Origin of the sequence: Chryseobacterium sp. Leaf180 (assembly GCF_001424585.1) — a bacterium.
GTDB lineage: Bacteria > Bacteroidota > Bacteroidia > Flavobacteriales > Weeksellaceae > Chryseobacterium.
In genome coordinates this window covers 807,402-922,744 of sequence record NZ_LMPJ01000001.1, presented here as the reverse complement: position 1 = coordinate 922,744, position 115,343 = coordinate 807,402, and the positions used below count along the sequence as shown (strand labels likewise).

At 39.2% G+C, this 115,343-nt stretch carries 101 protein-coding genes and 1 riboswitch (2 of these 102 cut by a window edge); of the genes, 52 read left to right on the top strand and 49 right to left on the bottom strand.

What is annotated here, in order from left to right; all coding sequences use genetic code 11:
- A protein-coding gene (locus ASG01_RS04210) for a hypothetical protein (RefSeq protein WP_055860334.1) crosses the window boundary here: on the top strand, nucleotides 1-869 show its 3' portion. Its footprint begins 661 nt before the window's first position; the window shows 869 of its 1,530 coding nt (coding positions 662-1,530); its start codon lies beyond the left edge, outside the window; the stop codon is at nucleotides 867-869.
- 36 nt (nucleotides 870-905) lie between these two features.
- Here the strand turns inward: ASG01_RS04210 and ASG01_RS04205 are convergent, their stop codons facing one another.
- Nucleotides 906-2,207, bottom strand: coding sequence for a M48 family metalloprotease (locus ASG01_RS04205; RefSeq protein ID WP_055860332.1), 1,302 nt, complete (start codon nucleotides 2,205-2,207; stop codon nucleotides 906-908).
- Nucleotides 2,208-2,302: 95 nt separating this feature from the next.
- Here ASG01_RS04205 and ASG01_RS04200 point away from each other — a divergent pair, with 95 nt between their 5' ends.
- Both ASG01_RS04200 and ASG01_RS04195 read left to right on the top strand, forming a co-directional pair.
- Nucleotides 2,303-3,436, top strand: coding sequence for a serine hydrolase domain-containing protein (locus ASG01_RS04200; protein WP_055860327.1), 1,134 nt, complete (start codon nucleotides 2,303-2,305; stop codon nucleotides 3,434-3,436).
- Between the two features lies 1 nt (nucleotide 3,437).
- Nucleotides 3,438-4,055 (top strand): YdeI/OmpD-associated family protein, encoded by a 618-nt coding sequence (locus tag ASG01_RS04195; protein WP_055860324.1) that lies wholly within the window; start codon nucleotides 3,438-3,440, stop codon nucleotides 4,053-4,055.
- Between the two features lie 30 nt (nucleotides 4,056-4,085).
- Here ASG01_RS04195 and ASG01_RS04190 read toward each other — a convergent pair whose 3' ends face one another.
- The gene (locus ASG01_RS04190; protein WP_055860321.1) at nucleotides 4,086-4,994 is read right to left on the bottom strand and encodes a DUF4349 domain-containing protein; all 909 of its coding nucleotides are present in this window, start codon (nucleotides 4,992-4,994) and stop codon (nucleotides 4,086-4,088) included.
- Nucleotides 4,995-5,187: 193 nt separating this feature from the next.
- Between ASG01_RS04190 and ASG01_RS04185 the strand changes: the two genes are divergently transcribed.
- Nucleotides 5,188-6,546, top strand: coding sequence for an acyl-CoA dehydrogenase family protein (locus tag ASG01_RS04185; protein ID WP_055860318.1), 1,359 nt, complete (start codon nucleotides 5,188-5,190; stop codon nucleotides 6,544-6,546).
- 521 nt (nucleotides 6,547-7,067) lie between these two features.
- Here ASG01_RS04185 and ASG01_RS04180 read toward each other — a convergent pair.
- Both ASG01_RS04180 and lon read right to left on the bottom strand, forming a co-directional pair.
- A complete protein-coding gene (locus ASG01_RS04180) occupies nucleotides 7,068-8,180 on the bottom strand; it encodes an AI-2E family transporter (RefSeq protein ID WP_055860315.1) in 1,113 nt (370 codons plus the stop codon).
- 69 nt (nucleotides 8,181-8,249) lie between these two features.
- On the bottom strand, nucleotides 8,250-10,658 hold the full coding sequence (lon, locus tag ASG01_RS04175; RefSeq protein ID WP_055860312.1) for an endopeptidase La: 2,409 nt from the start codon (nucleotides 10,656-10,658) through the stop codon (nucleotides 8,250-8,252).
- 261 nt (nucleotides 10,659-10,919) lie between these two features.
- Between lon and ASG01_RS04170 the strand changes: the two genes are divergently transcribed.
- The 11 genes from ASG01_RS04170 (at nucleotide 10,920) to serS (ending at nucleotide 24,212) form a co-directional block, all read left to right on the top strand.
- Nucleotides 10,920-13,052 (top strand): peptidylprolyl isomerase, encoded by a 2,133-nt coding sequence (locus tag ASG01_RS04170; protein WP_055860309.1) that lies wholly within the window; start codon nucleotides 10,920-10,922, stop codon nucleotides 13,050-13,052.
- 125 nt (nucleotides 13,053-13,177) lie between these two features.
- A complete protein-coding gene (locus tag ASG01_RS04165) occupies nucleotides 13,178-14,128 on the top strand; it encodes an MlaD family protein (RefSeq protein ID WP_055860306.1) in 951 nt (316 codons plus the stop codon).
- Between the two features lie 6 nt (nucleotides 14,129-14,134).
- Nucleotides 14,135-15,463, top strand: coding sequence for a (Fe-S)-binding protein (locus tag ASG01_RS04160; protein ID WP_055860303.1), 1,329 nt, complete (start codon nucleotides 14,135-14,137; stop codon nucleotides 15,461-15,463).
- A gap of 71 nt (nucleotides 15,464-15,534) precedes the next feature.
- The gene (locus tag ASG01_RS04155; protein WP_055860300.1) at nucleotides 15,535-16,320 is read left to right on the top strand and encodes a (Fe-S)-binding protein; all 786 of its coding nucleotides are present in this window, start codon (nucleotides 15,535-15,537) and stop codon (nucleotides 16,318-16,320) included.
- Nucleotides 16,321-16,347: 27 nt separating this feature from the next.
- Complete coding sequence (locus ASG01_RS04150; RefSeq protein ID WP_055860297.1) at nucleotides 16,348-17,478, top strand: hypothetical protein; 1,131 nt, start codon at nucleotides 16,348-16,350, stop codon at nucleotides 17,476-17,478.
- A 23-nt stretch (nucleotides 17,479-17,501) separates the two neighbouring features.
- On the top strand, nucleotides 17,502-17,990 hold the full coding sequence (locus tag ASG01_RS04145; RefSeq protein ID WP_055860294.1) for a hypothetical protein: 489 nt from the start codon (nucleotides 17,502-17,504) through the stop codon (nucleotides 17,988-17,990).
- A 16-nt stretch (nucleotides 17,991-18,006) separates the two neighbouring features.
- Entirely contained in the window at nucleotides 18,007-19,149 is a 1,143-nt protein-coding gene (locus ASG01_RS04140) for a glycosyltransferase (protein WP_055860291.1), read from the top strand.
- Nucleotides 19,146-20,402, top strand: a complete 1,257-nt coding sequence (locus ASG01_RS04135; RefSeq protein ID WP_055860288.1) for a polysaccharide biosynthesis C-terminal domain-containing protein — start codon at nucleotides 19,146-19,148, stop codon at nucleotides 20,400-20,402. The genes ASG01_RS04140 and ASG01_RS04135 overlap by 4 nt, the downstream gene beginning before the upstream one ends.
- A 51-nt stretch (nucleotides 20,403-20,453) precedes the next feature.
- Nucleotides 20,454-22,352, top strand: a complete 1,899-nt coding sequence (asnB, locus tag ASG01_RS04130; RefSeq protein ID WP_055860285.1) for an asparagine synthase (glutamine-hydrolyzing) — start codon at nucleotides 20,454-20,456, stop codon at nucleotides 22,350-22,352.
- Nucleotides 22,353-22,383: 31 nt separating this feature from the next.
- Nucleotides 22,384-22,884 (top strand): hypothetical protein, encoded by a 501-nt coding sequence (locus ASG01_RS04125; protein ID WP_055860282.1) that lies wholly within the window; start codon nucleotides 22,384-22,386, stop codon nucleotides 22,882-22,884.
- Between the two features lie 59 nt (nucleotides 22,885-22,943).
- Entirely contained in the window at nucleotides 22,944-24,212 is a 1,269-nt protein-coding gene (gene serS / locus ASG01_RS04120; protein ID WP_055860279.1) for a serine--tRNA ligase, read from the top strand.
- 476 nt (nucleotides 24,213-24,688) lie between these two features.
- Here the strand turns inward: serS and ASG01_RS04110 are convergent, their stop codons facing one another.
- The 9 genes from ASG01_RS04110 to ASG01_RS04070 all read right to left on the bottom strand — a co-directional run bounded on the left by ASG01_RS04110 (nucleotide 24,689) and on the right by ASG01_RS04070 (nucleotide 34,616).
- Nucleotides 24,689-25,741 carry a toll/interleukin-1 receptor domain-containing protein gene (locus ASG01_RS04110; protein WP_055860272.1) on the bottom strand — a complete coding sequence of 351 codons (1,053 nt, stop codon included), beginning with the start codon at nucleotides 25,739-25,741 and terminating at the stop codon, nucleotides 24,689-24,691.
- A gap of 36 nt (nucleotides 25,742-25,777) precedes the next feature.
- Nucleotides 25,778-26,542 carry a sulfite exporter TauE/SafE family protein gene (locus tag ASG01_RS04105; protein WP_055860269.1) on the bottom strand — a complete coding sequence of 255 codons (765 nt, stop codon included), beginning with the start codon at nucleotides 26,540-26,542 and terminating at the stop codon, nucleotides 25,778-25,780.
- Nucleotides 26,533-26,985, bottom strand: a complete 453-nt coding sequence (locus ASG01_RS04100; protein ID WP_055860266.1) for a FixH family protein — start codon at nucleotides 26,983-26,985, stop codon at nucleotides 26,533-26,535. Before ASG01_RS04100 ends, ASG01_RS04105 begins: the two co-directional genes overlap by 10 nt.
- A gap of 12 nt (nucleotides 26,986-26,997) precedes the next feature.
- Nucleotides 26,998-28,452: a cytochrome c oxidase accessory protein CcoG gene (gene ccoG / locus ASG01_RS04095; RefSeq protein ID WP_055860263.1), complete on the bottom strand. Its 1,455-nt coding sequence runs from the start codon at nucleotides 28,450-28,452 to the stop codon at nucleotides 26,998-27,000.
- A 94-nt stretch (nucleotides 28,453-28,546) separates the two neighbouring features.
- Nucleotides 28,547-29,425 (bottom strand): cbb3-type cytochrome c oxidase N-terminal domain-containing protein, encoded by an 879-nt coding sequence (locus ASG01_RS04090; RefSeq protein ID WP_055860260.1) that lies wholly within the window; start codon nucleotides 29,423-29,425, stop codon nucleotides 28,547-28,549.
- Between the two features lie 9 nt (nucleotides 29,426-29,434).
- On the bottom strand, nucleotides 29,435-29,632 hold the full coding sequence (locus tag ASG01_RS04085) for a cbb3-type cytochrome c oxidase subunit 3 (RefSeq protein ID WP_055860257.1): 198 nt from the start codon (nucleotides 29,630-29,632) through the stop codon (nucleotides 29,435-29,437).
- Between the two features lie 17 nt (nucleotides 29,633-29,649).
- Nucleotides 29,650-31,911 (bottom strand): cytochrome-c oxidase, cbb3-type subunit I, encoded by a 2,262-nt coding sequence (ccoN, locus tag ASG01_RS04080; RefSeq protein WP_055860254.1) that lies wholly within the window; start codon nucleotides 31,909-31,911, stop codon nucleotides 29,650-29,652.
- A 5-nt stretch (nucleotides 31,912-31,916) separates the two neighbouring features.
- Nucleotides 31,917-32,126 carry a cbb3-type cytochrome oxidase assembly protein CcoS gene (ccoS, locus tag ASG01_RS04075; protein ID WP_055860251.1) on the bottom strand — a complete coding sequence of 70 codons (210 nt, stop codon included), beginning with the start codon at nucleotides 32,124-32,126 and terminating at the stop codon, nucleotides 31,917-31,919.
- A 96-nt stretch (nucleotides 32,127-32,222) separates the two neighbouring features.
- Nucleotides 32,223-34,616: a heavy metal translocating P-type ATPase gene (locus tag ASG01_RS04070; RefSeq protein WP_185097222.1), complete on the bottom strand. Its 2,394-nt coding sequence runs from the start codon at nucleotides 34,614-34,616 to the stop codon at nucleotides 32,223-32,225.
- 90 nt (nucleotides 34,617-34,706) lie between these two features.
- On the opposite strand from ASG01_RS04070, the gene ASG01_RS04065 reads away from it, so the two are divergent.
- From ASG01_RS04065 to ASG01_RS04045, 5 genes are all read left to right on the top strand, one after another.
- Entirely contained in the window at nucleotides 34,707-35,420 is a 714-nt protein-coding gene (locus ASG01_RS04065) for a Crp/Fnr family transcriptional regulator (protein WP_055860243.1), read from the top strand.
- Nucleotides 35,421-35,478: 58 nt separating this feature from the next.
- The gene (gene panB, locus ASG01_RS04060) at nucleotides 35,479-36,294 is read left to right on the top strand and encodes a 3-methyl-2-oxobutanoate hydroxymethyltransferase (protein ID WP_055860240.1); all 816 of its coding nucleotides are present in this window, start codon (nucleotides 35,479-35,481) and stop codon (nucleotides 36,292-36,294) included.
- Nucleotides 36,294-36,623: a hypothetical protein gene (locus tag ASG01_RS04055; protein ID WP_055860237.1), complete on the top strand. Its 330-nt coding sequence runs from the start codon at nucleotides 36,294-36,296 to the stop codon at nucleotides 36,621-36,623. The genes panB and ASG01_RS04055 overlap by 1 nt, the downstream gene beginning before the upstream one ends.
- A complete protein-coding gene (locus ASG01_RS04050; RefSeq protein WP_055860234.1) occupies nucleotides 36,620-37,297 on the top strand; it encodes an RluA family pseudouridine synthase in 678 nt (225 codons plus the stop codon). Before ASG01_RS04055 ends, ASG01_RS04050 begins: the two co-directional genes overlap by 4 nt.
- A 246-nt stretch (nucleotides 37,298-37,543) precedes the next feature.
- Nucleotides 37,544-41,134, top strand: coding sequence for a fibronectin type III domain-containing protein (locus tag ASG01_RS04045; RefSeq protein WP_055860231.1), 3,591 nt, complete (start codon nucleotides 37,544-37,546; stop codon nucleotides 41,132-41,134).
- Between the two features lie 71 nt (nucleotides 41,135-41,205).
- Here the strand turns inward: ASG01_RS04045 and ASG01_RS04040 are convergent, their stop codons facing one another.
- Complete coding sequence (locus tag ASG01_RS04040; RefSeq protein WP_055860227.1) at nucleotides 41,206-43,434, bottom strand: outer membrane beta-barrel family protein; 2,229 nt, start codon at nucleotides 43,432-43,434, stop codon at nucleotides 41,206-41,208.
- 160 nt (nucleotides 43,435-43,594) lie between these two features.
- On the opposite strand from ASG01_RS04040, the gene ASG01_RS04035 reads away from it, so the two are divergent.
- The gene (locus ASG01_RS04035) at nucleotides 43,595-44,977 is read left to right on the top strand and encodes a mercuric reductase (protein ID WP_055860223.1); all 1,383 of its coding nucleotides are present in this window, start codon (nucleotides 43,595-43,597) and stop codon (nucleotides 44,975-44,977) included.
- 389 nt (nucleotides 44,978-45,366) lie between these two features.
- Here ASG01_RS04035 and ASG01_RS04030 read toward each other — a convergent pair whose 3' ends face one another.
- The gene (locus ASG01_RS04030; protein WP_055860214.1) at nucleotides 45,367-47,634 is read right to left on the bottom strand and encodes an aconitate hydratase; all 2,268 of its coding nucleotides are present in this window, start codon (nucleotides 47,632-47,634) and stop codon (nucleotides 45,367-45,369) included.
- A 141-nt stretch (nucleotides 47,635-47,775) separates the two neighbouring features.
- Between ASG01_RS04030 and ASG01_RS04025 the strand changes: the two genes are divergently transcribed.
- The 5 genes from ASG01_RS04025 (at nucleotide 47,776) to ASG01_RS04005 (ending at nucleotide 53,304) form a co-directional block, all read left to right on the top strand.
- Nucleotides 47,776-48,516 carry a WG repeat-containing protein gene (locus tag ASG01_RS04025; RefSeq protein WP_055860211.1) on the top strand — a complete coding sequence of 247 codons (741 nt, stop codon included), beginning with the start codon at nucleotides 47,776-47,778 and terminating at the stop codon, nucleotides 48,514-48,516.
- 67 nt (nucleotides 48,517-48,583) lie between these two features.
- Nucleotides 48,584-48,676: riboswitch (TPP riboswitch) on the top strand.
- A gap of 84 nt (nucleotides 48,677-48,760) precedes the next feature.
- A complete protein-coding gene (locus ASG01_RS04020) occupies nucleotides 48,761-50,866 on the top strand; it encodes a TonB-dependent receptor (RefSeq protein WP_055860208.1) in 2,106 nt (701 codons plus the stop codon).
- Nucleotides 50,867-51,000: 134 nt separating this feature from the next.
- Nucleotides 51,001-51,756 (top strand): hypothetical protein, encoded by a 756-nt coding sequence (locus ASG01_RS04015; protein ID WP_055860205.1) that lies wholly within the window; start codon nucleotides 51,001-51,003, stop codon nucleotides 51,754-51,756.
- Nucleotides 51,744-52,274: an acyl-CoA thioesterase gene (locus ASG01_RS04010; RefSeq protein WP_055860201.1), complete on the top strand. Its 531-nt coding sequence runs from the start codon at nucleotides 51,744-51,746 to the stop codon at nucleotides 52,272-52,274. Before ASG01_RS04015 ends, ASG01_RS04010 begins: the two co-directional genes overlap by 13 nt.
- An 88-nt stretch (nucleotides 52,275-52,362) precedes the next feature.
- Complete coding sequence (locus tag ASG01_RS04005; protein ID WP_055860200.1) at nucleotides 52,363-53,304, top strand: 2-hydroxyacid dehydrogenase; 942 nt, start codon at nucleotides 52,363-52,365, stop codon at nucleotides 53,302-53,304.
- Here the strand turns inward: ASG01_RS04005 and ASG01_RS04000 are convergent.
- Entirely contained in the window at nucleotides 53,299-53,781 is a 483-nt protein-coding gene (locus ASG01_RS04000) for a hypothetical protein (RefSeq protein ID WP_055860198.1), read from the bottom strand. The genes ASG01_RS04005 and ASG01_RS04000 overlap by 6 nt on opposite strands.
- Before the next feature lie 179 nt (nucleotides 53,782-53,960).
- Here ASG01_RS04000 and ASG01_RS03995 point away from each other — a divergent pair, with 179 nt between their 5' ends.
- Genes ASG01_RS03995 through ASG01_RS03985 form a run of 3 tightly spaced genes read left to right on the top strand, consistent with a single transcriptional unit; the run spans nucleotide 53,961 to nucleotide 57,475 of the window.
- Nucleotides 53,961-55,220, top strand: coding sequence for a serine hydrolase domain-containing protein (locus tag ASG01_RS03995; RefSeq protein WP_082498283.1), 1,260 nt, complete (start codon nucleotides 53,961-53,963; stop codon nucleotides 55,218-55,220).
- 25 nt (nucleotides 55,221-55,245) lie between these two features.
- On the top strand, nucleotides 55,246-57,018 hold the full coding sequence (locus ASG01_RS03990; RefSeq protein WP_082498282.1) for an Ig-like domain-containing protein: 1,773 nt from the start codon (nucleotides 55,246-55,248) through the stop codon (nucleotides 57,016-57,018).
- 22 nt (nucleotides 57,019-57,040) lie between these two features.
- The gene (locus ASG01_RS03985; RefSeq protein WP_317038767.1) at nucleotides 57,041-57,475 is read left to right on the top strand and encodes a heme-binding domain-containing protein; all 435 of its coding nucleotides are present in this window, start codon (nucleotides 57,041-57,043) and stop codon (nucleotides 57,473-57,475) included.
- 8 nt (nucleotides 57,476-57,483) lie between these two features.
- Here ASG01_RS03985 and ASG01_RS03980 read toward each other — a convergent pair whose 3' ends face one another.
- The 5 genes from ASG01_RS03980 to ASG01_RS03960 form a co-directional block, all read right to left on the bottom strand.
- A complete protein-coding gene (locus ASG01_RS03980) occupies nucleotides 57,484-58,002 on the bottom strand; it encodes an NUDIX domain-containing protein (protein WP_055860192.1) in 519 nt (172 codons plus the stop codon).
- A complete protein-coding gene (xerD, locus tag ASG01_RS03975; RefSeq protein WP_055860189.1) occupies nucleotides 57,999-58,913 on the bottom strand; it encodes a site-specific tyrosine recombinase XerD in 915 nt (304 codons plus the stop codon). The genes ASG01_RS03980 and xerD overlap by 4 nt, the downstream gene beginning before the upstream one ends.
- Nucleotides 58,914-58,924: 11 nt before the next feature.
- Nucleotides 58,925-59,356 (bottom strand): deoxycytidylate deaminase, encoded by a 432-nt coding sequence (locus ASG01_RS03970; protein ID WP_055860185.1) that lies wholly within the window; start codon nucleotides 59,354-59,356, stop codon nucleotides 58,925-58,927.
- Between the two features lie 23 nt (nucleotides 59,357-59,379).
- Nucleotides 59,380-60,147: an enoyl-CoA hydratase-related protein gene (locus ASG01_RS03965; RefSeq protein ID WP_055860182.1), complete on the bottom strand. Its 768-nt coding sequence runs from the start codon at nucleotides 60,145-60,147 to the stop codon at nucleotides 59,380-59,382.
- Between the two features lie 102 nt (nucleotides 60,148-60,249).
- On the bottom strand, nucleotides 60,250-61,737 hold the full coding sequence (locus ASG01_RS03960) for a catalase (RefSeq protein ID WP_055860179.1): 1,488 nt from the start codon (nucleotides 61,735-61,737) through the stop codon (nucleotides 60,250-60,252).
- 122 nt (nucleotides 61,738-61,859) lie between these two features.
- Between ASG01_RS03960 and ASG01_RS03955 the strand changes: the two genes are divergently transcribed.
- The 6 genes from ASG01_RS03955 (at nucleotide 61,860) to ASG01_RS03935 (ending at nucleotide 66,536) form a co-directional block, all read left to right on the top strand.
- Nucleotides 61,860-62,810 (top strand): hydrogen peroxide-inducible genes activator, encoded by a 951-nt coding sequence (locus ASG01_RS03955; protein WP_055860176.1) that lies wholly within the window; start codon nucleotides 61,860-61,862, stop codon nucleotides 62,808-62,810.
- 199 nt (nucleotides 62,811-63,009) lie between these two features.
- Nucleotides 63,010-64,290, top strand: coding sequence for a methionine adenosyltransferase (gene metK, locus ASG01_RS03950; RefSeq protein WP_055860173.1), 1,281 nt, complete (start codon nucleotides 63,010-63,012; stop codon nucleotides 64,288-64,290).
- An 89-nt stretch (nucleotides 64,291-64,379) separates the two neighbouring features.
- The gene (locus ASG01_RS03945) at nucleotides 64,380-64,871 is read left to right on the top strand and encodes a hypothetical protein (RefSeq protein ID WP_055860171.1); all 492 of its coding nucleotides are present in this window, start codon (nucleotides 64,380-64,382) and stop codon (nucleotides 64,869-64,871) included.
- 184 nt (nucleotides 64,872-65,055) lie between these two features.
- Nucleotides 65,056-65,643 carry an RNA polymerase sigma factor gene (locus tag ASG01_RS03940; RefSeq protein ID WP_055860168.1) on the top strand — a complete coding sequence of 196 codons (588 nt, stop codon included), beginning with the start codon at nucleotides 65,056-65,058 and terminating at the stop codon, nucleotides 65,641-65,643.
- A 44-nt stretch (nucleotides 65,644-65,687) separates the two neighbouring features.
- A complete protein-coding gene (locus ASG01_RS16290) occupies nucleotides 65,688-65,822 on the top strand; it encodes a hypothetical protein (protein ID WP_262483854.1) in 135 nt (44 codons plus the stop codon).
- Between the two features lie 18 nt (nucleotides 65,823-65,840).
- Nucleotides 65,841-66,536, top strand: a complete 696-nt coding sequence (locus ASG01_RS03935; RefSeq protein WP_055860167.1) for an HAD family hydrolase — start codon at nucleotides 65,841-65,843, stop codon at nucleotides 66,534-66,536.
- 62 nt (nucleotides 66,537-66,598) lie between these two features.
- On the opposite strand, the gene trpS is transcribed toward ASG01_RS03935, so the two are convergent.
- The 7 genes from trpS to ileS form a co-directional block, all read right to left on the bottom strand.
- Nucleotides 66,599-67,567 carry a tryptophan--tRNA ligase gene (gene trpS / locus ASG01_RS03930; protein WP_055860165.1) on the bottom strand — a complete coding sequence of 323 codons (969 nt, stop codon included), beginning with the start codon at nucleotides 67,565-67,567 and terminating at the stop codon, nucleotides 66,599-66,601.
- A gap of 90 nt (nucleotides 67,568-67,657) precedes the next feature.
- Nucleotides 67,658-68,299 carry a vancomycin high temperature exclusion protein gene (locus tag ASG01_RS03925; protein WP_055860163.1) on the bottom strand — a complete coding sequence of 214 codons (642 nt, stop codon included), beginning with the start codon at nucleotides 68,297-68,299 and terminating at the stop codon, nucleotides 67,658-67,660.
- A gap of 6 nt (nucleotides 68,300-68,305) precedes the next feature.
- Nucleotides 68,306-68,944, bottom strand: coding sequence for a lipoprotein signal peptidase (locus tag ASG01_RS03920; protein ID WP_055860161.1), 639 nt, complete (start codon nucleotides 68,942-68,944; stop codon nucleotides 68,306-68,308).
- The gene (locus ASG01_RS03915) at nucleotides 68,944-69,135 is read right to left on the bottom strand and encodes a DUF2683 family protein (protein ID WP_055860158.1); all 192 of its coding nucleotides are present in this window, start codon (nucleotides 69,133-69,135) and stop codon (nucleotides 68,944-68,946) included. The genes ASG01_RS03920 and ASG01_RS03915 overlap by 1 nt, the downstream gene beginning before the upstream one ends.
- Nucleotides 69,136-69,151: 16 nt before the next feature.
- Nucleotides 69,152-69,397 (bottom strand): DUF6576 domain-containing protein, encoded by a 246-nt coding sequence (locus tag ASG01_RS03910; RefSeq protein ID WP_055860155.1) that lies wholly within the window; start codon nucleotides 69,395-69,397, stop codon nucleotides 69,152-69,154.
- A 76-nt stretch (nucleotides 69,398-69,473) separates the two neighbouring features.
- Nucleotides 69,474-69,854, bottom strand: a complete 381-nt coding sequence (locus ASG01_RS03905; RefSeq protein ID WP_055862168.1) for a TraR/DksA family transcriptional regulator — start codon at nucleotides 69,852-69,854, stop codon at nucleotides 69,474-69,476.
- Nucleotides 69,855-69,912: 58 nt separating this feature from the next.
- Entirely contained in the window at nucleotides 69,913-73,299 is a 3,387-nt protein-coding gene (gene ileS, locus ASG01_RS03900) for an isoleucine--tRNA ligase (RefSeq protein WP_055860151.1), read from the bottom strand.
- A 194-nt stretch (nucleotides 73,300-73,493) separates the two neighbouring features.
- Between ileS and ASG01_RS03895 the strand changes: the two genes are divergently transcribed.
- The 5 genes from ASG01_RS03895 (at nucleotide 73,494) to ASG01_RS03875 (ending at nucleotide 80,432) form a co-directional block, all read left to right on the top strand.
- Nucleotides 73,494-74,786 carry an AMP-binding protein gene (locus tag ASG01_RS03895; protein WP_185097221.1) on the top strand — a complete coding sequence of 431 codons (1,293 nt, stop codon included), beginning with the start codon at nucleotides 73,494-73,496 and terminating at the stop codon, nucleotides 74,784-74,786.
- A 112-nt stretch (nucleotides 74,787-74,898) separates the two neighbouring features.
- Nucleotides 74,899-76,425, top strand: coding sequence for a histidine ammonia-lyase (hutH, locus tag ASG01_RS03890; protein WP_055862163.1), 1,527 nt, complete (start codon nucleotides 74,899-74,901; stop codon nucleotides 76,423-76,425).
- A 1-nt stretch (nucleotide 76,426) separates the two neighbouring features.
- Nucleotides 76,427-77,161, top strand: a complete 735-nt coding sequence (gene fabG / locus ASG01_RS03885; protein WP_055860145.1) for a 3-oxoacyl-ACP reductase FabG — start codon at nucleotides 76,427-76,429, stop codon at nucleotides 77,159-77,161.
- Between the two features lie 96 nt (nucleotides 77,162-77,257).
- Entirely contained in the window at nucleotides 77,258-78,409 is a 1,152-nt protein-coding gene (locus tag ASG01_RS03880) for a hypothetical protein (RefSeq protein WP_238584500.1), read from the top strand.
- 13 nt (nucleotides 78,410-78,422) lie between these two features.
- A complete protein-coding gene (locus ASG01_RS03875) occupies nucleotides 78,423-80,432 on the top strand; it encodes an FG-GAP-like repeat-containing protein (RefSeq protein ID WP_055860143.1) in 2,010 nt (669 codons plus the stop codon).
- Between the two features lie 48 nt (nucleotides 80,433-80,480).
- Here ASG01_RS03875 and ASG01_RS03870 read toward each other — a convergent pair whose 3' ends face one another.
- Genes ASG01_RS03870 through ASG01_RS03810 form a run of 13 tightly spaced genes read right to left on the bottom strand, consistent with a single transcriptional unit; the run spans nucleotide 80,481 to nucleotide 90,635 of the window.
- A complete protein-coding gene (locus ASG01_RS03870) occupies nucleotides 80,481-81,635 on the bottom strand; it encodes a DUF2062 domain-containing protein (RefSeq protein ID WP_055860141.1) in 1,155 nt (384 codons plus the stop codon).
- A 6-nt stretch (nucleotides 81,636-81,641) separates the two neighbouring features.
- Complete coding sequence (locus ASG01_RS03865) at nucleotides 81,642-82,127, bottom strand: hypothetical protein (protein WP_055860139.1); 486 nt, start codon at nucleotides 82,125-82,127, stop codon at nucleotides 81,642-81,644.
- On the bottom strand, nucleotides 82,127-82,504 hold the full coding sequence (locus ASG01_RS03860; protein ID WP_082498281.1) for a 3-hydroxyacyl-ACP dehydratase: 378 nt from the start codon (nucleotides 82,502-82,504) through the stop codon (nucleotides 82,127-82,129). Before ASG01_RS03860 ends, ASG01_RS03865 begins: the two co-directional genes overlap by 1 nt.
- A 2-nt stretch (nucleotides 82,505-82,506) precedes the next feature.
- Nucleotides 82,507-83,568 (bottom strand): beta-ketoacyl synthase N-terminal-like domain-containing protein, encoded by a 1,062-nt coding sequence (locus ASG01_RS03855; protein ID WP_055860137.1) that lies wholly within the window; start codon nucleotides 83,566-83,568, stop codon nucleotides 82,507-82,509.
- The gene (locus ASG01_RS03850; RefSeq protein WP_055860134.1) at nucleotides 83,565-84,764 is read right to left on the bottom strand and encodes a beta-ketoacyl-[acyl-carrier-protein] synthase family protein; all 1,200 of its coding nucleotides are present in this window, start codon (nucleotides 84,762-84,764) and stop codon (nucleotides 83,565-83,567) included. The genes ASG01_RS03855 and ASG01_RS03850 overlap by 4 nt, the downstream gene beginning before the upstream one ends.
- A 29-nt stretch (nucleotides 84,765-84,793) precedes the next feature.
- Nucleotides 84,794-85,090, bottom strand: coding sequence for a phosphopantetheine-binding protein (locus ASG01_RS03845; protein WP_262483861.1), 297 nt, complete (start codon nucleotides 85,088-85,090; stop codon nucleotides 84,794-84,796).
- Nucleotides 85,091-85,131: 41 nt separating this feature from the next.
- Entirely contained in the window at nucleotides 85,132-85,671 is a 540-nt protein-coding gene (locus tag ASG01_RS03840) for a hypothetical protein (RefSeq protein WP_055860126.1), read from the bottom strand.
- Nucleotides 85,672-85,676: 5 nt separating this feature from the next.
- Nucleotides 85,677-86,813, bottom strand: a complete 1,137-nt coding sequence (locus ASG01_RS03835; protein ID WP_055860124.1) for a beta-ketoacyl synthase N-terminal-like domain-containing protein — start codon at nucleotides 86,811-86,813, stop codon at nucleotides 85,677-85,679.
- Nucleotides 86,810-87,235 carry an acyl-CoA thioesterase gene (locus tag ASG01_RS03830; protein ID WP_117613414.1) on the bottom strand — a complete coding sequence of 142 codons (426 nt, stop codon included), beginning with the start codon at nucleotides 87,233-87,235 and terminating at the stop codon, nucleotides 86,810-86,812. The genes ASG01_RS03835 and ASG01_RS03830 overlap by 4 nt, the downstream gene beginning before the upstream one ends.
- Nucleotides 87,225-88,490, bottom strand: coding sequence for an ABC transporter permease (locus ASG01_RS03825; protein ID WP_055860118.1), 1,266 nt, complete (start codon nucleotides 88,488-88,490; stop codon nucleotides 87,225-87,227). The genes ASG01_RS03830 and ASG01_RS03825 overlap by 11 nt, the downstream gene beginning before the upstream one ends.
- Nucleotides 88,480-89,232: an ABC transporter ATP-binding protein gene (locus ASG01_RS03820; protein WP_082498280.1), complete on the bottom strand. Its 753-nt coding sequence runs from the start codon at nucleotides 89,230-89,232 to the stop codon at nucleotides 88,480-88,482. The genes ASG01_RS03825 and ASG01_RS03820 overlap by 11 nt, the downstream gene beginning before the upstream one ends.
- Nucleotides 89,233-90,228, bottom strand: a complete 996-nt coding sequence (locus ASG01_RS03815; protein WP_055860116.1) for a BtrH N-terminal domain-containing protein — start codon at nucleotides 90,226-90,228, stop codon at nucleotides 89,233-89,235.
- The gene (locus tag ASG01_RS03810; RefSeq protein WP_055860113.1) at nucleotides 90,228-90,635 is read right to left on the bottom strand and encodes a hypothetical protein; all 408 of its coding nucleotides are present in this window, start codon (nucleotides 90,633-90,635) and stop codon (nucleotides 90,228-90,230) included. Before ASG01_RS03810 ends, ASG01_RS03815 begins: the two co-directional genes overlap by 1 nt.
- Before the next feature lie 205 nt (nucleotides 90,636-90,840).
- Here ASG01_RS03810 and ASG01_RS03805 point away from each other — a divergent pair, with 205 nt between their 5' ends.
- Nucleotides 90,841-93,753 carry a M16 family metallopeptidase gene (locus tag ASG01_RS03805; protein WP_055860111.1) on the top strand — a complete coding sequence of 971 codons (2,913 nt, stop codon included), beginning with the start codon at nucleotides 90,841-90,843 and terminating at the stop codon, nucleotides 93,751-93,753.
- Nucleotides 93,754-93,823: 70 nt separating this feature from the next.
- Here ASG01_RS03805 and ASG01_RS03800 read toward each other — a convergent pair whose 3' ends face one another.
- From ASG01_RS03800 to ASG01_RS03780, 5 genes are all read right to left on the bottom strand, one after another.
- Nucleotides 93,824-94,093 (bottom strand): hypothetical protein, encoded by a 270-nt coding sequence (locus ASG01_RS03800; RefSeq protein WP_055860109.1) that lies wholly within the window; start codon nucleotides 94,091-94,093, stop codon nucleotides 93,824-93,826.
- A gap of 95 nt (nucleotides 94,094-94,188) precedes the next feature.
- Nucleotides 94,189-94,611 carry a hypothetical protein gene (locus tag ASG01_RS03795; protein ID WP_055860107.1) on the bottom strand — a complete coding sequence of 141 codons (423 nt, stop codon included), beginning with the start codon at nucleotides 94,609-94,611 and terminating at the stop codon, nucleotides 94,189-94,191.
- Complete coding sequence (locus ASG01_RS03790; RefSeq protein ID WP_055860105.1) at nucleotides 94,612-95,043, bottom strand: hypothetical protein; 432 nt, start codon at nucleotides 95,041-95,043, stop codon at nucleotides 94,612-94,614. It lies immediately after the preceding gene.
- Entirely contained in the window at nucleotides 95,043-96,182 is a 1,140-nt protein-coding gene (locus ASG01_RS03785) for a beta-ketoacyl-ACP synthase III (RefSeq protein WP_055860100.1), read from the bottom strand. The genes ASG01_RS03790 and ASG01_RS03785 overlap by 1 nt, the downstream gene beginning before the upstream one ends.
- 6 nt (nucleotides 96,183-96,188) lie before the next feature.
- Nucleotides 96,189-97,103, bottom strand: a complete 915-nt coding sequence (locus tag ASG01_RS03780; RefSeq protein WP_055860097.1) for a hypothetical protein — start codon at nucleotides 97,101-97,103, stop codon at nucleotides 96,189-96,191.
- 362 nt (nucleotides 97,104-97,465) lie between these two features.
- Between ASG01_RS03780 and ASG01_RS03775 the strand changes: the two genes are divergently transcribed.
- The 5 genes from ASG01_RS03775 (at nucleotide 97,466) to topA (ending at nucleotide 107,176) form a co-directional block, all read left to right on the top strand.
- On the top strand, nucleotides 97,466-98,458 hold the full coding sequence (locus tag ASG01_RS03775) for a hypothetical protein (protein WP_055862149.1): 993 nt from the start codon (nucleotides 97,466-97,468) through the stop codon (nucleotides 98,456-98,458).
- Nucleotides 98,455-99,594, top strand: coding sequence for an EpsG family protein (locus ASG01_RS03770; protein ID WP_055860095.1), 1,140 nt, complete (start codon nucleotides 98,455-98,457; stop codon nucleotides 99,592-99,594). Before ASG01_RS03775 ends, ASG01_RS03770 begins: the two co-directional genes overlap by 4 nt.
- 270 nt (nucleotides 99,595-99,864) lie before the next feature.
- Nucleotides 99,865-103,257 carry a T9SS type A sorting domain-containing protein gene (locus tag ASG01_RS03765; protein ID WP_055860093.1) on the top strand — a complete coding sequence of 1,131 codons (3,393 nt, stop codon included), beginning with the start codon at nucleotides 99,865-99,867 and terminating at the stop codon, nucleotides 103,255-103,257.
- A 127-nt stretch (nucleotides 103,258-103,384) separates the two neighbouring features.
- Nucleotides 103,385-104,536 (top strand): hypothetical protein, encoded by a 1,152-nt coding sequence (locus ASG01_RS03760; RefSeq protein WP_055860091.1) that lies wholly within the window; start codon nucleotides 103,385-103,387, stop codon nucleotides 104,534-104,536.
- A gap of 48 nt (nucleotides 104,537-104,584) precedes the next feature.
- Nucleotides 104,585-107,176 (top strand): type I DNA topoisomerase, encoded by a 2,592-nt coding sequence (gene topA, locus ASG01_RS03755; protein ID WP_055860089.1) that lies wholly within the window; start codon nucleotides 104,585-104,587, stop codon nucleotides 107,174-107,176.
- A gap of 326 nt (nucleotides 107,177-107,502) precedes the next feature.
- Here topA and ASG01_RS03750 read toward each other — a convergent pair whose 3' ends face one another.
- Nucleotides 107,503-107,787 carry a hypothetical protein gene (locus ASG01_RS03750; RefSeq protein WP_131725316.1) on the bottom strand — a complete coding sequence of 95 codons (285 nt, stop codon included), beginning with the start codon at nucleotides 107,785-107,787 and terminating at the stop codon, nucleotides 107,503-107,505.
- Between the two features lie 150 nt (nucleotides 107,788-107,937).
- Here ASG01_RS03750 and ASG01_RS16365 point away from each other — a divergent pair, with 150 nt between their 5' ends.
- Entirely contained in the window at nucleotides 107,938-108,267 is a 330-nt protein-coding gene (locus ASG01_RS16365) for an SdpI family protein (RefSeq protein WP_055860083.1), read from the top strand.
- Nucleotides 108,268-108,563: 296 nt separating this feature from the next.
- On the opposite strand, the gene ASG01_RS03740 is transcribed toward ASG01_RS16365, so the two are convergent.
- On the bottom strand, nucleotides 108,564-109,040 hold the full coding sequence (locus tag ASG01_RS03740) for a hypothetical protein (protein ID WP_055860080.1): 477 nt from the start codon (nucleotides 109,038-109,040) through the stop codon (nucleotides 108,564-108,566).
- A 199-nt stretch (nucleotides 109,041-109,239) separates the two neighbouring features.
- Between ASG01_RS03740 and ASG01_RS03735 the strand changes: the two genes are divergently transcribed.
- Nucleotides 109,240-110,388: an alpha/beta hydrolase gene (locus ASG01_RS03735; RefSeq protein WP_055860077.1), complete on the top strand. Its 1,149-nt coding sequence runs from the start codon at nucleotides 109,240-109,242 to the stop codon at nucleotides 110,386-110,388.
- 53 nt (nucleotides 110,389-110,441) lie between these two features.
- On the opposite strand, the gene ASG01_RS03730 is transcribed toward ASG01_RS03735, so the two are convergent.
- On the bottom strand, nucleotides 110,442-111,557 hold the full coding sequence (locus ASG01_RS03730) for a TlpA disulfide reductase family protein (RefSeq protein WP_055862146.1): 1,116 nt from the start codon (nucleotides 111,555-111,557) through the stop codon (nucleotides 110,442-110,444).
- 179 nt (nucleotides 111,558-111,736) lie between these two features.
- Between ASG01_RS03730 and ASG01_RS03725 the strand changes: the two genes are divergently transcribed.
- The 4 genes from ASG01_RS03725 to ASG01_RS03710 form a co-directional block, all read left to right on the top strand.
- The gene (locus ASG01_RS03725; protein WP_055862144.1) at nucleotides 111,737-112,810 is read left to right on the top strand and encodes a formimidoylglutamase; all 1,074 of its coding nucleotides are present in this window, start codon (nucleotides 111,737-111,739) and stop codon (nucleotides 112,808-112,810) included.
- The gene (locus ASG01_RS03720) at nucleotides 112,807-113,808 is read left to right on the top strand and encodes a glycosyltransferase (RefSeq protein ID WP_055860074.1); all 1,002 of its coding nucleotides are present in this window, start codon (nucleotides 112,807-112,809) and stop codon (nucleotides 113,806-113,808) included. The genes ASG01_RS03725 and ASG01_RS03720 overlap by 4 nt, the downstream gene beginning before the upstream one ends.
- A 97-nt stretch (nucleotides 113,809-113,905) precedes the next feature.
- Nucleotides 113,906-115,036: a glycosyltransferase family 4 protein gene (locus tag ASG01_RS03715; protein ID WP_055862142.1), complete on the top strand. Its 1,131-nt coding sequence runs from the start codon at nucleotides 113,906-113,908 to the stop codon at nucleotides 115,034-115,036.
- Nucleotides 115,037-115,067: 31 nt separating this feature from the next.
- On the top strand, nucleotides 115,068-115,343 hold the 5' end (the start) of the coding sequence (locus ASG01_RS03710; protein WP_055860071.1) for a polysaccharide biosynthesis/export family protein. 588 nt of this gene lie beyond the right edge of the window; the window shows 276 of its 864 coding nt (coding positions 1-276); the start codon lies at nucleotides 115,068-115,070; its stop codon lies beyond the right edge, outside the window.

Sequence of the window (115,343 nt, the reverse complement as noted above, 5' to 3'; positions counted from 1 at the left end):
CTAAAAAAGTTTTTTCTGATATTTCTGTTCTCGATAGGGACGAGAATTACATGTACAGCATCCTGAGAAAATCTGACGGTAAAGACAGGGCGTTTTCGCTTCTGGTCATCGATATGAAAACCGGGAAAGAAGTTTCAAACAAGCCGTTATCAGGGCTTTCACCGGAAACGCTTTATAATATAGATGTGTTTAATTCCGGGAATGAGAGAATAGATAATGATAAAATTTTCAGTGATAAAATCGTTTACACCGGAAGAAATTTTGTAGACAGCCGTACTGAAGGTTTTGCAAGGCTGATGGTGGATAAGAAAGATTTTTCTACAGATTTGAAGACGATTGCCTTCAGACCAGATTATCAGAAATACATCAAGAATATCGGTAAAGAAGGCGATGTGGAAAGCGGCTATTATCTTCAGACAAAAGACATGTATTTTATGAATGACGGCAGTGTAGGAATTCTTGCCGAAAAGTACAAACCCGAAGGACAGTACAATGCACCAAAAACCACAGATCTTGTGTACACGTACACCGATAAGGATTTCAAAATAAAAGAAATAAAGATTCTGGAAAAAGAAAAAACACGCTGGGCAAATAACGATTACCTGTTTTCGCAGTATCTGAATGACGGAAAAGACGTTGTTTTTTTCTACCGCGATTACCAGAAAGATCAGGTGACGAAAGAAAAAAAATGGAATCTCTTCATCAATACCGTGATCGACGGGAAGTTTGCTCAGGAAATTGTTCCGATCTCAGAAAAAGACAATTTCACAGTTTACCCGTATGTAGGGAAAGAAGGTTACATTTTGCTGCACGAATTCAATACCAAAGAAAAGTATAATAAAGTGCGATTAGAAAGGCTTAATTACTAATTTTAACTACCTGAAAACAAAAAATCCTGAAGCTTTTCAGGATTTTTTGTTTTGATAATAATCTGCAATCGTTTTGATTTCATTTAAACTGAGATTCCACATAAAATTAAGAAACTGCTGGTAGCTTTCGCTTTGATCTTTTGGATCTATACGGTCGAGATAACGGTTGAGAGTATAGTTTTTCCGGCCTTCATAGATCTTTGCAAAACATTTTCCAAGCCAGTTCTCATAATATTTTGTCTCCTCATTTTCCTGCAAAAACTGGAGCGAAGTGTAAATCCCGAGACCATATTCTTCAGCATGAAAAAAGTTTGGTAAAATTTCCATACGCGCGATATGTTCCGCTTTTTTAAAACTTTCTGATGAAGGCGCAGGCGGAGCCGTTGTTTTGAGTTCGGTAAAATATTTCTGAAGTTTTGCCACACGTTCCGGAATTTCAGGATGCGAGGCGACAGAATCTTCGTTGATTTTTGCTTTAAAAGCTTTGTAATCGTACGCTGAAAAATCTTCTTTCTTCATCCATTTGTCTTTAAATTCCTGACTGGGAAGGCTGAAATATTTTTTATATGTTTCCAGTTTTACAGGAACCGGCGAAATCGTATCATATTTTTTTAAATTTTGAAGCGCATTCACGAAATCAGTTTTAGAAAAATCGGTTTTCCGGTACAGTACAAAACCGAGAGAATCAGCGCGCATTTCATTTTTACGTTTTTCAATCCCTTTTCTGTACAGCCGGATTTTTAATACATCAAAAGCTTTTTTATTTCGGTTAAGACGGTCAGATTTTATGTTCTGAACCGTTATTTTATCCATTTTGTCCTGATTGATAAATCCGACGATATCACGCAAAACATGCTCGCCCATTTTGTGGCCAAGTTCGTGAGCGATCACCGATGCCAACTGGTCGTCATTTTCAAGCAGATTAAAAAGTCCGAGATTGATTACAAAAGTTCCATCGGCAAGGCAATAGGCATTCGGCGCATTATCTTTAGCAATTAAAACCTTCAGTTTCTGAGGAATATTTGGGTTGTTTTTCCTGAGTTTAATGATCAGCGCGGCTACATCAGCATCCAGCGCAGAATTAAAAATAAAATCTTTATTCTTTACCTGAGTGACAAAATCGGTTTCAAATTCTTTGTAAATTTTCGCCAGTTCCTGTCCGGTTTTTCCGGGATACCTGTTCTTTAAATCTTTTATGTAGAGCTCATTTTCGGCGGTGTACGTTTTTATAAAAACTTTCCGCTGCGCATAATCTGCAGTATCTAAAGGTTTGTAAAGCTGCGATTTAAGAGAAAGAGAATTCAGAATCAAAAAAAGAAAAAGTATAAATCGGGTCATCGTTTTTTCATCATTTAAGACAAAAGTAAATCATTTAAAAACACGGCGATTATTTATTTTTAAAATTATTCTACATTTGTCTCAGACAGTTTATTATGGCGTATTTACTTTATTTGTTAGCTTTCATATTGGTAGCCGCATCTCTATTTTACATCTTCGGCTATGCGTATCTTTTCAGCGGAATTTCTAAAACTTACCTGCGTGGAAGAATGAGCGCCAACATCGACGACGGCAGACTTTTCAAAAGCAATATCATTAAAAAAGGAACAGCAAAAGCCTGGGAAGAACATCCTGATTTTAATAAAATTACTTTGCCCAACGAAGTTTCTGATGATCTTCAAAACTCAAATACCGCCTCGTTTTTAGTCGTTAAAGATGGAAAACTGATTCATGAAGAATACTTTAACGGTTATAATGCGCTTTCAAAAACCAATTCTTTTTCTATGGCAAAAGCTGTTACGGTGATGCTGCTCGGAAAAGCTGTCGAAGAAGGAAAAATTAAAGATATTGATCAGAAATTTTCTGAGTTTTTCCCTGAGGTTGATACTAAACCTTTTGGTAAGAATTTAACTTTAAAACATCTTGCACAGATGGAATCGGGTCTCGACTGGGATGAAAATTATAAAAATCCGTTTCTGCCAAATGCCAAAGCGTACTACGGTCGAAATCTGATGAAAGCGACATTTTCGCGAAATTTTAAAGAAAATCCCGGCGAAAGATTTGAATATCAAAGCGGTTCAACACAGCTTTTAGGTTTTGCTATAAAGAAAGCTTTGAACCAAACCTTATCAAGTTATCTTTCTGAAAAATTCTGGATTCCGCTTGGGATGGAACAAGATGCCGAATGGAGCGTGGACGAAAGTGGTATGGAAAAAACGTACTGCTGTATTCACTCAAACACACGCGATTTTGCCAAACTCGGACAGCTTTTTATTAACAACGGAAAATATGAAGGCCGCGAAATTTTAAGCGAAAATTTTATTAATGACATGAAAACCGGCACCGGAAAATCAAAGGAAATCTACGGAATGGGTTTTTGGATTAATAATGACAATCCCATCAAACATTATTATTTTCTAGGTTTGCAGGGTCAGTACATCATCATGGTTCCTGAGAAAAATATGGTTATTGTGCGCACAGGAAGCTATAATAATCTTCCGAAAACTGACCGTGGAAGACCAGATCAGGTTCGATTTCTTGTAAATGAAGCCGCTAAAATTTTTGCTTAAAATGAGCACAATTTACGATCCGCGCGTTGACGAATATATTGCAAACGCGCCTGAATTTGCCAAACCGATTCTCGAATATCTCCGCCAAACCGTACATGAAGTGTGTCCACAAACCGAAGAAACCATTAAATGGAAATTTCCTACGTTTATGTACAACAGTAAAATTCTTTGTTCGGTGGTTTCATTTAAAAATTACTGCAGCATGGGATTCTGGCTGCACGGTGAGATGAAAACCATTCAGAGTCTGGAAACTGATGCCGAAAAATCAAATATGTTCAGCCTGGGAAAAATCACAAAACTTGATGATCTTCCGGGAAAAATTAGGCTGCGCGAGATTATTCAGGAAGCGATGGATCTGACGGACGCAGGTTTTAAAATGAAGAAAACCGCACCCAATAAAACAGAAGTTGAGATTCCGGATTATTTTAAAGCGGCTTTAGATCAAAACAAACTGGCAAATGAAGTTTTTATAAAAGCTTCGCCGTCTTTCCGCAAAGAATATATTCATTGGATCGCCGAAGCCAAAACAGAAAGCACCCGCACCAAAAGGATGGAGCAGGCACTTGAATGGATTTCAGTGGGCAAAGGCCGCAACTGGAAATATGAGAAGAAAAAATAAATATATGGAGATGGCCGAAGCCAGATTGCCTTAGTTTGGCGCGGTAGGCTTTCTCTTTTTAGACTGATTTTTCCGGTAAAAGTAAAATGCAAAACCAAAAATAATAATCAGTGGCCAGATGCTGAAAAGGGCGATTACTATTTTCTGAATGAGAAAATAGCCGCTGTGCAAAGCATTTTTCAGACTGTAAAAGAAACTCATTCGGTACTTGTCATTCAGATCCAAAGTATTTGTCACCGGAATTTCCGCAACGCTCACATTTGGTTCAGCGATAAAAACATCTACCGTACTGTACTTCAGTTGATCGGTCATATTCATGCTGTTAAGCTGTTGCAGATTGCTGTCCGACGTATTATCATTATCCAGCTGCACTTTATCTTTTGTTGCTTTCAAAACCTCAATATTCTTACTGTTTTTTTCGGCACGTTTGCGCTCGAGTTCAGAATATTTAATGTTTGCCGTCACGTCTTCAGCGCTGATCGTACGTGTATTCAGGAAAATTTTCTGTCTGTTGATTTCCGTTAAAAAAGCACCGAGCTGATCCGTCGGTACACGAAAATTCATCGTATTCTGTGTCTTGAACTGTTTTACCAAAACTGCGCTGTCATCGTCTTTCGCGTAAGTATTTTCACTGATCATCTGGCTGCTCATCTCACTGTTTGTCACAAAACCGCCCAAGTCCTGCGCTGTTTTTTCCAATACAAGTGTTGCGTCGTATACATTTTTCACCACCATATCGACCGACGCGGTTTTGATAAACTGTTTGTCTTTTATTTTGAGACTTGCCACCGAAGAAATACTGTCTGAGACGGGCGCCATAGAAGAATCGGTGGTGGCGTATTCTTCCATTTCGGTAAGAGCAACTTCACCTTTTCTGCAAGAAGAGAGGCTGATCATCATCGATAAAGCCAGAGCTGAGATTGCATACGTAGTTTTCATATTAAGAATGTTTGATTGTTGTAGACCAAACTTCAAAAAGTTCTCACAGCATCTTTTGAAAACCAAGAGTAAACGTTCTGTAAAAATGTTTTTCGGGTTTAATGTTTTGATTTGTAAACTTTTGTAAATTTTGTCTGATGACGATCCGCCACCTTCGGATTGATTTTTGATGAGATTTTACAAAACTTGCAGTATGTCAAATGCCTTTTCCAAAATCCGGAATGCCGTAGAATTATTTAAATCAATTGATTTTGATCAGCTCAGCGAAATCTCGCAGAAAGTGAATCTTCCAAAACTTATGGAGAATTTTTCCAAGCTCGATGAGAAACAGCTGAGCGGCATGATGAAAATGCTCGATCCGAACAGGAAAAATAAGGAACTTCCGCCGATTGACGGAGATTTCTACGATGTTTATCACGCGCTCACGCCCGAGCAGCGCGAAGTACAGCAGAAGGTTCGCGAGTTTATGGAAAAGGAAGTAAAACCAATTGTCAACAAATACTGGCTGAAAGATGATTTTCCGTTTGAGCTGATCCCGAAATTTCAAAAACTGGATATCTGCGGTGTAACCTATCATGGCTACGGCTGCAAAGGAATGCCGTTTTTAATGGAAGGTGTTATTGCGATGGAAATGGCAAGAATAGATGCTTCCATTGCGACCTTTTTTGGCGTACAGTCGGGGCTGGCAATGGGTTCGATTTACATTTGCGGGTCTGAAGAGCAGAAACAGAAATGGCTTCCGCAGATGCAGAAGTTTGAGAAAATCGGTGCTTTTGGACTTACCGAACCCGAGGTAGGTTCTGGCGCAGCGGGCGGACTGACTGTTACCTGCAAAAAAACAGAAGAAGGCTGGATTCTGAACGGAGAAAAAAAATGGATCGGGAATGCGACATTTGCAGATTTGGTGATTATTTGGGCAAGAGATATTGACGACGGCGAAGTGAAAGGTTTCATTGTAGAAAAAGACAATTCGGGTTATTCTGTCGAAAAAATCAGAGGAAAAATGGCGTTGAGAATTGTGCAGAATGGTTTAATTACGCTGAAAAACTGCATCGTAACCGAAGAAAACCGTCTCCAGAACGCCAATACTTTTAAAGATACGGCCAAAGTTTTGCGCATGACACGCGCCGGCGTTGCGTGGATGGCGACTGGCTGTGCACGGGGAGCCTACGAAAGTGCACTCGATTATACCAGAAAACGCGAACAGTTTGGGAAACCGATTGCCTCTTTCCAAATGATACAGGGACATTTGGTGGAAATGCTTTCCAATCTCACGGCAATGCAGACGATGGTTTTCAGGCTTTCTGAAATGCAGGATGAAGGCACTTTGCTCGACGAACATGCCTCACTCGCGAAAGTTTTCTGTACGATGAGAACGCGCGATGTGGTTTCCAGAGCGCGCGAAGTTTTGGGTGGAAACGGTATTTTGCTGGAGTACGATGTCGCGAGATTTGTGGCAGATGCCGAAGCGATTTATTCGTATGAAGGAACCAAAGAGATCAATTCTTTGATTGTAGGGCGCTCGATTACGGGTTTTAGTGCTTTTGTTTAAAGAAATCCCATATATCAACCGGCCGCGTTTCCAAGAAATGCGGTTTTTTTTTGCTTGATTTTCAAGTTTAATGGAAGAAAATATATCTTCGGAAATATCATTGCGGTTATTTATTGAAGTGATTCGGTTTTTAACCTGAATGATGGCGTTCGGAACCGAAAATTTGGGGTTCCAGACGTCAGCGATGAGGTTTCAGACGTATATTTTGTGGTTGTGAACCGAAACAACAGGGTTCTGAACGTCAACGGCGGGGTTCTAGACGTATAATTTGCGGTTCGGAACCGTAGTGGAGAGGTAAATAATGTCATCAGTGCTTTGGAGGACGTGATTTGATGTATTCCAGACTTGTAATTTTGGTGTGAAGACATCAATTTTGCGGATTTAAACTTAACAATTTCCGTTCAAAATGATTTTGATAGAAGGAAAGACGGTTTAGGTCTAATTTTAAGCAAATGAAATTTACTTAAAAACGCTTTTGAGAACAGTAAATTTGATTTAAATCTATTTAAATAAAATCTAATCTAATCTTTCTCTTTAATTGTAATTCTTTTGGAGATTTTGTAGGTCTTTTTTGGGCGTAAAGGTTTTTCGTCTTCGCCAAAAAGTTTGCCCCAAGGCTTGAGATCTTCCACACGCTCAAAGATGATTTTTAAAATCGCAATGGCAGGAATGCATAAAAACATCCCGGAAATTCCCCAAAGCTGTTCGCCTACCAAAATCCCGAGGAAAGAAAAAAGCGCGTTGATTTTTACTTTCGAACCGACGACAAACGGCAAAATGATATTACCGTCGATGAGGTGAATCACGAAATAACCAATCGCAACATAAATGCAGGTAGAAGCTTCTCCCGTGGCAAACGAAATGAAGCATGAAATTAATAGAGAAATGGCAATTCCGATATAGGGAATTACGTTTAAAAGTCCGGTGAGAACACCTAGTAGAACCGCATATTTTACATCTAAAATAGTCAGTAATATAGTCGTCAGTGTCGAAACTATTACAATCTGAATGCATAGACCAATGATGTATTGTTTGGTCATTAATCTTACTTCAGACACGACTTCCTGTACGCTGGCTTTATGCTTTTCATTAAAAACATTAACGATGAAACTGTGAAGTACACGGCGGTAATTTAAGATGAAAATAAAAAACAACAGGAAAAACACCGTAAAGCCAAGACTAGAAGAGAAGATCCCAAAAGTGAAACCTAAAATAATTCCTGATGAGGAAAGCAGACGGTGCAAACCCTGATCGAGGTAATTGAGCTGCTCATTAATATTGATATGAAAAGTGGTGGATACCCATTTTTGAAGGTTGTGAAAAACCATATTAAACTGCTTCGTAAGCTGAGGAATATCTTTGCTGAAACTTGAAAGCTGCGAACCGAAAAAGTACAGAAGCGACATAAGTACAATTAAAAGGATAGAAACCGAGGTCAGCGTAGAAACTGATCTTGGGAACTTAAGTCGGTATTCCAGGAAATTGGCGATTGGAAGAAATAACATCGCCATTAAGAAAGCCAGAAAAAACGGTGCAATAATCGTTTGCCCAAGGTGCAGAAGATAGCCGAGACCGATAATGCAAACGATAGCGAGCGCCAGTTTCTGAAGAAATGGTATTTTTAAAAGATTCATCTCATGTGTTTGCCGTATCGCTAACAAAAACCTCACCGTTTATGATGAGGTTTTGCGCTTGGTATCAATTTATTTTTCCAGAGCCAGATCGAGCACATCGGTCATCCAGTTTACGTAGTTTACTTTAAGATTTTTCAGGTAATCCTGTTTAATCTCTTCTACATCTTTCCGGTTGGCCTCGCAGAGAATCACTTCTGTAATTCCGGCGCGTGTGGCAGCGAGAAGTTTCTCTTTGATTCCGCCTACTGGAAGCACTTTTCCGCGAAGGGTAATCTCGCCGGTCATGGCCAAATGAGGACGTACTTTTTTATTTTTTAGTGTAGAAACCATCGAGGTGAGCATTGCTATTCCGGCGGAAGGGCCGTCTTTTGGTGTAGCGCCTTCCGGAACGTGAACGTGCATATTTTTCTTCTCGAGATCTTCGGCAAAGATGCCCAATTCCTCATGTTTTGCTTTAATATATTCTAAAGCGATCGTCGCTGATTCTTTCATTACTGTACCGAGATTTCCGGTCATCGTCAGATTTCCTTTTCCGTTGCTCACGATACTTTCGATGAACAGAATATCACCGCCAACACTTGTCCATGCCAAGCCAGTCACCACGCCCGGAACATCTGTAAGTTCAGAAAGACTTTTCGGTCTCGGTACGCCAAGAATTTCGTCCACTTTTGCTACCGTGATTTTAGGATCATATTCTTTCATCATCGCAGTCTGCAGTGCTACCCAGCGCGCAATACCGGCAATTCTTTTTTCCAGCGAACGTACACCGCTTTCCGAAGTATGTGCTTCGATAATGTGCTTCAGTTCTGCATCGCCCAATTTGAAAGATTTTGTCGTAAGACCGTTTTCTTCCTGCTGTTTCTTTATTAAATGCCGTTTGGCGATCTCAATTTTCTCCTCCAAAGTATAGCCGGCAATCTGAATGATTTCCATACGGTCGAGAAGCGGCGTCTGAATCGACGACATCGAGTTTGCCGTTGCCAGAAACATCACTTTAGAAAGATCATAACCCATTTCCAGGAAGTTATCATAAAAAGCATTGTTCTGTTCAGGATCGAGCACTTCCAGCAAAGCCGAGCTCGGATCTCCGCCGTGCGAGCTTTTCCCCACTTTATCAATTTCATCTAAAACAATTACAGGATTTGAAGTTCCTGCCTTTTTTACAGACTGTAAAATTCTTCCGGCCATCGCACCAATGTAGGTTTTTCTGTGACCGCGGATTTCGCTCTCATCGTGCAGTCCGCCAAGAGAAACGCGCACATATTTTCTACCCAATGCGTCGGCAACTGATTTTCCTAAAGAAGTTTTACCAACTCCGGGAGGACCTACGAGCAGAAGAATAGGCGATTTCATATTATTTTTAAGTTTCAGAACCGCCATGTGCTCCAAAATTCTCTTTTTGATATCTTCTAAACCAAAATGTGCTTTATCTAAAACTTTCTGCGCTTTTTCTATATCAAAAATGTCTTTGGTAAACGTTTCCCAAGGCAAATCAGTGAAAAAGTCCAGGTAGTTTCTCTGTACATTATAATCCGGCGAATTCTGATTCTGTCGTTGCAGACGCGCAATTTCTTTCTGAAAATGCTCCTCAACTTCCGGCTTCCAGTTTTTAGATTTAGATTTTAAAATCAATTCTTCCACATCGCCTTCCGGCCCGCCGCCAAGCTCATCCTGTATTGTCCGGATCTGCTGATTCAGGAAATATTCGCGCTGCTGTTTATCAAGATCTTTTGACGTTCTCTGGTGAATCTGATTGCGCAGCTCAAGCTTCCTGAAATCTTCGTGCATCATTTCATAGCACTTTCTGGCGCGCTCGAGCAGGTTTTTTTCCTCTAAAAGTTTTTGCTTTTTTTCAGGATTAAAGCTTGCATTTGTACAGATGTAGTTGAGAACGTCTTCGTTTTTCTTTATCGTTTTTAAAGCGATATTTGCAGCTTTCGGAATATTTGGATCAAGTTCGATCACTTTCACTGCCAGTTCTTTTATATTTTCAAGAATAGCTTCATACTCTTCCTCATTTTTTGGCTGCACATCTTTTAGTCGCGTGATTTCAGCTTTAAAATAGGGCTGTTTTTCTGTGAAATTTTTAATTTTAAAACGGTCAAAACCTTTTGCGATAATGGTGATGTGACCTTCCGGAAGTTTGATCAGTTTTAAAATCTTAATGAGCGTCCCCACACGGTAAAGATCTTTCTCGTTGGGTTGTTCCATTTCCGGGTTTTTCTGGCTTACAACCCCGAAAAGATCGCCGCTTTTCTGCGCATCTTCCAACAGCTGAATAGAATTTTTTCGGCCTGCAGTAATCGGAATCACCACATGTGGAAACATTACCATATGTCTCACCGGAAGGATAGGAAACGAGATTTGCTCCTTATTTTTCTCTGTTTCTTTGAGGTCAGATACGTTTATCTCTTCAGTTACCATTTCAAATCCTTCCTGCAGAAGGTCTTCAAAATTCACATCATCAAATTCATTCATACTATTTCAGATGACAAAATGTCCTTATTTATTACGGTTATGTTTTTATGATTCTCTGTTTGCGCTGCTGCAGCGGGAATCACAGCAGGCGAGGTAAGTTTTCACAAGAGACGTGCCATTTGGATTTCGGTGAAAATTACGGTCAGATTTTCCATTTTTGGGCAGAAATTTATTTTAAAAATTAAAAAAGAGATTCATATTTCGCTAATTTCTTAAAAATGTGTATTTTCGCACACTGATATAAAAAACTCAATTTATAAAATGGCAATTTTAGGACAGATTAGGAACAGACCTTGGCTTTTGATGGGTGTAATTGCACTGGCGCTTCTTGCGTTTTTGGTAAATCCTGAAAGTATTGATAAAGTTTTCGGCGCAAATCCTGATGTTTTAGGAAAAGTGAACGGTGACAAAATCACACGTGAAGAATTCAACGATCAGCTTTTCGTATTGCAGCAGCAGGCAGAGCAGCAAGGTCAGCCAAAAAACGGTCTTGAAGAGCAGGCATGGCAACTTTTGGTGCAGTCTAAACTTGTAAAGCAGCAGTTTGAGAAAATGGGATTTGAGATGACAGAAGATCTCTTCTGGAACCAGATTCAGTACGATCAAATGTTTGCACAGAGCCAGGATATGCGCGATGAGAAAGGAAACTTTAAAACGCTTGAGCTTAAAAAAAATATTGAGGCACTGAAAACAGCTAACCCTGAGCAGTATAATTTCTGGCTTAAAACAAGAAAAAGTATCGAGTACAGAATCATGGCGAGACAGGTTTTTGCTAACGTTTCTACCGGCATCACGACCGGAAAAAAAGAAGCTGAAGAACTGATGAGACAGCGCGATCAGCTGGCTGACATCGATTTTGTAAAAGTAGATTACGCGACTTACCTTCAGAAAAACAAGATCAAAGTTACCACTGAAGATCTTAATGAATATATTAAAAAACATCCGGTGATGTTCAAAACTGAGCCGAGTAGAAATATCGGTTTGGTCTATTTTCCTGCAAAAGCCAGCCCTGCAGATGAGGCGGCTACGCAGAAAGAAATTACCAGTCTTCTTTCCGGAACAGATAATCCTGGCGGGGAAAACTTCCTGAATACGAAAAGTGACTCTTTGTTTGTTACAGCAAATTCTGAAGTCGGTTTCAACAATACCTACGCACCGATCGCACAGATGCCACAGGCAATCAAAGCGCAGTTGCCGACGGCTTCTATCGGACAGGTTTTCGGTCCTTATAAAGAGCAGAATTTATATGTGGTTTCTAAACTTTTAGATAAGAAAAAAGCTTCGGATTCTGTAACCTCAAGTCACATATTGATCGCGTACAAAGGTGCAGAAAGATCAACGGCAAATAGGAGTAAAGATCAGGCGAAGAAAACTGCAGACAGTTTGATAACTGTGATTAAAGCAGATCCTGCGAAATTTAACGAAGGTTTAAAATTATCTGACGAACCAAATGCTCTTGAGCGAAAAGGGAGTGTGGGTTGGACAACTTCTCAAAGTCAATTCGCTCCTGAATATTTAGATTTCTTAAGAAAAAATGATATTGGGAAAATCGGTCTAACGGAAACTTCATTCGGATATCATATTATCAAAGTTGATGATAAAAAGTTAGGTTACAAAATGGCTCATTTGGTGAAAGCAATCAAGCCTTCAGAAACTACAGAAAATTTAGTTGATAAAAATGCAACAAGATTTGCTCAGCAGGTCGAAGGGAAATCTTTCAATGATTTTGTGAATCTTTCTAAAAAATCGAACTATCAGTATTCTAATGCCAAAACAGCGAAGCGTTTCGACGGTCAGCTGCAAGGTTTAGGAACAGATAAAGACAGCGAAGTGATCGCTTGGGCTTTCGATAAAAAGCGTGAGAAAGGTGATGTACAGTTATTTACCGTAGAAGGAACAGGTGACAAAATCGTCGCTTACCTGAACGGGAAACAGGAAAAAGGTCTTGCTGATGCAGAATCTGTGAGAGATCAGATCGAAACGGTTGTAATGAACCAGCTCGCAGCTAAGAAAATCGCTGAGAAAATCGGCACTCCATCAAGCTTAGATCAGATTGCAAAAACTTTCGGAACAGCTAAGCAAAGTGCGCAGGTAAATCTTTTGAGCCCGTCTGTATTGGGTGCAATGGAGCCGAAAGTAGCCGGTGCAGCGTTCGGTGTCGCAAAAGGTAAAATATCTAAAGTTATTGAAGGTGGAACAGGCATTTACGTTTTGGTAAAGAAAAACGAAACGACAAACAAACAGCCCGGAGATGTGAAGCAGTTTACAGAATCGGTGACGCAGCGTAACGGAGGAATGTTTGGACAGGCTTGGCTGAAGAGTTTACAGGATAATGCAGATATCAAAGATTACAGAATAGAAATCTACAGCAAACTGGGAAATCAGCAGCAGTAGCATAATTAAAATATAAATGAAAAGTGGCAAAGTTTTTGCCACTTTTTTTTACGTTTAACCCAAAGCGGTATAGATAATCATTGGTTTAATTGTCCTATATTTGCCCTACTAAGAAATAATAACACGTGAAAATCAGTAAAGAATTAAAAGCCGGTCTCATCGCGCTTCTTGCCATTGTGGGCTTTGTCATACTCTTTCAGTTTATGAAAGGTCGCAGTCTTTTCACTACAGATAATATATTTTACGCTAAGTACGATAATGTAGAAGGTCTTACACAGTCCGCACCCGTTTCTATAAACGGTCTGAAAGTCGGGCAGGTGGATAAGATTATTCCGATTACTGCGAAAGACGGCAAACTGTCATTTGTTGTGAAAATTACTGCAGATGACGGCTTTGAATTTTCTAAAAACTCGCTTCTGGAGATTTTCGAGCCTGGTTTAATGTCAGGTAAAGAAATGCGTATCAACCTTGCTTATGGCGGTGCGATTGCGCAGGATGGCGATACATTAAGAAGCGGATATAAATTAGGGACTTTAAGCAGTCTTTCTTCACAGGTTGGTCCTGTGAAAGATCAGGTTCAGGTTGTCTTACACAGAGTAGACTCTTTAATGACGAATGCTAACATGTTGGTTAATGCACAGAATCGTCAGGAAATTGAAGCTTTACTTCGCAATTTAAATGCAACGGTCGGGGCTTTACAAACAACGGCGGGAAGTGTAAACCGTTTGGTTGGAAACAATGATCCCAAATTACAAAGAGTTCTTGACGATGCAAGTGTTACCATGAAAAGTGGAAAAACTACATTGGATAAGTACGGAAATTTAGCTGAAAGCATCGATACTCAAAAGCTGAATGCTACGGTTGCCAATCTTGATGCTACCGTCAGCAAATTGAATCAGGTCGTGACAGGCATCGATAACGGTCAGGGAAGTATGGGCAAACTTCTGAAAGATGAGCAGCTTTACAACAATTTAAATTCTGCAACATCCAATTTAAATTCTCTTGTAGAAGACATGAAAGCAAATCCGAAACGATACATCAATTTTTCTGTTTTCGGGAAAAATAACAAAGACTAAACTTTTATGCAGTATATAGATAACGCGATTTTTCTGATATTGCTTTTGGCCGGTGTCGGCCTTTTTGCAAAAAGTCTGTCAAAGATTTACAGAAACATCCGCTTAGGAAGAGAGATAGACCGCAGCGACCGGAAAGCCGAAAGATGGGAAACCATGGCAAGAGTCGCAATGGGACAAAGTAGAATGGTGAAGAGACCTGTAGCAGGGATTCTTCACCTTTTTGTGTATGTAGGCTTTATCATCATTAATATCGAACTGATTGAAATCATCATCGACGGTATTTTTGGTACGCACCGTTTTCTTGCCGGTATTGTTGGTAATTCAGTTTATGGCGCTTTTACGGCAACTCTTGAGATTTTAGCTTTATTGGTTATTATTGGAGTTGTGATTTTCTTTATCAGAAGAAATTTTTACGGCGTAAAAAGACTCACAATGAAAGAGCTCTTTGGCTGGCCAAAACAAGATGCCAACTGGATTTTGATCATTGAATTTGTCCTGATGATTTTCTTCTTCACGATGAATGCTTCCGATTCTGCTTTGCAGGCAAAAGGAGTTTTGGCACAACACGGAAGCTTTCCAATCAGCAGTATTGCATTGACGCCTTTTTTTGAAGGTTTTGGTGAGCAATCTTTGATTATGATCGAACGCGCTGCATGGTGGCTGCATTTCGTGGGGATTTTATTCTTTATGAATTACCTTTACTATTCAAAACATTTACATATTATTTTGGCGTTTCCAAGCACTTGGTACGCGAATCTTGAGCGTTACGGAAAGTTTAATAACCTCTCATCGGTTACGGCAGAAATTAAATTAATGATGGATCCAAATGCTGATCCGTATGCTGCTCCTGCAGAAAATGCACAGGCTGAAGCGCCTTCGAAATTTGGAGCAGAAGACATTTTTGATTTAAATCAGGTGCAGTTGTTGAATGCCTATTCATGTACGGAATGTGGAAGATGTACTTCTGTCTGTCCGGCCAATATCACAGGTAAGAAGCTTTCACCAAGAACTATTTTAATGAAAACCCGCGATCGGCTAGAAGAAGTGGGACGTAATATCGATAAAAACGGTAAGTTTGAGGACGACGGCAAAAAACTTTTGAATGATTATATCACGAAAGAAGAACTTTGGGCCTGTACAACATGCAATGCCTGTACTCAGGCATGCCCGATATTGCTCGATCCGCTATCGATCATCTACGACATGCGACAGTTTTTGGTGATGGAGCAGTCTGCAGCGCCGCAGGAATTAAACCTGATGATGACCAATGTCGAAAACAATGCTGCTCCGTGGCAATACAACCAGGCAGACCGATTGAACTGGGCAAAAGACTAATCATTTAATTTAATTAATTTGAAAATCCGATATCAACGTTTTCAAATTTTCATATTTTCAAATTGAATACAATGGATTTCACTATAAAAACGATGGCAGATTATGCTGCTGAAGGCAAATCCCCGGAAGTTCTTTTCTGGGTTGGCTGTTCGGGCAGTTTCGATGACAGAGCCAAAAAAATAACCAAGGCCTTTTGCAAGATTTTAAATAAAATCGGAGTTGAATTCGCGGTTCTCGGACAGGAAGAAAGCTGTACGGGCGATCCTGCTAAACGTGCCGGAAATGAGTTTGTCTTCCAAATGATGGCAATGACGAACATCGAAGTTTTGAATGCTTACGAGGTGAAGAAAATTGTGACGGCTTGTCCACATTGCTTTAATACACTTAAAAACGAATATCCAAGTCTTGGTGGAAATTATGAAGTGATTCATCACACGCAGTTTCTCCGCCAGCTTATGGATGAAGGCCGTCTGAAAATTGAAGGCGGATCTTTCAAAGGAAAGAAAATAACTTTCCATGATCCATGTTATCTCGGTCGTGCAAACGGTGAGTATGAAGCACCAAGAATGCTTCTGGAAAAACTTGATGCCGAATTAATCGAAATGAAGAGATGCCGTACCAACGGACTTTGCTGTGGTGCCGGTGGTGCGCAGATGTTTAAAGAACCGGAGAAAGGAAACAAAGACATCAATATAGAACGTACAGAAGAAGCATTATCTTTAAATCCAAAAATTATTGCAACCGGTTGCCCATTTTGCAATACGATGCTCACAGATGGTGTAAAGCACTTCAACAAAAATGCTGATGTCGAAGTAAAAGACATCGTAGAACTTCTTGCTGAGGCAGAAGATTTATAATAGTTAAAAGGATAAATCGCAGTTTGTATGTGCAAAAAATGGGGTTTATCCTTTATCTTTTTTTTTGGTTTATTCTCTTTTCTTACTTATTCATGCTGGCAAAACCGTGTCTACGATTGGGATATGCCGGGTTATTTAGGCTGTTTTTATTCCTGGGACTATCCAGATAATCCGCAGAAAGTTCATGAGCTTGTTTACTCTACGATAAAAAAAGAGGCGTCGCCAACAGAATATCAGGATATTATTGCTTACAACTACGCGAATCAGGTTTTTACTAAAAATTACAAAGCTTTTGGCGAGCAGTTACCGTATTATTATGTAAAAGTTGGCTACAACGCTGCCGTATATCTTTTCTATAAACTTGGGTTTTCCGGTCCACATGCACTGTTTATTGTCAATTTTCTCTCGTATTTTTTCTCGGGAGTTTTGGTTTTATACATTTTAAAACTACTTTTGCCACGCAAAAATTGGCTTCAGGCTTTAATTGCTTTAGTCATCATGTGGCTCCCGCCTGTTCGTTCAATGGCACAAAATCCTACACCGGACATTTTCGTCCTTGTTTTTACGCTGTTGTTTCTCATCTGTATTTTACAAAGATCATCAGAAATTCTAAAATTTATCTGCCTGCTTTGCTGTATATTAATTCGTCCGGATTATATCTTATTCGCGCTTTCTTATCTGTTTGTGATGTCGGTCCTGCATTTTATAAAGAATTCAAAAAAAATAAATTGGTACTACATTTTTCAGACAGTAATTTTTGTCGGAATTTATTTTTTCATTATTAAATTTTATCATTATCCCGGCTGGAAAGATTTATTTTACGACAGTTTTTTCTATCGCCGCCCCGTAATTTCGGCTGAGTCCGCAGATTTTACCTTTAAAAGATATTGGGATTTTCTCATTTTTAAACTGATTAATTTTAAAAGAATCACACTCGCAGCAACCATTTTGTTGGCCGCAACATTTTATTTGAGCAAAAATCTCGAAACGAGAATTTTAGCTTTGCTGTTTTTCGCAAATATTTATATTAAATATGTCTTCTTCCCAGATGGCGCAAATCTCAGATTTTTCATCGGTTTTGTTATTCTGCTTTTCTTCATTTTTCTTAAAGCTTTAACGGACAAATACGGTTTCGGAAGGCTGCAGAAAATTCCGTAATTTTGTATCTAAATTTACGTCCAATGAAAATTGAAGAATCCAGCATTGTTGAAGCCAACGATTATCGCGTTATTATATATCCCGCTTCACGCCCGCTTACGACGAAAGAAGCGAAAGTAATTACCGAAAAATTATATGATTTTCTTGCCGGCTGGGCAGCACATGGGAAACCGCTTTCTTCCTCTTTTAAAATCGAAAAAAATCAGTTTATTATAATCTGTGTAGATGAAGAACATGAAGTCGCTTCCGGCTGCAGCATTGATTCTTTGGGAAAAGTAATGAGAGAAATCGACGAAGAATTTTCACTCGGACTTTTTGACCGTATGAAAGCAAGTTTTGTAGAAAACGGTGAAGTGAAAACTTTGAAACTTATTGATTTTAAAAATAAAATCCGTAATGGAGAAATAGCCAAAGACATTGAAGTCTTTGATTTTTCTAAAAACACCTATTTAGAATTCATAGGCAATTTTCTGCTTGCTTTTGAAAAAAGCTGGGCTTCTGTGATCAAATAATTGCAGGTTTGAAATCATGCCTAAAGTTTTATTTCTCACAACTGCGCACCATTACGATGACGACCGTATTTTTCATCATCAGGCAAAAGAGCTGGTTTCGCATGGTTTTGAGATTAAAATTTGCAGCTTAACATCAGATTGTAAAAGTTTTATTAACGGCATTCATATTGAATGTTTTGATATTCTTCATAAATCGGTTTCAGAAAAAACAGATATATTTTTAAAAGTCTGCAAAGAGTTTAGACCTGATGCAGTCATTGCTTCCGAACCTGTTGCCGTTTTTGGTGCTCGAAAATATTGTAAAAAAACCGACTGCAGCCTCATTTATGATATTACAGAATGGTATCCCGCAATGTCGATGTTGCGTGATTATTCAGGAATTACAAAACCATTTCATGCGATAAAGTTTCTCGGAATTCAGATTCTAGTTGGTTGGTTTGCGACTCATTTTATCTTTGGTGAAAAAACGAAATTCTTTCCGCTTGCATATTTCTTTCCTTTTAAGAAAAAACTTGTTTTGCCTTATTATCCTGATCAGGAATTCGTTCAGGAAAATATCAAGACCTTCGATCCAAAATCAATTGTTTTATGCTGCACAGGAGCGATTTCTGAAGATAAAGGCACTGGAAATTTTTTTAAAGCTGCCAATCTCTTTCAAGAAAGAAATCCTCATATTCAAGTTAAAATTCTAATAATTGGTGCGGCAAGAAATAAACAAGACGAAGCTTATTTTTATAAGTTATTAGCAGAAACGCTTATAAAAGATATTGAAATTAAGGAGCCAACTTCATTTGAAAAGTTTACAGATTCTTTCGCTGAAGCAGATATTTGTTTTGATCTTCGAAGTTTTAATTTCGAAAATCACCATTCGCTCCCGATCAAACTTTTTTATTACATGAGTGCCGGAAAACCGATTATTTATTCAGCTCTAAAAGGAATCCGTAAACATTCAGATGTTTCAAAATTTGGTTTTCTTGTCAATCCTGAAGACACTTTGCAGATTGTCGAAAAGATCGAAAAGTATCTTCAACATCCTGAATTGTATTCTCAACATGCAGTTTCAGCAAGAAAAAATTTTCTGGAAAAATATAATTGGGACAAGATTCGCCAGACTTTCACTAATTTTATCAGGCAATCACTTCCCAAACCGCATTCATGAAGCAGCTCAAAGTTGTTCAGACTTTTGTATCGCGTTTTCTCATCCTGATTTTCAACTTCGGATTGGTCATTTTTTCGACCAATATGTGGGGAAGCGAGGGCAAGGGCGCAATCTCTATGGTTATTGCAAACGTCGCTTTAGTGAGTTTTTTCAGCAGTATTTTTTCCGGAAGCAGCACATCCTTTTTTGCGAAGAAATTCCCGACCGAGCAGGTTTTGGTTTATTCTTATTTTTGGTCTATTCTCACCGGAATTTCGGTTCCGTTTCTGTTTGGTTTCGCGATTTCTGATAACCATTTCATGCCTTATTTCGTTCTGATCTCGGTATTTTCGTCGCTGCTTTCTACCAATATCAATCTTTTTGTTGGTACTCAAAATATCCGTTTTTTCAATGTGTATACGGTTCTGCAGCAGCTTCTGCACGTTGTCTTTTTGGCAGTTTTAATTTTTCTTATAAATCTGAAAGACGTATCTGTGTATTTCCTCGCACAGATTCTTTGTCTGGCTCTGCTTTTTCTGATCAGCTTTTTTCAGATTGCGGGAAAGTGCAATTTTAGGGCATTTAAATTTTCAAAAATGGTTTTTAGAAGTATGTTCGATTATGGCTGGAAAACACAGTTGAGTGCGTTTCTTCAATTCCTTAATTACCGGCTTTCTTTTTATTTTCTTGAAAAATATGAAGGACTTTCTGCGGTTGGAATCTTTTCGATCGGAATTACTTTTTCAGAAGCCATTTGGACGATCACGCGAAGTATTGCTGTCGTTTTATATTCTGAAGTCGTCAACAGCATCTCAAAAGCAGAATCGGTTCTAAAGACAAAAAATGCCCTGAAAGTTTCATTTTCGCTGATGCTGATTTTTTTATTAGGAATCATTTTAATTCCGTCAAATATTTACACAGTCATCTTCGGGAATGAATTTTCACAGACAAAAAAAATCATGCTCCTTCTCGCTCCGGGAACTTTCGCCATAGCTGTCAGTGATATGATTGGTTATTATTTTTCAGGAATTAAAGAACTGAGAATTTTAAATGTTAAAGCGCTCATTGGTTTATTTATTACCATAGGATTTTCAATTTATGCAATTCCTAGATGGGGAATTTTGGGTGCGTGCCTTGTGACGACCATTTCTTACTGTGCCTCTGCAGCATTACTATTTGGTAAATTTTTCAGATCAACACAGTTTAGAATGCGCGATTATCTGATGTCAAAAGACGATTTTAAATCGCTGCTGAGCATTTTTGCCAGGAAATAAGATTTTTTTCCACAGTCATTTTCTATTTTTACCATTCCATATTAATTTTTCATGTGCGGAATCTGCGGTTATTATTCTTTCCAAAATAAAATTTCTTCCAGAAATATTCTGGAAATGAATCAGGCAATTCGTCATCGCGGTCCGGATGATGAAGGTTTTTGGCTGTCTGATGATTTTGTTGGAAAGTCATTTTCAGGAAAAGATTCCACTGAAAAAATTAAAGAGCAGTTTCCCATTTTACATGAAGAAAATTCTGAGATCGCTTTGGGTTTTCGCAGACTTTCGATCATAGATCTTTCAGAAAATGGCCATCAGCCAATGCTTTCAGATTCCGAAAAAGTTATTCTCACATTCAACGGTGAGATTTATAATTTTAAAATTTTAAGAAAAGAGCTTGAAGATCTCGGACATTATTTCAACGGAAATTCTGACACTGAAGTTGTTTTAAAATCCTATGAAGAATGGGGAAGCGATGTATTTGCCAGATTCGACGGTATGTTTGCGATCTGTATTATCGATTTAAAAGAAAATAAAATCATTCTATCGCGCGACCGGGTCGGTCTGAAACCGCTATTTTACTTTAAAAATAGTCAACATCTCATTTGGGCTTCCGAAATTAAATCTCTGCTTAAAAACGAGCATATTTCGCCAAAAGTCAATTGGGAAGGCGTCTATACGAATTTTCTCTTTCAGACGACGTTGGCTCCTCAGACCTGTTTCCAGAATATTTTCTCGCTGGAACCCGGCTCTGTGATGACTGTTGATCTGAATACTTTTCGATGTGAAAAAATATTTTACTGGCAAATTCCGGCTCAAATTCAGGAAATGAGCTCAGAAGATGCAGCAAAAAAAGTCAATGATTTATTAAATGAAAGCGTTGCGCAGCAGCTTTTTGCCGATGTTCCGGTGACGGGTATGATGAGCGGCGGCATCGACTCTACATTGATTACGGCAAAAGCTAAACCTTTACAACACGATATTTCTGCATTTACCGTTGCCTATCCTTTTTCTGAAATTGAAGTTGAAAACGCCAGACTTGTTGCTTCAAAATATGAGATTGCACACGATGTTTATACAGTTGATGATCAGGAAATTTTAAGTCAGCTAAAAGAAAATATAGAGCATTTTGAGGAGCCTTACAGCAGCTTAGAAGTGCTGATGAATGCTGCAGAATTTGCACAGAACGAAGGTTTTAAAGTCGTTTTAAGCGGCAATGGTGCCGACGAACTTTTTGCCGGTTACAGGCATTCTTTAAAACTGAAAAAATGGCTTTATGTTAAAAACTTTAATTTTCTGCGGAATTTTATTTTTACCAAAGATAATTTTTCTAATAAGGTAAAAAACTATCTGTCGCAGGATGATGTATTCGATTTTTTCCGGCAGAGTCAGGTGGCGATGAAACCTTCGGAAGCAAAAGATATTTTCAGCAGGGAAATTTTCAGCAAAATTAATCCTGATCTGCATTCATACCATGTCAATGAAAAGAAAAGCTACAGAGATTTGTTTCTGTACGACATGAAATATTCGCTGTCGTCACATCATGTTTTCCGGGATGATCTGAGTGCGATGAAGTTTGGTGTAGAGTTTCGCTATCCCTATCTGAGCAATGCGCTGATTGATTTTGTAGCGACTTTACCGGAAGAAATTGTGTTTAACGGCATTCAGAATAAACCGCTGCTCAGAAAAGTGGCGAAAGATTTTCTGCCCGAAGAAGTGATGAATATGCCCAAGAAAGGATTTTCTTTTCCGCTCGCGCATTTTATCAGAACAAAAAAAGAAATGCAGGATTTTGTAATTCAACACCTGACGAGTTTGGCTAAAAGAAATTTCTTAAATAAAAATATTATTGAAAAGTGGTGGGAAAACTGCAGTGAGGATCATGATTACATCAAAATCTGGCAACTTGTCACCTTTGAAATATGGTACCGCAAATATTTTGAAAACACCTGAAAAAGTCTTCGATTATAAGTAAATTTGTGCTATGAAACAGCTGTATATTGCTTTTTTTGGATTGATTTTGATGCTTCAATCCTGCAAGACCGACGAAGATCCGGTGCAGAGAATCGATCAGACGATGAATATTTATATCCGCGACAATGCAGGAAAAGATCTTCTGCATCCGACAAATACAGGTTCTTACGTTTCATTCACTTTAAATGATGCTTTGGGCGAAAAAGATGTAAATCCGGTTCCGTATTCACTACAAGTTGCAAATGATTCTGTATTTTACATTAATTATATTGCCGGTGCACGCCGTGTTTTGATTGCTGAAAATGGCGATTCGCAGACCTACAGATCAATTATTGCCCTGGCCCTGCAGAAAAAACTGACACCGACAACTTCTTCTACTGTTAATGATACGATGGAAATTCAGTACAGATTTACACCGGAAGTGTTTGAAGTTTCAAAAGTTTTCTACAACAAACAGCTGAGATTTACAAAAATGCCTGACCAGCCAAATGTCGTGACCATCATAAAATAATCTTTAAATTTGCACACCGTATTTGCAACCTGCACTGCGGCACCCAAACGATAACCCATATGCTACAAGTACAATTTTTGCGCGATCAGAAAGACCGCGTTCTGGAAGGTTTAGAAAAAAGAAATTTCAAAAATCCTGAGCTTGTTGATCAGGCTATTGAGACCGACGAGAAAAGAAAAAAACTCCAGACAGAGCTCGATTCTCAGCTTTCAGAAATCAACCGCATCTCGAAAGAAATCGGAATGCTGATGAAAGACGGTAAAAAAGAAGAAGCCGAAGCTGCAAAATCCCAGACTTCGCAGTTTAAAGAATCATCAGCACAGCTGAAAACTGAACTTGAATCCGCAGAAAAATCTCTTCTGGATATTCTGTATCAGATTCCGAATATTCCGAACGAGAAGGTGAAGAAAGGTGTTTCTGCTGATGATAACGAAACCATTTATCAGTCTCACGATGTGGAAGGTTTGGGCGAAGGCGCGATTCCGCACTGGGAACTGGCAAAAAAATATAACCTGATCGATTTTGAATTGGGTGTGAAGATCGCCGGTGCAGGTTTTCCGGTTTATTTCGGGAAAGGTGCGAGACTTCAGAGGGCTTTGGTGCAGTATTTTTTAGATAAAAATGTAGATGCAGGATATCTCGAAGTGAATCCTCCGCATGTGGTGAATGAAGCTTCGGGCTACGGAACGGGGCAGTTGCCGGATAAGGAAGGGCAGATGTATTACATCAACGCGGATGATTTATATCTAATTCCGACCGCCGAAGTTCCCGTGACGAATCTTTATCGTGATGTTTTGCTGGATGAAAAAGATTTGCCGATCAAAAACACTGCGTTTTCTCAGTGTTACAGAAGAGAAGCAGGAAGTTATGGTGCGCATGTGCGCGGATTGAACCGACTTCATCAGTTTGAAAAAGTAGAAATTGTACGCCTCGAAAAACCTGAAAATTCATATGCTGTTTTGGAGGAAATGGTGGAGCATATCAAATCAATTTTGGAAGATCTTGAGTTGCCGTACCGTGTTTTAAGATTGTGTGGCGGCGATACCGGTTTTGCATCGGCGATGACGTACGATTTTGAAGTGTGGAGTGCTGCTCAGGAAAAATGGTTGGAAGTAAGTTCGGTTTCCAATTTTGAAACGTTTCAGGCAAACCGATTGAAATGCCGTTATAAAACCGACGGGAAATCTCAGTTGGTGCATACGCTGAACGGTTCAGCGATGGCTTTGCCGAGAATTATGGCTGCTTTGCTGGAGAATAATCAGACTTCGGAAGGCATTAAACTTCCAAAGAAAATTGCTGAATATGCGAAATTTGAAATGATAAGCTAAGACTTTTAGCTTTTAATAATGAAACCACCTTTTCGGGTGGTTTTTTTCTTTTTTTAAAAAAATAGGCAAAGAAAATTCTACGTTTGTTCCGCGCAGTGTTATTCGTAATCTCCGGAGACCTCCGGAAGTCTCCCGCAAGTTGTTTGAAACCTCCGGAGATTGCAGGAACATTCCCGCAAGTTGTTTGAAACCAACTGCAATTGCCGGAAGTCTCCCGCAAGTTGTTTGAAACCTCCGGAGATCTCCGGAAGGTTTGCGCAAGTTGTTTGAGATTAAATGCAACCGCAGGAATACTCCTGCAAGTTGTTTGAGATTAAATGCAATCGCAGGAATGCTCCCACAAATTGTTTGGACTTAAATACAGCCGCAGGAATGCTCCTGCAAACTTTTTGAGATTAACAGCACTTTTCCCTTTTTAAAAACGTTTATTGTTAAAATGATAGGGTAAATTTTGAGTTTATTTAAATATGAACGAATTAGTTTTCGGAATCAACTAAAATAGCATTTATTTCATTTTCGTAGTTTGTAATCCAATTCTTATAAAAAATTAAACTATTGTAGTAGAAAATTGCATGAATAATTATATTACCAGGTGTTAAAGATGGTACACTTGAATGCTCTTTTATCAAGTTAACCAAGGTTTCTTTTATCGAACTATTATGATTTAAATCAATCATAGAAAGCATGTTAAACCAATCATCTGTGAGCGGTAGTGAAAAAAGCATCTGATTAAGTAGATTTCTAATATTTGGAGCAATATTTATTTCTTGATATAATAGGAGAAATTTTATGTTTTCTATAATTTCATGTATAATTTGATTATATAATTGATATATTTTTTTTCCAGTAAAAATCATTAATAGTGACGTGTTGAATAGATTATAAATGTCACTAAATTTAAAATTATAATTAGATAAATCTAAATTGTCTGTGTCTATTGATGAAATCTTTCCTAAATCTGTTGTGGAAGCATATATGCAGTATTTTAGTAAAGAGACTTGTCTTAGAAGCAGATTTTTAATAAACTTTGTATCCTTTACAATCAATCCGTTTTTAATCTGATTTTCAATAGTATTTAGACTATTAAAAAAATCTTCGTCGTCGATGTCAGGCGCGGTTATATGGGTAATTTCAGCAATTCTCCCAAATAATTTGCTCAAGTCAGCCTTACTATTAAGCAGACCTCCTTGAAAAGAATTTATCGGCACAGGTAGTTTGCTGGGGATTATTCCAGAATGACAGAAGGGAATAACTGGAATGTCTTTTACCCATCCAGCTCCAGCTTCGAAATTTAGCCATGGTCTGGTGATTGAAATTGGACTGCAAATTAATATAGTTAGGCTACAATCCTTCATAGATTTTTTTATATTGCCCATCCAGTCATCACCTAGTTTGATGCTTTCTTCATGTGACGATACGAATACATCCACGGTTTTTAGAAATTTCTTTTCAATGAAGTTTTTTAGTGCAATTGAAATGTCTTTTTCTTCTGTTATATGAGATATAAAAATAACTGGTTTGCTAATCATTTTTGTTTTTTTCAAATATACGCAATAAAGATATTATCAATGACAGTCTGCATTATGCGGATGCGTGCTGTGATCGCCGGGAAGATGACAGTCGCTCTGATTGTCTGGTGAAATCTGCATGGCTTCGGCACGTGGTGATACGTAGGGAATTCCCAGTTCGAGGCCACGGAGAATAAATAAACCGCCGAGCAGGATCATCAGCACCGGAATTACTTTTAAAACTTTCTGCCGGAAAGCCTGGTTCATGAGATTTCCGGCTAATACGACGGCAAACATAAAAGGCAAAGTTCCCAGTCCGAAAACCGCCATATACGTTGCGCCCTGCCAGATTCCTCCGGAAGCTAAACTTGCGGTGAGCGCCATGTAGACCATTCCGCAGGGAAGAAATCCGTTGAGAATTCCGGTCGAGAAACGGGAGCGGTAATCTGCTTTCTGAAGGAGTTTTCCTAAATTCATTTTAACGGAGAAAAGAAATTTGGACAGAAAAGGAATTTTTGAGGCAAAATCTTTTCCGCCAAATGAAAACAGCGCCATAATGATCAGCAAAACGCCAACGCCTATGGTAAGAAATCTCTGAAATCCTGCCATCTGAAAACCCTGACCGATCACTCCTAGAACTGCACCCAAAAGTGCGTACGTAATGATTCTGCCAAACTGATAGGTAAGGTTTTGAAGGTAAAAATTAGTCGCCTGTTTTTTGGTTAAACCCATTGATAGCGCAATAGGGCCGCACATACCAATGCAGTGAAAGCCGGAAGCAAAGCCTAAAGCAAGCGCTGAAAACAGCAGTGTTACTTCCATATCACATCATAATCGAGGCGGTACGCAGTTTTATCTTTAGTCCAGCTTAGGCGCAAAGTATAATTTCCGTTTACCAAAACAGCTTTGGGAATGAGGAAAGAATTGGTCGCGTCGAGAACGATATCTTTTTTAATATCTAAATTTTTATCGTCGGTACGGTTGAGCACAAAATGAAATTTTGAGTTTCCGTTATTTACATTTTCCGGGAATTTAATGGTAATTCCGGCAGGATTTTGAGAATACTGCGGCTTTATTTTCAATGTATCTGCGGCCTGCTTGGCATCGATCACGGTTTGATATTCCAGTTCTTCTTCGTAGTAATTATCGGTAACGAGCTCAGAGTTTTGTTTACCGCTCGGAAAAAGAAAAAGCATGGATAAAATAAAAATCATGAATGCTGCAAGGGCGAAAATAACGCCGTGTCCCCAACTTATATTCTTCATTTCTGATTAATTTTAAAATTGTAATTTGAATGGTCCTTCGAAATAGGTTTTGTAAGAATCAATCATTTTCCCGTCTTTATCAAAAATACCAATGGTAATATTCTGCTTGGAAAGATTCATTTCTTTCTCCGGGAAACTGATGCTGATCGTGCCTTTAGCAATTTTGTCTCGGTCTACAATGATGTGACTGCTGTTGCTGTAGTTAATGTTGCCGTGCGCTGGCTCGATGACCTTTATGCTTACGGTTTTCTTTTCGTTGGTTTTATTTAAAAATGTGTAATTGTATGTGTTTGTAATCGTCCCGTCTTTCAGGAAATACGTACTTCCGGCGGGTTTTATAAACTTTGCTTCAATGTCGCCCCGGCTGGTGAGAAGGTACGCCAAAAATCCTACTAATCCTACCAGAATCAGGGCAAAAACTTTCATTCTTGCGGTAAATCTGTGCGGGATTTCTTCTTCAATTTCTTTTTCTGATGCATAGCGGATCAAGCCTTTTGGTAAACCAACTTTTTCCATCACTTCGTCGCATGCATCGATGCATGCTGTACAGTTAATACATTCAAGCTGCTGACCGTCGCGAATGTCGATTCCGGTAGGGCAAACCACAACGCACTGATAACAGTCGATACAGTCGCCTTTTCCTGCGGCTTTCCTGTCTTCACCTTTGCGCCACTTGCTTCTGTTTTCACCTCTTTTAAAATCGTAAAAAACGTTCACGGTTTCTTTATCAATCAAAACACCCTGCAACCTTCCGTATGGGCAGACCAATGTGCAAACCTGCTCACGGAACCATGCAAAAACAAAGTAGAAGGCGGCTGCCAGCAGAATCATGACAATGAAGTTTGTCGGATGCGCAAACGGTCCTTCAGACACAATGCGGATAACTTCGCTGTAACCGACAATGTACATAAACATAAAGTGGGTAATGACCAAAGAAATTACAACGTAGACCGACCATTTCAGGGAGCGTTTCCAGATTTTCTCCGTATTCCATTCCTGGCGGTCGAGTTTCATCTGTCGGTTACGGTCGCCTTCAATGAGATATTCAATTTTGCGGAAAATAAATTCCATAAAAATCGTTTGCGGGCAAATCCAGCCACAGAAAATTCTTCCGAACGCGATGGTGAAAACGATGATGAAAATTAATGAGGCAATGGCTCCAAGCGTAAGAATAAAGAAATCCTGAGGATAAAACGGCTGTCCGAAAATGAAGAATTCGCGGTCGATAACATTTAGCAGTAAAACCGGATTTCCGTTGATTTTTAGAAAAGGTAAGCTGAAATAAATAATGAGAAGAAGGTAACTAACGAGATTCCGGTAATTGGTGTATTTTCCTCTCGGCTTTTTAGGAAAAATCCATCTGCGTTTCCCAGACTGTTCCATTGTACCAATCGAGTCGCGGTACGTTTCTGGATCTAAAACCTGTCCCTGTCCGCCACGAGCTTCCGGAACTTCTGTATTTGACATTTTCTGTATTGTGTTTAAAAAAGAAAAAACATAATTTGTTATTTTTTCGGTAATAACAAATTATGTTTAATCATAAGTTTTAAAAGTTTTTTATTTACTGTTTCTCCCAAGTCACTGCTTTACCGTAAGGTGGCGCGCCGCCTTCAGCAACCGTGATTGGTTTTTGAAGCTGGTTGATTGAGTAAACATAAGCTGCTACATTCTGAATTTCTGTACCGGATAAAACTCCGTTTTTACCCCAAGCCTGCATTGCAGTTCCCGTAACTCCATTTTCTACAACATGAAAAACGTTTTTAAATAAAGTCTTTTCAGGCTGATTGTGCCAGAATCCATCAGTAAGGTTGGGACCAATACCACCACGGCCACCTTCTGAGTGACATGATACGCAGTTGGTCTGGAATACCTCTTTACCGGCAGCGATATTGTCTTCAGAGAACGCAGCAGATTCTATAGTAACCGGCGGCTGTTCGGCCAAATATTTTTCTACTGCAGCACTCTGCTCACGGTATTCTGCTTCATATTCTTTGATAGGACTTGCGAAATCTGTGAAAACATAGGCACTTACATACACGATACAGAAAACAGTACCGAAGTAGAACAAACCAACCCACCATTTAGGAAGCTGGTTGTCGAGCTCCATAATTCCGTCGAAACCATGATCGATAAGGATATCTTTCTCTTCTGTAGCTGTCTGCTTTTTGAACGCGCTGTCATATGTTCTTTTCAGAAAAGGAATTTTCTTTTCCTGAAGATAAACTGCCTTTTCTTCTTCTGAAAGTTTTTTAAACTTATTATTTTCAATAATATCTCCAAGAGCATTATGTATGAAAGCCAAAATAGCAGCGATGGCAACAGTTCCCCAAAAATACGGTGAGGCAAAAAACGAATAGCTTTGTACAAACAGGTAATAGAAAACTGTGAGCAGCCCTACTATTATGAGGATGTTTACAAAAACCGGTGTTCTCTGTTTCATAAGATAGTTTTATATTTTATTATTAAAATCGTCTTCGTCGTCCCCAAGTGGTGCGTGCTCTTCTTCTTTGTAATATTTCTTCGGTCTGCTGAATACATACACAATTAATGCTACGAAGAACAACATAAAGAAAATCATCGCCAGCGTCTGATACAAACCAGCGTTTTCTGAGTTAGATAATATATCTTTAAAGTTCTGCGGAATCATAAGACGTTTTTTTCCTATTAATTATTACTGGCAGTTTTGATCTCTGTAGTTTTGATGTCAGTTCCTAATCTCTGAAGATAAGAAATCAAAGCTACAATCTCTTTACGCTCAAGTTCTCCTTTCGGACGGTTTGAGTAGGCTTTTTTCAAATCCGGAGCTTCGTTGTAAATATCTTTAACAATTTTCACGGCCTGATTGTCTGCCCATTTGTTTGCCGAATCGATCTCTGCTTTTGAGTAAGGAACATCAAACGCCTGCTTCATCAAAACCATTTTATCAATCATTTTGGTTCTGTCAAGATTATTGGCAATCAACCAAGGAAAACGTGGCATAATTGAACCTGCAGAAGTTGATCTTGGGTTATACATGTGTTTGTAATGCCATGAACTTGGGTTTTTCCCACCTTCCCGATGCAAATCCGGACCCGTTCTTTTTGATCCCCAAAGGAAAGGTCTGTCGTAAATAAATTCTCCGGCTTTCGAATACTGCCCGTTTTTACCGTTAAATCTTACAATCTCATCACGGAAAGGCCTGATCATCTGCGAGTGACAAGAATTACAGCCTTCACGGATATATAAATCTCTACCTTCTAATTCTAATGGTGAATAAGGCTTCACCGCAGAAATGGTCGGTACACTTTTCTTCAAAGATAATGTAGGAATAATTTCTACCGAACTACCAATTGAAATCGTGATAAAAGATAGAATTCCCAGTAATACTGGCATTCTCTCTAACCAGAGGTGAGTTCCCTCGCCTTCTTTTCTTTTGTTGCTGATGTTTGCCAAAGCTGGAGCTTCTGCCGGTACATCTTTCTGGAAAGATCCTTTTCTAACAGTAGCCACAACGTTAGCTACCATTAATAAACCTCCTGAAAGATAGAATAAACCACCTACAAATCTCAGTCTGTAATATGGAATAATCGCCGTAACGGTATCTAGCCAGTTTTTCCAAAGAAGTGTTCCGTCTGGGTTAAATTGCTTCCACATCAGACCTTGTGTAAATCCTGCGATGTACATCGGCACTGCGTAGAAGATAATCCCTAATGTTCCTAACCAGAAATGCCAGTTAGCTAATTTTACAGAGTATAGTTTAGTTCTCCACAAGATGGGTACCAAATAATAGATCACACCAAATGCCATAAAACCATTCCAGCCTAAAGCGCCCACGTGAACGTGACCAATAACCCAATCGGTAAAGTGACCGATTTTGTTGATATTTTTTGTTGCCAAGAGTGGTCCTTCGAAAGTCGCCATACCGTAGCAGGTAACCGCCACTACGAAGAATTTCAAAATAGGATTTTCTCTTACTTTATCCCATGCTCCTCTTAAAGTAAGAAGGCCATTCAGCATTCCACCCCAAGATGGTGCAATAAGCATGATGGAGAAACCTGTACCTACAGCCTGTGCCCAAGCCGGAAGTGCCGTATACTGAAGGTGGTGAGGACCAGCCCAGATGTAAACAAAAATTAAAGACCAGAAGTGAATAATTGAAAGTTTATAAGAGAAAACCGGTCTGTCTGCAGCTTTAGGAAGGAAATAATACATCAAACCTAAGACCGGTGTCGTCAATACAAATGCTACTGCATTGTGACCATACCACCACTGTACAATCGCATCTTTTACCCCAGCATATGCGGAATAAGACTTCCAGCCTGCGAAAGATAACGGAACTTCAAGATTGTTGAAGATGTGAAGCATTACCACCGCGATCCATGTTCCGATGTAGAACCAGATAGCAACATATAAATGGCGTACTCTTCTTTTTGATATCGTAAGGAACATATTTGCTCCAAATATAATCCATGAGAAGGCGATCAAAATATCAATCGGCCATTCGTGCTCTGCGTATTCTTTTGAGGTGTTGATACCCATGAAGAATGTAACGTAAGTTACAAGAATCATGATCTGCCAAGTCCAGAAATGTATCCACGATAGAGTATCGCTGTACATTCTTGTTTTTAGCAAACGTTGCAGTGAGTAATATACACCTACGTAAACAATATTCATTACAAATGCGAAAATCACCGTAGAGGTGTGCAGCATTCTTATTCTACCAAATCCGAAAGCACCTTGTGTATTGATCAGACCCTGTATGTTTCCGGACGAGAGACTGGTAATCGTCTTATCATCGGTTCCGAATAAAAACTCCGGAAGTTCAGGATAGAAAAGCATCAATGCTGCTGTAAGCCCGAACAGGAATCCGATAATACCAAAAACTATGGTAGCGTATAGGAATGCCCGAACAATACTGTTGTCATAACTAAACTTTTGTGTCTCCATAAAAACTATTCACTTTTTTCTTTTTTACTTTTTTCTTTTTTACTTTTTTCTTCGTTTAAAGGCTTTTCCTCCTTTATTTCGTCATCAAAAAGAATACGTACAGCGGGCGATTCATCATCCTCAAACTGACCTCTTCTGGCATTTATGATAAAAACAACCAAAAAAACGGCAGCCAGCGAAACACTGCAAAGGATCATTAAATATAATATATCCATTTAGACAACAAATTTAGCCCATTTTCGGGTCTCAAAATTAGTGAAAAATAATGACATTCATCATTAAAACAGCCTCCAGATTAATTTAAATCTAATCTAAATAACGCTTGTTAGGTTTTTCGTGTTAAAATATTTTCTGCCTAAAATCCACGTCGAAAGTGTTGTAAATGCAATCACGGTGATTGAACTTATCGGCATCAGAATAGCCGCAAAAAGCGGATCCATATGACCGGTTACTGCGAAGCTCAAACCAACGATGTTGTACATAAAACTGATCACAAAAGTCATCTTTACAATCTTCATCGAACCTTTGCAGACATTAAGATACCGGTCGAGATAAGAAACCTTTTCACCGTTCATAATTACATCAGAGGAAGGTGTAAATGAGTTGGAATCATCTGAAATTGCAATTCCTACATTGCTCTGTTTCAGTGCTCCAGCATCGTTCAGGCCATCGCCAAGCATCATTACTTTGCTGCCGTTATCCTGAAGGTTTTTAATGAAATTCAGTTTGTCTTCCGGGCTCTGGCTAAAAGCCATTCCGCTGTTATTCGGAATAATCTCGCTAAGCTGTTTTTCCTCCGAAGAATTATCGCCACTCAATATAAAAATTTTGAATTTTGAAAGTTGTGTAAAGAGATTTTTTAAGTTTAAACGGTATTCATTTTTAAAAATAAATTTACCTAAAAAGTTATCGTCTTTACTGATGAAAACTGCTGTTTCAAGATTTTTTCCTTCCTGCAAATTAAATGCTGCAGAACCGATTTTATACATAGCGCCACGCACTTCACCTTCATATCCTTTCCCGGAAATTTCCTGAAAACCGCTCACCGGAAAATACGGATCTTCAGTTTCTAAAAACTCGTACAGCGACTTTGACAGCGGATGATTGGAGTTTTTAAGCAAAGTTTTGATATTCTGCAGATCAAAATCACTCATTTCTGCGCCTTCGTATCTGATGTTGCTCTTTTTTCGCTGCGTAATAGTTCCTGTTTTATCAAAAACCACAGTGTCGATTTTAGAAATTTTTTCGATCGTTAATGCATCTTTTACATAAAATTTATTCCGGCCTAAAATCCTCATAATGTGACCGAAAGTGAACGGCGAAGACAATGCAAGCGCACATGGGCAGGCAATAATCAGGATCGCAGAAATCACCTGAAACATTTTTTCAAGATCAATGAAATACCAGTAAATCCCGGAAATTACAGCGATTCCCAAAATGATAAACGTAAAATATTTACTGACATTGTTGATGAGAGTGTCGAGTCCGGTTTCATGTTTTTTGAAAGCTTCTTTATTCCAGAGCTGCGTCAGATAACTTTGGTCAACGTTTTTGATCACTTCAAGTTCCAGCGAAGAACCGATCTGTTTTCCACCGGCAAAAATCTTGTCGCCAGGCTGCTTGGTGATACTTTCGCTTTCTCCGGTTATGAAACTGTTGTCAATATTTCCGTCACCGGTTATCAAAATTGCATCAACAGGAATGATCTCATGATTTCTCACCAAAATTCTATCGCCCACTTTTATATCTGAAAGCAGAATGTTTTTCTGCTTGCCGCCAAAGTCAACTTTAGTCACCGCAATTGGGTAAAACGACTTATAATCACGGTCATACGATAACGAACTGTATGTGCGCTTCTGGAAAAATTTACCCAAAAGCATGAAGAAAAGCAAGCCGCAAAGCGTATCAAAATATCCCGGACCGTAGTTTGTGGCGATCTCGTAAACGCTTCGTCCGAAGAGAACAAAAATTCCCAAAACAATCGGGACATCGATGTTTACAATTCCGTTTTTTAGACCAAACCAAGCCGATTTATAATAATCTGAGGCGGAATAAAGCACGACAGGCATTGCCAAAATCATCATTAAAATCCTGAAAAGTCCTTTGTAATGCTCCATCCAGACATCACCGCCACCAATGTACTCTGGGAAGGCGAGAAACATTCCGTTTCCGAAAGCAAAACCGGCAATCGCGAGTTTTACCAAAAGCGATTTATCTAGATTATCATCTTTTTTCTCAGCAGTTTCGAGGTTAATAGCGGGTTTGTAACCAAGATTGGTTAAAAATTTCGCCAAGCCGCTAAGCTTTAATTCATTTTGATTAAAAGCAATCTGAATGGTTTTTCTTGTAAAATTTACCTGAGCGTAACGAATATCTTTATTGATTGTATGCAGGCTTTCTAAAAGCCAGATGCAAGAGGAGCAATGAATCACCGGAATTTTAAAAGTAACAAGCGTTGTATTTCCTTCCGAAAAATCTGTGATTTTATTGAAAATTTCCTGCGTATCGAGATAATCAAACTGAGAATTATTTTCGTCGCTTGGGCGGATTCCCGATTTTTTATTTAGATTGTAAAAATTAGTTAAATGATTGATGTTTAGGATTTCATAGACCGATCTGCATCCGTTGCAGCAAAAAATTTTGTCGTCGAATGAAATTCTCTCCTTTTCTAAGTCTTGTCCACAATGGAAACAGTTCTCGCTCACCTTCATATGTTATTGACTTACAAAATTATAACAAAAAATCTTGTTTATGGAGTTTAAATGTTCTATTTTTGTGATAAATGTCATACCATAATGTCGCAGGAACAACAGATTGCTATAGAAGAAAGATTTGCCAGGGTTTTCAACGATAAGTCGTTTAAGGAAAGACTGTCAAGTGCTGATTTTGAGCGGTATATGAATGCTAAAGAGAAGCTGTATTTTCATAAGCATGATGTGATTTTTGATGACGGAGAAATCCCGAAAGGTATTTACGTAATCGAAATGGGTGCGGCCAAATTATCAAAATCCGGCTCATTCGGAAAAGACCAGATTTTGCGTTTTATAAAAGAAGGTGATATGATAGGTTACCGCGCTTTGCTTTGTGGTGAAAATTTTCAGGCGAAAGCAGAAGCGATGACCGATGTAGAATGCACTTTTCTTCCGGCAGATATTTTTATGGATCTTCTGGAAGTTGATCCCCAGCTGTCTTTTGTAATGCTTCAAAAAATCTCTTACGAGCTTGGGGAATCGTCAAACACAATCACTTTTTTGGCTCAGAAAACAGTGCGCGAACGTTTAGCAGAAATTTTAATTCTTCTTGAACAAAAACTTGGCACCGATCCTGAAGGTTTCATTAAAATTTCATTAACCAGAGAAGAGATCGCAAACATTATCGGTACTGCGACTGAAAGTGCTATCCGCCTTATTTCTGAATTTAAACAGGACAGCTTAATAGAAGTAGACGGCCGAAACATAAAAATTCTCAACCACGACAAACTGATGAAACTCGGTCACGTGGTTCTTTAAAAATATTCTGAAAAAGAGTCGGCGCTGCCGGCTTTTTTAACTTTAAACCATAAAAAATATGTCTGTACACTCCGAAATAAAAAGAGTTACTACCGAAACGCTCCGCAAGATGAAATTTGACGGAGAAAAAATCACGATGCTTACAGCGTACGATTTTACCACTGCAAAAATGGTAGATGCTGGCGGTGTAGATGCTGTGCTCATCGGAGATTCTGCAGCCAATGTGATGGCAGGTTTTGAGACGACACTTCCCATCACTTTAGACCAAATGATTTACCATACGCAAAGTGTCGCCCGTGGCATTGAACGTGCCCTTGTGGTGGCCGATTTGCCTTTTGGAACGTATCAGAGCAATCCAGACCGTGCTTTGGAATCTGCTGTCAGAATGATGAAAGAAGGTGGCGCGCATGCGGTAAAGATTGAAGGCGGAAAAGAGATTTCAAAATCGGTAAAAAAAATAATTAACGCAGGAATTCCTGTGATGGGACATCTTGGCCTTACGCCGCAGTCTATTTATCAGTTTGGAACCTATAAAGTGCGCGCAAAGGAAGATTCTGAAGCAGAAAAGCTGATCGCCGATGCAAAACTTTTGGAAGATTTGGGATGTTTTTCTTTGGTTTTGGAGAAAATTCCGGCAGATTTGGCTAAAAAAGTTTCAGAAAGCATAACGATTCCTACGATCGGAATTGGAGCTGGCGCACATTGCGACGGACAGGTTTTGGTGTATCACGATATGGTTGGAATGAACAAAGGTTTTTCTCCAAAATTCCTCAGAAGATATCTTGATTTGTATACTGAAATCACCGGAGCTGTTTCACAGTATGTAAAAGATGTGAAAAGTGCCGATTTCCCTAATCAAAACGAAAGCTACTAATGAGAAATAATGTAAATATGGCGCAGGGAATTATCTCTGTTTTGGCATTGCTTTGCCTGATTGTCGGATGGTTTAATATCTTTTCACCGGAAATAAACGATATTCTTTCGCGTAAACTTTTTTATCTGTTAATAGGTTTAAGTTTTCTGCTGCAGGCACCGTTTCTTGCTAATCAAAAGCTTAAAATCCCGATGTATATTGCCGCAGGAGTTTGTATTGTAGGTTCGTTTCTTCCAGTAGATTCAGAATTATCTTTTGTGAAAACTATAGGTTTGCTGGGGGGCGTAATCATTTCATTTTCCAGCCGAAATATCGGCCGTAATCAATGATGAAAGAGCAAATTGTCTTTGAGGATAATCATCTGATTGTTATTAATAAAAACGTCGGGCAGCTCGTGCAGGGTGACAAAACCGGCGACGAATCTCTTCTTGATTCCATTAAAAATTATATCAAAATACGCGATCAGAAACCGGGAAATGTTTTCCTTGGCTTGGTGCACCGAATCGACCGGCCGACTTCAGGTTTGGTGATTTACGCAAAAACCTCAAAAGCGCTGAGCCGGCTGACGCAGATGATTAAAAACCGCGAGATTAAAAAAACGTACTGGGCGGTTGTGGCAAAAAATGATATCGCACAAAGTCAGCGTTTGGTACATTATTTAAAAAAGAACGAAAAAAATAATAAAGCAAGTGTTTTCACGAAAGTGACTGATGGGGCAAAGGAAGCTATTTTGACCTACACTATTCTAAAAACGCTTGACCGATATCTTCTTTTAGAAATCGATCTTGAAACCGGCAGACATCACCAGATTCGCGCGCAGCTTTCAAAACACGGAGTTCCGATCAAAGGGGATCTAAAATATGGTTCACCACGTTCAAATACTGATGGAGGCATCCATCTTCATGCAAGAAAACTCGAGTTTATTCATCCTGTAACGAAGGAAAATATTGAAATAATTGCGCCGTTGCCGAAAGGTGACGCAATTTGGGCGGCCTGCGAATAAATGTTAAGTAATGTTTCGTAAATATTTAATGCTCTGTCAAACGACGGAGCATTTTTTTTGTGAAAATTTTAATGATTTTGGGTACTATTCATCGCATAATTACCTCAGATTTTACCCGAACGTTATTGTATTTAAATAATCAACAAGATAACTTGATTTAGCTTGATTAATTGATATGTTTTATTGATTAAAATTAAGTATTATTTAAAAATAAATGTATATTGGTATTAATAAAATTTTAATTGTATGAAAAATATTTACAAACTGATTTTCAAACCGTTATGGAGTAAAAATCTGGTCACGAAAATCACCGGTGCCGCTTTATTGGTCGCTGGTTTTGCAGGATTCAATGCTCAGGTGAGTACGTACAGTTTCGCACAGTCGAACGGAACTTACACGCCAATTACGGGAACAGTTTTAGGAACAGCAACCGGAAATGCGAGTGCTACAAACCTAAACAGTGCAGTATATCCGGTAACTTTGCCGTTCACTTTTACGTTTAACGGTGTGATACAAAATACAATCAACGTTTCTACAAACGGGTTTGTTACTTTTGGTTCTACTGCACCGACGACGACTTTAGCTGCACCAATTTCCGGTTCGACAGCTTATGACGGTGCAATATCTGCGTGGGGAAGAGACATCAGCAGTTTTTATGATATCAACGGAACTACCGGAAATATCAGCTGGCAAACCGTAGGCTCTGCACCGAACAGAGAGATGGTAATCCAGTGGAGTAATTTCAGACCGAACAGCAGCACTTCGACAACGGCTGTGTATTCTTTTTCTTTTCAGATAAGATTAAAAGAAACCACAAATGCCATTCAGATGGTTTACAATTCCGGAGCCTATTTAGCCGGAACCACTGCTTTGGATCTTACCGCACAAATTGGTCTTCGCGGAAGCAGTAACACTGATTTTAAAAACAGAACCAACGACGATACGGTTTCTTTTGTGAATTCAACGCAGGGAACGGTAAACAGCAGTTCACAGTCTTTCAACACGACTAACGCAATTCCCGGAATGCCAACGGCTGGTTTAACATATACATTTACACCGGCTACCTGTTTTCCGCCGGCAAGTGTAAATACGAATTCTATTACAACTACAGGCGGAACTGTGAACTGGACGGCTTCTACACCAGCGCCTTCCAACGGCTATGACGTCTATTACACGATGTCAGCGGCAGTTCCTGCAAATTCGGTAACGCCTCAACATGTCGGAGTGAGCGGAACATCACAGGTTATCAGCGGTCTTTCGCCAAGTTCAACCTATTATGTATATGTTCGTGCCAATTGTGGAAACGGAAACCTCAGCGAATGGTCTCTGACTAATACTTTTGTAACACTTTGCACACCGACAAGTACGCTTTCAGAAGATTTTGATTCGTATGCAACGGGAAGTATTGTGCCTTTATGTTGGGACAGAATTATTACATCAAACGGAACGCAGACCATCTCATCAACAGGTCCGGCATCCGGAACAAAAAATATTTACCAGTACAGCTCGACGGCCCAAAATCCGACGGTAGTTGTGTTGCCAGCTTTTACAAACATAAATGCAGGAACGCACTGGCTTAGATTAAAAGCAAGAATCAGCAGTGCGGGAACAGGAACTTTAAACATTGGTTATGTGACCAATCCGGCAGACGCGGGAACTTTTAATACGATACAGTCACTCACGCTTACCAATACGACGTACGATACAACTTCAGAATATACTATTGTGATTCCTACATCGCTTCCTTCCAATGCGCGACTTGCAGTGATGAATCCTGCAGATGCCAAAGGATATTACTGGGATGATGTATACTGGGAGCCAGCGCCGTCTTGTCTGCCGCCAACAAATTTGAACTCTAATGCGGTTTCACCTGCTTCGGGATCAATTTCATGGACGGCTTCTACATCAAACCCTGGAGGCGGCTATGAGTATTATTATTCAACAGCCAATACTGCCCCAACCTCAGCTACAAATCCTTCAGGTACGGTCGGAACTTCCGCTACTACAGCCACAATTACCGGACTTACGGCAAACACAACCTATTACGTCTGGCTGCGGTCGTCTTGTAGTGCATCATCAAAAAGCAACTGGGTTTCTGTGCCAAGTTTTAAAACATTATGTGCTCCGGTGACCTCGCTGGTTGAAAATTTTGATTCGTATACAACAGGCGCATTTTTGCCCGATTGCTGGGACCGAATGATTAATGTGACAGGAACTTTATCTATAAGCAGCACAACGCCTGCTTCAGGAACGAGAAATATATATCAGTACAGCACGGCGACGCAAAATCCGACGATAGCAGTTTTGCCAAGTTTCAGCAACATAAATGCAGGAACCCACTGGCTGAGATTTAAAGCAAGAGTAAATACGCTTCCCGGAAAACTGAATATTGGTTATGTAACAGATATCAGTAATCCTGCATCATTCGTACAGCTTCAGGATATAACGATCACCAATACAACATACGATCTAACATCGGAATACACGGTTGTCATTCCAAACACGGTTCCGGCAAATGCAAGACTGGCAATTATGAACATTGCTGATGCCAAATCATACTATTATGATGATTTCTATTGGGAAACCGTACCTACATGTTTTGTGCCTACAAACGTGACAGCTGGCAACCCAACTGCTACATCGGCAACTATACAGTGGTCTGCTCCTGCAACACCACCAGCACAGGGTTATGATGTGTATTTCAGCACAACAAATACAGCACCTACTTCTACAACAACTCCATCATACACAAATGTAACAGGAACTTCTCAGGTGATTTCTCCTCTTAATGCTTCTACAGCGTATTATGTTTGGGTAAGATCGAGATGCTCGGCAACAGATCAGACCGCTTGGGTTGCTGCGACAGGAAGTCTATTCACTCTTTGTCAGCCACCTGCACTTTTAAGTGTGTTAGGTGCTACAGTGTGTCCTGGAAATAGTGCTACACTTTCGGCTACTGCTGCTCCGGGAGCAACTGTCAAATGGTATAGTGCAGCAAGTGGAGGTAATCTTTTGACGACAGGAAATTCTTACACGACACCAAATTTATTATCAACAACAAACTATTTTGTATCTGCATCAATTGGCAGTACAGCAAGTGTTGGAGTAGCAAATCCGGGAGCACTAACAAACGGAGGTACAACTGGTGCCAGTACAACTTTTTATATGGAAGCTACCGTTGCTAACAATCCGGTTTCTGTGCAGAGTGTTGATGTTTTCCCGAGTGCGGCAGGAAATGCAAGTTTTATCAGAATTTATTTAGGAACTGCAACTACACCTGCATATGAGATTCCATTTACTTCAAATGTTGCCAGCGGAGGCGTTACACCACAGACAATACCTCTTAATATAGTTTTGAGCCCCGGAGTATATAGATTTAAAATTGAAGGAGCAGGCAGTTATTACAGAAATTACAGCTCTCCCGGTGGAGTTGGACAGGCGTTTCCGTATGGACAAGGAGATTTTACTTTAACAGGCGGCAGCAATGCGACAACAGGTTACTACTTATTTTATAATTTTATTGTAGGAAGCAGTTGCGAATCATCCCGTCAACAAGTCACCGCTGCAGTCGATGCAGGATGCCTTTCTACGGAAGAGGCCGATGCTAAAACAAAATTGAATATCTATCCAAACCCCGTTGCAGATATTTTATACATCAAGTCAAAATCAAAAGTGACAGACGTTCAGATTTTCTCCGCTTCCGGGCAGCGTGTGATGAATGTAAATGATAAAAATATTTCATCGGTGAATCTTCAGAGTCTGCCTTCAGGTGTATATTTAATAAATATCACGCTCGATAACGGACAAAAATTAACGAAGAAAATCGTTAAGAAATAATATTAATTTTTTTTACTTTCTTAATAGAATCGGCTCCCAAATTTTGGGAGCCGATTTTGTTTTAAATAACATTACTGCGCGGGTTGCATCACGCCGGCACTTTCCTCTTTTTTGCTGTTCAGAATGCTCTCGTCTTCTTTGGCAAGTTTATTTTTAGTCGGGATTTTATAATTAACCGAAAGACCGAAGTTCCGCGTGTCGTATTTAGATCTGATGAAAAGACTGTTTCCGCCTTCCGGGTTATTTGTGCGGATCTGCGTTTGCTGACCGTTTAGAATATCGTTTCCAAAAACAGAAAGCGTGAGTCGGTTGTCAAGAAACTTCTTCGTCAGTGTCACATTCAGCGAATTGTTGAATGGCTTTTCTGCCGTAAAATAAAAATAACCTGCGCGCTTCGTAAGGTAACTGTAATTTACATTCAGATTGATGTCTTTAGGTAAAATAATCTGCGTCATCAGATTGAAAATCCAAAAACCATTATTCTGAAGATTGTCGATATCATGCTTTTGATAACCTGCGTACACATACATGAAATTAATTTTATCAGGATTAAAATCAAACTTCAGAATTTCGCTTAAAGGTTTACTGAAAATCATAAAAGGGATCGGCAGTCCCACATTGAAATTATGAATTTTCATTTCCGAAATATTCGTCTGCTGATTGTAAATGTTTTTGCCTTCTCTGCGGACGATCTGCGCTACCTGATTTTTAGCATTACTCACGCTGTAACCGATAAATGCATAATCAAATGCGGAAATTTTAAATTCAAAATTATCAAAAATCGTTGGCTGCAAAAAAGGATTTCCGGTCACCTGCGCATTCAAAAGCTGCAATGTATTATTGTTCGGATTTAATGCTGAGATGCTCGGAAGATTGATCTTTTTATTATAATTCGCAACGGCATACAACTGTTTCATTACGCTGTACTGCACGCTTGCGTTAGGAAAGATTTTAAACTTTTTAAAAGGTATAAGATCGGTTTCCTGCAATGCATTTCCATCAGAAAAACGAGTCACACCAGAGATATCATAATTCTCACCACGCGCTCCGGCGATGAAATCAAACTTCTTGTATTTCGCCTGAAATTCCAGATACGCGGCTGTCGTCTGTCGCTGATATTCGAGATTGGTAATGCCACGGCTATCTGTATCAAAATTCTGCTGTTCAAACAAACCTCCGAAACTTACTTTTCCTTCCTCCAGAATTTTTAAAGGCTGAGAATAATCTATTTTAAAATTTCCGATGCGCATATCTGAGCTGTTATCCAAAACAGTTCCGGCGGTAGAAAAATAGGGATCTGCAAACGCAACATCAGTGAAGAATCCTTCTCTAAAATTATTATTCTGCGCAAACTTACTGTCAGATTTGGTAAAACCCAGCTGAAAATCGAGTTTCTTCTGCTTGTCGTTAAATCTTTTCTGATATGTCGCCACCGCTTCCTGTCTTACGGAGCGCGTATTTGCAGCATCCAGCGCAACAAAACGGATTGGTCGTACCGGAAACGCAGCAGGAGTAATTCTCACATCAGCCTCACCGCTGCTCAGTGTATAATTATCATTAATGTTGTTGTAAATATCATAATTAATGAGAATACGGTCGAGTTTCAGGTCAAAAGTAAGTCCTGCTTTTGCAAAATATCCGCGCCCGATTCTGTCGGTATTGGTGAACGAAAGATTGTCCTGATTTCCGGTGAGCATGCTTTCGCGGTAGTTTTGGCCGGCGCTCAGCTGCCACCCGAAAAGTTTATTCCGCGCGTTGAGGTTTATTGAGTTGCTTACACGGTTTCTGAATTTATCATCATTGGTAAAATTGTAATTCCCGGAATAGGTTGCCGAGATATATTTGTTGGCATTTTTATTTGTGATGATATTCATGATTGCACCGCCGGAAGTCGCCGGAAATTCTGCGCCGGGCTGCGTGATCACTTCGATTTTTTCTACCGCGTTTGCCGGCATTCCTTCGAGGAAAGAATTAAGCTCATTGGAGGAAATATTTAAAGGCCGCCCGTTCAGATATACATCAAGCGGTTTTCCCTGGTAGATCATGCCCGCAATATCGGTTGATACAAGACCCGGAAGTTTTTTAATGCCTTCCAAAACGTTTCCGTTGTTGAGATGTGGCTGCTCCGAAAAGTCGAAAATCGTGCGGTCGGCTTTCTGTTCGATTGCTTTTTTCGTCTTGGTAATTACAACGCCTTCTATGTCTTTTTCTTTTACTTTCTGGTCTTTGCTGTCTTGTGTTTCCTGCGCAAATACTGCGGTCGAAGCCAAAAGAGAAAGCGCAAATAAAGTTTTTTTCATGGTTTAATCTATGCACAGTTAGACGAAGAAACTCGCTTTTTGTTACAGTTTCTATTGATTTCTACATAAAAATCTCAGAATATAAAGGTTTTACTTTCTTAAAGATTTAATTAAAAGGAATGATAGTTGTGCTGTTTCTGTGGTAAATAATAAAAACACAATGATAAAAAAAGATGCCATCATCATCGGTTCCGGACAGGCCGGAAATCCACTCGCAGTAAAGCTTGCAGAGTCTGGCTGGAAAACCGTTCTCATCGAAAAATCTGAAGCAATGCTTGGCGGCGTCTGCGTAAATGTAGGCTGTACGCCAAGTAAAACATTAATTGCTTCGGCCAAAGTAATGCACGAAATAAATACAGCCAAACAGCACGGAATTTCTGTAGAAAACATGAAGATTAATTTTTCTGAAACGCAGAAAAGGAAAGATAAGATTGTAAAAAATTCTCATGAAGGCGTAAAAAAGAATTTACAAGAAACCAAAAATTTAGAACTGATCATCGGAACGGCTTCCTTCAGCGGAAAAAAAAAGGTTACTGTAACCCAGGAAAATGGCGAAATCTTGGAATTTACTGCACCGAAAATCTTTATTAATGCCGGTTGCCGGCCGGCAGTCCCGAAAATTGAAGGTTTGGATAAGGTGAAATGGTTCGATTCGACGGGGATTTTAGCACTAAAAGAAATTCCGGAAAAACTGATTATTATCGGCAGCGGTTATATCGGACTGGAGATGGGACAGATGTACAGCCGTTTTGGCAGCAACGTAGAAATTATTGATCAGTCTGCGCAGATTTTAGATAAAGAAGACCGCGATATCGCCGAAAATATGCAGGAAATTCTCGAAGAAGAAGGCATCAGTTTTTATTTGGATGCTGAAATTAAAAAGATAGAATCTTACAAAAAAGGAATCCGCGTTTCGGTTTCTCAAAAAGGGAAAACCCGGCAGATTACCGGTTCGCATCTTTTGGTTGTCACCGGAAGAAAATCCAACGCAGACAGTCTCGCTCTGGAAAAAGCAGGCATTAAAACCGATGAGAAGAATTTTATTAAAGTCAGTCCGAAACTTGAAACCAATGTAAAAGGCATTTATGCACTTGGCGACATCAAAGGCGGAGCGCAGTTTACACATGTTGCCTACAATGATTACGTGATCGTTTCGGATAATATTTTGGGCGAAAATAAGGCGGACATTTCCAACCGCGTTATTCCGTACACCGTTTTTACCGATCCGCAGCTCGGAAGGGCAGGACTTTCTGAAAAGGAAGCGAGAAAGAAAAAACTGAATTACACCGTCGTGAAGATTGCCGGGAAGAGAATCACGCGTGGGAAAGAATCTGCACAGACACAGGGTTTGTGGAAAGCGGTTGTCGATAAAGATTCGGGCAGAATTTTAGGTGCAGCAGTTATCGGTACAGAAGGCGGTGAGATCGCTTCGGTCATTCAGATGGCGATGAAGGGAAAGATACTGGCGAAAGATCTCAAAGATTTTATGTTCTCACATCCAACGTATTCCGAATCTCTGAACACGCTTTTTTCTGAGCTTTAAAATCTGATTTAAATTTATAAAAAGTAAAAGTCATTCGGCTGTCGATTGGGCTTTTTTAAAGTAGTTTAAGCAATTCGACCGCCGATTTGCTCTATCCTAAATTGGTTAGAGCTTTCCGACCGCCGATTTGCTTTATCTTAAACATGGTGAAGCCGATCGACTGCCGATTTGCTCTATCCAGAGCTGGTTTAAGCAATTCGACCGCCGAATTGCTTAAACCTAATATAGATGAAGCCGTCCGTCCGCCGATTTTTTATTTCTGATTTTTGAAAATAGAATTATTTTAAACACTTTTTAAAGATGCATTCTTTACATTCAGTTTAAAGCAAAAAAATTCCACCCGAAAAAAAATTCGGATGGAACTCTACAATATAATCTTTTTAAAGATCCTAGTTTTCCTGCTGCGCGATCAGGTTCAGTGCAGATCCTGCTACAAACCAGCCGATCTGCTGTGCATTGTACGTATGATTTGCCATGATCATATCTTTGCTGCCGTCTGCGTGTACAAACTCCAGTGTCAGCTGTCTGCCCGGTGCAAACTGATCAAGATCAAGGAAGTTTACGGTGTCATCTTCAAGGATTTTATCGTAGTCTGCTTCATTCGCAAACGTTAATCCCAGCATTCCCTGCTTTTTCAGATTCGTTTCATGAATTCTCGCGAAAGATTTCACCAAAACCGCTTTCACACCAAGATGCCTCGGCTCCATTGCAGCGTGCTCTCTTGAAGAACCTTCGCCATAATTCTGATCTCCGACCACGATAGAAGGAACTCCTGCCGCTTTGTACGCTCTTGCCACTGCCGGAACTGCATCGTGCTCACCATTTAATTGGTTTTTCACAGAATTGGTTTCCATATTATAGGCGTTTACGGCACCTATCAGCATGTTGTTTGAGATATTATCCAAGTGGCCTCTGTATTTCAACCAAGGTCCTGCCATAGAAATATGGTCTGTTGTACATTTTCCGAAAGCTTTGATTAAAACTTTTGCTCCGGTAATGTTTTGTCCGTCCCAAGCTTCGAAAGGCTCCAATAACTGAAGTCTGTCAGAAGTAGGACTCACCTTCACCTGTACTCCAGAACCGTCTTCTGATGGCGCCTGGTAGCCATTGTCTTCTACTGCAAAACCTCTTGCAGGAAGCTCAGCACCTTTTGGTTCGCTCAGTTTTACCTGCTCGCCGTTTTCTGCTGTTAATGTATCTGTGATTGGGTTAAAATCAAGTCTACCTGAAATTGCCACTGCAGCCACCATTTCCGGTGAAGCTACGAAAGCGTGCGTATTCGGGTTTCCGTCAGCTCTTTTTGCAAAGTTTCTGTTGAAAGAGTGGATGATTGAGTTTTTCTCACCTTTTTCAGAACCTTCTCTGTCCCACTGTCCGATACACGGTCCGCAGGCGTTGGTAAAGATTCTTGCGTTTTCAAATTTCCTGAAAGAATCGATAAAACCATCTCTTTCTGCGGTAAATTTTACCTGCTCAGAACCGGGATTAATTCCTAAAATTGCTTTCGGTTTTACTCCTTTCGCAACAGCATCTTCTACAATAGAAGCGGCTCTTGAAAGATCTTCATATGAAGAGTTGGTACAAGATCCGATCAATGCCCATTCTACTTCAAGCGGCCAGTCGTTAGCTTCAGCTTTCGCTCTGAATTCTGCAACAGGCGTCGCTAAATCTGGCGTAAAAGGTCCGTTCAAATGTGGGGTAAGCTCAGAAAGGTTGATTTCGATTAACTGATCAAAATACTGCTCTGGGTTTGCATATACTTCAGCATCACCTGTCAGATGTTCTGCAATTTTATCAGCTGCATCCACAACATCCTGTCTGCCTGTCGCAGCAAGATATCTTCTCATAGAATCATCATACCCGAAAGTAGACGTTGTAGCACCAATCTCTGCACCCATATTACAGATTGTTCCTTTTCCGGTAGCAGAAAGAGATTCTGCACCTTCACCGAAATATTCTACGATGCAGCCAGTTCCGCCTTTTACGGTAAGAATGCCTGCTACTTTTAGAATAACATCTTTTGCAGATGTCCAGCCGTTCATCTTACCGGTCAATTTAATACCGATTAATTTTGGCATTTTAAGTTCCCAGGCCATTCCTGCCATTACGTCTACCGCATCTGCACCACCAACTCCGATGGCAACCATACCAAGACCTCCGGCGTTTACCGTATGAGAATCGGTCCCGATCATCATACCTCCAGGGAATGCGTAATTTTCTAGCACAACCTGGTGAATGATTCCTGCGCCTGGTTTCCAGAAACCGATGCCGTATTTCTCACAGACCGAACTTAAAAAGTTGAAAACTTCTGAGTTTTTATTGATACCGTCCTGCAAATCTGCCTCTGCGCCTACTCTCGCCTGAATAAGGTGATCGGCGTGTGCGGTAGACGGTACGGCAACTTTCGCTTTTCCGGCCTGCATAAACTGCAAAAGCGCCATCTGCGCTGTTGCATCCTGCATCGCCACTCTGTCTGGTGCGAAATCTACATACGAGTTACCTCTTTCATATTCCTGCGTCGCGCTGCCTTCCCAAAGGTGAGTATAAAGGATTTTTTCTGAAAGCGTAAGCGCCTTTCCCGTGATTTTTCTTGCCGCAGCAATTCTTTCCGGATAACGCTCGTACACTTTTTTGATCATATCGATATCAAATGTCATATCTCAAAAATGTTTTAAAATTATCAAACAATTAAAAATGTTTTCAAAATTACGAATTATAAATTTTTCTGCCTTGCAATTTATTTAGATTCTTTATAAATATCTTCTATATATTTTATACTTTTGCACCAAACATAAACCATGATGAAATTATTGAAAATCAGCACTATTATTGTGCTGCTCCTGCCGTTTTTCTGCCTTTCCCAAAGCAAAAAAGCTCCTGCGAAATCAAAATCAGGCAAAAAAACATCTTCTGCCGTCTTCAGGCAGAAAGATAATGTTCCGGCACTCATTCCACACAAAAAAGGAAATAAATTGGGCTACGTAAATCAGCAGAAAAAATATGTTGTGCAGCCAATATACGACATTGCGATGTTTTTTTCTGAAGACTGTAATTTGCTTAATTCCAAAAATGAAGCAGCAAGAAAATATGGTACGGCAAACTTTGCGACGGTAGAGCAGAATAAGATTGTTTACAGAATCAACGCAGCTGGAAAAAGAGTGTACACGTACCGAAGCGAAGATCTTGGCCTCTGTCGCGAGCCGTACAAACCTCAGAAATACAATGCGTACATTCTCGACGGTAAATACGGAATTATAGACCGCGAAAAATTTAAAGATCCAAATGACAAATCACAATACACAGTTTATCCGCAGTATCAGTATCTATTCATTTTGGAAGGTAAAGATTACGAACATCCGATGATTATTGCGGCAGACAACGACCGGTTTGGCGTGATTGATATTAATAATAAAGTGATTGTTCCCCTGCAGTATCACGATATCAAAAGAAATTACAGCTGGAAGATTGCCGGACTTTTTGAAGTCACCAAAGACGACAAAACGTATTTCTACATCGATACCGACAACAAAGCGTATTAATTTTCAGTTTAAAATATAAATTTGTCTGCAATCATCTTTTGCAGGCATTTTTTTTGTACTTTCGCCGCTGAAATTAAAGGGGTGCTCTTCGGGGCTGAGATTATACCCAATGAACCTGGAACAGGTAATGCTGTTTAGGGAAATTAAAAATGAGCAGTAAGTGGTTCTCAAAAACCGCTTGTTATCACTCATTATTCATCATAATCGCCCCTTTTATTCCATTAAATTTTAAAAATTTATAAGAATGAAAGGATTATTTTTTTTAGGACTTACCGCCGGTTCGTTCGCATTTGCACAAACTACAGATTCTGTAAAAATCCGTGAGATAGAAGCTGTGAATTTTACGCGTAGACTTCCCGTAGCCAAAGAAATCATCAACGTACAGAAAGATCTAGACAGCCGGAATCTTGGGCAGGATCTTCCGATTCTGCTTAAAAACCAGACATCGGTTATTTCTACTTCTGATGCTGGAAACGGCGTTGGTTACACAGGTTTTAGAATTCGTGGCGTTGCAGGAAGAGGTATTAATGTGATGTTGAACGGGGTTCCGTTTAATGATTCAGAAAGTCAGGGAACATTTTTCGTCAACGTGCCCGATCTTACAAGTTCGGCATCACAAATCGTGATTCAGCGAGGTGTGGGAACTTCCAATAATGGTGTTTCTGCATTCGGAGCGAGTATTAATGTAATTTCCAAAGAGCCGGAAAATAAGTTTTACATTAAAACAGACGACAGCTACGGATCTTTTAACACCTATAAATATTCGGCAGAAGTAGGCAGCGGAAAATTCTGGAAAAACCGGCTTTCGGTGATGGGAAGATATTCCCATATTCATTCTGATGGATATATCGACCGTGCTTTCTCAGATCTGAATTCTTACAATTTCACTGCACTTTTTGAAGAAGGAAAAACAAAAATCCGTCTAATGGCTTTTGGTGGAAAAGAAAAAACCTATCAGGCCTGGAATGGGATCGACCGCGAGACCTGGGAAACCAATCCGAGATTCAACATATCGGGAGCGATCTATGATAATGCAGGAAATATTTCCGGTTTTTATGATAATGAAACCGATAATTACCGACAAAACCATTACCAGCTTCTTTGGGAGCAGGGTCTAAACGAGCACTGGAATCTGGAAACGACTTTTCATTATACCAAAGGAAAAGGTTATTACGAAAATTACCGGCAGGATAACCGACTTTCACGATATAATCTCGCATATATTCAGCAGGGATCGACGCTTATTCAGCGCTCAGATTTTATCAGGAAAAAATGGCTCGACAATGATTTTTACGGAATTGTTTCTACGCTTTATGGAAAGTATCAGAATGTAGATATTAATTTCGGAGCCGTTGCCAATCAGTATAAAGGCGATCATTTCGGAAATGTAACCGGTGTTTTTCTGCCGCAGATTGAGAGTTTTGAATATTACCGAAATCATTCGGTGAAGAATGAAGTGGCGGGTTTTGCTAAGGCTTTGATAAAAGTGAATGATTTTGAATTCTTCGGAGATCTTCAGCTTCGGAACATTGATTACAAAACGGAAATTCTTCAGGCTGGTGATGGTGAAGGAGCGAATTTAAGTAAAAGATGGCTGTTTTTTAATCCTAAAGCCGGTGTTAATTACCGACTTGGAAGCGGAAAAATTTTCCTTTCGTACGCTCATGCGCAGCGCGAACCAAACCGTGACGATCTTTTCGCCAACAATGATGTGAAAGCAGAAAAGCTGCATGATTTTGAAGCGGGAATTGAAAAGCAGTTTGGAAAAGTTGCTTTCACGGCAAACCTTTATTATATGTACTATATCAATCAGTTGGTGTTGAATGGGCAGATCAGTAATATCGGAGAATTTATCAGAACCAATTCCGGAAAAAGCTACCGTAGAGGAATCGAAATCGGTGCGCTTGCAAGACTTTCGCCGAAATGGGAGATCAACGGAAATGTTAGTTTAAGCCAGAACAAAAACCTAGATTTTGTTATTGAAAACGAAAACGGTACGGTCAATCTCGGCGATACCGAAATTTCTTTTTCACCCAATATTATTGCCAATCTCGGATTGAAATATATGCCGGCAAAAAACTTCCAGCTGAGTTTGCTCAATCAGTTTGTCGGAAAACAATATTTAGATAATACAGAAGCTCAGGATCTGCAGCTGAAAGATTATTTCCTTACAGATTTTAATGCACAGTATAATTTTAAAATCGCCCGTCAGGAAGTAGCCCTAAAGCTTTTGGTCAACAATATTTTTGATCAGAAATACGTAAACAACGGCTATGTATACGAAGGGCCGGTTTATTTTTCGCAGGCGGGCATCAATTTTATGTTCGGCATAAGCTGGAAAATTCAGTAAGACAAGACCAAATCTCACTTTATATATTTAATTTTAGTATTAATTTTTTACGCAAGGCTGTCTTCGGGGCAGTCTTTTTTGAATCCTGAAAAATGTCGGTAAAACTCGGCAAAAAGTTATAAATTTGCCGCTAAATGAATATCTCAGTTTATATTTTAGAATATCTGAAATCGCACGGCAGCGCCGTTGTGCCACAGTTCGGAACTTTTTCTCAGGAAAAGTCGAAGGCTGTCATCAATTCCGAAAATGGAAGCATTCTTCCGCCTGCCAGCCGGATTATTTTTACGGCAAATGATCAGGCCGAATCTGCCGAACTTGCAAAATTTTTAGCCGAAAAAAAATCAGTTTCAAAGGAAGCAGCGGAAAATGAAATTCTCGTACAGACCGATTTTTGGAAGAAAAAACTTCAGGCTGAAAAACAGCTGGAAATTCCCGAAATAGGGCGTTTTTATTTAGAAGCTAATGAAATCCGTTTTGAAGGGAAACGCTTGCCTTCGGATCATCCGGATTTTTATGGTTTAGAAGAAATCCGTTTCTCAGATATCAACCCGAAGGAAAAAAAAGAAACGCCGGTTGCTGAGCGCAGCGATTACCGTTTTAATAAATCAATTCTCTGGATTTTCCTGATCATTGTTCCGGTTTTGGCCATGCTGTATTTGGCGTACACGCAACAGGATTTGCTACTCGGAAAAAAATCGTTCGACAGCGTTTCGGTACAGACAAAAACGCGCCGTATAGAAAATAAAAAAACAGTGACAGTAGATTCTGCGGCGATCAAAAAGCAGGATTCTATTCTTAATTTCAAAAAAGATTCTCTTCGTAAAGATTCAGTAAAAAAAGCAAACCCGAAGAGCTTTAAAAAATCACAAAAAAGAAGATGGCGAAAGTAAAAAAAGCATCAGAATCACTCACGGTGATGACCAATATTGTGCTTCCCAATGATACCAACCAGCTGCGAAATTTATTCGGGGGCGAACTTTTGGCGAGAATGGACCGCTGCGCATCGATTTCTGCGACCAGACATTGCGAGAGACGAGTGGTAACGGCGTCTGTAAATCATGTATCGTTTGATCATCCTATTCCGGAAGGCGGAATTGTGGTGATGGAATCTAAAGTTTCGCGCGCATTTTCTACGTCGATGGAAATTTATGTAGATGTTTGGCTGGACGACCCGATTAATCATAAAAAAATACAGACCAACAAAGGGATTTACACTTTTGTGGCGGTAGATGAATTTAACCGGCCAATTCCGATTCCTGATATGGAACCGGAGACGGAAGAAGAAAAAGAGCGTCATGCGGCAGCACTTCGAAGAAAAGAATTGTCATTAATTCTTTCCGGAAGAATGAAGCCTTTGGATTCTGTAGAACTGAAAAAACTGTTTCAGGAACCGCAAAAGGCAGAATAATTTATTTTAACAAAAAATTTACAGATGCTTTCAGAATATTGCTTTAATAAAGTGCATTTCTGAAAGCATTTTTTAATGATCACAAGACATGAAAATCTTACTTTTAGATAAAAATCATCCGCTCATTACCGAGCAGCTTTTGGCTAAAAACTTTGTTCTTGAAGAAGATTTTACGTCTTCTTACGATGAGGTTTGCAGCAAAATTGAAAATTACGATGGCGTAATTATCCGCAGCAGAATTCCTCTGGACGAAAATTTTCTTCAGCGGGGAAAAAATCTGAAATTTATCGCGAGAGTAGGAGCTGGCATGGAAAATATTGATCTTGAAGCCGCCGCAAAACTCAATATAAAACTGATCAATTCGCCGGAGGGAAACCGCGATTCTGTTGCCGAGCATGTTGTAGGAATGCTTCTCGTAATTATGAACCGTTTATTTATTGCATCACAGGAAGTTAAGAATGGAATCTGGCTTCGCGAAGAAAACCGTGGCGACGAACTTTTGGGTAAAACGGTCGGGATAATAGGTTACGGAAATATGGGGAAAGCGACGGCAAAACGACTTTCCGGTTTTGGATGTCAGGTCATTTTCTATGATATTTTACCCGGAATTGAAGACGACTTTGCTAAACAGGTTTCGCTGGAAGAATTGAAAGAGCGCGCTGAAATTCTCAGTCTGCATATTCCGCTGACTGATGAAACGACCTACATAATCGACGGTCAATTTGTTGCGGAAATGAAGCATGACTTCTATCTCGTCAATACTGCGCGCGGAAAAAATGTAAAAACTTCAGCATTAATTGATGCTTTGAAATCCGGAAAAGTAAAGGGTGCCTGCCTTGATGTTCTGGAATATGAAAAGGCGTCATTCGAGAATTTAGACGACGGCTCTGAAAATAAAGATCTGAAGTATCTTTTAGATTCTGAAAAAGTGATTGTCACGCCGCATATTGCCGGCTGGACGCATCAAAGCAAAGAAAAACTGGCGCAGGTAATTGTTGATAAAATTATAAAAGAGTTTGTTAATCTATAATCCTATGATTTTGCCATCTCCATGCCAGTTTTTCTTAGTAGCATATATTATATCAAAATAATTATCATTTAATTGTCTGTTATTGTAGCCGGATAATATTTTTTGAATTTTTTCCAAGATTTTAATTCCATTCGTTTTATTGTAAAGACGTCTCTCCATTACATTATCCTTTTTAATTGTTACCATTACTAAAGGATGTGTGCCTTTTTCTACTATCTCCTCTGAATCACATATTTTCTCAATTTTTATCAAATCTTCTTCTTCGATTTGATAATTTGTTGTAGGGAAGATGTTATTTTCTGGTTTGCTTTTTGTGAGAACAATTCTATTGACAGGTGCGTTTTGTGGACCGATATATCTTATACTTATTTGATAGAATTTAAGATTTTTAATTTCTTTTTTTGAACAGCCTGATAATAGAAACAACGCAATAATTAAATATTTCATAGCAATAGTATTCGGTAATCGTTTTTTCATTTATAAAATTAATCCAAAATTTTAAGACTTAGACTTTTAATTTCACATCGATCTTTCGTGGTTAATTTTCGAAACGCGATTTTTTTGTTTAGAATATTTGTGTTAAAAAATTCTTAATCTCTTACCGCATCGATTAATCTAAAATAGGTTTCATTAAATTGCCAGCCATTTTCAAAATCATGATCAAACCGACTTTTGTTTTCGCTGTACTTCTTCTCTTTTTTTCGTCGTGTAAAAATAAAAATAACAAGGCAGAAACTGATGAACAGCCGACGACGCACCTTCCCAATTTCGGCAATGTAAAGCTTAATCATGTTTTTTCAGCAGCAGACAGGGGCGTGATAAACAAAAATTATCTCGTGCAGTACATTGCCAGATATTATGATAAAGTTTGGGAAAAAGGCGATCTCAGCGGCGGGATTTTGGTGGCAAAAGGCGATCAGATTTTATTTGAAAAGTACCGGGGTTTTGCGCGTGAAGGCGATCAGATGCCGATCAACCAAAATACACCGCTTCACGTAGCATCTGTTTCAAAAACGCTTACCGCGATGGCAACGATGAAACTTATTGAAGCCGGAAAAATTAAACTTGATGACCGTCTTACGCAGTTTTTCCCGGGATTTCCTTATCCTGAAGTGACGGTGAGATCTTTACTTTCTCAGCGCAGCGGTTTACCGAAATATGAATATTTCATTGATAAAATCAAACCTCAGCCGGAGGAACTTAAGAAGAATTTTCTGACCAACACGGATGTTTTAAATCTTTTAATCAAATACAAACCGGAACTTGCGCGTGATACCGAAACCGGTTTTATGTACTGCAATACCAATTTTGCGCTGCTCGCTTTGATCATCGAAAAAATCACAAAAATGCCTTTTCCACAGGCGATGAATGAGATGGTTTTTAAGCCCTTAAAGATGAAAAATACCTACATTTTTCAGGAAAAAGATATTCCGACCGCGGCGCAGTCATTTTATTTTGGCGGAAACAAACTGTATCCTTTAGATAGACTGGATCTGATCTATGGCGACAAAAATGTGTACACAACGCCGCGCGATCTGCTTAATTTCTCTGAAGCCATGTTTTCAAAAGATTTCCTGAAACCGGATTTAATGAAAATGGTTTTCGAGCCTTACAGCAATGAAAAAGCTGGGATGAACAATTATGGTTTCGGTTTCCGGATGAAAATTTATGACAACGGCGAAAAACTTACGTATCACAACGGCTGGTGGCACGGTACAAATTCGGTTTTTGCGCATCTGCTGAAATCTAAAGTGACGATCATTGCGATTGGCAACAAATATTCCGGGCGTGTATATTCTGCGCTGGCTCTTGCAGGGCTTTTCGAAGATTTCCCGCAGCAGAAGGAGAAGCTGCACAGCATCATGAAAGATGATGAAAATCAGCCGCAAACTGCCGTTGAGAGTATTGGCGAATAATGTTTATTTTTGCGTAAATTTCTTCATGAAAAATTTTTTTCTGTTTATCATCTTCGCTTTGCTGATACAGTCCTGTGCAAGAGTTGGCTCACCGATTGGCGGCGGGAAAGACACGATTGCTCCGAGAGTTACCGGTTTTAATATCGATACGTCACGAGTGAATGTGCCGCGCGACATCAAGCAGCTGCGCATCGATTTTGATGAATATATTACGCTGAAAGACATTAACAAAAACCTCAACGTTTCGCCACCGATTGAGAATGTGACGCGTATTTTACCTTCAAATATTGCCAATAAATATCTTCTCATTCAGTGGTCTGATACGCTTCAGGCAAATACTACATATAATTTTAATTTCGGAAACGCGATTCAGGATAACAACGAAAATAATCCGCTGCGATATTATAATTTTGCTTTTTCCACCGGTCCGAAACTCGATGATCTGTACATCAGCGGTGTTGTAACAGACGCTTTGCTCAGCAAAAAAGAATCGAGTGGTGAAAATAAAATGGTGGTGGGTCTTTATCAAATTAAAGATACGATGGATTACCGCAAAAAGCCGTACTACATCTCGAAAGTGGATGATGACGGTTATTACGAATTAAATTATCTCTCTCCGGGTTCCTATAAAATCCTCGCTTTTACTGATGAAAACGGCAACTCGGTCTTTGATCCGGGAAAGGAAAAAATTGCTTTTCAAAAAGATCCGTTGAATGTTGAAAAATCGGTTTCTGGTTTAAATTTAAGTTTATATCCTTCAAAAAAACCTTTTAAAAAGCCAGAACTGAAAGAAGTTCCGGGCGGTGTTTTGATGCTGTTTCAGGGAAATCCTGAAAAAGTGGAAGTGTTCTCGAAAAGTGAAAAACTGAAAGATTTTAAAGTGACGCATAATCCAAAATCGGACTCTGTGAGGATTTGGTTTGATGCCGTGAAAAGTGACATCGGCCAGAATTCAACAGAGAATTTGAAATTCGGTTATCAGGCAGACGCCAAAAAAGATTCTGCATCGCTGTTTTACAAATACAATACGAAAAACAGAATGACACTTGACAATGCCGGATCGAATCTTCTTCCGCCAAAAACGGCGTTTAAATTAACTTCAAATTATTACGTCGATAAAATCAACACACAGGATTGGATTTTGAAAATTGACAGCACAACCAGACAGGATTTTACGGCTGCGATTTCTGAAACAAATCCGTATCAGGTTATTATTAAATCAGATTTTATCTCCGGTAAAAAGTATCAGCTGACAGTTCCGAAAACGACAGTTTCTTCATTTTATGAGCGAAATGCTGATTCAAAAAGATTTGATTTTGAAATAGATAAAATCGAGAATTACGGAAATCTTACTTTAAATCTGACCAATGCGCCGACGGCAAAATATTGGGTTCAGCTGCTTGATAATTCAGACAGAGTGGTTTACCAGCAGTACACTTCCGGGAATGCTGTAAAATTTGATCTGCTGAAACCAGGAGAGTATATTGTGAGAATTTTGGTTGATAATAACGGTAATAAATACTGGGACGAAGCCGATTTTGTGAACAATATTTTTGCGGAAGATTCGTATACTTTTTATAAAATTGCCGTCATCAGACCGCTTTGGGAAGCCAAAGAAGACTGGGATCTGAAAGATACGCGCGTTCTGGATTTAAGTAAAATGACCGCACCGAAAGCTCCTCCTGCGAAAAAAACCGAAGATGAACTTTCGCCGGTGAATAACAACCGCCTGAATAATAATAACGGGTTCAATAACAATAACGGATTAAATAACAACGGTCAAAATCTCCAGCGATAGTTTGAAAACTTTTAAGAAAATAGTGTTTTACACACTGCTCGCCTTCGTGCTGATCCAGTTTATTCCGGTGGACAAAACCAATCTTCCGGTGGATGAAAAGGTGAATTTTGTTATGGTTGAGAAAACACCTTCAAAGATTGTCTCAATGCTTAAAAGCAGCTGCTACGACTGTCATTCAAACGAAACGAGATATCCAAAATACGCTTCTGTGGCGCCGGTTTCGTGGTCCATAAAAAGTCATGTGGAAGAGGGAAGAGATCATATGAATTTTTCGGTCTGGAAAAATTATAACAATGATCTGAAGAAAAGTATGCTTGAAAAAAGTATTCAGACTATCGAAAACCGTTCGATGCCGTTGCCTGGATATATTGTATATCATAATGAAGCCAATCTTTCAACAGCAGAGCGCAAAGTGCTTTCCAAATATTTCGGAGAAGTACTCAAAACGCTGAAATAACTTTTGAATTAACTTAAATTCTGCTGATATTCTCTGAGGAATTTCTTCTGAGAATCAAAAGCAATGTCTTCAGATTTCAAGTCATCAACCATAATCCAAACGGCTTCTGAGATTTCCGCGATTTCGAGATTAACCTCAAATTTTTCTTCAATTTTATATTCGTAAAAAAGATCAAGCGTATTGTAATCGATGCCTTTGTAATGATAAATATTCGGCAGACTTGCGCAGTATTTTAGTTTTGAATGATCAACTTCCACAGCCAATTCTTCACGTAATTCTCTTACACAGGTTTCTTCTGCAGATTCTTTTGGGTCTACAAATCCGCCGGCGAGATCAAGCTTGCCTTTTTGCGGATCCTGGTTTCTGCGCGTCAGAAGAATTTCGTTATCGCAGCGTATGATAACAGCAACGGCACCTGCGACATTATTGTACAGATTAAAACCGCAGCTTGGGCAGCTCCATTGTTTCTCTCCGTCCCACTTTAAAGTTTCCCTTCCACATTCCGGACAGAATTTTAATGTTTTCATTTAATCAATTTGGCATTTCGGGGATGATAATTAAGAATGACATCGCGCAGCTCATCAGTTTTCAAATGTGTGTAAACTTCAGTTGTCGTGATGCTCGAATGGCCCAACATTTCCTGGATGAAACGAAGGTCAGCACCATTTTGAAGCAAATGTGTCGCAAAAGAATGTCTGAAAGTATGCGGAGAAATCTTTTTATTGATGCCCGCTTTATCAGTCAGTTCTTTAATAATTAAAAATACAATCACACGGGACATGCTCGTTCCGCGGCTGTTTAAAAATAAAAAATCTTCAAATTTTTTGTTGCATTTATTTTTTGCACGCGTTTCTTTCATGTAGCATTGAAGAAGATCTGCGGTAAAATTTGCAAGCGGCACAAATCGCGTTTTATCACCTTTACCATGAATGGCAATGAAGTTTTCTTTAAAATTGATATTCGAAATTTTTATATCGATCAGCTCCGAAACACGAAGACCGCAACCATAAAGGACTTCTATAATACAGTGATTTCTTTTGCCGAGATCAGAATGCATATCAATCGCATCAATCATTCTGTTGATATCGCTGAGACTTAACGTATCTGGAAGATAAAGACCAAGTTTCGGACCTTCCAGAAGACTTGAAGGATTGTCTTCGCGCACTTCGTCTTCCACAAGATATTTGAAAAAAGCTTTAATGGAAGAAATCCATCTCGCCTGCGAGCGCTCGCTGAATTTCTGCTTAGAAAGATTGAAAATATATTCCTGTAAATGATCGTAAGAGATTGTATCTGGGCCTACGCCTTCCAAACATTCGGTTGCGTATTCTCTCAGTTTTTTGATGTCGCGGATGTAGGCATCCAACGTATTTTCCGAAAAATTTCTTTCAAAGCGAAGAAATTTTTCGAAGTCTTTTATTTTTTCATCCCAGGTCATTTGTGTTTTTTTTATGTATTAAGTTCGTTTTCTGCTACCTGTATAATCTCGATTTTATGGTTAGTAAGAAATGAAATACCTTCTTCGTCAGAATATCTGTTGATGTACACCAAGCGAGAAATTCCCGACTGCAGAATCAGCTTGCTGCATTCGCGGCAAGGCGATAAAGTAAGGTAAAGCGTTGCGCCACGTGCCGACTGTGTAGAGCTTGCGAGTTTTAAAATGGCGTTGGCCTCAGCATGCAAAACATACCAGTGCGTTCTTCCATCGGCATCTTCGCAGCAGTTTTCAAAGCCTGAGGGCGTTCCGTTGTAACCGTCTGAGATTATCGTTCTGTCTTTTACAATAAGCGCACCTACCTGCTTTCTTTCGCAATAAGACAGTTTTGCCCATTCAAGAGCCATTTTCAGATAAGCTTTATCAAACTTATTTGCCACCTGCATTTTTATAGTTTATTAGATTTATTTTAAAATTTAGGTTTGCGTTTTTCCAAGAAAGCAGAAACACCTTCTTTTTTATCTTCCAGCTCAAAAAGTTCACCGAAAGATTTAATTTCAGCTTCAAAACCTTCGGTGGTATCAGAAAGGTTGGTCGCTGCAATGGCTTTGCTGATCGCTAAAGGCGAGTTGTTTGAAATTGTTTTTGCCAGTTCCAGAGCTTTTACCATAAGATCTTCAGATGAGAAAACTTCATTTACCAGCCCGATTTCTTTTGCTCTTGCTGCGACAATCATTTTAGCTGAAAAAATCATTTCGTTGGCAAATCCTTTCCCTACAAGCTTCGGTAAACGCTGCGTACCTCCATAACCCGGAATTAATCCTAGAGTAACTTCCGGAAGACCGAGTTTTGCGTTTTCTGAAGCGTATCTGATGTGACACGACATCGCCAGTTCCAGTCCGCCTCCGAGTGCGAAACCGTTGACGGCTGCAATCACAGGTTTTTTTAAATTTTCAACTTTGTCAAACAGAGTATTCTGACCGTTACGCGCAAGGTTTTCTGCCTCCGACTGATTAAAATCGCTGAATTCTTTAATATCTGCTCCCGCAACGAAAGATTTTTCTCCGCTTCCGGTGAGAATAATAACGCGAATGTTTTGATCAGCCTCAAGCGTTTCAAAGGCTTCGCTGAGTTCTTTAATCGTCTTAGAATTGAGTGCATTCAGGCTTTCCGGGCGGTTTATCGTGACAGTCGCGACGTGCTCCTGAACGTCAGTCAGTAAATTTTCAAACTTCATAATTCAATTTTCTCAGATTTATTATGCAAAGTAATTAAATTTAAAACAGAAAAAGGGAAAAAAATTTTTCTTTTTTCCCTTCTATATGCCTGTTTTTTTATCTTATTTGGAATGATTCATCATATTTGCGTCAAGATTTACATTTAAACCTGAAGCAACTTTCATCCCCAATTCTATATTCGCCCTGAAGAAATAGCAGAGCTGACGGTTGATGATCTCATCTTTTTTTGGTCCGTCGATGCCACTCATGCTGTCGATAATATTTTTCACTAAATTATCGCGGTCCTGCTGATTCATTGCTTTTGTGTACAGCAAACCTGGCTGGGTGTAATGATCATCATCGTTTTCGTTTCGGTTGAAGTTGGCAACATGCGTGCTGTCAAGTTCATATTCAAAATTTTTGTAAGCCGCATCAGGCTGAATATTATCAAAACTGTTAGGGAAATAATTCGGCTTATCCTGATAAATGCTGGAATCTGCCATTGCTCCGTCGCGCTGATAATTGTTTACCGCAAATGGGCAGCGGTTTACCTCAAGATGATGCGCATTTACACCGACACGATATCTGTGCGCATCCGGATAAGAAAACAATCTTCCCTGAAGCATTTTGTCTGGCGAAAAGCTGATGCCGTTTACTAGATTGCTCGGTGAGAAAATCGACTGCTCTACGTGCGCAAAATAATTTACCGGAATTTCATTCAATTCCATTTCGCCCACTTCCATCATCGGAAAATCGTCGTGCGACCAAACTTTTGTAATGTCGAAAGGATTCCATCTGAATTCATTTGCCTGTTCCTCAGTCATTGTCTGAATATACATTGTCCATTTCGGGAAATCGCCGTTTTCAATGGCTTTACACATATCTTCCTGCGCAAAATCCGGGTTTTCGCCGGCCATTTTCATGGCTTCTTCGTTTGTGAAATTTTTGATTCCCTGTTTCGTAAGGAAATGAAACTTCACCCACGTTCTTTGGTTTTGCTCATTAATTAATGAAAACGTGTGTGACCCAAAACCATGCATGTGACGGTAGCCATAAGGCGTTCCGCGGTCTGACATCAAGATTAGAACCTGATGAAGAGATTCAGGATTTAAACTCCAAAAATCCCACATCATCGTGGCGCTTTTAAGATTCGTTTTCGGAACTCTTTTTTGGGTATGAATAAAATCCGGAAATTTTTTAGCATCTTTTATAAAGAAAACAGGCGTGTTGTTTCCTACAAGATCCCAGTTTCCGTCTTCTGTATAAAATTTTAAAGCAAAACCACGCGGATCTCTAGCTGTATCTGCACTTCCTTTTTCACCACCCACGGTAGAAAAACGCGCAAACATTTTGCATGAATTTCCGACTTGAGAGAAAAGTTTAGCCTTTGTATATTTCGAAATATCGTGTGTCACCGTGAATTTTCCGTAAGCACCAGTTCCTTTCGCGTGAACAATTCTCTCCGGAATACGCTCGCGAACGAAATGTGCCAAATTCTCCTGCAGTACAAAATCCTGCAGCAAAACCGGACCTCTTGCGCCCACCGTCTGCGAATCCTGATGCTCAAAATAAGGCGCGCCATTATTTGTCATTAATTTTTCTGAGTCCATAACCAAATGTTTTTTCGTGATTTTATGTTGTTGTAATCAAACTTTAAGGTATCAAATTTAGTTGAAAATATCATCTCTTGTAACAAAAACATCATATCTTTGTGATAGATAATATTAATTAAATGAACATTCAGCAGCTGGAATATCTTATCGCTGTCGATAAGTACAAACACTTCGGAAAGGCCGCCCAAGCCTGTTTTATTACCCAGCCAACGCTGAGTGCAATGATACAGAAATTTGAAGATGAGCTTGATGTAAAGGTTTTCGACCGTACTACGCATCCGATACGAACTACCGATGTCGGTCTCCAGATTATCGATCAGGCAAAGGTGATTATAAACGCTGTGAATGACCTGAAGAATAAAGCAAATCTGCTGAATAATATTCTTGGCGGAACGATCAATCTCGGAATAATTCCAACCGTTTCGTCGTTTTTACTTCCTTCGGAAATTTTTAAATTTTTGGAAAACAATCCGAAAATCACGATGAATGTAAAGGAAATGACCACCGAAAACATAATAAAAGCTTTAAAAAGCGGCGAGCTGGATGCAGGCATTATTTCTACACCTTACGATCACGCAAGCGAGTTTTATCAGGATTTCTTATTTAATGAAGAGCTGATGATTTACAGCTCGGATACGGATGTTGACACCAAAAATACTTTTATCGTTCCTGATGAATTAAATGTAGAAAAAGTTTGGTTGCTGGAGGAAGGAAACTGCCTGCGCAGTCAGTTTGAAAACATCTGTCATCTTAAAGAAAACCGTTTAAAGCCGAAGAATTTAGATTTCTTGGCGTCAAACATTCAGACGTTGATTTATATGGTCGACACAGTTGGAGGAATCAGTATCCTTCCGGAACTGGCGCTGAATCATCTTTCAGACAAGCAGAAAGAAAAAGTTTTCAGATTCAAAAAGCCTTTCCCATACCGCGAGGTGAGCATTATTTATTACAAACCGACTTTTAAGCAGAAAATAATTGATGAATTGGGTTCTTTCATCCAAAAATCGATGGAGGAGAAGCTTAATTACAATAAAAGTCCGAAAAATTTTGTGAGCATAAAACCTCAATAATTTTATTCAAATCATAAAAGCAGCAAAAAGTTTTAGTATTACATAAATACTTCTTAGATTTGCCGTTCACTTTCTCGAGGAAAAATTTGACCTGATTGCAACCTCTTTAAAAAAATGCTAAAACAGTATATTCTTTTTAGCTTTTCCGGGCAGTTATTCTCATTTTTCTTCCTTTTTTTAATTTAAAATAAACAATAATATGTCTTATTTATTTACCTCTGAATCTGTTTCAGAAGGGCACCCGGATAAAATTGCTGATCAGATCTCTGATGCATTAATCGATCACTTTTTAGCTTACGATAAAGATTCTAAAGTAGCCTGCGAAACGCTGGTTACGACCGGTCAGGTTGTGCTTGCAGGAGAAGTAAAATCTGATGCATACCTCGATGTACAGACTATTGCGCGTGATGTAATTAATGGAATTGGCTATACGAAAGGAGAATATATGTTTAATGGTGATTCTTGCGGAGTAATTTCTGCAATTCATGAGCAGTCGCCGGATATTAACCAAGGTGTAGACCGTACGGTTGCTGATGAATCTTTTGAAGCTAAAGCAAATGCTCAGGGCGCGGGAGATCAGGGAATGATGTTTGGTTATGCAACCAACGAGACCGAAAACTACATGCCTCTGGCGCTAGATCTTGCTCACACAATCTTGAAAGAGCTCTCGGCAATCAGACGAGAAGATTCTGAAATAAAATATCTTCGTCCGGATGCAAAAAGCCAGGTGACGATCGAATATTCTGATGATCATAAGCCGGTAAGAATCGATTCTATCGTAGTTTCTACGCAGCATGATGATTTTGCTTCTGAGGAAGAGATGCTTAATAAAATCCGTGAAGACATTAAAAACATCCTCATTCCAAGGGTGAAAAATCTTCAGTCGGAGGAAATTCAGGCTTTATTTAATGACCAGATCAAATATCACATCAATCCAACAGGGAAATTCGTGATTGGTGGCCCTCATGGAGATACAGGTTTAACGGGAAGAAAAATTATCGTTGATACGTACGGCGGTAAAGGCGCTCACGGTGGTGGCGCATTTTCAGGAAAAGATCCTTCAAAAGTTGACCGGAGTGCTGCTTATGCAACGCGTCACATTGCCAAGAACCTTGTGGCTGCTGGTGTTGCCGATGAAGTTTTGGTACAGGTTTCGTATGCGATTGGAGTAGCAGAACCGTGCGGACTTTATATTAATACTTATGGAACCGCGAAGGTGGACCTTCATGACGGTGAAATTGCTAAGAAAGTAACAGAAATTTTTGACCTTCGACCTTATGCGATTGAGCAGAATCTGAAACTTAGAAATCCTATTTATCAAGTAACAGCATCATACGGTCATATGGGAAGATCGCATTTTGTAGCAGATAAAACGTTTAACAAAGGTCACAAAAACGAAAAAACATTGCAGGGACTTGAGTTTTTTACCTGGGAAAAATTAGATAAAGTAGACGAGATTAAATCAGCATTTGCTATCTAAATCTTACGCTTTAAAACAAAATATAAAACTGCATTTTCCGGTCTACGGCGATGCAGTTTTTTGTTAAATTTACATCACACTTCCAAATTATGAAAAATATTTTCTTTGCGTTTGCAACTCTGGTTTTTTTATCAGTTTCCGGATTGGCAAAATCTCAGGTGACGGTACATAAAATGATTACAGCAGGTTATGTTTATCAGAATCAAAGTTTTGGAGAGATCGGTGGCAAATTGCTTTTTCTAAAATCAGATGATGTTGCGTTTCGTCTTGGTGCGTCTGCTCTGATGGGTTCTGCGAATTCTCAGTTTGCCATCATGCCAAAAGTAAGCGCCGATTTTATGCTGAATTTTGAAAAAAACGTCGACTTTTATCATTCATATTATTTTGTTGCGGGCGTTGAAGGAACCAGCAAATACATCGCACCAAAGGTCGGATTCACACTTTTTGGACTTTTAGATGTTACCGGCGGTTACGCGTTTCCTATTGCTGATGCGCGTTTGAATGGTAAAGAACTGAAAGGACTTAATATCAATTTCACATTAAATGTCCCTACCACATTCATACATGATATGTTTAAATGATTATTTTTAACAATATTTTTGATATTTTTTAGAATTATTTAATACTTATTAAAAAATTATATATATTTACGGCATAATTATATGCCTATCGAATAGACTTTACTCTCAATCACTTTAGCGTTTTTATTAATTCTTCAGAGGAAAAATAACGGCTTTAAAGTACATCAAGTTAATAAAAAGAGTCATGAAGTCAACAGATAGTCAATTAATTTCCCTTTATCAGGCAGGAAACGAAGATGCCCTGTCAACCCTTATTTACCGGCATCAAAAAGATCTCTTCACTTTTATTCTGTATAAAATAAATGATGAAGATCTTGCTAATGATGTTTTCCAGGATACTTTTATCAAAATTATTGTAATGCTGAAAGAAGGGCGTTACAACGAAGAAGGAAAATTTATCCTTTGGGCAAAGCGTATTGCGCAAAATCTCATTATTGATCATTTCCGTACTAAGTCTAAAAACGTAAAAGTTTCTGACACAACATACGACAACGAAGAGTTTTCTATTTTTGATCTGATCAAAGAGCCTTCAGAAAACATCGAAGAACAGATTGTTACACAGCAAATTCAGGAAGATCTTTTAGGAATGCTGAAGTATTTACCCGCGAATCAGCAGGAAGTGATAAAACTCAGGTTTTTCGATGGTTTAAGTTTCAAAGAGATTGCAGATCAGACGAATATGAGTATCAATACAACGCTTGGAAGAGTAAGATATGCACTTATTAACCTCAGAAAGATCATGGAAGAGAAAAATATCATCCTTACAAGATAATAAAACTTTTCACTTCACGTTTTAAGGAGAAACCGTTTTAGCCTATGAAAAACAACGACTCTTTAAAAATGAAAAGTTTGAAACCAAAAAAGGAAACCATTGATTTCTTGCTGCGTTACTCGAAAAATATTGAGGTGGTAGAGATAAAAAAAGTCCGCCACGTTCTTTCAAAAAATTAATCCCTAATTTTGTGCTGTATGAAAATTCAGCACATTTTTTTTGATCTCGACAATACGCTTTGGGATCACCGCAGAAATGCGTATCTCACCATAAAAGATATTTTCGACCGCGAGGAAATTTCTCTAAAATACAGCATCGATTTTGAAGAATTTCATACTGTTTATCACAAAATAAATGAGAATCTCTGGGCACTCATCAGGGATGCTAAAATAGATAAAGAATATCTCAGAAAACATCGCTTTTACGATACTTTCCTACATTTTGGGATTGATGATCTTACGTTGTCAATTTATTTTGAGGAACATTTTCTCGATCAGATTCTCAAGTATAATTATCTGGTTGAAAGCGCAGATGTTATTCTGGAATATCTTAAAAGCAAGCACTACACGATGCATATTATTTCAAACGGTTTTCAGGAAGTTACTGAGCGAAAATGTATACTTTCCGGTATTGCACCCTATTTTAAAACCATTACCAGTGCAGATTCTATAGGTGTGCGGAAGCCTGATGCCAGAATTTTTGAACATGCTCTGAAGCTTTCCGGAGCTAAAAAAGATGAAAGCATTCTTATTGGCGACGATTGGATAGCCGATATCATCGGGTCGCAGCAATTTGGAATTGACTGTATTTTCTTTGATGTTTTAAATGAAAACGCAAAGCAGGAAAATTTAAAAGTAATAAAACATCTGCTGCAGATAAAAGAATATTTATAAAAAAGATATTCGGCGGCACCGAAGGTGCCGCCGAAAATCAATAACGTCAAATAAATAGAGTTTTAAATCCCCAAACTTTCCCGCACCCTTTTAATCGTCTCAGTAGCAATTGCTCTTGTTTTCACAGCGCCTTCCTGAAGTTTTGATTCCAGTTCGTCAAGATTATCCATGTAGTAAGAAAACAATTCTCTTTCTTTTTCAAATCTTGTCAGAATTAAATCTAAAAGCTCTTTTTTTGCATGACCATAACCAAAATTTCCTCCTAAATATTTAGCTTTTAATTCTTCTGTTTGTTCCGGACTTGCAATTAATTCATAAATCGCAAAAGTTTTGTCGGTTGAAGGGTCTTTTGGTTCTTCTAAAGATTTAGAATCACTTTCAATACTCATCACCTGCTTTTTCAGTTCTTTTTCAGGCAGGAAAATATTGATGATGTTTCCCATCGATTTAGACATTTTGCGGCCATCTGTTCCAGGAACATATTTGGTCTCCTCCTGCAGTTCAGCCTGAGGCAAAACCAAGACTTCGCCCATTTGATTATTAAATCGGGAAGCTACATCACGGGCAATTTCCAAGTGCTGAAGCTGGTCTTTTCCTACGGGAACAATTTCTGCATCGTACAGCAAGATATCGGCAGCCATTAAAATAGGATACGTAAACAAACCTGCATTTACGTCTTGTAATCGGTCTGCTTTATCTTTAAACGAATGCGCAAGCGTGAGTCTTTGGTAAGGAAAAAAACACGACAAGTGCCAGGAAAGTTCGCAAGTTTCCGGTATATCGCTTTGTCTGTAGAAAAAAGTTTTTTCTGTGTCAAGTCCGCAAGCAAGCCACGCCGCGGCGATTTCGTAGGTGTTTTGTTTCAGTTCCTTCGCGTTTTTAATCTGTGTGAGCGAATGAAGATTCGCAATAAATAAAAATGATTCGTTACCATCCTGTTTTGAAAGCTCGATGGCGGGGATAATCGCTCCCAGAAGATTCCCAAGATGTGGTGTTCCGGTGGCCTGTATGCCGGTAAGAATTCTTGACATTGATTTAAAATTATTTTAAAAATTTCCGAACTGCGAATTTAGGTAAATTATGCGGAGTTATTGTTTTACAGTTTTGCAGCTAAATGTCTTTTAAGGAATAACGATTCTCTCACCGCCAAACTTCGGTTCTACACCAAACATAAAATCCCAGAAAACTTTCGCGCGCGCCAGTTTCTCCCGGAGATTTGTTTTTAAACCATAAAATTTATTGACATCGACCGCATTATAACCATACGCTTCGATTCCGTTTTTTTGGGCTAAGAAAACAGCTCTTTCATTATGAAATTTTTGTGAAATAACAATCAGTTTTTCCTGTCCGAAAATTTCTTTGGCGCGGATAACAGAGTCGAGCGTTCTGAAACCTGCAAAATCAAGAAAAATCCTGTCCTCAGGAATTCCCTGGTTGATGAGCGCTTGCTGCATATCTTCCGGTTCGTTATAATTTTTCCGGCTGTTATCACCGCTCACAATTATGTACTGTATCTTTCCTGATTTGTAAAGTTCCGCCGCCGCGTCGATGCGGTTGGTAAAATACGTATTAAGATAACCGTTGCTCAGCATTTTGCTCGTTCCTAAGAGAAGTCCGGTTTTGGCTTGCGGAAGATTTTTAATGTCATCAAAAACAAAATTCTCACTCTGCTTTTTCACATAAAAATCGGCAGCTACGATAAAAATAATTCCTGCTGCAATAAGCAACAGGAATATTTTACATATGTTTTTTAGAATTTTCATTGATTTTTAAAACTCTAAGCCGTTTGGAAATGCTTTCTTTCTGAAAATTAAAAGTAAGGCTCCACCTACAGTAATTGCCGAATCGGCGACGTTGAAGATGTACTTGAAAAACTCGATATGTTTGCCTCCAATCAGCGGCCAGCTTGCCGGAACATTCCAGTCAACCAAAGGGAAGTGAAGCATATCAACCACACAGCCTTTCATAAACTGTGAATAACCTTGCCCAAAAGGAACCAATTTCGAAATTCCACCATATCCCATCCATCGTCCGGCTTCTTCGTCATACGTCATTCCGCTGTCGAAAATTAATCCGTAAAACATTCCGTCAATTAAGTTTCCGATGGCACCGGCAAAAATCATGGCCATAGGAATGAGTAAATAATTTGAAACGCCCTGTTTCAGCCACTTTTTAAATAAATAAATCATTCCGCCGATTAAGCAGAGACGGACGATCACCAGAAAATATTTACCGATGATTCCGCCAAAATGAAAACCATACGCCATTCCCGGATTTTCAACAAAGGTTATTTTGAAACCAGGAAAAATATCTTTAAAACCGTTGAGCTCAAAATGCGTTTTGATGTAGATTTTAGAAATCTGGTCGATCAGTAAAATAAGTACAGTAATAAATGCAATTTTCTTCATTACTGACCTTTTGGTTTTTGAGTTCGCGTGATTCTTCCGTTGGTTTTGGCGATCACCTTTTTGATGGTTTTCTGGTTGTGAAAAGTGTTTTTCGTATGAAATTTTTCAAACTCAATATTCATATCTTTCAGCACAGCTTTTAGTGCATTCAGCTCCATCGAGTTTTTGGTATGTACAACTATAGATTCCATTTTTGGTATTTTTCAGTTATTGTTTAGACAATTCGTCAAGTCTTTTGCGGTCTTTCGGTGATAAATCTTCAATGCCGTTTTTACCCATTTTCGAAAGCAAATGATCAATTTCTTTCTCTCTTTCCCGTTTTCTGACGTTAAAAGCCTGATCGATGGTGAGATTATGATCTTGCTTTGAAAAAAACATTGCCCTGATTTTTCCACGGTAAAAAAATCCTGCAAGCAGAATTAAAATGAGAAGAAAAATCAAGATTTCAGACATGGCGAAAATTAAAATAAGGTTTATACAATGCTTTTAGACATTACATAAACCTTAGTACAAAAATAAGATAAAAATTTTATCTCTGCATATTTTTAGCTTCGATACTTAGCGTCGCGTGTGGCACGGCCAAAAGTCGCTCTTTAGGAATTAGTTTTCCTGTAACTCTGCAAACACCATACGTTTTGTTTTCAATTCTGATCAACGCATTTTTGAGATCTCTCACAAACTTTTCCTGTCTTCCGGCAAGAATCGAATTTTGCTCTTTACTTAAAGTTTCTGCACCTTCTTCAAATGCCTTAAATGTTGGCGAAGTATCATCTGTACCGTTATTCTGGTCGTTGATAAAACTTTCTCTGATAAGCTGAAGATCTCTTTCTGCTTTCTCTATTTTTTCTCTGATTACTTTCTTAAATTCCTGTAAATCAGAGTCACTGTATCGTACTCTTTCGTCCTGCATGGTATATTTATTTTTAATAAAATTATGATTTGGAAATTGAAAAAACAACAACTATATGTTAAATTTTTTCAACGTTTACTTTAAATCTGGTTTCATCGATATCTATTTCGTCAAAATCCAGTAGTGATGAAACTGTTTCAAGCGAAGCAGACAATACTTCAGAAGAAATGTACACTTCATTTTGCAAAATCTGCTCTATAAAAGGCGAATTTTCTTCTAAAACAATCTTGATTTTATCGGTAAGATCGAAGTTTTTTTCTTTTCTCAGGTTCTGTACACGGTTGATAAACTCGCGCGCGATACCTTCAGATTTTAATTCTTCTGTGAGAGTCAAATCTAATGCCACGGTGATTTTCCCGTCCGAAGTTACGGTCCATCCCGGGATATCTTTCGTTGAAATTTCTACATCGGCTGTTGTAATTTCATATCCCTGAATTTCCACTTTTCCCTCTTTTTCTAAAAATGAAATTTGCTCTGGTTTAAAATTAGAAATCTCATTGCCAACTGCTTTCATATCTTTTCCCAGTCTGGAACCTAATGTTTTGAAATTTGGTTTGATCTGTTTTACAATTAAATGCGACGCTTCTTCAGCATTGATCAACTGCAATTCTTTAACATTCACTTCCTGTTTAATTAAATCTGCAATCGCCAAAATTTGCTCTTCAGTTTTCTTGTCCAAAACAGGAATTAAAACTTTTTGAAGTGGCTGACGTACTTTCAGATTCTCTTTCTTTCTCAGCGAGAAAACCATACTTGTAATGCTTTGTGCCAAATGCGTCTTCTCAACCAAATCCTGATCAATTAAACTTTCATCCGCAACCGGGAAATCTGTTAGGTGAACTGATTCAAATGTTTCTTTTCCTGTTGCTGCATTCAAATCCTGATACAATTGATCCATAAAGAACGGAGCGATTGGTGCAGATAATTTAGCAACAGTTTCCAGACACGTGTATAAAGTCTGGTAAGCAGAAATTTTGTCATCAGAATAATCGCCTTTCCAGAAACGTCTTCTGCATAATCTTACATACCAGTTGCTTAAGTTGTCATTTACAAAAGTGCTGATTGATCTTGCAACTCTTGTCGGCTCGTAATCTTCGTAAAATGCTTTTACTTCTTTAATTAAAAGATTTAATTCAGATAAAATCCAACGGTCGATTTCCGGACGGTTTTCAATATCTTTTTCGTAATATTTAAATCCGTCAACATTTGCATATAAAGTGAAAAATGAATACGTGTTGTAAAGTGTTCCAAAGAACTTTCTTCTCACTTCGTCAATTCCTTCGATATCAAATTTTAGGTTTTCCCAAGGGTTTGCGTTCGAAACCATGTACCAACGCGTAGCATCCGGTCCGTAAACGGCTAAAGTTTCAAACGGATCAACTGCATTTCCTTTAGATTTTGACATTTTCAGACCGTTTTTATCCAAAACAAGTCCGTTACTCATTACATTTTTATAAGCAACCGAATCAAAAACTGCTGTTCCAATGGCGTGAAGCGTGTAGAACCAGCCACGAGTCTGATCAACTCCTTCCGCAATAAAATCTGCAGGGAATGCTTTATTATTGTCAATTAATTCTTTGTTTTCAAACGGATAATGCAGCTGCGCATAAGGCATAGAACCCGAATCGAACCAAACGTCGATCAGATCGCTCTCACGGTTCATCGCTTTCCCAGATTCTGAAACCAAAACAATTTTGTCAACGATGTTTTTATGCAAATCAACCAAAGAATAGTTTTCTTCAGACATATTGCCAATTTCAAATCCTTTGAACGGATTTTGGGACATTGTCCCATTTTTTATTGATTTTTCGATTTCATTATACAATTCTTCAACAGAACCAATGATTTTCTCCTCTTTCAGATCCTCAGTTCTCCAGATTGGCAATGGGATTCCCCAATATCTTGAACGGGAAAGATTCCAATCGTTGACATTTTCCAGCCAATTTCCGAAACGTCCTTCTCCGGTTGATTTTGGTTTCCAGTTAATATCTTTGTTTAAATCTACCAAACGGTCTTTTACAGCCGTCATTTTTACAAACCATGAATCTAACGGATAATATAAAAGCGGTTCTTCAGTTCTCCAGCTGTGTGGATAACTGTGAACATATTTTTCAACTTTAAAAGCTTTATTTTCTTCTTTTAAACGGATAGCGATTTCTACATCGACAGACTTTTCAGGTGCTGTTCCTGCATCATAATATTCGTTTTTCACATACTTGCCGGCAAAATCTCCCATATGAGAAGTGAACTTCCCCTGTAAATCTACCAACGGAACAGGGTTTCCGAATTCATTTAAAACCAACATTGGCGGAACTTCCGGAGTCGCTTCTTTTGCAACTTTTGCATCATCAGCACCGAAAGTTGGCGCAGTGTGAACGATTCCTGTACCGTCTTCTGTCGTCACGAAGTCTCCTGAAATTACTCTGAACGCATTTTCCGGGTTTTGATATGGTAAAGTGTACGGCAATAACTGCTCATATTTAATTCCAACCAAATCAGCACCTTTGAATTCGCCAAGAATTTGGAAAGGGATAGTTTTGCTTGCTGAAGTATAATTTGTAAAATCTTCGTCTGTTCCTTCAATGAATTTTTTCCCGAATTGTTTTCCAACCAAAGCTTTAGCCAAAACAATATTGACAGGCTCAAAAGTATACTGGTTAAAAGTTTTTACTAAAACATAATCTATTTTTGGACCGACTGTTAAAGCAGTGTTAGATGGTAAAGTCCAAGGAGTGGTCGTCCATGCTAAGAAATGTACATCTCCGAAACCTTGTAAAAACGAAGGCAAAGTTTCAGGAAGCGTCTTGAATTGAGCAACAATCGTTGTGTCGGTCACGTCACGGTAAGCTCCCGGCTGGTTTACTTCATGGGAAGAAAGACCGGTTCCAGCTTTCGGAGAATAGGGCTGAATCGTGTAACCTTTGTACAACAGATCTTTGCTGTACAATTGCTTCAATAACCACCAAACCGTTTCCATATATTTGGATTTGTACGTGATGTACGGATCTTCCAAATCAACCCAATATCCGATTTTCTCGGTAAGGTGATTCCAAACATCTGTATAACGCATTACCGCTTCACGACAAGCTTTGTTGTAATCTTCAATCGAAATTTTTTTGCCAATATCTTCTTTCGTAATTCCGAGTTCTTTTTCAACTCCTAATTCCACAGGAAGTCCATGCGTATCCCAACCCGCCTTACGGAAAACCTGTTTCCCGTTCTGAGTTTGGTAACGACAGAAAATATCTTTCAACGCTCTTGCCATAACGTGGTGAATTCCGGGCATCCCATTTGCAGAAGGCGGACCTTCATAAAACACAAACTCAGGATTTCCTTCACGGGTTTCTACACTTTTTTCAAAGGTTTTATTGGCTTTCCAGAATTCCGCAACATTCTCGGCTACGTCTATCAGGTTGAGGTTTTTATATTCTTTAAACTGGCTCATTGGTATCGGTCGTTATCGTTCATTAATGAAGAGAGCAAATTTAGTGAATTTTGTCGGTTTATAAGATATGTTTTATAGGCGTAAAAGTTTGCATTTTCGGGCTTAAAATTCCCCGCTTTTCATTTTATTTAATCAGGTGTGCGCTATTTTTATTTTAAATAAATTTGCTGAATTAAATCTGAAAATTAGTGGAACTGTATCCGTCCGTTGAAAGAAAAAACCTTCAGGAAATCAAAAATTTTCAGGAAGAAAAACTGCGAGAACTTTTGGTTTATCTCGATAAAAAATCTCCTTTTTACCAAACACTTTTCTCAGAAAACAATATTGATATTGCTGAAATTAAAACGTTGGAAGATCTGCGGAAAATCCCTGTGACTACGAAAGACGATCTCCAGAGAAATAACGACGCATTTTTTTGCATTCCGCAGACCGAAATTGTCGATTACAGCACAACTTCCGGAACTTTGGGCGATCCCGTAACTTTCGGACTTTCAGATCGTGATCTTGAACGGCTTGCCTACAACGAAGCAATTTCTTTTGCCTGCGCCGGAATCAAAAAGGGTGATGTTGTGCAGATGATAACCACGATTGACAAGCGTTTTATGGCTGGTCTGGCATATTTTTTAGGGTTAAGAAAAATGGGCGCGAGTGTGGTGAGAATGGGGCCGGGAATACCAGAACTGCAGTGGGATTCTATTTTCAGATACAAGCCAAAATATCTTATTACAGTGCCTTCTTTTCTGTTAAAAATGATTGATTACGCCGAAAAAAACAATATTGATTATCAGAATTCCGGAGTTTTTGGAGCCGTTTGTATCGGCGAAAGCATTAAAAATCAGGATTTCACAGACAATATTCTTTCGCAGAAAATTAAGGAAAAATGGAAGATCCAGCTTTTTTCCACTTACGCTTCGACAGAAATGAGCACTGCTTTCACCGAATGTGAGCATCAAAAAGGCGGTCACCAACATCCCGAACTCATTATTACAGAAATTCTTGATCACCATGGAAACGCTGTTTTGGAAGGTGAAAGTGGCGAATTGGTGATCACGACTTTGGGTGTTGAAGCTCTGCCACTGCTGAGATTTAAAACGGGCGATCTTGTAAAAGCGCATAGTGAGCCTTGCGAATGCGGACGAAATACGATGCGACTTGGGCCTGTGATCGGTCGCAAGCAGCACATGATAAAATATAAAGGAACAACGCTTTATCCGCCGGCGATGAGCGACATACTTAATGATTTTGCTGGGATAGACTGTTACCAGATTGTCATTCAGTCAAACGAAATTGGCCTTGATGAAATTATTATTAAAATCAGCACCGAAAACAGCAGTTTAGAGTTTGAAAATGAAATCCGTGATCATTTTCGTGCGAAACTGAGAGTGAGTCCAAAAATCGAAATGATCTGTTTTGAAATGCTTTCTAAAGAGGTTTTCCCTCAAAACAGCCGGAAACCGATAAACTTTTTAGATCTCAGAAATCCGTAAAGTTGGCTTCAACTTCCTCATTTTTTTGTTTTGATAAATCGGATTATATTTGGCCTCACGAAAAACCGCTCAGAAATTCGGTTCTGTATTAAAACTTTTCACGCCTTACCTTATGATCATAAAAGACTTTTTAAAGCTTAAAGATTTTCAAAAAATCATCATCGAAAACGGGAAAATCGAGCTCGATTCTTCATTGCTTGCGCGCGTGCAGGAAAGTTTTAATTTCCTGAAAGAATTTTCTGAAAATAAGGTGATTTATGGCGTGAATACTGGTTTTGGACCGATGGCTCAGTTTAAAATAAGTGACGACAGAAAAAATCAGCTGCAGTATAATCTCATCAGAAGCCACTCTTCAGGTTTTGGAAATCCGTTACCGGAAGATGAAGTCCGTGCCAGTATGTTGGCCCGGCTGAATGTTTTATCGCTTGGTTTTTCCGGCGTGCACGATTCAGTTATTTATTTGCTTAAAGAACTGATTAACAGAAATATTACGCCACTTATTTTTGAACATGGTGGAGTAGGTGCGAGTGGTGATTTGGTGCAGCTCGCACATTTGGCTTTGGTTTTAATTGGTGAGGGTGAAGTCTTTGTGAATGGCGAAAGAAGATTGACTAAAGATGTTTTTGCGGAAACCAATTTAAAGCCGATTAATGTAGAAATCCGTGAAGGTTTGGCTTTAATGAACGGAACATCCGTCATGAGCGGAATCGGCGCTGTTAATTCATTTAAAACTAACCAATTAACTGAAATTTCAATCAAGCTTTCTTGTGCGATTAATGAGATTGTTCAGGCTTATGATGATCATCTTTCAGAGTCATTAAATGGAACAAAATTACACCATGGTCAGCAGAAGGTTGCAGAGAGAATGCGTTCGTATCTTTCAGACAGTAAGTTGATAAGAAAAAGAGCCGATCATCTGTATACTCATTTTGAAGATCAGGAAACTGTTTTTAAAGATAAAGTGCAGGAATATTATTCACTCCGTTGCGTTCCGCAGATTCTCGGGCCGGTTTTGGATACTTTAGAATACACCGAAAAAGTTTTAGAAAACGAAATCAATTCGGCAAACGACAATCCCATTATCAACGTGAAAGACCAGCACGTTTACCACGGAGGAAATTTCCATGGCGATTATGTCGCTTTGGAAATGGACAAACTGAAAATTGCGGTTACCAAACTCACCATGCTTGCAGAGCGCCAGCTAAATTATTTGGTCAATTCAAAAATCAATGAAATTCTTCCGCCATTTGTGAATCTGGGGAAACTGGGTTTCAATTTTGGAATACAGGGTGTACAGTTTACCGCAACGTCGACAACGGCCGAAAGTCAGATGCTTTCAAACCCAATGTATATTCACAGCATTCCTAATAATAATGATAATCAGGATATTGTGAGCATGGGAACCAATGCTGCGGTGATTTGCCGAAAGGTGATTGAAAATGCTTTTGAAGTGCTCTCCATTGAAGCCATTACCATTGTACAGGCGATAGAATATCTTGGTTTTCAGGACAGAATTTCTTCAAAAACCAAAGAACTGTACGAAGATATCCGCGAAATTGTTCCGGCATTTGCAGAAGATATGGTGATGTATCCGTACTTGGAAAGTGTAAAACAGTATTTCAAAAAAACTCAGATTTAAGATGAAAAAATGTGCACTGGTAACCGGCGGATCGCGCGGAATCGGCAGAGCAATTTGCCTAAAACTCGCAGAAGAGAAAAATTATCATCTTCTGATCAATTATACTTCCAATCAAACGGCGGCTGAAGAAACTTTAAAGAATGTTGAAGAGCTCGGAGCGACGGGAGAAATTTTAAAATTTGATGTCGGAAATGCAGAAGAGGCAAAAACCGTTCTTAGTTCTTGGGAAGCGAATAACGAAAATGCAATTGTAGAAGTGATTGTTAACAATGCCGGAATCACCCGCGATGGTTTATTTATGTGGATGCCGAGCGAAGACTGGAATTCTGTAATCAACACCAGTCTCAATGGTTTTTACAATGTGACTAATTTTTTCATTCAAAAACTGCTTCGCAATAAATACGGTCGAATCATTAATATGGTTTCGGTTTCCGGGGTGAAAGGAAGTGCCGGACAAACCAATTATTCTGCCGCAAAAGGAGCATTGGTAGGTGTTACAAAAGCTTTAGCATTAGAAGTTGCCAAGAGAAACGTTACTGTAAATGCTGTTGCGCCAGGATTTATCAGGACAGAAATGACCAAAGATTTTGATGAGAAAGAGCTGAAAAATATGATTCCGGTGAACCGGTTTGGAGAAGCGGAGGAAGTTGCTGATTTGGTTGTTTTTTTGGCTTCAAAAAAATCTTCTTACATCACTGGCGAGGTGATTAACATCAACGGCGGTATCTATTCCTAGTTTTAGAAATATTTAAGCATTATAAAATTTAGATAAGAATTTCACAATTATTCAAGCTTTGAGTTGTGGTATTATGATCTAAATTATTAAATTTTTATGAAAATGTTTTGTGTGGATTGGGGGATTGTCTATATTCGCTATTCTAAAAACATTTCCGTGAAACCTAAATTTATTCTTTTTCTATTTACTTTTCTCTCCATAATTTCCTGTAAACCTGACGAAGGTTATGTAGAAACTCAACCTGAAACGGCGGTTAATTTTAATATTAATGAAGTTCCGTACGCGAAACTTTCTACGTATTCTTTTTTTAAAGGAGAACTTAAAAATCTAGATCCTGTAGCAAAAGTGCTTCCTTACGAGCCAAGCAGTTCGCTTTTTACCGATTATGCTTTAAAGAAAAGATTTGTCTGGATGCCTGCGGGCACAAAAGCAGCATACGACGGTGACGATAAATCTCTGAATTTTCCGGTGGGAACGGTTTTAATTAAAAGTTTTTACTACAATACTGTTCAGCCAAATAACGGAACAAAAATTATGGAAACTCGCCTGATGATCAAAAAATCAAGCGGCTGGACTTTCGCAGAATACATTTGGAATGATGCACAGACCGAAGCGACTTTGGTGACCGGAACCGATTTTACAAGCGGAAGTACAAAAGCCGTTTCCTTTAAAAAAGATAATGGAAACGTGATGGACATCGACTACCGAATTCCTTCTGAAGCTGAATGTTTTGCCTGTCACAAACTCAATAATCAGCCTGTGCCGATCGGTGTAAAACCTCAGAATCTCAATAAAACCTACGGTTACTCAGATGGCGTTAAAAATCAGCTGCAAAAAATGGTAAATGAAGGATATCTGGGAAGTTACCCAAGCAATATTGTGTCTACGGTGGATTACCATGATACAACGAAACCATTAGATATCCGTCTGCGATCTTATTTAGATATCAACTGTGCCCACTGTCATCAGGATAATGCACGCTGTGATTACCGCGCGATCCGTTTGAATTTCAGTAAGACAAATATTCTTGCCAATCTGGGGGTTTGTGTAACAGCAGATGAACCTGTGGATGCGACGATTCAGAAGATCATTATGCCCGGAAATCATAATAAGTCGGTCATGAATTACCGCCTGACTTCTGTCGCTGAAAGCAACCGCATGCCGCTTTTGGGTCGCACCGTGGTGCATGACGAAGGTGTTGCGCTGCTGCAACAGTACATCAATTCTCTCACTCAGCCTTGTAACTAAACCTCAAAACAATATGAAAAAAATCTATTACCTGCTGCTGCTCTCATGTGCCGGCAGTTTTTCTGCGCAACAGAACTGTAGCACCGCAGTAAATCTTTCTCTCGGAACTTTTACGGCACCCACGGTTAACGGAACTGCGCCGACAATGCTTTGCGGTCTCACGACAAATGGAACTGCCGGACTTTGGTATAAATATACCGCTCCACAAAGTGGTAATATAAAAGTTTCTACCGTGATTGCCGGACAAAATGTTGACACGCGTGTGATTGTTTATAAAGGAACTTGCAGCTCTCTGATCTGTGTCGGTTCAAATGATGATGCGTCCGGTTATGCTTCTGCGATTACTTTTGCAGTGACTGCCGGCACGACTTATTACATCGCGTTTGATAACCGCTGGACCAGCAATGGCTTTAATTTTACGGTTTCAGAAGTTGTTTTGCCGCCAGACCGGCTGTCTTTTACAACTGTTCCGGTTACAGTCAGCGGAACTTATAATCATTGTATTGCTGATATGAACGGTGATTACCGTGATGATATTGTGTCAGTTATCAGTCCTACAAGCATGATGATCAGTCATCAGCAATCAACTGGAGGTTTTGTCAATACGACTTACACCATTCCTTCTACTATCATCACGCCAAGCTGGAGTATTGCAGCCGGCGATTACGACAACAATGGCTTTAATGATCTTATCTACGGATCGGGCAGCGGAATTGCCTTTGTTAAAGCAAATTCTACCGGAACAGGTTATACCTCTGACCGAAAAACGCAGAGTTTCCTCGTACAGCGAACCAATTTTGTTGATATTAATAACGATGGAAAACTCGATGCCTTTGTCTGCGACGATAATTCCCCGAACCGATTTTACATGAACGACGGCACCAATATGAATCACAATCAGGGTGGAATGGGCGATTTTCCATCAGGAGGAAACTACGGATCGATATGGATGGATTATGATAACGACGGCGATCAGGATCTGTATATCGCAAAATGTAGTGGCGGAGGTTCAGGTCCAGGTGGAAATATCGACGAACTTCACCGAAACAATGGTAACGGAACATTTACCAACGTTTCTGTCGCGGCGAATATGGCAAATCCTACACAAACATGGTCTTCTGCGTGGGGCGATTTTAATAATGACGGTTACGTGGATGCTTTGATCGGAATGAATTCAAATTCTAATGGTCTCAGCAAAGTGATGAAGAACAACGGCAACGGAACATTTACTGATGTGAGTTCCGGTTCCGGTTACGATACGGGTGCGACAACAAGCCGTGAATATGTTGCTTATGATTTCGACAACGACGGATTTTTAGATATTCTCGGTGGCGGAAATACGATTATGTTTGGCGATGGTGCGTTTCATTTTACTCCAAATTTAAATACGTATCCGCTCAATCAGTACAATCGTCCAATTGGAGATTTAAACAACGACGGTTTTCTTGATATTCAGAATGGAAACAGCATTTTAATGAATAACGGGAACACGAATAAATGGCTGAAAGTAACCCTTCAGGGAACAGCCAGCAACAGAAACGGAATTGGTGCGCGCGTTGAAATTTATGGCGCCTGGGGAAAACAGATTCGTGATGTACAGAGCGGTATAGGCTTTCAGAATATGAATACTCTGAATACGCATTTTGGCATCGGACAGGCAACCGCGATTACCAAAGTTGTGGTAAAATGGCCTTCAGGAACGGTAGATGTGATCAATAATCCTTCGCCAAACGCTACCCTTTTCGTGCTGGAAGGATCATTCTTGGATGTTAAAGAACCGGCGACCAACAAAGGAATGTTCAGTGTTTATCCAAATCCGGCGCAGGATGTTTTGCAGTTTACTACCAAAAGCGACTTTAAACCTGCAGAAGCAAAAATCTTCGATCTTAGCGGAAAAGTAGTGCTTTCTAAAAAAACAGATACAAACACTTTGCAGGTTTCGCATCTCAGCAGTGGGGTTTATATTCTGAATCTTAAAGATAAATCCGGTAACAATTATTCTCAGAAATTCATTAAAAAATAAAAGTTAAAATATTTTAAAAGAAGCAGCAGATCTTGAGATTTGCTGCTTTTATTTTTTCTCAGGACTTATTTTATTAAGAAAAAAAAGCGAAATAAAAAAGGAAAGAGCAGACAGTGAAACCGCGAGAATCATACTTCCAATTGCGTATTGCACAAAATTATTTTTAATCAGATCAAAATTTAATTCCTGGCTGAAGAGATCCGTTTTCTGCGAGACAAACGGTGAACCGACATACAGTGAAGCCGCAAATAAAAACGGAATAAACGGCGGCAGACTCACATTTGAAACAACAAAAGCCAAAACTTTATTAAGTTTAAAAACAACAGAAAGTCCGATGACAAGTAACGTATGAAAACCCCAGAAAGGAGAAAATCCTACAAAAATTCCCATCGCGATCGAGAAAGCTTTCGTGCGGTTCGTCCCTTCACTCGCCAAAACATCTTCTTTTATAAATCTTTTAAAACTTTTCTTCCGTAGGTTTTGAATGAAATTTCGCGGAATAACATAAAATACAGTGATCAGAATTAAAATCAAATTCAGGAAAGTAATTCTGATAACATCCTTTACCGGTCTGAAATGCGATATTCTGTCAACCGGATTTTCGTGATGATGAACCGGAATGTTTTTTATTTCTAAATTTTTCCACGCAAGCCGAACGAGAATTTCAATTTCAAATTCAAACTTGGGTGTGAAGAATTTTTTTGGAACAAACTGCAGTGGATAAAGTCTGAATCCGCAGTTCACATCGTTCAGTTTTTGTCCGGTTTCCAGCCAAAACCAAAATTCAGCTAATTTTACACTGAAATTTTTCTTACTGAAATCGCGTTGCCCAACGAAAACTGTTTTGCCATCTGAATCATTTATTCCTTTAAAAAAAAGAGGAAGATCTTCCGGATCGTATTGTCCACTGGCATCAAGCGTAACTGCGAAATCGTACTTTTTGGCGACTGCATGGCGAAAAGCGAGTTTCAGCGCATTTCCTTTTCCGACGTTTTGTGGAAGATGAATAACGTCTATATCCAGATAGTTATCGAGAATTTGTTGAGTAGAATCTTTCGAGCCGTCATTTACAACGATGATATTTTGGGTAATTTTCAGCGTTCTTTCAAGAATTGCGGGAAGCGTTTTGACGTTGTTGTACGCCGGAATAATAATGCAGATTTTATCTGAAGAAAATGGATTCTTTACTTCAGAAACTTCCATTTTTACTTATTTAAAGATTGTTTTTTCTGCTGCAGACATGCTTTTAGACTGCATTGCAAATCTTTTGATGTAGTTTTTCATCGCCGAATTCTGCTTAGGATAATTAGCAATTAAAAAGATTTTATCTTCCTTAATATTTTTTGAGTACCCGACAATTTTCGGCAGATTTTCCTGAACACTCAAACGGATCAAACGAAGTTCAACATTATTTGGATTGCTTTTCACCACATTTTCAAGCTGGGTCGCACCTGTTTTTACAAAGGTTTTACGCTTGTTTTTTTCCGTTGTCACTTTTGCTTCCATAATCTGTGCGGCTGCCTTGTAGCCGATTACTGCAGGATCAGCCGACGTTTTTTTTGAAGCCGTCTGGATGAAAGCACGCGTAGCATCATTCGAAGAATTGGCTTTCGCGTAAGAATTTCGCAGCGATTCAAGATCGGAATTTTGAAAAAAAGCAAAAAAGGAAACCAGAAAGGTGAGAAGCATTTTCATTAGGGGATTTTTTGATACTGTGCAGACATTTTCAGAGCAATAGTCTCGCCAAACAATGTGGTAGATTTTACTTTGATGATATTTTCTTCCGTTTTGATATTTAACTGAATCATAAGATCCGGATTTTCTTCTGGATTAATGACCGACATAAATTTCACATTCGATGCCGACTTCAGAAAAAGTTTTTCGGCGGTACATTTTTCGGTAAGATCTTTTACAATCTGCATCATGCAAACGCCTGGCGTTACAGGATTTCCTGGGAAATGGCCTTTGAAAATGTTGTGGGAAGGATTCAGTTTTATTTCAGCTGTAAAATTTCCGCTGTCATCATTGCTGAGTTTTTCAACGCGGTAAAAATCTTTTAAAATAGATTCCATACTTATATTTTTTCGAGAAGTAAGAGGCTGTGATCTGTTCCGCCAAGGTGATTGTAAAGCAAAATTTTTCTGATCTTATCTTTTTTAATCTCATTGATTTTCATCACTTCAGGTATTTCCTGTTTTTTCAGAATCTGGCACGCCATGAAAAGTGCAAATCCGCTTGCTGTGTTGAATTCTCCGCTCAAATGTTTGTAATAAAGCTGCATCGAATTTTGAAAGATTTCCTGTGCTTTTTTATAAAAGAGATCAGATTTTGCATCACCGCTGAAACCGAGAATCACTGCATCAAGTTGATCAGGTTCAATATTATTTTTGTGTAAAAATTGTGTAATGAAATTTGCAGTTTCTGAAAGCTCAAGATTATTAATTAATGAAACATCAACAAGCTTCGCATAAGAGTTTTCATTTTTATCTTTTCCGACAACAAAAAAACTCGCACCTTCGCCCCAAATCACACCATCAGTCGTCGAATTCAGGAAATCTGCGGGAAGATTTTCAGATTTTTTTATCGTTTTATTCAGATCAAAAAGCTCCATTGTGCGCTGCGTTTCCTCGTCGGTCGAACCTACGAGAATATTTTCGGCATCGCCATCCTGAATCTGCATTTTAGCATCCAGCAAAGAAAATTCCAGAGATGAGGAAGAATTCACATACGTAAAATTATAGCCATGACACTGCAGTATAAGTGCAATCTGTCCGGAAACGGTGTTGTGTGTCGACTGAATGAAATACGTCGGTGTTAAAAATTCTTCGTTGTTGTCGATCACGTTTTTTAAGAATTTTTCTGAATCTTGTGAGCAGCCCATTCCGGTGCCAACGATAATCGCATCCGGATTTTCTATTTTTGCTTCCTGTAAAGCTTTTTTAGAAGCAACCGAACTCATTTTCACTGTTTTCGACATTCTGCGGATCATCGCAGGCGGAATAAATTCTTTATAATTTGGCTCTATAGCTTTCAGAACATTTTCTGAAAGATGAGGCTGCAGATTTCCGAAAAAATTTTCGCCTAAAGTATCCTGAGCCGAGATGCAGACGGCGCTGTTTATATACACGGCGATCATGATTTTGAAAATATTAAAGTAGAACAGTTCCCGCCAAAACCGAAAGAATTGGAAAGCACATGATCGATGTTTTTCTCTTTAAAATCAGTAACCGGCGTCAGATCAAATTCCTGCATTTTTGTTTTAAAATTTAAATTTGGAAAAATACAGCTTTTTTGTATCGCCAAAACAGAAAAGACAGCTTCAATCGCGGCAGCAGCGGCTAAAGTATGACCGGTAAAAGCTTTTGTTGAACTGAAATCCGGTACATTGTTTTCGCCAAAAATCCGGATCATTGCAATGCCTTCAGACAAATCATTATTTGGCGTTGCAGTTCCATGAACGTTGATATAATCGATATCTTCTTTATTTAAACCTGAAACTTTTAATGCTTTTTCCATCGCCAGAAAAGCGCCCTGTCCGTTTTCTGAAGACGCAGTCTGGTGATGCGCATCGTTGGCATTTCCGTAACCGGAAACATAACCCAAAACTTTTTTATTGCCTTTTTTCACCATTTCATCAGATTCCAAAACGAGGAAAGCAGCAGCTTCACCAAGATTTAGACCTTTTCGGTCATCGTCAAAAGGCGTATTGTAAGAATCGGTAAGAATCATCAGTGTATTGAAACCGTTCAGCGTAAATTTTGAAAGCGCATCGGTTCCGCCAACAATCACACGGTCTAAAACACCGTTTCTGATCAATTTTGCGCCCATCATAATCGCGTTTGCAGCGGAAGAACATGCTGTGCTTACCGTAGAAACCATTCCCTGAAGATCCAAAAAGTCAGCAATCGCGAGCGAAGAAGTTCCCGCATCGTGCGAATGAATATACTTTTGCTTATCCGGATGATCTTCGTACGAGTAAAAATATTTTTCGGTGACATCCATTCCGCCAACGCTCGTGGATGAGATTAGTCCGGTTTTAAATTCACTGACATCACTTATTCCGGCACTTTCAAGCGCTTCTCTGGCAGCGACCATTCCTAAAAGTGCAGTTCGTGTAGCCGCATTTTCGTCGGAAAGCCCGAGCATTTTTTGTAAATCGGCATTCGAAAGTTTGATTTCACCGGTTTTGATTTTTCCGGCGTGTCGAGTTTCAAAATTTTCGATATCAGAAATTCCGTGCCGGCTGTTTTGCAGCGACAGAAAATTCTCTTCCACACCGATTCCGATCGAAGAAATAATGCCCATGCCGGTAATGGCAACTTTTTTATTCATTTTTACTCAATACAAATTCCCGGATCTTCCTATTTAGTTCTGTTTTGTTCTATAAATTTCGCCATCGTATCAACCGAAGCGAAGATTTCTTTTCCTTTTTTCGGATCGCTGAGTTTAATTCCGTAGTCCTTATCTAAAAGCACGATCAGCTCAAGTGCATCGATAGAATCCAAACCAAGACCGCCACCGAAAAGTGGATCTTCATCCTTAATTTCCTCTACTGCAACATCTTCAAGGTTAAGAACTTCTATAATTTTGTGTTTTAATTCTTCTTTTAAATTTTCCATTTTATTTTGAAATTTACACTTGCAGAAATTTTGTTTTATGTAAATCAAAACTTCAGAATCGCAAGGATTAAATGTTATTTTTATTTAGTCAGCAAATATACGAAAGCCTGATAACTTTCCTGATAAAGCTCTACCCAGCCATAGAGCACTTTTTCGGCTTTCCCGGAATCCAAAATCTGCTGAGCGTAACGATTGATAAAATCTTCATCAAATGAATCCAACACAAAAAAAGCATTTTCGGTCTGAAGTTGATGCCTGATGCTGATTTCGCCAACACAGATATTGGGGAGTGTATATACAAATACTGCAGGACTCGGATAAAAATTTTCTGACGAATTAATGCTTTGCTGATATTTAAAATCGGTGTCAAGGCTTGAAGATTTATTGGCGAAAACCAAAGCAGTTCTGCTGTGATCACCATTTTTAAGAATCATTTCGGAAGCCAGAAAAGCCAGTTTGCTGAGATGATCCATTTTATGAAACTTCGGATAATCTATATTTAAAAACTTATACGCTTCCTTGGAAAACTCTGCAAAATGTTCCGAATTACTTTCAAAAATCAAGTCGCCGTTCAGTGCAATTTTCGATGCTTCAATCTGGCAAAAATCTGTTTTTTTCATTTTTCCTAATTGATTTTTTCAAGAATTATCGCGGCATTGCATCCGCCAAAACCTGATGCTGTCTTCAGAATTGTATTGATTTTAGCAGCCTGATTTTCTTTAAGAATATTCAAAAATTGTGAAACTCCCGATTTTTCAAAGTTTTTCGAAGCTATTAACAAATTTCGTTTCGCGCTTTCCATCGAAATGATGCTTTCCAGCAAACCTGAAGCACCTAAAGTATGACCGTAAAACGCCTTCAGACTGTGCAGCGGTATGTTTTGAAGGTTCGCCCGGTTAAACGCAATCGCTTCCATTTCATCATTATAAACCGTCGCGGTACCGTGTGCAGAAATAAAATCAATCTGCCCGGAAGAAACATTTGCTTCTTTCATCGCATTCTCTACGCTTGCAAAAAGTCCGTCGCCGGTGCGTGAAGGCCCGGAAATATGATTAGCATCATTGATCGCTGATCCGCCGGATATTTTAAAACTAAAATTTTCGTTTCCGCTAGGATTAGCAGTGATAAAGCAGGAAGCGGCAGCTTCACCAAGATTAATGCCGTCGCGGTTTTCATCATACGGTTTGCAAACTGCTTTTGAAATTGCCTGAAAAGAATTGAATCCTGAAAGCACAAATTCTGAAATCTCGTCGCCGGCCAAAACGAAAGCATCTTCGCAAATTCCGGCTGAGATCATGTTTTTCGCTACAGAAATTGCCATCACACCGGAAACACAGGCATTTGAAATGACAACCGGTTTTATTTTAAAATCAAAAAAATCCGCAATTTTCTGTGCTGAATTTCCCAGATACGCGTTTTCTGGAATTTCATTTTGACCTTTAATCAGACTGATATTTCCTTTCGTGGTCGAAAAAATCAGCGCGGTTTTCTCTGAAATTTTATTCTGTTCGATTAAAGGTTGAAGACTTAAAATAAGTATTTTTTCAAGTCTCGAAAAAACTGAATTTTTAAAATTTTTGTTGAATTTTTCTTCTAAAATTTTATCATCGATTTTGGCTACAAAAAATGATTTCTGCATATTTTCAAAATAAAGCTCCTGTACACCAGATTGTCCTGATACGAGAGCTTTCCAGTTGTTTTCAACATCGAAACCAAGTGGCGTGACGCAGTTGTAATCGGTAATGTAAACGTCCTTCTTCATATTCCCATTTTGTTTTTCCAGCTTTGAAAAAATTCCGGGTTGTACAGGCAGAGATTGTTTTCAGAATCTAAAAAAACCTGCACCGTTTCTCCTTTGCAAACAAGTTTTTTATCTTTATTAAAAAGCTGATAGGTGTAAATCAGCTTTGCCGAATCAGATGGTACCAAAGTGGTGACGATCGTGAAAGTTTCACCATATTTCAACGGAAGAAAATGTTCACAGCTGCTTTTTACTATTGGCGTTGCAAATCCTGCGTTTTTTACATCAAGATAGGTGAGGCCGTGAGCTCGTCCGAAGGCTTCTCTGCCATCTTCGAAATACGTGATGTAATGGCCGTGCCATACGATTCCCAGCGGATCGGTTTCGTTAAAACGTACACGGATTTCTTCTGTGAATTTTATATCTTTTTGCTCAGACTTCATTTTTTTTTCGATCATATAATAAAGAAATTACTACCATCACAATGTAGAAAACCAGCAGGAAAATCAATTTCGGGGCGATTTGCGACAACCCAGCATTTCGAAGAATTATATCATAATACGCGTTCAGTCCCCAGTTCATCGGTGAAAATGCAGCAATTTTCTGCATAAATTCAGGCATCAGAAAAACCGGAACCCAGATTCCGCCGATCGCTGCCAAAACTACAACTGAAGTTGCCCCAAAAGGCGCCGACTGTTCTTGTGTGTCTGCAATGGTACCCAGTAAAATACCAAATCCAATGGCTGCTAAACCTGCAAAAAAAGTAACTACGAGGAGATGAAACATTTTTCCGGTGACGTCAAACTGCGGCAAATCCATGTAAGGAAAAAGATATATTCCCACAGCGACCATCAGTAAAAACTGTATCATACAAATAATGATGTACGTGAATGTTTTGCCTAAAATATGAATGTAATAAGGCGTCGGACTCACACGGATCCGTACACTCGTGCCCTGGCTTTTTTCTTTAACTAAATTGATAGATAAAGGAACTACGATGAAAAAGATCGCGAAAAGCGCCCACGCCGGAACGTTATGCTGTACAGAATTTGGCAAGATTTCTTTCTTTCCTTCCGTGACTGGTTTTATTTCTTTAAATGTGATCAGACTTTTGTTGTCGAGAGCTTCCGTAGTGCCCAGCTGATCCTGAAATGCGGTGTAAATTTTTTTATTTTCAATCCCGAAAATCATTTTATTAATGCCGTCTGTGACAGAATTTTTAAAGGAAGTATTGGTCGCCGGATCGAAGTACAGATGAATTTCCTTTGTCTTGGGAAGTTCTTTTTTTGAGTTTGCAGCGTCAGTTTCCAGACCAAATGAACTCACAATCGACTGTACTTTGGCATCAATATTTTGATTCAGATCGCTCGTCAGATTCTTTGGAATAACAATAGCCAACTGATATTTTCCTGCAAAAACCGCTTTTTCTGCTTCCTTTTCGCTAAAATCGGTGAGCAGCGAAAACGTTTTTGCATTGGTAAGATTTGCTTTAATGCTTTCCGAAACTTCCGAACGGTCGTTGTCAATAAAAATTACCGGAATCCTTGTGCCCTCCAGATTTTTAAATGTAGAATCCTGAATCAGCGTAATGGTGATAATCAACAAAAGAGGCATCAGAAAAATGATGACAATACCGCCGATATCCCTTTTCAGCAAAAGGATTTCTTTAATGAAACTCCGCCACAATTTATACAACATCCCGCAACTCTTTTCCTGTTAATGATATAAAAACCTCCTCCAGATTTTGTGCCTGAGGAACCGAATTGATAAGCTCTTCCGGCGAACCGGTCGCGTGTATTTTTCCGTGATCAATGATTGCGATCTGCGTGCAGAACTCTTCAGCTTCAGACAAATGGTGCGAAGTGTAAATGATCGTTGTGCCTTCTTTATTCAAATTTAAAAGATAATCGATAATCGCTTTTTTAGACTGAACATCCACGCCGACCGTAGGTTCATCAAGAAATAAAACCCTCGGATGATGGAGCGTTCCTGCGATCAGATTGCAGCGTCTTTTCATTCCGCCGGAAAACTGACTTATTTTGGTGTCAGCGAATTTTGCCAGGCCCATCATCTCTAAATCGTGATCGATTTCACGGTGCAGAACGGTGCTTTTCAAACCATAAAGACTCCCAAAATACATCAGGTTTTCTTTGGCGGTAAGCGTCGGATAAAGCGCATATTCCTGTGGAACAGCACCGATGATCTGTCTGATTTTTGTCTGATCTTTTTTGTGCGATAGCCCGTCGATGCTGAAACTTCCTGATGTAGGTTTAATCAATCCCGAAAGCATAGAAAGCAAAGTGGTTTTTCCCGCGCCGTTTGGGCCGAGAATTCCGAAAATTTCTTCTTTTTTTATATCCAGAGAAATATCGTTCACCGAAAAAAAATCGGCTTTTTTATATTTTTTGTAGAGATTTTTGATCTCGATAATCGTATCCAATTAGATTGCTTTTTTCAGTTTTTTATAAAAAGCTTCCTCCAGATCGGCAATGTGAAGCATCGATTTTGAAAGCTCATTGTAAATGTCGCTTTTCGAATTTCGGTTTTTGTACACCCGCGCAATATCTACAGCAAAATCTCTCCAGAGATCACCGATTGCAGTGATTTCTTTCGAAAGCTCATGCAGCTTTTCATTTTTTAAAATAACAGCCGCTTCCTGCAAAAAAGCTCCATAAATAAAACGAAATCCGCCGCCGCCGGTACCAATTTCTTCCTGCATACGAATAAGTTGGCCGAGATAATGATTGGTTTCTTTTGTGCCTTTCTTATGAGCCCACTTGGGAATATTTCTTGCCACCCAGCGAATCGCCTTCACACCAACAATAGGTACAGGCGCAAGCATATTGCTGCACGTATCTTTGATGCCTTTTTTAATTGCTGATTCTAAATCTACATGCTCAGGAATATGCGTGGGAAAGTACATGTGGCCTTTGGGTGCCAGCGCGCCCTTCGCATAACGCACTTTTTCGAGCTCGGCCACAGAAAGCGTTGTTGCAAAATCCATCACAGGGTCGCTGATGAGAAATTTGCCGTCTTCTTTGCCGTATACCACAAGATTGTGGGCGTTAAAATGAAATTTATATTCCTCCGGAAAATACGTAAGATTGAAAACGCCAACCTGCAGACCGGTCGGAATATTCTGCTCCAGATTTTTTTCTAAAGCCTGCTGCGCATCTTTAGGATCTGAAAATTTCTGACGTTTGATCTTTATGCCAAGTCTATTTGCGGCTTTGCTGAAAATCGCCCCAGGCATCGGCCGGTAACTGAATCCCGGAGCAAAATTCACTTTTAAAAAAGGTAAATACACGAAAAAAAGTCCCGAGCCGATCCCGAAAATCATCGGTTCGCTCAGTTTTAAACCTTTGTTTAAAAGCAGATTGCTGGCGACACCATTTTCGCAGTGTGCCGTTTGGTGATGTTCAAAGTTGATTTTCATTATTGTTTCCCACTGAAGTTTTTGAGTTCGTCTACCGAAACCGAAAAAGCATCAGCATATTTTTTCAGCACAGAATCGCTGAGTTTTTTGAAATTATTTGGTTTGCAGTGTCTTTTCACGTTCCATTGCCACATATTCGCGTAAGCAGCAAGCACCGCAAAATCCATTTTATTGAGTTCCATAAAATAAACAATCGGGCTTGCGTTTCCTGCAGCGACGTTTTTTTTTGCAGATTCTATCCTTTCGTTTATCAGCTGCATCGATTCGTCGAGTGCTGCTTTTTTAGCGTCCCAACCGATGCTGTTTACCGTTGTATAATTGTCGTTTTCGTCGGTTACATACAGCATTTCGGTCATGTTTGCAGACTGCAGGTTGCTTTCATCCTGCGGGATTTCGTCTTTTTTCACCGGATTTATTTTATTTAATACAGATTAAAACCTTTATATAATATGACTTTTATCGGTTTTCGAGGGCTAATTTACTAAAATTAAAGCAGATTGTCAGCCGATGCTGTTTGCTGAAGTTTAGATAAAATCCCAGCCAAAAGTTAAAAATATGTAACAAAGTTTTACGTTCTTGCACTAATTATTTAAAATTGATACCTTAAAAAATATGAAGAAAGTTTTCATTTCGCTTTCCTTATTTTTTGCGCTGAATGCCATGGCGCAAAAATTTGAAACGCAAACCGTGACCGATGCGGCTGGATATTCTTACGAAACGGTAAAAAATGATCAGGCCGGCGTGCGTGTTTATACTTTAAAAAACGGTTTGAAAGTATATCTCGCGAAAAACGACGATGCCCCGAGAATTCAGACGTATATTCCTGTGAGAACAGGTTCTAATAATGACCCGAGCGACAATACCGGACTTGCACATTATCTGGAACACATGGTTTTCAAGGGAACTTCGCATCTCGGAACGCAGGATTGGGCGAAAGAAAAGGTTTTGCTTCAGCAGATTTCAGATCTATATGAGCAGCACAAAGCCGAAAAAGATCCGGAGAAAAAGAAAGCGCTGTACAAAAGAATCGATGAGGTTTCTCAGGAAGCTTCAAAATTTGCGATAGCCAACGAATACGACAAGGCAATTTCTTCACTCGGAGCAACAGGGACCAATGCTCACACCTGGCTTGATGAAACGGTTTACAAAAATAATATTCCGGCAAATGAGCTTGAAAAATGGCTTAAAATAGAAAAAGAACGTTTCTCAGAATTGGTTCTGAGACTTTTCCATACAGAACTGGAAGCAGTTTATGAAGAATACAACCGTGCGCAGGATAATGACGGACGTCTGGTAAATTATGCTTTAATGGAAGCTTTATTTCCGAAACATCCAAACGGTCAGCAGACAACAATCGGAACTTCTGAGCATCTGAAAAGTCCTTCAATGGAGGCCATTCACAAATATTTTGACATGTATTACGTGCCAAACAACATGGCAGTGGTTTTGGTTGGCGATTTAGATTTTGACAAAACGATCAAAATGGTCGATCAGTATTTTGGCAGTTTTAAATATAAAGAACTTCCAATGAAAAAAATGGTCACTGAAACACCAATGACTTCTGTGGTAACGAGAACTGTGAAAAGTCCGTCTGCACCAAGAATGACGATGGCCTGGAGATCAGATTCCTACGGAAGCAAGGAAGCGAGACTCGCGACAATGGTTGGCGAAATTCTCAGCAACAGCGGCGATGCCGGTTTAATTGATTTGAATATTACGCAGAAACAGAAAGTTTTGGGCGCAGGCGCGTACGAATCGCCTTATAAAATGTACGGCGCTTTCACGATGTATGTGATGCCGAAGGAAGGGCAGAGTTTTGATGACGCTAAAAAATTAATGCTTTCTCAGATTGATTTGATTAAGAAAGGCGATTTCCCGGACTGGATGCAGAAAGCGATCGTTAATGATATGAAAGTGCAGCGCATGAAAAGTCTGGAAACAGCCGACGGACTTGCCACAACACTTTACGGTGCGTATATTAATGAGAGAACCTGGCAACAGGAACTCGATGATATCAACGAGTATGAGAAGATTTCTAAAGCAGATATTGTAAAGTTTGCAAATGATTTCTTTAAAGATAATTATGTAGTTGTTTACAAGGAAAAAGGAGTGAATGACAAATTGGTGCGCGTGCAAAATCCCGGGATTACACCGATTAAAATCAACCGTGATGCGCAGTCTCCGTTTTTGAAAAGTATTCTTTCGACAAAAGCAGGCGACATCAGACCTCAGTTTATTGATTACAATACGGCGATTGCTACAAGTAAAATAAAAGACAAAAAAGTAAGTTTCGTAAAAAACAAATACAACGAAGTTGCGCAGGTAAGCTATGTTTTTCCTTTTGGTACGGATAATGACAAAGAACTTTCACTGGGCGTGAGTGTCTTGCAATATCTCGGTACCGATAAATATACACCGGAGCAGCTGAAAGAAGAGTTTTTTAAACTGGGAATCAGCAACAGTTTCAGAACATCAAATGATCAGACAATCATCACGCTCACCGGTTTGGAAAGCAATATGAAAAAAGGTGTAGAACTGATGAATCACTGGCTGACGGATGTGAAAGCCGATAAAGCGATCTACGGCCAGACCGTAAAAACAATTTTGGAGTCTCGTGATGTCGCCAAGAAAGACAAAACGAGAATCATGGCAGCACTTACCAATTATGCCAAATACGGCAAAGATTCAAGAATGAGCGATGTGATTTCTAAAGAGCGTCTGCAAAATATTGATGTGAATCAGCTGATGTCGAAAATCAAAACGTTGAATATGTATCCGTACGAAGTTTTCATTTACGGGCAGGATCAGCAAAAAATGGAAAAAGCGGCAAAACCATTTATCGTAAACGCAACAATGCAGCCGGCAAAAGCAAAAGTATACCCAGAGCCGGCGACGCAGGACAAGGTATATTTTACCAATTACGATATGGTACAAATGGAGATGTCTAAAGTAGCAAAAGGCAGCGAAGTGAATCTGAAAAACTTTGGAAAAGTAAATGTTTTCAACGAATATTTCGGGCGCGGCTTATCTTCAATTGTTTTCCAGGAAATCAGAGAAAGTAAGTCTTTGGCATATTCTGCATACGTTTCTTATGCAACGGCGAGCGAAAAAAATCATCCGAATTATATTACCAATTACATCGGAACGCAGGCCAACAAACTTCCGATGGCTGTAAATGCGATGAATGATTTAATGGCAGATTTCCCGCAAATTCCGGCGCAGTTTGAGAATGCAAAAGGTTCGGCTTTAAAACAGATTGCGAGTACCAGAATCAACCGTCAGAATATTTATTTTAATCAGCTCGCTTTAAAAAAACTGGGCATCGATTACGATATCAGAAAAGATATTTACGGTGAAATTCAGATGCTGTCATTGCCTCAGCTCACGGGTTTCTATAATGCTGATATCAAACCGCTGAAGTACAACACGGCGATTATCGGTAAAAAAGAAAACTTAGATATGGCTTCTATCAATAAAATGGGAAGTTTTGAAGAGGTTAGTTTGGAAACGATTTTCGGTTACTAAAAGTTTAGTTTATATAAAAAAAAGTGAGGCAGAAATGTCTCACTTTTTTGTTCTCATTAAACCGGAAAATTTATTTTCTCCTTTTGTATTTCAGCTGAATCAGCATATAGACTTCATCTTTCTGTGTGTCGCGGCACCATGTGCGCTCAGTGACCAAAGCATTGTCATACAGGTTTAGATCTTCCATGTTTTCGTAATATTCGTGCCGCTCGGACGTCTGATATTTAAAAAATGAAATAAGATTCACCTCATCGCCAACTTGCGGTGCCACCGGAAATTCTACCGAATTTTCAAACTCAAACTCTACATCATACGAATAGAACCTTACTTTTACGCTCATATTATTTGTTTATTCAAATATAGCGAAAATCAAACCTTTCGGTTTAAACATAAAAAAAGCCGACAGAAAGCCGGCTTTTCATTTTTATATTGAGTTTAAATTTCCTGCACAAACATGCTGATTTCCGCCTGCAGAAGAAGTTTTTCGCCGAGAAAAGTTTCGCATTTTACCTGACAGATATTTTCGTATCTCGAAATTAATTCCGCTTTTGAAATAATGTTTTCGCCGACATCCGGCAAATCAAAAATCTCTATTTTTTTGATGCTGGCAATAAATCCGATCATTGGTTTTCCTTTTTCTGCTGACATCGAATTTCCCAAAATCGTAGCGCTCGTTTGGGCGCAGTGCTCAGTGAGTCCGCTTTCGCAGAATTTATTTTCAGAAATAAAAATATTATCTTTTCGAATGGAAAATTTTGTCACGATGAAGCTGTCTGTGATTTCAAGAATCTCATCCACCATCAGCATCGGCGCGCGGTGCGGAAGCAAATTCTGAATATATGCGAGGTGGTTTTCCATTTATTTAATGACAGTTTTCATCTCAGATCGGGCGATTGTTTTCCCTTCAAGTCTGGTGATAATTTCAACAGAAGTTACACCAAGCATTTCATTTAAAATAGTGATTTCACTTTCAAGTCTGCTTCCCGCTTTCGGCAGTTCTTCCGCTTCAAAAGATTTTATTGCACCGATATAACCGGTCGGCGTTTCTTTACCTAAAAGATGATGTCTAAATCCGGTATGAAGCGCCACGCTCTGCGCCTGATGCTCGATCAAACCGCTCGCCTGAAAATATCCTTTCTGAACAAATAGATGATCTTCGGGAATGATAAATTCGGAAATCAAATCTGTTTCAGAATAGGAGATAATCCCGCTTACCATTACAAAAGGTGTTTTTTGCGGAATGAGTTTTCCGATAAAATCTGGGTCTGAAACCGGCAGCTGAATTTCCATTAAACTACCGTTAAAAGTGCACATGAATAGGCAAATCTTCCGCTCTCAGGAACGCAGAGTAAAACTTTTTCGCCTTTCTTCAGTTTCCCGGAATTCATTAATTCTTCCAATGCGATAAAGATAGAACCTGCACCTATATTCCCAACTTCTGAGAGGTTGTAAAACCATTTTTCGTAAGGGAAATCAAGTCCGACAGCAGCAAATTCGGTCTTTAAACCTTCTTTAAAATAACCTGAAGAAACATGGGCCAACACGTGATCGATAGATTCCGGGTCGAGATTGTGTTTGTCAAAAGACGCGCGTAAACTTTCGGCACCTTTCACCAGAATAAATTCATCAAGAAGTTTTGTATCTTGTTTTAATGCAAAAATCGACTGCTTCAGCCATTCTTCAGAAGGATAATCTGCCCAGGATTTTAGACTTCCGTCCTCCTGTTTTTCAGTTCCTGCGTACATACAGGCCTCGATCTGATGAGCATACGAATAAAAATCTATAAATTCTATACGAAGCGAAGTGCTGTTTTCGCGCGGTTTGTCCTGCAGCAAAAATGCGCCTGCACCATCGGAAAGCATCCATCTCAAAAATTCTCTTTTGAAGGCGATGATCGGTCTTTCTTCAAGAAGTTTCAGATTTTCTGCTTCGTGATCAAATTTATCGGCAGTCATCCACGAAGAAAAACGCTCAGAACCGACGCAGACTGCATTGTCTTTCACGCCTGCTTTTACCGAAAGAAAACCGTAGTTTAATGCGTTCATTCCGGCGTTGCAAAGCCCCATTGACGTATTGATTTCCACCGAGTTTTTAGTTTTTAAAACGCCGTGCACCATTGATGCATGCGAAGGCTGAATCTGATCGGCAGACGTCGTTCCGCAAGAGATCAGTTGAAGATCGTCTTTCGTAAAATGATCATCAAAAAGTCCTTCGATCGCTTTTGCCGTGATATCTGCATTGGTATGCGTTGCTTTTTGATTTTTATCTAAAGCGTAATATCTTGTTTTTATCTGATTATTTCGTAAAATTAAAGCTTTAGCTTTTGAAGGAGTGTCGTTTACCATACCGAGATAGCTCTCCATTTCATCATTCGTCACCGGCTCATTTGGCAAAAAAGTAGATGCCTTGGTGATGTATACTTCTTTCATCTTCTGTTATTTAATTTTAATACCCTGTAAATATTCTTTCTGTCTCTGTCTTTTAGACCATAAAACCGGCGCCAGAAGGATGTGGAACACCAAAACGATTGGCGAAATAATCCAGATAGCGGCCATGAGATACATTTTAAAAAACTTAATTAAAGTCGGTCTTTTGTGACTGTTTTTCATGATCAGGTTTGACCAGACCGTGAAAATCTTATTTCCTACTTTTTCTACACGCACTAAAAACGGACGGATTTCTACGGCGCCATTTTTCACAAGATCAGGCTGTAGGTTTGCGAAATCATTATTTTCAAAATGACTTTCGATGATTCTTCCGTATTTTCCTGCACCTGAAATTTCTTCCTCTGAAACGCCTGCGGCAGGCAGCATCCCTGATTTTTCTTTCTTACCGGTCGTTAGCCATCTCAAAATCGTCAGTACACTTGTATAATTGTCGTGTCGGTCTACAAGTGCGATATTTCCGATGAGGTTGGCATTTAAGTTTTTAAGATAAACCTTCAGTTTTTCCTGCGAAAGCATCCACATATTTCTCGTTCCGGAAATTGTTACCACCGGCGTATTTGCCATCAATTTTTCCGCAAAACCACTCTTTAAAAAAGAAATAATGGGAATGGAAGGTGTGAGATACCATACCTGATAACCGAAGAGAATGAGATCATATTTCTGATTTAAAACTTCTTCAGAAGGCGGCAAAATATCACTCGGAATCTGCAGATAAGACTCCGGAAATGTGTCAAAGAAAACATCACCCGGCCACGGAAAAGGAAAATCCTTTTTCATATGAATCTGGTAATAGGTCACTTTATATTCGTCGGTCTTTTCCTCAAACGGCTGGGCAATATTTTTCATAATATCTTCCAGCTGGCCCGTCTGCGTGTAGTAAATGACCAAAATATTTTTCTGCATCTGCAATTTTTAAAGCTACAAAAATAAGATATTCTACATAAACATTTTGTAACCGATTATGACTTTGATTGCAAAGAAGGGTTTTAGTTAAAGCTGTGTAAAAATCAACTATTTACGTAAAAATAGTTTATAAAATGACAGTTGATAATTCACTTACCACACCGTAAGTTGCTTATGTCTGAAAGTCAAGTGAAAGCAGTAATAAGATGTCGGGTATTCATCTTTTAGAAACCATTACACATTTTTCTTTGCTCAGTTTTGCGCTATTATTTTCAGGATTAAAAATTTCTTAAAAAAATGAAAAAAACCTATACTTTTGCAGAGTTCTTTAGTTGCCGTGCCGCAATCCGCACGGATCTTTTATGACGAATACATTTGAAGAAAAAATTTACCGCGTTCTTTTTGTAGTAATCTTGCCGTTTCTGCTGTTTTTCATGGCATATTATGGTTTCGAATCTTCTTATGTTAAAATAAAAACAGTAGAAAACGTTCCCGGTTTTATGTTTTCTTCGGTGTATGCGTACCGCGTTTTGCCCAATCTCTTCAGTGTAGAAACAACAGATTTTCTTCGGAATTTTACTGAAAACTATCTGCCGGCTCAAAAAGATTTTATTTTAAAAAGCGGGTCGTATTTTTATCACGCAACATTTCTTGTCAATGTTCTGTTTTTTCTGCTTTCATCTTACTTAATTAAAATTCTGCTTGAATTTTCTTCCTCAAATGTTTCAAATATAAAAATCATGCATCTGCTTGCGGTTTTCTTTCTTGTGATAGCGCAGTACGTTCCGACCAACTGCGATATGATGGCAGTTTTTCTCTACTTGGCAGGCATTTTTTTAAGTTTAAGATATTTGAAACTGAGAAAAATATCAGATTTTGTTCTTTTGCTGGCGGTTATTTTTGTTTCAACTTTAGTCCGCGAAACTGCGTGTCTCAATATCGCTTTCTTCGCCGCGCTTACCATTAATCTTAAAAATTTATCTGATTTAAAATCAAAAAATTTTATCGAAACCGGAGCTTTGGTCATCGCGTTTGTAGTTCCTTACGTTGCATTACGATTATTGATTCCGCAGGATGCGTCATTTGCTGAAGGTGTTTATTTAAAACAGAATTTCAGCAGTCCATATAATTTGGCAGGATTAATTTTCGGGATTTTGTCGGTGTACTTTTTTTACCATTTATCTCAACCCGAAGAAAGAAAAATATTGAAAAATTATCTTTTCTTTGCCGTGCCATATTTGCTGATGATTGCGTTGGTCGGTCTTTTCTGGGAAACCCGGCTTTTTCTCCCGATTATTTTGACGGCTTTACTCACCGTGTCTGGCAGTTTTAGCAAAAAGAACGTTTCTGCATGAGTTTACTACATCCATATTATATCATTGCACTTATTTATCTGCTTATCTTTAGTATGCAGGAAGTTTTTGGGCGCAAAGTAGATAAAAAATATCTGTGGTTTCTGGCAGGTTATCTCATTGTGATTGCGGGTTTGCGGAATCAGGTTGGTCCAGATTACGGCAGTTATATCGGTATTTACAATTATTCCGATACTAAAGATTACGTAAGTATTATTCTCAAAGCTTTGTATCTCGACGGGCCGCAACCCGTGGAACTCGAGTGGCTTTTTGTACTTATTAATAAATTGCTTTTAAACATTTTCAATGCACCGTTTTATATGCTGACGCTCGTCGTCGCGGCGATTACGGTGTTTTTCAAAGTAGAATATGTGAGCGATAACACGTTTTATCCGTTCACATTTATTCTTTTTATGTTCATTCCCGGGTTTTTTATTGGTGAAAGCGGGCAGATCCGTCAGTGTTTAGGATCTTTTATCGTTTATTTTGCGATCCGCTTCATTAAAGAAAGAAATCTGCTGATGTATTTGCTTTTCATCTATATAGGTGCCGGAATTCATAATGTCTGTTACGTTTTTCTGCCGATGTATTGGGTGGCCAGAGTTCCGTTAAATAAAGCCTGGATGCTTATTTTAATCATCGCTTCGGTGTTTGCTTCTCCGTTTGAAGTGTACCGTATTTTTGGCGATTTGATTACCAGCGTGGCTTCAGACAATATGCTTGTAGAAGGTTTCAACGGTTATATTGACGAGACCGCACAGCGTTTAAATGGCGAGATCGGAATTCCGGAAATTATGATGGCGATTCTCACGTTTTTCCTTTTCTTTTTTGATACACCGATGCGCGAAAAATATCCATATTACGAGTATCACAGAAATTATGCAGTCATCGGGATCTGTTTTTATTTTATTTTCAGAAATAATCCTGTTTTCTCCTCGCGGCTTGCTGGTGCGTTTATCGGATTTTCTTACATTATCATTATTAATACGATGTATGTGGTCTCCGAAAACACAAAAAAGATCATTTATACGTTTATAATTTCTCTTTTTGTCTTCAATTTTATCGTCTTTTCAACCTTCCGGAATATTGTTGCGGGCCGCTTCACTGCAGAATTATATCAAAACTATCTATTGCCTTAGATTTTCTGTAATAAAATCCATTAAGTGTTTTCTCTACATTTTTATTTTTAAGTCTTATTTTTCTCACTCTTTTCGCAAACAAATCCTTTTCGGTTGAAAAAAAGTAGTAAAACAGTCGTTTTTATTAAAATCTTGAGTTAAAGATAAAATACCAATGTCATTATTTATTCAACATTATATTTATACTTTATATAAATTATATTTTATATAAATGGTAATTATGTATGAAAGGCGCAAAAGTTGTAGTTTTCGCTTCTTAAAGAATTACATATGAAAATCTCTACTTTGAAAATTTTTGCAGCCGCATTTTACTTTTCTGCCTGCGGTTTGAGTGCTCAGATTGTTCCGGGAAATTCTTCCGGAAAAACCCGGTTTGCCAATGATGGGATTTTAGTTGCCGAAATGGAGTCGAAAGACTGGACGAAAGCGCCAAACAGCTATAGTTTTGATCCGGCAACTTCAGCGGAAGGTTTGCTGATTCCCATCAAAAAAGCATACGCGATGTGGCAAAACAATTCTTTTCTGGCTTCTGCCGGATTTCCGGCCGGAAATGTCACGGCTGATGTTCTATGGGAAGATGTTCACGGACTGATCAAATCGGCACAGGATTATTCGCTGGAAATTACAGGTTCTGGCGAAGACGCCAAAATTAAAGTTCCGATCAATAAAAGCAGGGAAGGAAATGCAGTGATTGCCCTGAAAGTAAACGGCGAAATCTACTGGTCGTGGCATGTTTGGGTGACTGATAATCCTGAAAATGGATCTGCCTACAAAAGTTTTGCTGATCTTAAAAGAATGAGAAAAGACGGTATTCTGGAAAGTATTCCCGATGCAGACTGGAAATGGATGGACCGAAATCTTGGCGCCATAAGCAATTCAATATCTGGACCCGAATGGAACCGAAATGGCGGTCTGCTCTACCAATGGGGAAGAAAAGATCCGATTCCGCCGCTGGTTTTGAAAGGCGATGATTTTTACGAAGTATCCGGCTCGATCGGAAGAGTGCGCCACCGAAACGCCAGAAACTCAAATGTTTTGAATTTCGACAATCTCAGAAAATTTTATCCGGTTTCTACGGCTACGGTTTCAAATAATATCCAGCGTTCGGTAAAAAATCCGCTGAGTCTGATCTATGTAAATAAAGATGATAACTCGGGGCTGGCTTTTTACAACAATAATCCAAATCTTATGGTCAACTGGTTCGGAAAAGTTTCTGATACCAACGACGCGACTTTGTCTGAGCTCAATCTTTGGTCAGATAATTCTGAAGGAAAAGTTTATCCGAATTACAACAGCGATCAGAGCGCGGCGCCGTACAGAAGCAAATCGCCTTTCGATCCTTGTCCGAATGGCTGGCGGATTCCCTCGATGCTTGCGGCGAACCTTGCTTCGTCCACATACAACGATGATGTCAGGATAGATTTTTCGCCTTTTGGAGTGCAGACAAGTTTAGGTAAAAGTGCTTTTGAAGCAAATAATTATCACATCATTAAACCAAACGATAATGCAGTTCCTGCGTTTATGACAGGCTTTAAAGTATATCCGAATCTCGGTTTTGATTTAAGCAATGTTGCCGGAAAAAATATGGGAATTTTTCCTGGAGTTGGTCAGTTGGCAATTAATTCTCAGGGTGGACAGTACACCGATCAGCATCACACAACTTTGTGGACGGCAACAATGGTAAGACATTTTGATGCAACTCCTTCTGTCGGAGCGCGTGCACTTTTTCTGCTTTCCGATAAATATCAGAATGATACACCCGATGCATCAAATTCTACAGTAAAAGGAAGATACTGGTACATGCCGACCGCAACTTCCAAAACTTCAGACGCTGCGGGCTGCCGATGTGTGAAAGATCCTTTGTATTTGGTCGATTCTTACGATTTTCCGACGGAATATCTTTCGCCGACAAATGATTTCTCGGAAGGAATGGATCAGCCAAATACCTATCAGTTGGTTAAAAGCGCATCAGCAAATACCATTGAAATTCCGGTAAGTAAAGCTTTTTCGGTACAAAGTCAGATGCTGGGAAATGCTGCAATTTTAAATCCGGTAAATTTTAACAGTTTAAAAGCAAACGTTTTATGGTCGACCAATACATCATTAATTAATACAGTTTCGGTAATTAATCCGTCGCCTTCAGGCACTTCAGGTTTGGTTAATTCTAAAATTTCTGTAATCATTAATCCCAACCAAAGTGGAAATGCCGTAGTTACTTTACACAACGGCAGCATTACAAATCCGGTATACTGGTCGTGGCACATCTGGGTGACAGATTCTCCCGTGGAAACGTACCAGTACACTACCGAAATGCCAAATACTTCTGCTGCCAATTACGTAAATTATATTCTGAAGGGCGATATTTTAAAAACAGAATTTATGGACCGGAATCTCGGTGCAACTGATGCTTTTCCGAATGTTGCCAATCCATTAACGCCGACTGCGGCAGAACTGGCAAAGATTCGTGCATCTACAGGAATGCAGTATCAGTGGGGAAGAAAAGACCCGATTCCTTCTTTTCAGTTTGCTGATAACAGAGCTTCGTACAATATTTTCCTGGGAAATGTTTCGCAAAACGGTACGGTTGCTTATACCACTCTTGCTGGAGGAACTTACAATAACACCTCGGGAAATTACATCATCCCGTTTTCCGCATATTCTACCGCGGCAAATGTGCAGACAACTGATAAGGTTTCAGATAAAATTGCCAAAATATTATCTTATTCTGTGAAAAATCCTCTGGTGTACATGGTTCCGAGCGCTTTTGCACCATTTAACAGCAGTGCACCGCTGAACACGGGCGGAACAGACTGGCTGATGAATGAGCCAAATCTTGCAGCCGACCGTTGGGGACGTGGCGGAACGAAATCAGTCTTCGATCCTTGCCCGGAAGGCTGGAGAATTCCTGATCTTACGGGTGTTGCCGTGATTGCCAATCGCGATTTTGGAATGTCACCCTGGTTTAAAAAAGATAAAAATGTGGCGACAAGTTACAGCGTCATCAATGATTATCTGGGAATACGCGTGAGAAACAGCACAAGCACGACGATCGGTTACATGTACGGAAATTCTGCATACAGTGTTGGAAATTATCCGAATTCAGGATCGAGAGGTTTTAGAAGTGTGACTGGAAATCAGACTGCGCAGGGAACTTTTACCGTAAATAATTTCCAGTATCCCGGGATCTGGACGGCTGCTCTCAATTCAAATTATCTCGGAAGACCTATAAATATTCTTTTTGATGCCGCTTCGAGTGCCAACCGCATGATTGCTTTTCATGACAACAACGATCCTTATTTCGGAATGAACTGCCGTTGTGTAAAGGTAAAATATGCCAACGGCAAAGAAGAAGGTCCGGTGGTGCGCATACCTGTTACCTCTGGTAATTCGCAGAAAGCGACCAATACCTATTCAAAAGCAGAAGTTGTAGAAAAAACCAGAGATGCAGCGATCACTGTTTTCCCAAATCCTGTCGGAAACACGCTTTATCTTAAAGCTGATGCAGAAAAAATGTATTATTTTCAGCTTTATAATCTTTCCGGTCAGCTGATAAAATCTGGCAAATTTGAGGATATGAAAACCGATGTTTCTTCGCTTATTTCCGGTGTTTATCTTTTGAGAATCAATAATTCTGAAAGTGTGATCAAGATTACCAAGAAGTAATTTTCTTTTCATTCAGCTTCAAACAAAATAGCTGTCGCAACCGTCAAATTCTTATTTTTGCCGATGAAAATAGGAAAATGGTGGGCGACAGCTGTTTTGTTTTTTGTTTTAAACTAAAACTTTACAAATGAGATCAGAGAAAATCAGCTTTTTTCTGAATCTAAAAACGTGGATGTATCTCATCATCGGCGCAACCGCTGCGTTTTCGCTTTTTTTCACGTATCTGCACAATGCGCGGGCCGACGGCTATGTCCTCGGCGACTGGCTGATTAATTATCAGGATGGCGGTTTTAAACGCCGTGGACTATCCGGAAGTTTTTTCTTTCTGCTGCAGGATTTTACCGGAATTAAACTGAATCTTCTGGTTTTTTCCGCACAGTTTGTTATTATAACAGCTTTTTTCTGGAATTATTTTAAACTCATTCAGTACAAAACCGGAACTTGGCTTTACCTCTCGCTGTTGCTTTCTTCTATCGGATTTGTCGGGATTTTCAACTGTGTCGATTACGTCGGGAAAAAAGAATTTATCCTGTTTCTCATTTTCGCATGGTTTACAAGGCAGCTTGATCAGAATACACTTAGTTTAAAAAAGGAATATTTGGTCGCAGCTGTACTTTTTGTAGCGATGTTCCTGCATGAATTGGCGCTGTTTTTCATTCCCTATTTTATTGTTGTATTGTATTTAAAAACGGGAAAGTGGGAATTTAAACGATATTTAAAATTCATCATTGCGGTTTTTGTACCTGCGGTTTTGCTTTTTCTCTTTGGAAAAAATATCAATGAAGGAAATTCGCTGCCGATTTTAGCAGATCGCGGCGTCGTTTTCACGCGTGGAATTTTCTTCTGGAATATCAACGAACGTGAATACATAAAAGAACATTTTGAAGAATACAGGCTCTATTTTTTAAGTTTAATGATTTCTGCGGTGCATCTTTATTTTTATTTAAAATTCCAGAAAAACGGAAAAAAGATAGGCTTGATGCTCGTTGCCACATTTCTGTTTTCGCTGCCTTTATTTTATCTGGCGATCGACTGGGGCCGCTGGATGTACATTCACATGATTTTTATAATTATTCTGATGTCAGTTTTTCTGGAAAAAAGCAGTCAGGCTTTTGCAAGTGAAAAAACAGTTTTTAATGAGAAGTTTTTCATCACGGTTTTCATTATTTTATTCTCGCTCTGCTACCGCGTTGAAATGTCGGGAAGCGGCTTCACATGGGACGGATTTTTCTACCGAACGCTTGTCGCTCCGGCTCATCTCCTTAATAAAATGCGCTGATTCAAAAAGCGGTATCAAAAAAAGCTTTACTTTTGCAAAAATTTCAGAATGTCTAAAAATCTTGTAATCGTAGAATCTCCGGCAAAAGCTAAAACTATTCAGAAGTATTTGGGGAGTGATTTCGAGGTGAAATCAAGCTTCGGTCACATCCGTGATCTTCCAAAAAAAGGAATGGGGATAGATCTTGCCACCTTTAGTCCAGATTACGAAGTTTCTGCCGACAAAAAGAAATTGGTGACCGAGCTGAAAGCTTCTGTGAAAAAAGCAGATGTGGTATGGCTCGCGTCCGATGAAGACCGCGAAGGTGAGGCCATCGCGTGGCATCTTGCCGAAGAGCTTAAACTGAAACCTGAAAACAGAAAGCGTATTGTCTTCCATGAGATTACCAAAAATGCTATTCTTAAAGCCATAGAAAATCCGCGCGATATAGACCAGAATCTTGTAAATGCCCAGCAGGCGAGAAGGGTTTTAGACCGGATTGTAGGTTTTGAAATGTCTCCTGTTTTATGGAAAAAAGTAAAACCCGGATTGTCTGCCGGCCGTGTACAGTCGGTGGCGGTGCGTCTTGTGGTGGAACGGGAAAAAGAAATCCGTGAGTTTAAACCGAAAGCGAGTTTTAAGCTGGAAGGCATTTTTTTAAATAAATCAAAACAGGAAATCGCTGCAAAGCTTAAAAAAGATTTTGCTAAAGAAGACGAGGCAGAATCATTTTTAAATCTGGCAAAAACAGTCGATTTTAAGGTTTTAAATGTAGAAACAAAACCGGGAACAAGATCAGCGTCAGCACCTTTTACCACTTCTACACTTCAGCAGGAAGCCTCTTCCAGACTCGGATATAATGTAACCAATACGATGCGTCTGGCGCAGAGATTATATGAAGAAGGTCACATTACGTATATGAGAACCGACTCGGTGAATCTTTCTCAGGAAGCCATTGAAGGCGCAAAAAACCAGATTGTCTCAGAATACGGTGCAGAATATTCGGCACCGAGAAAATATACCACCAAATCTGCTTCTGCACAGGAAGCGCATGAGGCGATTCGCCCGACCGATTTTTCACTGAAAAGCGTCAGCGATGCACAGCTGAATAAACTGTATCAGTTAATTTACCGACGTACACTCGCTTCTCAGATGGCCAATGCCAAGATCGAAAAAACAGTAATCGAAATCGGAAATACCAAACTTCCGCAGCATTTTGAGGCACAGGGTGAAGTTATTATTTTCGACGGTTTTCTTCGGGCGTACGGCATCGTAAAAACGGATGAAGAAGATGATGAAACCAACGAAAAACTGCTTCCGAAAGTATCAGTCGGAGAAGATTTAGATTATAAAAAAATCATCGCCACAGAGAAATTTACGCGTCCGAGTGCACGGTATACAGAAGCCGGACTGGTAAAAAAACTTGAGGAACTCGGTATCGGAAGACCTTCGACGTATGCGCCGACGATTCAGACGATTCAAAACAGAGAATACGTCGACAAAAGAGAAATCGAGCCACAGACGAGAGAAGTGGTGAAAATTTCCCTTGAAAAAGATCAGCTTAAAAAAGAAATCCTCGAAGATAAATTCGGGGGTGACAAAAACAAATTCGTTCCTACCGACATTGGTGAGGTTGTGAACGACTTTTTAACGGACAACTTCAGCGAAATTCTCGATTTCGGGTTTACCGCAAGGGTAGAAGAAAGCTTTGATGAGATTGCCAACGGTGGACAGAAGTGGAAAACGATGATGACCGATTTCTACTCAAAATTCCACCCGAGAATTGAAGATGTTGAAGAAAATGCAGACCGTGCCAACGGAGAACGTCTGTTGGGTGTCGATCCTAAAACCGGAAAAAACGTCTATGCGAGAATCGGAAGATTTGGGCCGATGATTCAGATCGGGGAGCAGGACGATGAAGAGAAACCGGTTTTCGCTTCGCTGATGTCTCATCAGAACATCGCGACAATTCCTTTTGAAGAAGCTTTGGAACTCTTTAAACTGCCTTTCGAACTGAATGAAGTGGATGGTTTGGGCGTTTCTGTGGGCGTCGGAAGATTTGGTCCGTATGTAAAATGGGGCGAATCGTACGTCAGCATTCCGAAAGGTGAAAATCCGCTGGCGGTAGATCAGAAACGTGCTGAGGAAATCATTGCCGAAAAGAAACTGGCCGATGCACCAATCGCGTCCTACAAAGGCGAACCGATTACAAAAGGATCAGGAAGGTTTGGGCCGTTTATCAAGTACAAAAGCATTTTCATCAACGTGCCGAAGCGCTACGATTTTGAAAATCTTTCGCAAAACGACATCAACGAACTGGTGGAAGCCAAGCTGGAAAAAGAAGCCAACCGCTACATTCAGCAGTGGGAAGACGAGAAAATCTCGATTGAAAACGCCCGTTGGGGACCGATTTTAAAGCACGGAAAAAACATCTACAAGATCCCGAGAAAGAAAGACGAAACCAAATACGAAGCCGACGACCTGAAAGATGTTTCTCTTGATGAGGTGAAAAAGTGGATCACGGCGCAAGACCCGAAAGCTTTTGCTGAGAAGAAAAAACCGGCTGCCAAAAAAACTGCCGCTGCCAAGAAACCAGCTGCAAAAAAGACAACCACCACCGCGAAGAAAGCTCCGGCAAAAAAACCGGCCGCGAAGAAATAGGATAATTCTTATCAATAGAAAAGCACAGATTTTTGGTCTGTGTTTTTTTATGTATTAAAATAAAATACTTGTATTAATAATTTTTATAAATTATAAAGCAAAATCTTAAAAATACTGACTGATTTTAAAACATTATATCCCAATTGAAACACAGTGATATTGCAGATAAAATTGCGATGAAACTATTATATTCAGCGGCTGCAATTATTTATTTACAGAATTAGAATTACAGAGAAGAGAAAAACACTTGCAATGACTCTCGAATGATGCAATGTCTTTAAATGATATATTTTCATTGATTTGTAAGGCTAAAATTATCAAGTTAGTTAGTCATACCACCACTGCGTTTTTTTGTCTACAAAAATATTATTTTTATTGTAATAAACATCAAAAGATTTCCAGGCAAAATCTCCCCAGTTTGATTTTCCATCGCCTGCATATATTGAAATGTTGGTATCATGTGGCTGTACAGAAGATTCTATTTTAGTGCTGTATTTTAATGGTTTTCCCAATATGATCTCAACTTCTGACTTATTCATTCCTTTTTTTATTATTTCGAAATTTTCAGGCTTAAAATCTTCCGAAAACTTAGTGTCAATATAAGGTTTCATTGGAAAATAGCTTTCTAAATAAAGAAATGGAATTGCAAGATATAACATTAAAAAAATACCGGTCAACGGAAAAATAATGGTAATTATTTCTGTTAGTTTTCTCATGCTATTCATTGCTTAGTTATATTTACACATCCAAAAATAATCAAAATGCAAAACGCTTTAATTTTCACAGTCGGTTTTTTCCTTATAGCTTTGGTTTTTTATCTGTTTCCTCCAAAAAAGATAAATAGATTTTACGGCTTTCGCACATCTTTATCGATACAGAGCAATGAGCATTGGCATTTTGCAAATAAACTAGCTTCTGTTTTATTTTTGATATTTGCTGTTTTTAATTTTGTTCTTTACTTTGTTTTCACATATCTCAACCAAGACTTTAACGGGCTTATAAAACTGCTTATCATACTGGAAGCATTTGCAATTTACTTTTATGTAAATCATCGGCTTAAAAAATTTAAAAACGTAAATGAATCTCACTGAATGATTCGAAAGATTTTATATAAGCACTAATTTTTTCTAAAATTTTTTAAAGCTAATTAAAATTTAATCCCTATCTGGTAGATGATAATCCATTTTGCCTCGTCATCCACCCTATCTACCTCGATGTTGAGCCTTTTTGCCTGGATGTTGAGGCAATTTGCCTAGAATTCCACCCTTTTTGCCTGGAAATCCACCCTTTTTGCCTGGAAATCCACCCTAATTGCATCAAAAACCACCCTTTTTGGCTGGTTGTCGAGCCTAAAAGGGTGGTTTTGTTCAAAAACCGTGTGGTATTATTACGGTTTTGGAGTTTTCTTGCTGCTCTTTCGTGTAAACCGCTCGCTGAGGTCTTCATAAATGGGTTTTGCTGTGGCGATGCCTTTGCTTGCTGCCTCTTTTACCGAACCATAATAAAGTAGTGCTGCCGTAATTGCTTCACTTCCTGCCAGTGTCATCGTATCATTGATGTCGGAAGAAAGCTGTGTGGTGAGATTGTAAACGGGACTCAACCCAGAAACTACGGCTTCATCTTTCAGAAATTCCGGTTCATCCATATAATTGGGGACAAATTCCGAGTTGGTATCTATATAACTTTTTACTTTCTGTACAGTTGCTACCGTTTTGTCGCCCATTTTAAAAAGCGTTTCGCGCTCTTCAGCGGTGAGACCCTGAAGATACGGCGCCAGTAGTGTACGGATTTCCTGAAGTTTTTGTGTCACCTCTAAGATAACGGATTGAGGGATTTCTGCGCTGAATTGATTGTTGCTGCTCATGATTTGTGGTATTTTAAATTGTTAATCATCAAATGTAAAAAATATTTTAATACCACAATACGGTAAATTAAATATTTTTTGAGTGTATGAATATTAGCCGATTGATATGTTTCTATTGCAGATTTTAATGACAGTTATCAATTGGTCGACTTAAAATCTAAAGACTGTTTTCGGTCGTATGTTGTTTTAAACCTTTATTATGCTCCGATTTATCCTGATTATCCTACTTTTTATTCTATCGCTTGTTAATTTTTTCCCGGTTCCGAGCCATTATGTATGGTATGCAGGAATTGCCGTTCCGGAGTTTCCATGGATTTTTATGCTGGCTTCACTTGTGTTGTTTATCTGGAGCTGGTATTCTAAAAAATTCAGAATGGCTTCGCTGATTATTGGTGCGGTAACTTTCGTGATTCTCAGTTCACCGATTGTGCGCGCTTATAAAGTCGGAAGTCATCTTTCTGCAGACCTCGAAAAATCATTTGGAGTAAAAGATTCTGATATGAGAGGATTTCACAGGGAAAAGCCCTTCAGTTTTATAGGAATGTTTACAGGCAATGGAGCAGAAAAAATCCCTTTTACCACGTATCATTTTGCAAAGCCTGCCGGCGTAGATCTGACATTAAATTTTACGCCGTCGGCTCTTCCCGGTGTGCGTCCCTGTCTTATCGTCGTGCATGGTGGCTCCTGGAAGCAGGGAGACAACAGCGAGATTGCTGCAGTGAATAACTACTATGCAAATGCCGGATATCAGGTGGCGACGATTAATTACCGTCTGGCCCCCAAATTTCCGAGCCCGGCACAGCAGGAAGATCTGCATTCGGCTTTTAAATGGTTGCGGCAGCATTCTACGAAACTTAAAATTGACACCACCAATTTTGTGCTCATGGGAAGATCTGCCGGTGCATCTATTGTTCTGACGATGGCGTACACCGGAAACGAAAGCGGTGTAAAAGGCGTTGCTGCTTTTTATGGAGCGATCAATATGCCGTGGAGTTACCAAAATCCCGACAATCCGTTGATTATGGATTCCCGAAAAGTGCAGCGTGATTTTCTCGGAGGTACGCCGGAAGAAGTTCCCGAAAAGTACATCGCCGAATCGCCGCTTTTTCACATCACTCCAAAAACGACTCCCACATTGCTTGCCCATGGCTGTCTCGATGCGCACGTCTGGCATATACAGAGCGAAATGATGAAGAAAGAACTCGATAAAAAAGGGGTGAAAAACTATCTGCTCACCATCCCGTGGGGCACGCATGGTTTTGAATACAATCTGAACGGCCCTGGCGGACAGCTTGCGCTGTATGCGGGTGAACGATTCTTCTATTCGGTGACACAGATGAAAAGGTGAGGGACGCAGATGGTCAAACGTTCAGCAAATTATTTCTTTACCCGAAATTTTTATCAATTAATACTCTTTTTAATCTGATCTGCAAGGTCTTCGTAAAGACCATCAAACTTCTCAATAAGCTTTCCTTCCGGTGTGAAAAGAAATAAATTGGGCGTTCCCGAGATTTTATAGGTGGAGTAGGTTTCTCCAAGTCTTCCCTTTTTGTCCCAGATCATGATCCAGTCTGTTTGATGTTTTTTCTGCATTTTCTGCAGTCCTTTCAAATCATTATCAACATAAAAACTCACAATTTCGAGCTGGTCGCCTATGTCAGCTCTCAACTGATCTAAAACTGGAACTGCTGCCAGACAAAATCCGCAGTGCAGTGTAGTAAAATCCAGCAGCACATATTTTCCGTTGAAGAAATCTGAAAACGTATGTTTCTTATTATAGAGATCGTAAGCTGTGAAATCGAAATAGGCGTCGCCGGTTTTCAAATCTTTGTTGTTAAAGAATGCAATGATCGATTTTACTCTGGCGGTTTTCTTCATTTTCGGATTAATCTTTTTGATCAAATCAGAGACGAAAGTTCCTGGTAAAGTTGGCATCATCATTTGAAGCTTATCAAGACCATACTCTGTATTGATGTTTTGCGACAAAAACTTTCTTTCGAGATCAGCAATTTTTTTATCTGTCAAAGCGATTTTGCCTAAAGGCTCTTTCTGGCTCCAGTACTGTTTTTGCAGACTGTCATTCCACTTTCCGAGATCCCGCAGTTTATTTACCTCATTTTCATATTGTGTTCTCTGAAAATATAAATCCTTTACGAGCTGATAATTCTGATAGCGTACATTGTCATACTTCGAGCCTGATGTTTTTACATTCCATTTAAAATCGGCAATATCTGCATCTACAGTTATATTTTCGTTACCGATAAATAATGATGAATATTTAATTTCTTTTCCGCTGAAAATCTGCAGATAAACCGTAGACGGTGCGTTTGTAATCACACCTTTTAGCCTGAAATTTTCATTTTTAAGGAAGCAACTGTCAAGCACCACATTGTTTTGTGTGATTTTCACTAAAGCATTTTCTTTGAAACCCGAGAGTTTTCCGGATACTGTAAAGCTTTTTTGAGAATAGGCAGAGAGAATAGAAAGCAAACAAAAGAATGCAAAGATTTTTTTCATAAGGCGATGTTTGAGAAAGTTAGATAAATTTTCAATTCGAAGTGAAAAGTAAAGAAAAATCATGGTATTTGAAAGAATCTTTTATTCAAACTATGCAGAAACAATTTTCGGCAGTAAAGCAAACTGATGTCTCACTCAGAATATTTTTAATATTTTTGAAACCACTAAGAACCCTGAAGATGAATTTTGAAGATTTTATACTGTCGCCGCGCGATTTCAAAACCGAAACCTGGCAAATCGGTCACCGCATCCGGAAAGAAATTCGTGAAGACAGCATCGTATTGCTTTTCGTATCCGATTACCGCGGCGCTAGCGGCGATGCAGAAATGCATGATTTTACAGCAGTCCGCAGGGAGTTTTATAAACTTTCAAACCTCGATTTCGAGATTCCTGTGGTCGATCTCGGCGATCTGGTTTCGGGTAAATCGCTGGAAGATTCGCATTACGTGTTGCAGGAAGTGCTTGTGGCATGTCATCAGAAGCGCGCGATTCCTGTAATTATTGGTGGGTCGAATGATTTTGCTTTTTCGCTTTTCTCGGCGCTCAGCATCGATCATCAGAATATCAATTATACGCAGATCAGCAATGTGATCTCGCTGAAACAGAGCGAGAGAATGAATGAGGAAAGTTTTCTTACCAAAATACTCGGCTCAAAAAATTTCTCCGTCAAAAATTATCATCATCTCGGGTATCAGAAGCATCTGAACGAGATCGATTCTGTAAAACTCATTAAAGAAGTGGAGTTCGACATCATCCGTCTGGCCGAAATGATGAACTCGACTGAGAAAACCGAGCCTTACTTCCGGAAAGCGGATTTGGTAACCGTAAACTGCGATGCTGTAGAGAGTTTTGGCGAACCGTTTTCGGTAAATCCTCAGGTAAACGGTTTAAATAAAAGGGAAATCTGTGCTTACATGAAAGAGATCGGTCTGAGTGAAAATCTGAAATCGGTTGGTATTTTCAATTACAATATTTATTCTGAAAATCAGCTGAATCACCAGCTGCTCGCGCAGATGATCTGGTATCTTATCGAAGGTGTCAATATTCAGCATTCGCATCCGAAAGAGCGTCAGTATGAGCTTTTTTATGTGTTAATCGAAGACCGGCAGTACGCTTTCAAGCGCGATACTTTCAGCAATCTCTGGTATTTTGGTGACGATGATCATATTGAAAACTGCATTCCCTGTTCGCGCAGCGATTTTGATGAAGCCAAGAAAGGCTGGCTGAGTTCACGCTTTACCAAAGACGTATGAGCAGTTTTCCGGCAAAAATATCGGCGATTGTTCCGGTGTACAATGTAGAAAAATATCTTGCAAAGTGCCTGAATTCTCTTTTAAACCAAACCTGGCAAAACCTTGAAATCATTATTGTAGATGATGGCAGTACTGACCGTTCGGCTGATATCATTGATGAATATGTGATTCGTTTTCCCGATAAAATAAAAGCGCTTCAACAGAAAAACGGCGGACTCAGTGATGCGCGAAATGCAGGAATTGATGCTGCGACGGGCGATTTTATCGGTTTTGTAGACAGCGACGATTTTATTTCGGAAACGATGTTTGAAGAAATGATAGCGCTTGCCGAAAAGCATGATGCCGAAATGGTAATCTGTAATATTCAGAAGGTCGATGAAGCGGGAAATGTTGTACAGAAACTTCCTCAGATCCCGAATATGCCTGAGAAAATCATCCTGAAAAATCATTTTTCTGTCTTTTCAGATCTGAGTTATTTTGCCTGCAATAAGCTTTTCAGGAAAGAGCTTTTTGATAAAAAAAGGTTCAGAAAAGGAATGCATTTCGAGGATATAGAATTGATTCCGCAGCTTTTGCTTGAGTGTAAAACCGTCGCGCAGACACAAAATTATCATTATCAGTACTTCACACGTCCCGATTCCATCTCAAAAACACATTCTGAGAAAGGTCTGGATATGCTTCATGCTATAGAAAATGTAGAATCTGCTTTTTCAAAGTCAGTCTATTCTGAAAGAAAAAAAGAACTCAGAGATTTTCAGATTTTGGAGGGTGTGTACAGTTTTCTGGCGTATCTCGCTTTTGTGAAAGATGAAAAAATTTTTAAAAAAATGGATGCTGAATTGAAGAATTTTGTCTTTGAACGTAATATTAATATAAAAGATATATTATTATACCGTCGTTTTGGTAAAAATTATCTTTTATCTTTGCCCCTGAAAAAAAAGATCTACTATCTCCTTTATTTTGCAGAGCAAAAAAAGCTGATACGGAAGATTTTATAACACAAATGAAGAAAAATTGTCTCGGTAGAAAGTGCTCACTTCACTTTTACGGGTTCTGCGGAATTCAGACATCGGCACAAAACCTTTAATCTACGGGATGAAGAGTTTAGAATTGTTTATCAACCAGTTTGGAATCCATTTTTTTTATGTAAAAATGGCGTGTGGTTTTATCTTCTCTTTTCTCATCACTTTTTACTCGATTCCTACGATCAATAAAATTTCGCGACGAAAAAATCTGATGGATGAGCCGGGAAGCCGCAGTTCTCACCTTCGGAAAATCCCGAATCTTGGCGGAATTGCCATTTTTTATTCCATCGGAATCTGTACTTCTATTTTTGCCTACGAGCTTTTCGAACTGTATAAATTTCTTTTTGCATCACTTATAATCCTGCTGTACATCGGTGTAATGGATGATATTGTGGTGATGCGCGCTTATAAAAAGCTGGTGGCCCAGATTATTGTCTCAGCTTTAATTGTCATCGGGTCCGATATCAGAATCCGAAGTCTGTTCGGTCTTTTTGGGATTAATGAAATTAATTATTTTGTGAGTGTCGTTTTCTCGATTGTCACATTCATTATTTTAATCAATGCTTTCAATCTTATCGACGGAATAGATGGTTTGGCAGGCGGATATTCTCTGATCTGCAGTGCACTTTTTGGCATCAGTTATTACCGTTTAGGCGAATATAATTATCCGTTAGTCGTGCTTTCGGCGGTAATTATCGGCTCGGTGCTTGCGTTTTTGTACTATAATCTATCGCATTACCGTATGATAAAAGTTTTTATGGGCGATACTGGATCAATGCTTTTGGGCTTTTTGCTGGCGTTCACATGCATCTGTTTCATTGATATTTTCATTGATAAAAAACTCCCTGATGTACCGAGGTATCATCTTAAATCTGCGCCGGTGATTGCTGTAGCAATTTTAATTTTACCGATTATTGATACTTTAAACGTCATTCTCGTTCGTCTCTGGAATAAAAAATCACCCTTTGAAGCGGATAAAAATCACATACACCACAAACTTCTGCGCCTGAATCTTACGCACCGCAGATCGACTTTTTATATTATTTCGTATTACCTTTTGATTATCGCAGTCACTTATTTCCTGCGTCATATTAATGTAAACGTACTTCTGCTGGTGATCCTCATCATGGGATTCTTCGGCGCGTACCTTCCGGATTATATTTTCTGGCAGCGTAATAATAAATTAAAAACTAATAATTAAATTTTTATTTTTGCAAACCATATTAATAAAAATGATGAAACTCTCAAAATATATCTTCTTTTTTGCCTTTGTTTTTTTGCTTTCGGCCTGTATCGCGCCAAAAGACGTAAAATATATGCAGCCGAGCGAAAGCCTTGTAATCAATGAAGAAGGTTTGATTCCTTATAATATCCCGGTGTACCGAGTAACGAAAAATGATATTCTTAACCTGAATATTGTGACGACGCCAAAAGGAGATGCCGCACAGTTTTATTCATCAATCAATACTTCAGGCGGATCTGGCGGCGGTGCAGCAGTAAACCCGTTA

Bases quoted from the DNA above. Each gene is read 5' to 3' on its own strand.
- ASG01_RS03825 (WP_055860118.1), bottom strand. From the start codon at position 88,490: ATGTTGTATAAATTGTGGCGGAGTTTCATTAAAGAAATCCTTTTGCTG.
- ASG01_RS04205 (WP_055860332.1), bottom strand. From the start codon at position 2,207: ATGACCCGATTTATACTTTTTCTTTTTTTGATTCTGAATTCTCTTTCT.
- asnB (WP_055860285.1), top strand. From the start codon at position 20,454: ATGTGCGGAATCTGCGGTTATTATTCTTTCCAAAATAAAATTTCTTCC.
- topA (WP_055860089.1), top strand. From the start codon at position 104,585: ATGTCTAAAAATCTTGTAATCGTAGAATCTCCGGCAAAAGCTAAAACT.
- metK (WP_055860173.1), top strand. From the start codon at position 63,010: ATGTCTTATTTATTTACCTCTGAATCTGTTTCAGAAGGGCACCCGGAT.
- ASG01_RS04185 (WP_055860318.1), top strand. From the start codon at position 5,188: ATGTCAAATGCCTTTTCCAAAATCCGGAATGCCGTAGAATTATTTAAA.
- ASG01_RS03720 (WP_055860074.1), top strand. From the start codon at position 112,807: ATGAGCAGTTTTCCGGCAAAAATATCGGCGATTGTTCCGGTGTACAAT.
- ASG01_RS04145 (WP_055860294.1), top strand. From the start codon at position 17,502: ATGAAAATTGAAGAATCCAGCATTGTTGAAGCCAACGATTATCGCGTT.
- ASG01_RS03725 (WP_055862144.1), top strand. From the start codon at position 111,737: ATGAATTTTGAAGATTTTATACTGTCGCCGCGCGATTTCAAAACCGAA.
- ASG01_RS03870 (WP_055860141.1), bottom strand. From the start codon at position 81,635: ATGGAAGTTTCTGAAGTAAAGAATCCATTTTCTTCAGATAAAATCTGC.
- ASG01_RS03970 (WP_055860185.1), bottom strand. From the start codon at position 59,356: ATGCAGGTGGCAAATAAGTTTGATAAAGCTTATCTGAAAATGGCTCTT.
- xerD (WP_055860189.1), bottom strand. From the start codon at position 58,913: ATGACCTGGGATGAAAAAATAAAAGACTTCGAAAAATTTCTTCGCTTT.
- ASG01_RS04065 (WP_055860243.1), top strand. From the start codon at position 34,707: ATGTCGCAGGAACAACAGATTGCTATAGAAGAAAGATTTGCCAGGGTT.
- ASG01_RS04090 (WP_055860260.1), bottom strand. From the start codon at position 29,425: ATGAAACAGAGAACACCGGTTTTTGTAAACATCCTCATAATAGTAGGG.
- ASG01_RS04155 (WP_055860300.1), top strand. From the start codon at position 15,535: ATGGATTTCACTATAAAAACGATGGCAGATTATGCTGCTGAAGGCAAA.
- ASG01_RS04135 (WP_055860288.1), top strand. From the start codon at position 19,146: ATGAAGCAGCTCAAAGTTGTTCAGACTTTTGTATCGCGTTTTCTCATC.
- ASG01_RS04150 (WP_055860297.1), top strand. From the start codon at position 16,348: ATGTGCAAAAAATGGGGTTTATCCTTTATCTTTTTTTTTGGTTTATTC.
- ASG01_RS04105 (WP_055860269.1), bottom strand. From the start codon at position 26,542: ATGGAAGTAACACTGCTGTTTTCAGCGCTTGCTTTAGGCTTTGCTTCC.
- ASG01_RS03800 (WP_055860109.1), bottom strand. From the start codon at position 94,093: ATGAGCGTAAAAGTAAGGTTCTATTCGTATGATGTAGAGTTTGAGTTT.
- ASG01_RS04010 (WP_055860201.1), top strand. From the start codon at position 51,744: ATGGCGAAAGTAAAAAAAGCATCAGAATCACTCACGGTGATGACCAAT.
- ASG01_RS03735 (WP_055860077.1), top strand. From the start codon at position 109,240: ATGCTCCGATTTATCCTGATTATCCTACTTTTTATTCTATCGCTTGTT.
- ASG01_RS03840 (WP_055860126.1), bottom strand. From the start codon at position 85,671: ATGAAAAAAACAGATTTTTGCCAGATTGAAGCATCGAAAATTGCACTG.
- ASG01_RS03795 (WP_055860107.1), bottom strand. From the start codon at position 94,611: ATGGAAAACCACCTCGCATATATTCAGAATTTGCTTCCGCACCGCGCG.
- ASG01_RS04055 (WP_055860237.1), top strand. From the start codon at position 36,294: ATGAGAAATAATGTAAATATGGCGCAGGGAATTATCTCTGTTTTGGCA.
- ASG01_RS16290 (WP_262483854.1), top strand. From the start codon at position 65,688: ATGAAAAACAACGACTCTTTAAAAATGAAAAGTTTGAAACCAAAAAAG.
- ASG01_RS03805 (WP_055860111.1), top strand. From the start codon at position 90,841: ATGAAGAAAGTTTTCATTTCGCTTTCCTTATTTTTTGCGCTGAATGCC.
- ASG01_RS04035 (WP_055860223.1), top strand. From the start codon at position 43,595: ATGATAAAAAAAGATGCCATCATCATCGGTTCCGGACAGGCCGGAAAT.
- ASG01_RS03760 (WP_055860091.1), top strand. From the start codon at position 103,385: ATGAGATCAGAGAAAATCAGCTTTTTTCTGAATCTAAAAACGTGGATG.
- ASG01_RS04200 (WP_055860327.1), top strand. From the start codon at position 2,303: ATGGCGTATTTACTTTATTTGTTAGCTTTCATATTGGTAGCCGCATCT.
- ASG01_RS03855 (WP_055860137.1), bottom strand. From the start codon at position 83,568: ATGATCGCCGTGTATATAAACAGCGCCGTCTGCATCTCGGCTCAGGAT.
- ASG01_RS03835 (WP_055860124.1), bottom strand. From the start codon at position 86,813: ATGAAGAAGGACGTTTACATTACCGATTACAACTGCGTCACGCCACTT.
- ASG01_RS03750 (WP_131725316.1), bottom strand. From the start codon at position 107,787: ATGAAACCTTATATTGACACTAAGTTTTCGGAAGATTTTAAGCCTGAA.
- ASG01_RS03815 (WP_055860116.1), bottom strand. From the start codon at position 90,228: ATGAAAATCAACTTTGAACATCACCAAACGGCACACTGCGAAAATGGT.
- ASG01_RS03830 (WP_117613414.1), bottom strand. From the start codon at position 87,235: ATGAAGTCTGAGCAAAAAGATATAAAATTCACAGAAGAAATCCGTGTA.
- ccoS (WP_055860251.1), bottom strand. From the start codon at position 32,126: ATGGATATATTATATTTAATGATCCTTTGCAGTGTTTCGCTGGCTGCC.
- ASG01_RS04195 (WP_055860324.1), top strand. From the start codon at position 3,438: ATGAGCACAATTTACGATCCGCGCGTTGACGAATATATTGCAAACGCG.
- ASG01_RS04100 (WP_055860266.1), bottom strand. From the start codon at position 26,985: ATGAAGAATATAAGTTGGGGACACGGCGTTATTTTCGCCCTTGCAGCA.
- ASG01_RS04160 (WP_055860303.1), top strand. From the start codon at position 14,135: ATGCAGTATATAGATAACGCGATTTTTCTGATATTGCTTTTGGCCGGT.
- ASG01_RS04005 (WP_055860200.1), top strand. From the start codon at position 52,363: ATGAAAATCTTACTTTTAGATAAAAATCATCCGCTCATTACCGAGCAG.
- ASG01_RS03770 (WP_055860095.1), top strand. From the start codon at position 98,455: ATGAGTTTACTACATCCATATTATATCATTGCACTTATTTATCTGCTT.
- ASG01_RS04125 (WP_055860282.1), top strand. From the start codon at position 22,384: ATGAAACAGCTGTATATTGCTTTTTTTGGATTGATTTTGATGCTTCAA.
- ASG01_RS04110 (WP_055860272.1), bottom strand. From the start codon at position 25,741: ATGATTAGCAAACCAGTTATTTTTATATCTCATATAACAGAAGAAAAA.
- ASG01_RS03785 (WP_055860100.1), bottom strand. From the start codon at position 96,182: ATGAAAGAAGTATACATCACCAAGGCATCTACTTTTTTGCCAAATGAG.
- ASG01_RS03925 (WP_055860163.1), bottom strand. From the start codon at position 68,299: ATGAAAATTCTAAAAAACATATGTAAAATATTCCTGTTGCTTATTGCA.
- ASG01_RS03860 (WP_082498281.1), bottom strand. From the start codon at position 82,504: ATGGAATCTATTTTAAAAGATTTTTACCGCGTTGAAAAACTCAGCAAT.
- ASG01_RS03965 (WP_055860182.1), bottom strand. From the start codon at position 60,147: ATGAAGTTTGAAAATTTACTGACTGACGTTCAGGAGCACGTCGCGACT.
- ASG01_RS03790 (WP_055860105.1), bottom strand. From the start codon at position 95,043: ATGGAAATTCAGCTGCCGGTTTCAGACCCAGATTTTATCGGAAAACTC.
- ASG01_RS03715 (WP_055862142.1), top strand. From the start codon at position 113,906: ATGAAGAGTTTAGAATTGTTTATCAACCAGTTTGGAATCCATTTTTTT.
- ASG01_RS03960 (WP_055860179.1), bottom strand. From the start codon at position 61,737: ATGGACTCAGAAAAATTAATGACAAATAATGGCGCGCCTTATTTTGAG.
- serS (WP_055860279.1), top strand. From the start codon at position 22,944: ATGCTACAAGTACAATTTTTGCGCGATCAGAAAGACCGCGTTCTGGAA.
- ASG01_RS03905 (WP_055862168.1), bottom strand. From the start codon at position 69,854: ATGCAGGACGAAAGAGTACGATACAGTGACTCTGATTTACAGGAATTT.
- ASG01_RS03865 (WP_055860139.1), bottom strand. From the start codon at position 82,127: ATGAAAATGCTTCTCACCTTTCTGGTTTCCTTTTTTGCTTTTTTTCAA.
- ASG01_RS03780 (WP_055860097.1), bottom strand. From the start codon at position 97,103: ATGCAGAAAAATATTTTGGTCATTTACTACACGCAGACGGGCCAGCTG.
- ASG01_RS03945 (WP_055860171.1), top strand. From the start codon at position 64,380: ATGAAAAATATTTTCTTTGCGTTTGCAACTCTGGTTTTTTTATCAGTT.
- ASG01_RS03940 (WP_055860168.1), top strand. From the start codon at position 65,056: ATGAAGTCAACAGATAGTCAATTAATTTCCCTTTATCAGGCAGGAAAC.
- ASG01_RS03935 (WP_055860167.1), top strand. From the start codon at position 65,841: ATGAAAATTCAGCACATTTTTTTTGATCTCGACAATACGCTTTGGGAT.
- ASG01_RS03990 (WP_082498282.1), top strand. From the start codon at position 55,246: ATGAAAAATTTTTTTCTGTTTATCATCTTCGCTTTGCTGATACAGTCC.
- ASG01_RS04015 (WP_055860205.1), top strand. From the start codon at position 51,001: ATGAATATCTCAGTTTATATTTTAGAATATCTGAAATCGCACGGCAGC.
- ASG01_RS03915 (WP_055860158.1), bottom strand. From the start codon at position 69,135: ATGGAATCTATAGTTGTACATACCAAAAACTCGATGGAGCTGAATGCA.
- ASG01_RS03910 (WP_055860155.1), bottom strand. From the start codon at position 69,397: ATGTCTGAAATCTTGATTTTTCTTCTCATTTTAATTCTGCTTGCAGGA.
- ASG01_RS04140 (WP_055860291.1), top strand. From the start codon at position 18,007: ATGCCTAAAGTTTTATTTCTCACAACTGCGCACCATTACGATGACGAC.
- ASG01_RS04000 (WP_055860198.1), bottom strand. From the start codon at position 53,781: ATGAAAAAACGATTACCGAATACTATTGCTATGAAATATTTAATTATT.
- ASG01_RS04045 (WP_055860231.1), top strand. From the start codon at position 37,544: ATGAAAAATATTTACAAACTGATTTTCAAACCGTTATGGAGTAAAAAT.
- ASG01_RS03955 (WP_055860176.1), top strand. From the start codon at position 61,860: ATGAACATTCAGCAGCTGGAATATCTTATCGCTGTCGATAAGTACAAA.
- trpS (WP_055860165.1), bottom strand. From the start codon at position 67,567: ATGTCAAGAATTCTTACCGGCATACAGGCCACCGGAACACCACATCTT.
- ASG01_RS03995 (WP_082498283.1), top strand. From the start codon at position 53,961: ATGATCAAACCGACTTTTGTTTTCGCTGTACTTCTTCTCTTTTTTTCG.
- ASG01_RS04040 (WP_055860227.1), bottom strand. From the start codon at position 43,434: ATGAAAAAAACTTTATTTGCGCTTTCTCTTTTGGCTTCGACCGCAGTA.
- ASG01_RS16365 (WP_055860083.1), top strand. From the start codon at position 107,938: ATGCAAAACGCTTTAATTTTCACAGTCGGTTTTTTCCTTATAGCTTTG.
- ileS (WP_055860151.1), bottom strand. From the start codon at position 73,299: ATGAGCCAGTTTAAAGAATATAAAAACCTCAACCTGATAGACGTAGCC.
- lon (WP_055860312.1), bottom strand. From the start codon at position 10,658: ATGAATGAATTTGATGATGTGAATTTTGAAGACCTTCTGCAGGAAGGA.
- ASG01_RS03920 (WP_055860161.1), bottom strand. From the start codon at position 68,944: ATGAAGAAAATTGCATTTATTACTGTACTTATTTTACTGATCGACCAG.
- panB (WP_055860240.1), top strand. From the start codon at position 35,479: ATGTCTGTACACTCCGAAATAAAAAGAGTTACTACCGAAACGCTCCGC.
- ccoN (WP_055860254.1), bottom strand. From the start codon at position 31,911: ATGGAGACACAAAAGTTTAGTTATGACAACAGTATTGTTCGGGCATTC.
- ASG01_RS03740 (WP_055860080.1), bottom strand. From the start codon at position 109,040: ATGAGCAGCAACAATCAATTCAGCGCAGAAATCCCTCAATCCGTTATC.
- ASG01_RS03730 (WP_055862146.1), bottom strand. From the start codon at position 111,557: ATGAAAAAAATCTTTGCATTCTTTTGTTTGCTTTCTATTCTCTCTGCC.
- ASG01_RS03775 (WP_055862149.1), top strand. From the start codon at position 97,466: ATGACGAATACATTTGAAGAAAAAATTTACCGCGTTCTTTTTGTAGTA.
- ASG01_RS04050 (WP_055860234.1), top strand. From the start codon at position 36,620: ATGATGAAAGAGCAAATTGTCTTTGAGGATAATCATCTGATTGTTATT.
- ASG01_RS04190 (WP_055860321.1), bottom strand. From the start codon at position 4,994: ATGAAAACTACGTATGCAATCTCAGCTCTGGCTTTATCGATGATGATC.
- ASG01_RS03875 (WP_055860143.1), top strand. From the start codon at position 78,423: ATGAAAAAAATCTATTACCTGCTGCTGCTCTCATGTGCCGGCAGTTTT.
- ASG01_RS03765 (WP_055860093.1), top strand. From the start codon at position 99,865: ATGAAAATCTCTACTTTGAAAATTTTTGCAGCCGCATTTTACTTTTCT.
- ASG01_RS03850 (WP_055860134.1), bottom strand. From the start codon at position 84,764: ATGAATAAAAAAGTTGCCATTACCGGCATGGGCATTATTTCTTCGATC.
- ASG01_RS04170 (WP_055860309.1), top strand. From the start codon at position 10,920: ATGGCAATTTTAGGACAGATTAGGAACAGACCTTGGCTTTTGATGGGT.
- ASG01_RS04180 (WP_055860315.1), bottom strand. From the start codon at position 8,180: ATGAATCTTTTAAAAATACCATTTCTTCAGAAACTGGCGCTCGCTATC.
- ASG01_RS04030 (WP_055860214.1), bottom strand. From the start codon at position 47,634: ATGACATTTGATATCGATATGATCAAAAAAGTGTACGAGCGTTATCCG.
- fabG (WP_055860145.1), top strand. From the start codon at position 76,427: ATGAAAAAATGTGCACTGGTAACCGGCGGATCGCGCGGAATCGGCAGA.
- ASG01_RS03880 (WP_238584500.1), top strand. From the start codon at position 77,258: ATGAAAATGTTTTGTGTGGATTGGGGGATTGTCTATATTCGCTATTCT.
- ASG01_RS03980 (WP_055860192.1), bottom strand. From the start codon at position 58,002: ATGAAAACATTAAAATTCTGTCCGGAATGTGGAAGGGAAACTTTAAAG.
- ASG01_RS04085 (WP_055860257.1), bottom strand. From the start codon at position 29,632: ATGATTCCGCAGAACTTTAAAGATATATTATCTAACTCAGAAAACGCT.
- ASG01_RS04020 (WP_055860208.1), top strand. From the start codon at position 48,761: ATGAAAGGATTATTTTTTTTAGGACTTACCGCCGGTTCGTTCGCATTT.
- hutH (WP_055862163.1), top strand. From the start codon at position 74,899: ATGATCATAAAAGACTTTTTAAAGCTTAAAGATTTTCAAAAAATCATC.
- ccoG (WP_055860263.1), bottom strand. From the start codon at position 28,452: ATGTCAAATACAGAAGTTCCGGAAGCTCGTGGCGGACAGGGACAGGTT.
- ASG01_RS04025 (WP_055860211.1), top strand. From the start codon at position 47,776: ATGATGAAATTATTGAAAATCAGCACTATTATTGTGCTGCTCCTGCCG.